Annotated in this window: 83 protein-coding genes and 5 tRNA genes; 22 read left to right on the forward strand and 66 right to left on the reverse strand. The window is 53.3% G+C overall.

Annotated features, from left to right (window positions below; all coding sequences use genetic code 11):
* Positions 1-100: 100 nt before the first annotated feature.
* Genes hemG through pepQ form a run of 4 tightly spaced genes read right to left on the reverse strand, consistent with a single transcriptional unit; the run spans position 101 to position 4093 of the window.
* A complete protein-coding gene (gene hemG, locus OGV80_RS03600) occupies positions 101-646 on the reverse strand; it encodes a menaquinone-dependent protoporphyrinogen IX dehydrogenase (protein ID WP_075145426.1) in 546 nt (181 codons plus the stop codon).
* A gap of 11 nt (positions 647-657) precedes the next feature.
* Entirely contained in the window at positions 658-2109 is a 1452-nt protein-coding gene (gene trkH / locus OGV80_RS03605) for a Trk system potassium transporter TrkH (RefSeq protein WP_047407543.1), read from the reverse strand.
* Between the two features lie 38 nt (positions 2110-2147).
* Positions 2148-2762 (reverse strand): IMPACT family protein, encoded by a 615-nt coding sequence (locus OGV80_RS03610; RefSeq protein WP_080625912.1) that lies wholly within the window; start codon positions 2760-2762, stop codon positions 2148-2150.
* Entirely contained in the window at positions 2762-4093 is a 1332-nt protein-coding gene (gene pepQ / locus OGV80_RS03615) for a Xaa-Pro dipeptidase (protein WP_043019008.1), read from the reverse strand. The genes OGV80_RS03610 and pepQ overlap by 1 nt, the downstream gene beginning before the upstream one ends.
* Before the next feature lie 188 nt (positions 4094-4281).
* Between pepQ and fadB the strand changes: the two genes are divergently transcribed.
* Positions 4282-6471, forward strand: a complete 2190-nt coding sequence (gene fadB, locus OGV80_RS03620; RefSeq protein WP_043019007.1) for a fatty acid oxidation complex subunit alpha FadB — start codon at positions 4282-4284, stop codon at positions 6469-6471.
* Between the two features lie 9 nt (positions 6472-6480).
* Positions 6481-7644: an acetyl-CoA C-acyltransferase FadA gene (gene fadA / locus OGV80_RS03625; RefSeq protein WP_087052387.1), complete on the forward strand. Its 1164-nt coding sequence runs from the start codon at positions 6481-6483 to the stop codon at positions 7642-7644.
* A 283-nt stretch (positions 7645-7927) separates the two neighbouring features.
* Here fadA and OGV80_RS03630 read toward each other — a convergent pair whose 3' ends face one another.
* The 4 genes from OGV80_RS03630 to ubiD all read right to left on the reverse strand — a co-directional run bounded on the left by OGV80_RS03630 (position 7928) and on the right by ubiD (position 12294).
* The gene (locus OGV80_RS03630; RefSeq protein ID WP_087052388.1) at positions 7928-8908 is read right to left on the reverse strand and encodes a LacI family DNA-binding transcriptional regulator; all 981 of its coding nucleotides are present in this window, start codon (positions 8906-8908) and stop codon (positions 7928-7930) included.
* 10 nt (positions 8909-8918) lie between these two features.
* A complete protein-coding gene (locus OGV80_RS03635; RefSeq protein ID WP_043019004.1) occupies positions 8919-9830 on the reverse strand; it encodes an ROK family protein in 912 nt (303 codons plus the stop codon).
* A 228-nt stretch (positions 9831-10058) separates the two neighbouring features.
* Positions 10059-10760, reverse strand: a complete 702-nt coding sequence (fre, locus tag OGV80_RS03640; protein ID WP_087052390.1) for an NAD(P)H-flavin reductase — start codon at positions 10758-10760, stop codon at positions 10059-10061.
* Positions 10761-10800: 40 nt separating this feature from the next.
* Positions 10801-12294: a 4-hydroxy-3-polyprenylbenzoate decarboxylase gene (gene ubiD, locus OGV80_RS03645; protein WP_003828905.1), complete on the reverse strand. Its 1494-nt coding sequence runs from the start codon at positions 12292-12294 to the stop codon at positions 10801-10803.
* A gap of 204 nt (positions 12295-12498) precedes the next feature.
* Here ubiD and rfaH point away from each other — a divergent pair, with 204 nt between their 5' ends.
* On the forward strand, positions 12499-12987 hold the full coding sequence (rfaH, locus tag OGV80_RS03650; RefSeq protein WP_043019003.1) for a transcription/translation regulatory transformer protein RfaH: 489 nt from the start codon (positions 12499-12501) through the stop codon (positions 12985-12987).
* Between the two features lie 5 nt (positions 12988-12992).
* Here rfaH and tatD read toward each other — a convergent pair whose 3' ends face one another.
* The 9 genes from tatD to udp all read right to left on the reverse strand — a co-directional run bounded on the left by tatD (position 12993) and on the right by udp (position 20935).
* Positions 12993-13775 carry a 3'-5' ssDNA/RNA exonuclease TatD gene (gene tatD / locus OGV80_RS03655; protein ID WP_043019002.1) on the reverse strand — a complete coding sequence of 261 codons (783 nt, stop codon included), beginning with the start codon at positions 13773-13775 and terminating at the stop codon, positions 12993-12995.
* Positions 13776-13816: 41 nt separating this feature from the next.
* Complete coding sequence (gene tatC / locus OGV80_RS03660) at positions 13817-14608, reverse strand: Sec-independent protein translocase subunit TatC (protein ID WP_016155142.1); 792 nt, start codon at positions 14606-14608, stop codon at positions 13817-13819.
* A 2-nt stretch (positions 14609-14610) separates the two neighbouring features.
* Positions 14611-15159: a Sec-independent protein translocase protein TatB gene (tatB, locus tag OGV80_RS03665; RefSeq protein ID WP_087052391.1), complete on the reverse strand. Its 549-nt coding sequence runs from the start codon at positions 15157-15159 to the stop codon at positions 14611-14613.
* A gap of 3 nt (positions 15160-15162) precedes the next feature.
* Positions 15163-15417 carry a Sec-independent protein translocase subunit TatA gene (tatA, locus tag OGV80_RS03670; protein WP_003017888.1) on the reverse strand — a complete coding sequence of 85 codons (255 nt, stop codon included), beginning with the start codon at positions 15415-15417 and terminating at the stop codon, positions 15163-15165.
* Between the two features lie 78 nt (positions 15418-15495).
* Positions 15496-17136 (reverse strand): ubiquinone biosynthesis regulatory protein kinase UbiB, encoded by a 1641-nt coding sequence (gene ubiB / locus OGV80_RS03675; RefSeq protein WP_043018999.1) that lies wholly within the window; start codon positions 17134-17136, stop codon positions 15496-15498.
* Positions 17133-17738 carry a ubiquinone biosynthesis protein UbiJ gene (ubiJ, locus tag OGV80_RS03680; protein ID WP_047407569.1) on the reverse strand — a complete coding sequence of 202 codons (606 nt, stop codon included), beginning with the start codon at positions 17736-17738 and terminating at the stop codon, positions 17133-17135. The genes ubiB and ubiJ overlap by 4 nt, the downstream gene beginning before the upstream one ends.
* Positions 17739-17751: 13 nt before the next feature.
* The gene (gene ubiE / locus OGV80_RS03685; RefSeq protein ID WP_003017897.1) at positions 17752-18507 is read right to left on the reverse strand and encodes a bifunctional demethylmenaquinone methyltransferase/2-methoxy-6-polyprenyl-1,4-benzoquinol methylase UbiE; all 756 of its coding nucleotides are present in this window, start codon (positions 18505-18507) and stop codon (positions 17752-17754) included.
* Between the two features lie 94 nt (positions 18508-18601).
* Positions 18602-20032 (reverse strand): DNA recombination protein RmuC, encoded by a 1431-nt coding sequence (gene rmuC, locus OGV80_RS03690; RefSeq protein ID WP_087052392.1) that lies wholly within the window; start codon positions 20030-20032, stop codon positions 18602-18604.
* A 141-nt stretch (positions 20033-20173) separates the two neighbouring features.
* Complete coding sequence (udp, locus tag OGV80_RS03695) at positions 20174-20935, reverse strand: uridine phosphorylase (protein WP_003828923.1); 762 nt, start codon at positions 20933-20935, stop codon at positions 20174-20176.
* Positions 20936-21200: 265 nt separating this feature from the next.
* On the opposite strand from udp, the gene OGV80_RS03700 reads away from it, so the two are divergent.
* A complete protein-coding gene (locus OGV80_RS03700; protein WP_040230086.1) occupies positions 21201-22007 on the forward strand; it encodes a dienelactone hydrolase family protein in 807 nt (268 codons plus the stop codon).
* A 96-nt stretch (positions 22008-22103) separates the two neighbouring features.
* Here OGV80_RS03700 and metE read toward each other — a convergent pair whose 3' ends face one another.
* Positions 22104-24365: a 5-methyltetrahydropteroyltriglutamate--homocysteine S-methyltransferase gene (gene metE / locus OGV80_RS03705; protein WP_087052393.1), complete on the reverse strand. Its 2262-nt coding sequence runs from the start codon at positions 24363-24365 to the stop codon at positions 22104-22106.
* 235 nt (positions 24366-24600) lie between these two features.
* On the opposite strand from metE, the gene metR reads away from it, so the two are divergent.
* A complete protein-coding gene (metR, locus tag OGV80_RS03710; RefSeq protein WP_043018995.1) occupies positions 24601-25554 on the forward strand; it encodes an HTH-type transcriptional regulator MetR in 954 nt (317 codons plus the stop codon).
* Here the strand turns inward: metR and OGV80_RS03715 are convergent.
* The 3 genes from OGV80_RS03715 to pldB all read right to left on the reverse strand — a co-directional run bounded on the left by OGV80_RS03715 (position 25442) and on the right by pldB (position 28254).
* Complete coding sequence (locus OGV80_RS03715) at positions 25442-26341, reverse strand: carboxylate/amino acid/amine transporter (RefSeq protein ID WP_016157852.1); 900 nt, start codon at positions 26339-26341, stop codon at positions 25442-25444. The two genes, metR and OGV80_RS03715, sit on opposite strands and share 113 nt — an antisense overlap.
* Before the next feature lie 80 nt (positions 26342-26421).
* Positions 26422-27222: a sugar/pyridoxal phosphate phosphatase YigL gene (gene yigL, locus OGV80_RS03720; protein WP_087052394.1), complete on the reverse strand. Its 801-nt coding sequence runs from the start codon at positions 27220-27222 to the stop codon at positions 26422-26424.
* Between the two features lie 15 nt (positions 27223-27237).
* A complete protein-coding gene (gene pldB, locus OGV80_RS03725; protein WP_043018994.1) occupies positions 27238-28254 on the reverse strand; it encodes a lysophospholipase L2 in 1017 nt (338 codons plus the stop codon).
* Between the two features lie 110 nt (positions 28255-28364).
* Here pldB and rhtB point away from each other — a divergent pair, with 110 nt between their 5' ends.
* Together rhtB and OGV80_RS03735 are read left to right on the forward strand one after the other, a co-directional pair.
* A complete protein-coding gene (gene rhtB, locus OGV80_RS03730; RefSeq protein ID WP_003828938.1) occupies positions 28365-28985 on the forward strand; it encodes a homoserine/homoserine lactone efflux protein in 621 nt (206 codons plus the stop codon).
* 162 nt (positions 28986-29147) lie between these two features.
* Entirely contained in the window at positions 29148-30032 is an 885-nt protein-coding gene (locus OGV80_RS03735) for an Rpn family recombination-promoting nuclease/putative transposase (RefSeq protein WP_286513741.1), read from the forward strand.
* A 38-nt stretch (positions 30033-30070) separates the two neighbouring features.
* Here the strand turns inward: OGV80_RS03735 and rhtC are convergent, their stop codons facing one another.
* From rhtC to pldA, 3 genes are all read right to left on the reverse strand, one after another.
* Positions 30071-30691, reverse strand: coding sequence for a threonine export protein RhtC (rhtC, locus tag OGV80_RS03740; protein WP_003828942.1), 621 nt, complete (start codon positions 30689-30691; stop codon positions 30071-30073).
* A gap of 63 nt (positions 30692-30754) precedes the next feature.
* Entirely contained in the window at positions 30755-32584 is a 1830-nt protein-coding gene (gene recQ / locus OGV80_RS03745) for an ATP-dependent DNA helicase RecQ (RefSeq protein WP_043018992.1), read from the reverse strand.
* Between the two features lie 88 nt (positions 32585-32672).
* Positions 32673-33542 carry a phospholipase A gene (gene pldA, locus OGV80_RS03750; protein ID WP_047407588.1) on the reverse strand — a complete coding sequence of 290 codons (870 nt, stop codon included), beginning with the start codon at positions 33540-33542 and terminating at the stop codon, positions 32673-32675.
* A 289-nt stretch (positions 33543-33831) separates the two neighbouring features.
* On the opposite strand from pldA, the gene yigI reads away from it, so the two are divergent.
* Together yigI and rarD are read left to right on the forward strand one after the other, a co-directional pair.
* Positions 33832-34299 carry an acyl-CoA thioesterase YigI gene (gene yigI, locus OGV80_RS03755; RefSeq protein ID WP_003017917.1) on the forward strand — a complete coding sequence of 156 codons (468 nt, stop codon included), beginning with the start codon at positions 33832-33834 and terminating at the stop codon, positions 34297-34299.
* Positions 34300-34350: 51 nt separating this feature from the next.
* The gene (gene rarD / locus OGV80_RS03760; protein ID WP_043018990.1) at positions 34351-35244 is read left to right on the forward strand and encodes an EamA family transporter RarD; all 894 of its coding nucleotides are present in this window, start codon (positions 34351-34353) and stop codon (positions 35242-35244) included.
* Between the two features lie 73 nt (positions 35245-35317).
* On the opposite strand, the gene corA is transcribed toward rarD, so the two are convergent.
* The 8 genes from corA to lptM all read right to left on the reverse strand — a co-directional run bounded on the left by corA (position 35318) and on the right by lptM (position 42329).
* Complete coding sequence (gene corA / locus OGV80_RS03765) at positions 35318-36268, reverse strand: magnesium/cobalt transporter CorA (protein ID WP_003017920.1); 951 nt, start codon at positions 36266-36268, stop codon at positions 35318-35320.
* Positions 36269-36423: 155 nt separating this feature from the next.
* Positions 36424-36480 carry a YsgD/CorL family protein gene (gene ysgD / locus OGV80_RS03770; RefSeq protein WP_212723238.1) on the reverse strand — a complete coding sequence of 19 codons (57 nt, stop codon included), beginning with the start codon at positions 36478-36480 and terminating at the stop codon, positions 36424-36426.
* A 202-nt stretch (positions 36481-36682) separates the two neighbouring features.
* Positions 36683-38845, reverse strand: coding sequence for a DNA helicase II (gene uvrD, locus OGV80_RS03775; RefSeq protein ID WP_003828957.1), 2163 nt, complete (start codon positions 38843-38845; stop codon positions 36683-36685).
* Positions 38846-38933: 88 nt separating this feature from the next.
* A complete protein-coding gene (gene yigB, locus OGV80_RS03780; RefSeq protein ID WP_087050441.1) occupies positions 38934-39650 on the reverse strand; it encodes a 5-amino-6-(5-phospho-D-ribitylamino)uracil phosphatase YigB in 717 nt (238 codons plus the stop codon).
* Positions 39650-40552, reverse strand: coding sequence for a tyrosine recombinase XerC (gene xerC / locus OGV80_RS03785; protein ID WP_032945700.1), 903 nt, complete (start codon positions 40550-40552; stop codon positions 39650-39652). The genes yigB and xerC overlap by 1 nt, the downstream gene beginning before the upstream one ends.
* Entirely contained in the window at positions 40549-41256 is a 708-nt protein-coding gene (locus tag OGV80_RS03790; protein WP_043018988.1) for a DUF484 domain-containing protein, read from the reverse strand. The genes xerC and OGV80_RS03790 overlap by 4 nt, the downstream gene beginning before the upstream one ends.
* Positions 41253-42077: a diaminopimelate epimerase gene (gene dapF / locus OGV80_RS03795; protein ID WP_003017933.1), complete on the reverse strand. Its 825-nt coding sequence runs from the start codon at positions 42075-42077 to the stop codon at positions 41253-41255. Before dapF ends, OGV80_RS03790 begins: the two co-directional genes overlap by 4 nt.
* 48 nt (positions 42078-42125) lie before the next feature.
* Complete coding sequence (lptM, locus tag OGV80_RS03800) at positions 42126-42329, reverse strand: LPS translocon maturation chaperone LptM (RefSeq protein ID WP_003017937.1); 204 nt, start codon at positions 42327-42329, stop codon at positions 42126-42128.
* A 138-nt stretch (positions 42330-42467) separates the two neighbouring features.
* Here lptM and cyaY point away from each other — a divergent pair, with 138 nt between their 5' ends.
* A complete protein-coding gene (gene cyaY, locus OGV80_RS03805; protein WP_003828967.1) occupies positions 42468-42788 on the forward strand; it encodes an iron donor protein CyaY in 321 nt (106 codons plus the stop codon).
* 75 nt (positions 42789-42863) lie between these two features.
* Here cyaY and cyaA read toward each other — a convergent pair whose 3' ends face one another.
* Positions 42864-45410, reverse strand: a complete 2547-nt coding sequence (cyaA, locus tag OGV80_RS03810) for a class I adenylate cyclase (RefSeq protein WP_043018987.1) — start codon at positions 45408-45410, stop codon at positions 42864-42866.
* Between the two features lie 395 nt (positions 45411-45805).
* Between cyaA and hemC the strand changes: the two genes are divergently transcribed.
* Genes hemC through hemY form a run of 4 tightly spaced genes read left to right on the forward strand, consistent with a single transcriptional unit; the run spans position 45806 to position 49886 of the window.
* Entirely contained in the window at positions 45806-46747 is a 942-nt protein-coding gene (gene hemC / locus OGV80_RS03815; RefSeq protein ID WP_043018986.1) for a hydroxymethylbilane synthase, read from the forward strand.
* Complete coding sequence (hemD, locus tag OGV80_RS03820; RefSeq protein ID WP_043018985.1) at positions 46744-47484, forward strand: uroporphyrinogen-III synthase; 741 nt, start codon at positions 46744-46746, stop codon at positions 47482-47484. The genes hemC and hemD overlap by 4 nt, the downstream gene beginning before the upstream one ends.
* A 21-nt stretch (positions 47485-47505) precedes the next feature.
* The gene (gene hemX, locus OGV80_RS03825; protein WP_087052396.1) at positions 47506-48684 is read left to right on the forward strand and encodes a uroporphyrinogen-III C-methyltransferase; all 1179 of its coding nucleotides are present in this window, start codon (positions 47506-47508) and stop codon (positions 48682-48684) included.
* A 2-nt stretch (positions 48685-48686) separates the two neighbouring features.
* Positions 48687-49886: a protoheme IX biogenesis protein HemY gene (gene hemY, locus OGV80_RS03830; protein ID WP_087052397.1), complete on the forward strand. Its 1200-nt coding sequence runs from the start codon at positions 48687-48689 to the stop codon at positions 49884-49886.
* A 545-nt stretch (positions 49887-50431) separates the two neighbouring features.
* Here the strand turns inward: hemY and OGV80_RS03835 are convergent.
* The 20 genes from OGV80_RS03835 to trxA form a co-directional block, all read right to left on the reverse strand.
* Positions 50432-50508, reverse strand: a tRNA-Pro gene (locus tag OGV80_RS03835).
* Between the two features lie 41 nt (positions 50509-50549).
* Positions 50550-50635, reverse strand: a tRNA-Leu gene (locus tag OGV80_RS03840).
* Positions 50636-50655: 20 nt separating this feature from the next.
* Positions 50656-50731 (reverse strand) — tRNA-His (locus OGV80_RS03845).
* A 56-nt stretch (positions 50732-50787) separates the two neighbouring features.
* A tRNA-Arg gene (locus OGV80_RS03850) sits at positions 50788-50864 on the reverse strand.
* A 102-nt stretch (positions 50865-50966) separates the two neighbouring features.
* The gene (thrP, locus tag OGV80_RS03855; RefSeq protein WP_043018982.1) at positions 50967-52352 is read right to left on the reverse strand and encodes a bifunctional threonine/serine APC transporter ThrP; all 1386 of its coding nucleotides are present in this window, start codon (positions 52350-52352) and stop codon (positions 50967-50969) included.
* Positions 52353-52630: 278 nt separating this feature from the next.
* Positions 52631-53371, reverse strand: a complete 741-nt coding sequence (gene wecG, locus OGV80_RS03860) for a lipopolysaccharide N-acetylmannosaminouronosyltransferase (protein WP_047407609.1) — start codon at positions 53369-53371, stop codon at positions 52631-52633.
* Positions 53371-54726, reverse strand: a complete 1356-nt coding sequence (gene wzyE, locus OGV80_RS03865) for an ECA oligosaccharide polymerase (RefSeq protein WP_043018980.1) — start codon at positions 54724-54726, stop codon at positions 53371-53373. Before wzyE ends, wecG begins: the two co-directional genes overlap by 1 nt.
* Positions 54723-55802, reverse strand: a complete 1080-nt coding sequence (locus tag OGV80_RS03870) for a TDP-N-acetylfucosamine:lipid II N-acetylfucosaminyltransferase (RefSeq protein WP_043018979.1) — start codon at positions 55800-55802, stop codon at positions 54723-54725. Before OGV80_RS03870 ends, wzyE begins: the two co-directional genes overlap by 4 nt.
* Positions 55799-57049, reverse strand: a complete 1251-nt coding sequence (gene wzxE, locus OGV80_RS03875) for a lipid III flippase WzxE (protein WP_087052398.1) — start codon at positions 57047-57049, stop codon at positions 55799-55801. The genes OGV80_RS03870 and wzxE overlap by 4 nt, the downstream gene beginning before the upstream one ends.
* 1 nt (position 57050) lies before the next feature.
* The gene (rffA, locus tag OGV80_RS03880; protein WP_047413319.1) at positions 57051-58181 is read right to left on the reverse strand and encodes a dTDP-4-amino-4,6-dideoxygalactose transaminase; all 1131 of its coding nucleotides are present in this window, start codon (positions 58179-58181) and stop codon (positions 57051-57053) included.
* A 4-nt stretch (positions 58182-58185) separates the two neighbouring features.
* Positions 58186-58863 carry a dTDP-4-amino-4,6-dideoxy-D-galactose acyltransferase gene (rffC, locus tag OGV80_RS03885; protein WP_087052399.1) on the reverse strand — a complete coding sequence of 226 codons (678 nt, stop codon included), beginning with the start codon at positions 58861-58863 and terminating at the stop codon, positions 58186-58188.
* A complete protein-coding gene (rfbA, locus tag OGV80_RS03890; RefSeq protein WP_043018976.1) occupies positions 58841-59722 on the reverse strand; it encodes a glucose-1-phosphate thymidylyltransferase RfbA in 882 nt (293 codons plus the stop codon). The genes rffC and rfbA overlap by 23 nt, the downstream gene beginning before the upstream one ends.
* 33 nt (positions 59723-59755) lie before the next feature.
* The gene (rffG, locus tag OGV80_RS03895) at positions 59756-60823 is read right to left on the reverse strand and encodes a dTDP-glucose 4,6-dehydratase (RefSeq protein ID WP_043018975.1); all 1068 of its coding nucleotides are present in this window, start codon (positions 60821-60823) and stop codon (positions 59756-59758) included.
* On the reverse strand, positions 60823-62085 hold the full coding sequence (gene wecC, locus OGV80_RS03900; RefSeq protein WP_043018974.1) for a UDP-N-acetyl-D-mannosamine dehydrogenase: 1263 nt from the start codon (positions 62083-62085) through the stop codon (positions 60823-60825). Before wecC ends, rffG begins: the two co-directional genes overlap by 1 nt.
* A complete protein-coding gene (gene wecB / locus OGV80_RS03905; protein WP_043018973.1) occupies positions 62082-63212 on the reverse strand; it encodes a non-hydrolyzing UDP-N-acetylglucosamine 2-epimerase in 1131 nt (376 codons plus the stop codon). Before wecB ends, wecC begins: the two co-directional genes overlap by 4 nt.
* Before the next feature lie 55 nt (positions 63213-63267).
* Positions 63268-64314: an ECA polysaccharide chain length modulation protein gene (wzzE, locus tag OGV80_RS03910; RefSeq protein WP_043018972.1), complete on the reverse strand. Its 1047-nt coding sequence runs from the start codon at positions 64312-64314 to the stop codon at positions 63268-63270.
* A gap of 12 nt (positions 64315-64326) precedes the next feature.
* Positions 64327-65430: a UDP-N-acetylglucosamine--undecaprenyl-phosphate N-acetylglucosaminephosphotransferase gene (gene wecA, locus OGV80_RS03915; protein ID WP_043018971.1), complete on the reverse strand. Its 1104-nt coding sequence runs from the start codon at positions 65428-65430 to the stop codon at positions 64327-64329.
* A gap of 239 nt (positions 65431-65669) precedes the next feature.
* A complete protein-coding gene (gene rho / locus OGV80_RS03920; protein WP_002437993.1) occupies positions 65670-66929 on the reverse strand; it encodes a transcription termination factor Rho in 1260 nt (419 codons plus the stop codon).
* A gap of 87 nt (positions 66930-67016) precedes the next feature.
* Positions 67017-67136 (reverse strand): rho operon leader peptide, encoded by a 120-nt coding sequence (locus tag OGV80_RS03925; protein ID WP_072033422.1) that lies wholly within the window; start codon positions 67134-67136, stop codon positions 67017-67019.
* Between the two features lie 130 nt (positions 67137-67266).
* On the reverse strand, positions 67267-67596 hold the full coding sequence (gene trxA / locus OGV80_RS03930; RefSeq protein WP_001280776.1) for a thioredoxin TrxA: 330 nt from the start codon (positions 67594-67596) through the stop codon (positions 67267-67269).
* Positions 67597-67739: 143 nt separating this feature from the next.
* On the opposite strand from trxA, the gene rhlB reads away from it, so the two are divergent.
* Complete coding sequence (rhlB, locus tag OGV80_RS03935; RefSeq protein WP_003829013.1) at positions 67740-69008, forward strand: ATP-dependent RNA helicase RhlB; 1269 nt, start codon at positions 67740-67742, stop codon at positions 69006-69008.
* 136 nt (positions 69009-69144) lie between these two features.
* A complete protein-coding gene (gppA, locus tag OGV80_RS03940) occupies positions 69145-70626 on the forward strand; it encodes a guanosine-5'-triphosphate,3'-diphosphate diphosphatase (RefSeq protein ID WP_047407638.1) in 1482 nt (493 codons plus the stop codon).
* A gap of 44 nt (positions 70627-70670) precedes the next feature.
* Here the strand turns inward: gppA and rep are convergent, their stop codons facing one another.
* From rep to OGV80_RS03960, 4 genes are all read right to left on the reverse strand, one after another.
* Positions 70671-72692, reverse strand: a complete 2022-nt coding sequence (gene rep, locus OGV80_RS03945) for a DNA helicase Rep (RefSeq protein WP_049270478.1) — start codon at positions 72690-72692, stop codon at positions 70671-70673.
* 103 nt (positions 72693-72795) lie between these two features.
* Entirely contained in the window at positions 72796-73524 is a 729-nt protein-coding gene (pnuC, locus tag OGV80_RS03950; RefSeq protein ID WP_043018970.1) for a nicotinamide riboside transporter PnuC, read from the reverse strand.
* The gene (locus OGV80_RS03955) at positions 73524-74273 is read right to left on the reverse strand and encodes a nucleoside phosphorylase (RefSeq protein WP_043018969.1); all 750 of its coding nucleotides are present in this window, start codon (positions 74271-74273) and stop codon (positions 73524-73526) included. Before OGV80_RS03955 ends, pnuC begins: the two co-directional genes overlap by 1 nt.
* A gap of 25 nt (positions 74274-74298) precedes the next feature.
* Complete coding sequence (locus OGV80_RS03960; RefSeq protein ID WP_047407647.1) at positions 74299-75003, reverse strand: Crp/Fnr family transcriptional regulator; 705 nt, start codon at positions 75001-75003, stop codon at positions 74299-74301.
* A 194-nt stretch (positions 75004-75197) separates the two neighbouring features.
* On the opposite strand from OGV80_RS03960, the gene ppiC (OGV80_RS03965) reads away from it, so the two are divergent.
* Both ppiC (OGV80_RS03965) and ppiC (OGV80_RS03970) read left to right on the forward strand, forming a co-directional pair.
* Positions 75198-75479, forward strand: a complete 282-nt coding sequence (ppiC, locus tag OGV80_RS03965) for a peptidylprolyl isomerase PpiC (protein WP_043018967.1) — start codon at positions 75198-75200, stop codon at positions 75477-75479.
* 49 nt (positions 75480-75528) lie between these two features.
* Positions 75529-75810, forward strand: a complete 282-nt coding sequence (gene ppiC, locus OGV80_RS03970) for a peptidylprolyl isomerase PpiC (RefSeq protein ID WP_003017999.1) — start codon at positions 75529-75531, stop codon at positions 75808-75810.
* 52 nt (positions 75811-75862) lie between these two features.
* On the opposite strand, the gene ilvC is transcribed toward ppiC (OGV80_RS03970), so the two are convergent.
* Complete coding sequence (gene ilvC, locus OGV80_RS03975; protein ID WP_087052400.1) at positions 75863-77338, reverse strand: ketol-acid reductoisomerase; 1476 nt, start codon at positions 77336-77338, stop codon at positions 75863-75865.
* A 275-nt stretch (positions 77339-77613) separates the two neighbouring features.
* Here ilvC and ilvY point away from each other — a divergent pair, with 275 nt between their 5' ends.
* Complete coding sequence (gene ilvY, locus OGV80_RS03980) at positions 77614-78516, forward strand: HTH-type transcriptional activator IlvY (protein WP_087052402.1); 903 nt, start codon at positions 77614-77616, stop codon at positions 78514-78516.
* Positions 78517-78691: 175 nt separating this feature from the next.
* Positions 78692-79885, forward strand: a complete 1194-nt coding sequence (gene fabV, locus OGV80_RS03985) for an enoyl-ACP reductase FabV (protein WP_087052403.1) — start codon at positions 78692-78694, stop codon at positions 79883-79885.
* Positions 79886-79948: 63 nt separating this feature from the next.
* Here the strand turns inward: fabV and ilvA are convergent, their stop codons facing one another.
* From ilvA to ilvL, 6 genes are all read right to left on the reverse strand, one after another.
* The gene (ilvA, locus tag OGV80_RS03990; protein ID WP_087052407.1) at positions 79949-81493 is read right to left on the reverse strand and encodes a threonine ammonia-lyase, biosynthetic; all 1545 of its coding nucleotides are present in this window, start codon (positions 81491-81493) and stop codon (positions 79949-79951) included.
* A gap of 5 nt (positions 81494-81498) precedes the next feature.
* Positions 81499-83349: a dihydroxy-acid dehydratase gene (gene ilvD / locus OGV80_RS03995; protein ID WP_047407659.1), complete on the reverse strand. Its 1851-nt coding sequence runs from the start codon at positions 83347-83349 to the stop codon at positions 81499-81501.
* A gap of 158 nt (positions 83350-83507) precedes the next feature.
* Positions 83508-84437, reverse strand: a complete 930-nt coding sequence (locus OGV80_RS04000; protein WP_003829030.1) for a branched-chain amino acid transaminase — start codon at positions 84435-84437, stop codon at positions 83508-83510.
* Positions 84438-84454: 17 nt separating this feature from the next.
* Positions 84455-84718, reverse strand: coding sequence for an acetolactate synthase 2 small subunit (ilvM, locus tag OGV80_RS04005; RefSeq protein ID WP_003018017.1), 264 nt, complete (start codon positions 84716-84718; stop codon positions 84455-84457).
* Entirely contained in the window at positions 84715-86361 is a 1647-nt protein-coding gene (ilvG, locus tag OGV80_RS04010; RefSeq protein WP_087052404.1) for an acetolactate synthase 2 catalytic subunit, read from the reverse strand. Before ilvG ends, ilvM begins: the two co-directional genes overlap by 4 nt.
* Before the next feature lie 139 nt (positions 86362-86500).
* Positions 86501-86599: an ilv operon leader peptide gene (ilvL, locus tag OGV80_RS04015; protein ID WP_001311244.1), complete on the reverse strand. Its 99-nt coding sequence runs from the start codon at positions 86597-86599 to the stop codon at positions 86501-86503.
* A 352-nt stretch (positions 86600-86951) separates the two neighbouring features.
* Between ilvL and OGV80_RS04020 the strand changes: the two genes are divergently transcribed.
* Complete coding sequence (locus OGV80_RS04020; RefSeq protein ID WP_087052405.1) at positions 86952-88472, forward strand: YifB family Mg chelatase-like AAA ATPase; 1521 nt, start codon at positions 86952-86954, stop codon at positions 88470-88472.
* Positions 88473-88495: 23 nt separating this feature from the next.
* On the opposite strand, the gene maoP is transcribed toward OGV80_RS04020, so the two are convergent.
* Complete coding sequence (gene maoP / locus OGV80_RS04025) at positions 88496-88834, reverse strand: macrodomain Ori organization protein MaoP (RefSeq protein WP_003018025.1); 339 nt, start codon at positions 88832-88834, stop codon at positions 88496-88498.
* Between the two features lie 106 nt (positions 88835-88940).
* On the opposite strand from maoP, the gene hdfR reads away from it, so the two are divergent.
* On the forward strand, positions 88941-89786 hold the full coding sequence (gene hdfR / locus OGV80_RS04030; protein ID WP_087050451.1) for an HTH-type transcriptional regulator HdfR: 846 nt from the start codon (positions 88941-88943) through the stop codon (positions 89784-89786).
* A gap of 99 nt (positions 89787-89885) precedes the next feature.
* On the opposite strand, the gene OGV80_RS04035 is transcribed toward hdfR, so the two are convergent.
* Positions 89886-89961: transfer RNA gene (locus tag OGV80_RS04035), tRNA-Trp, on the reverse strand.
* Positions 89962-90086: the final 125 nt, after the last annotated feature.

Below are 90086 nucleotides of genomic sequence, written 5' to 3' on the forward strand. Positions count from 1 at the left end.
TTGTTCCGTGTCAGTGGAGGCGCATTATAGGGAGTTATTTCAGGCTGACAAGGGGAAATTTAAAATAATCTTCCGAGTGCGTATTTTTTATTCTTTACGCTTATTTTGACAACGTTTTGTTGGTTAATTGGACGATTTCTCGCGCAAAACCTGCGACCTGTTCCCAATCGGTATACACCACTTCTTTATTCGTATCCGTTTCACCGCCAGACATCTTCATTATCAGTTGGATCATAACGCGGTCATACCAGCGATAGCGGGGATACAGCAAAGCGCCGGCAATAACCGCACTACGATCTGGCCGCCACGGCGAACTCATCAGGAACTTACGCGCATAGCTGTTGGTTTGCGGCGTACGTTTTTCCGGTTTACGGGCAACAAGGTTTACGGAGTAGAACGCACTCGGCATCGCGTTCAGCCGCGTGGCATGCTTTTTCACAAACTCCTGAAAAGCAGCATGGTAATGGCCATAGCGAATCGAAGCGCCAATCACCACGCTGTCATAATTTTGCCAGTCAGGCTCGGCGGTACGATGCAAATTTACGACATCCGCCCAAACACCCAGCTCTTTGAGTTCAGAAGCCAGATACTCGGCAATTTCACGGGTTTGTCCGTCCCGGGAAGAAAAAAGAATCAGTGTTTTCACGTGTTACTCCATTATTCACGCCAGAAGGTAGGGGTAAAGAGTACCAGCAGAGTAAAGACCTCCAGACGACCAAACAGCATATTGGCAATCAGGATCCACTTCGCCACGGGGTTCATACTGGCAAAGTTGTCAGCGACAACGCCCAGCCCTGGCCCCAGGTTATTCAGCGTCGCCACAACGGAGGCAAACGCGGAGAAGTCATCAACACCGGTCGCAATAATCGCCAGCATACTGATAATAAAGACCAGCGCATAGGCAGAGAAGAATCCCCACACGGCTTCAAGGATTCGCTCCGGCAACGCACGGTTCCCCAGTTTGATACTGTAAACCGCATTCGGGTGGACCAGTCGTTTCAATTCGCGGTTACCCTGCTTAAACAGCAGCAGGATACGAATCACCTTCAAGCCACCGCCCGTCGACCCGGCACAGCCGCCGATAAAAGCAGAACACAGTAACAACACCGGCAGGAACAGCGGCCAGCGGGCAATACTGTCCGTGGTAAATCCGGCGGTCGTCGCCATCGACACCACCTGGAAAAAGGCCTGGTTGATCGTCGTGAGCGCCGATCCATAGGTATTATGTATCCACAACACCAGCGTACAGATAACTACCAGCGTCAACTGTACACCAATGAACATGCGGAATTCCGGATCGCGCCAGTAGACCTTCAGACTACGCCCACTTAATAAAGAGAAGTGCAGGCCATAGTTACAACCGGAGATCAGCAAGAAGATAGCAATAATGGTGTTAATCGTGGGACTGTCGAAATACCCCACGCTGGCATCGTGTGTGGAAAAGCCGCCGATGGCAATTGTGGCAAAGCTATGACCAATGGCGTCAAACGCGGGCATCCCGGCAAACCATAGCGCCAGCGCGCACGCCACTGTCAGTAATACATAGATAAGCCACAGCGTTTTCGCCGTTTCGGCAATACGCGGGCGCATCTTATTATCTTTCAGCGGCCCGGGCATTTCTGCCCGATAGAGCTGCATACCACCCACGCCAAGAATAGGCAGGATAGCCACCGCCAGCACGATGATCCCCATCCCGCCGAACCATTGCAGCATCTGGCGATAAAAGAGAATCGCGTGTGGCAATGAATCAAGCCCCACCAGCGTCGTCGCACCCGTGGTGGTTAAACCGGAAAAGGATTCAAAAAAAGCGTCGGTTATCGTGAGGTTAGGACTTTCCGCAAAAATGAACGGTAGCGCACCCACGCTGCCCAGCACGGTCCAGAACAAGACGACAATCAGAAACCCTTCGCGCGACTTCAGCTCGCCCTTCTCTTTACGGTTTGGCCACCACAGCATAGAGCCGATAGCCAGAGCAACAAAGAAAGTTTGGGTAAATGCACGCCCTGCCCCATCACGGTAGATGAGCGCTACCAGTCCGGGGATGATCATTGTCCCCGAGAATAAGATGACCAGTAGTCCAACGATTCGGGTGATGGCGCGAAAATGCATCTCTGCCGCTTCCTTAGTTCTTTAAAATGAGGTGGGGATTATTCTTCAATCGCTAACAATTGCAATGAACCACGACTAAAATCCGCCAGTTTTGCCGAAAATTCATCCACTTTGGCATAAGGAAGCGCCACTCTGAGCCGAACAAAAGCTTGGTAATCACTGGCAACGACTTTACCGTCAAACTGCCCCAGCAAAGCTTCAATGCCTGCCAGCTGACCGTACTCACACTGCAAAGTATATTCGGTTAATGGCGTCTTGCGCTGTGTCGTTAACTGGCGCAGCGCCTGATTCACACCGCCACCGTAGGCTTTTACCAGACCACCCGTACCGAGAAGGATACCGCCGTAGTAACGCACCACCACCGCGGTAACCTCGCCGACGCCGCTCCCCATCAGCTGCGCGAGCATCGGTTTGCCTGCCGTACCCGCCGGTTCGCCATCGTCTGAAAACCCCAACTGCTGCGAGTCGTTGGGCGCACCCGCCACCCACGCCACACAATGGTGGCGGGCGTCAGGGTGTTCCGCTTTGACTGACTCAACAAACGCTTTTGCCGCTTCTACGCCGTCCGTATGGGCGAGCAACGTAATGAAGCGGCTTTTTTTGATCTCTTCAACGACGCTAACCGGCGCCGCAGGGATTAACCAACTGTCCATTACGCCAGTTTTAAATCCCGCGTCATGTTTTCGATATTGTTCTCGTGGACCACCACGTTGTCTTCAATACGAATACCGCCGAACGGTTTCAGGGCTTCAATTTTCTGCCAGTTGAAGTGTTTGCTGAATTGCCCTTCACGCCACGGTGCCAGCAGCGATTCAATAAAGTAGATACCCGGTTCGATGGTCAGAACCATGCCCGGTTGCAGAACACGGGTGCAGCGCAGGTAAGGATACTTCGACGGCGCGGCCAGATGAGTACCGCTGTCGTCCTGCATAAAACCAGCGACATCATGTACCTGCAGGCCCAGCGGGTGCCCGATACCATGCGGCATAAACGGCCCGGTAAGATCGTTTTCCACCATCGCCTCTTCACTCATATCGGTGATGATTTGATGCTTACGCAGCAGCTTCGCGATGCGCTGATGAAACTGAATGTGATAATCCACGTAGCTGGTGCCTGCTTTCATGGTAGCAATCAGCGCCAGCTCTTCGTCGTTAACGTCTTTCACCAGATGCGCATAGTCGTTGTCGCTTTTCGCCGACCAGGTACGCGTCAGGTCTGCCGCATAGCCATTGTATTCCGCACCGGCATCCAGCAGGAAGCTGCGGATTTCAGACGGAGCCTGATGATCCAGCCTGGTGTAATGAAGTACCGAGGCATGCTCGTTAAGCGCCACGATGTTGCTGTACGGTACGTCGGTATCGCGGTGACCAGTCGCAGTCAGGTAAGCGAGGTTGATGTCAAACTCGCTCATCCCGGAACGAAACGCTTCTTCCGCGGCCCGGTGTCCATTCACCGCCATTTTCTGCGCTTCGCGCATACAGGCCAGCTCGTAATCCGTTTTATAGGCGCGGTAATAATGCAGGTAGTCGATCACCCCTTTCGGGTTGATGTTGCTGGCCGCGATGTCCAGTTGCAGCGCACGTTCCGGAACCGGGCCGATGTAACCGATATTGCCGCGAGCAGCAGGCAGTTGGCTACCGATACCATCCGCTTTTGGCAGCGCGATGATCTCAATTTCTTCCGTCCAGAAGGAGGTCGGCAGCGGCTCAACGTTGTGCCAGTAATCGACCGGTAGGTAGAACCACAGTTTCGGCTTGTTCACGCCATCCACCAGCAACCAGCAGTTAGGAACCTGCGTTACAGGCACCCAGGCTTTGAATTGCGGATTGACCTTAAACGGGTACGGATGATCGTCGAGAAAGACGTTAACAAGTTCGCCTGAGTGAATAAGTAACGCATCCAGCTTAAAGCGTTCCAGCGCGTCGCGCGTCCGTTCTTGTAAGGTAACGATATGATTTTTATAGAGTGCGGCCAGTGATTCCATTTTCTATCCTTCTGTTTTTTGACCTCAAGTCTCCGCATCTTAGCACATCGCTTTGTGAGTGCGTGATTTCTGCCGAGCGTGATCGAATCGTCATTTCTTTAATCATTCATTTGCATTTTATTAACATAAAACACACACTTCGATTCATCTGGTATGACCAGATCACCTTGCGGATTCAGGAGACTGACATGCTTTACAAAGGCGACACCCTGTACCTCGACTGGCTGGAAGATGGCATCGCCGAACTGGTGTTCGATGCCCCTGGCTCGGTCAATAAACTCGACACGGCCACCGTTGCCAGCCTGGGCCATGCGCTTGATGTGCTGGAAAAACAACCGAATTTAAAAGGGCTGCTGCTGCGTTCTAATAAAGCAGCCTTTATTGTTGGTGCCGATATCACCGAATTCCTTTCACTGTTCCTCGTGCCTGAAGAGCAACTGAGCCAGTGGCTGCATTTTGCCAACAGCGTCTTTAACCGCCTGGAAGATCTCCCTGTTCCGACCCTCTCAGCAGTTAACGGTTATGCGCTGGGCGGCGGCTGCGAGTGTGTTCTGGCAACCGATTATCGTCTGGCAACGCCGGACCTGCGCATCGGCCTACCGGAAACTAAGCTGGGTATTATGCCGGGCTTTGGCGGTTCCGTGCGTATGCCACGCATGTTGGGTGCAGACAGTGCGCTGGAAATTATTGCTGCGGGTAAAGATGTTGGTGCTGAGCAGGCGCTAAAAATCGGTCTGGTCGATGGCGTAGTGAAACAAGACAAACTGCTTGATGGCGCGATCGCGGTATTACGTCAAGCGATTAACGGTGACCTCGACTGGAAAGCCAAACGTCAGCCGAAGCTGGAGCCGTTGAAACTCAGCAAAATTGAAGCGGCTATGAGCTTTACCATCGCTAAAGGCATGGTGGCGCAGACGGCAGGTAAGCATTATCCCGCACCGATTACCGCGGTAAAAACCATTGAAGCAGCGGCCCGTTTTGGTCGTGAAGAAGCACTGAATCTGGAAAATAAAAGCTTTGTTCCACTGGCGCACACCAGTGAAGCCCGCGCCCTGGTTGGGATTTTCCTTAACGATCAGTTCGTGAAAGCCAAAGCCAAAAAGCTCACCAAAAATATTGAGGCACCAAAGCAAGCGGCGGTGCTGGGCGCAGGCATTATGGGCGGCGGCATCGCGTACCAGTCGGCCTGGAAAGGCGTGCCGGTTGTCATGAAAGACATCAACGACAAATCATTAACGCTGGGCATGACCGAAGCGGCCAAGTTGCTGAACAAACAGCTCGAGCGCGGCAAAATTGACGGTCTGAAAATGGCGGGCGTGATTTCCACTATCCATCCAACCCTCGACTACAGCGGTTTTGAGCGTGTGGACGTGGTGGTTGAAGCGGTTGTGGAAAACCCGAAAGTGAAAAAAGCGGTACTGGCGGAAACCGAAGATCAGGTTCGCCCGGACACCGTACTGGCGTCGAATACCTCCACCATCCCCATCAACGAGCTGGCCAGCGCGCTTAAGCGCCCGGAAAACTTCTGTGGGATGCACTTCTTTAACCCGGTGCACCGTATGCCGCTGGTTGAGATTATTCGCGGCGAGAAAAGCTCGGATGAAACCATCGCTAAGGTAGTCGCCTGGGCAAGCCAGATGGGCAAAACGCCGATTGTGGTTAATGACTGCCCCGGTTTCTTCGTCAACCGCGTGCTGTTCCCTTATTTTGCCGGTTTCAGCCAGTTGCTGCGCGACGGAGCGGATTTCCGCAAAGTCGACAAAGTAATGGAAAAACAGTTTGGCTGGCCGATGGGTCCGGCTTATCTGCTGGACGTGGTGGGTATTGATACCGCGCATCACGCACAGGCTGTGATGTCCGCAGGCTTCCCTCAGCGTATGCAGAAAGATTATCGCGATGCGATAGATGCACTGTTTGATGCTAACCGTTTCGGGCAGAAAAACGGCCTCGGATTCTGGCGTTATAAAGAAGACAACAAGGGCAAGCCGAAGAAAGAAGAAGATACCACCGTTGACGGTCTTCTGGCTGAGGTCAGCCAGCCGAAACACGACTTCAGCGATGAAGAGATTATCGCCCGCATGATGATCCCAATGGTCAACGAAGTGGTGCGTTGTCTGGAAGAAGGCATTATCGCCAGCCCGGCAGAAGCCGATATGGCGCTGGTGTATGGCCTGGGCTTCCCTCCGTTCCACGGCGGCGCGTTCCGCTGGCTGGATACGCTTGGCAGCGCGAAGTATCTCGATATGGCTCAGCAGTATCAGCACCTTGGCCCGCTGTATGAAGTTCCGGCCGGTCTGCGTGACAAAGCGCGCCATAACGAACCGTATTATCCCCAGGTTGAGCCTGCCCGCCCGGTTGGCAGCCTGAAAACGGCTTAAGGAGTCACAATGGAACAGGTTGTAATTGTTGATGCGATCCGTACCCCGATGGGCCGTTCGAAAGGGGGGGCGTTTCGTCACGTGCGGGCAGAAGATCTCTCCGCACATTTAATGCGTAGCCTGCTGGCGCGTAATCAGGCGCTGGAGCCAGCCGCGCTTGATGATATTTACTGGGGCTGTGTGCAGCAAACGCTGGAGCAGGGTTTCAACATCGCCCGTAACGCCGCGCTGCTGGCGGAAGTTCCACATTCCGTTCCGGCCGTCACGGTCAATCGTCTGTGCGGTTCGTCCATGCAGGCGCTACACGATGCGGCACGCATGATCATGACCGGCGATGCTCAGGCTTGCCTGATTGGCGGCGTGGAGCATATGGGCCATGTGCCGATGAGTCACGGCGTTGATTTCCACCCGGGCATGAGCCGCAACGTGGCAAAAGCCGCGGGAATGATGGGTCTGACCGCGGAAATGCTCTCTCGTATGCACGGCATCAGCCGTGAAATGCAGGACGCCTTCGCCGCGCGTTCACACGCCCGTGCCTGGGCAGCAACGCAGTCTGGCGCGTTTAAAAACGAAATAATCCCGACCGGCGGTCATGATGCCGACGGCGTGCTGAAACAGTTTAACTACGATGAGGTTATCCGCCCGGAGACAACCGTTGAAGCGCTCTCCACCCTGCGCCCAGCGTTCGATCCAGTTAGCGGAACGGTCACTGCCGGTACCTCCTCCGCGCTTTCCGATGGTGCTGCCGCGATGCTGGTCATGAGCGAAAGCCGCGCCCGTGAGCTGGGTCTGACGCCGCGTGCCCGTATTCGTTCGATGGCTGTTGTGGGTTGCGACCCGTCAATCATGGGTTACGGTCCGGTTCCGGCCTCAAAACTGGCGCTGAAAAAAGCGGGACTCTCCACCAGCGACATCGGTTTGTTTGAGATGAACGAAGCCTTTGCCGCTCAGATCCTGCCGTGCATTAAAGATCTGGGGCTGATGGAGCAGATCGACGAGAAGATCAACCTCAACGGCGGGGCGATCGCTTTGGGTCATCCACTGGGCTGTTCCGGGGCGCGTATCAGCACCACCCTGCTCAACCTGATGGAACGCAAAGACGTACAGTTTGGCCTGGCGACGATGTGTATCGGGTTAGGCCAGGGCATCGCGACGGTATTTGAGCGAGTTTAATCAAAGCATGCCGGGGGCGCTTCGCTTGCCCGGCCTACGAAATGTTATCTCAAAGCCATTGGTGCCAGAACAAGGCGGCAAGTGAATGACAAATTCGTCAGGAACGAATTTGAACAGCCGAAGGCTGCTTTCAGTGAGGGACACGGATGTCCCTCATTCATCCCGATGAGCTTACGTGTAGTAAGTGATTCGGGTGAATGAGCGCAGCCAACACAGTTATGGTGCCAATGGCGAAGAGAGAAAGTTTAGTTGCCGTTTTTCCCGCCTGTCAGGGGCGGGTTTTTTATTTCTCTGAACTACCGCGCACCACTAACTGCACCGGCAATAGCAGATTCTCTTCCTGCTTCTCTTCCAGCAGTAAACGCAGCGCTTCACGCCCCAACTGCTTTTTATCAACCGCAATGGTGGTCAGTGGCGGGTGCGACCAGGCCGCAGCATCGATATCATCAAACCCCACCAGCGCGAGATCTTCCGGAATACGTATACCCCGCTGTGCACACACCCGCTGAACAACCAGCGCTGCCGCATCGTTATAGGCAAAAATGGCATCAGGCGGCTCCGGCAGACTGAGCAACTCCTTCACCGCCTCCACCAGAGATTGCTCGGTATCCAGCAACGGCGGTGCAACAGCGTCGTACTCTGGCGGCATCAGCAACCGGGCTTCATACAATGCCTGACGGTAGCCCTTCTCGCGCTGACGGATGCTGTAGTGCGCGAGCGTGCTGGCGAGAAAAGCAATGCGGCTGCGCCCTTGCGCAATCAAATGTTGCGTGGCCAGATAACCGCCCTGAGTGTTGTCCGGATTCACGCAAGGTAAGCCCGGCACCCAGAGATCCACCAGTACCAACGGCAATTTCATCTGTTGCAGCAGCCCTAGCAATTCAGGCTCAAAAAATCCCGCGCAGATCAGCGCATCAGGCTGATGCAGCATCACCTGCTCACTCACTGCATCACCAGGGCCGATTGAGAGAAAACTCAGCGCAATCCCGTGTTCGCGACAACGATCTTCTATGCCCAGCAGCAGCTGAGAGTAAAACGGCAAAGCCCGGCTGATATTGTGCTGGCGATGCAGTAAAAACAGGACACGTTTGATTTTGTCAGCGCGCAGGCGAGAAAAATCATAACCCTGCTGCTGCGCCACTGAAATAATGCGCAGCCGGGTGTCTTCACGCAGCCCCGGCTGCCCTTTCAGGGCGCGGGAAACAGCGCCAACCGAGACACCACACGCTTCGGCAATGTCTCTGATGCGTACAGGTTTCGTCATTTCACTCTCATTAATTTATGCTGGCTTGTTGTGCTCCCAGCCAGGCCGCGCCGCGTACGCCGCTGCTGTCGCCGTGGCGGGCGCGAACGATCGGTGTGCGGCACTGCTTACCAAATACGTACTGCGCCACTCGTGCCTGCAAGCCTGAATACAGTGTATCGATATTAGATACCCCACCTCCCAGCACGATAACATCGGGATCGAGCGTATTCACAATGCTTGCCAACGCGCGCGCCAGTTGATCGCAATAGCGTTCCCATAACAAACAGGCATCTGCATCGCCCGATTCTACCCGTTGCATAATTTGTGGCACACCCGCATGTTGCGCGGTGTAATTCAAATACTGGCGTTCCAGCCCGCTGCCTGAAATAAAGCTCTCAATACAGTTCAACTGTCCGCAATAGCAAGTCACTCCAGCCCCGTCCTGAGATTCGTGGTAGCGCGGTAATGCATTATGCCCCCACTCACCCGCACAGGCGTTAGGGCCGGAGATCAATCGGTTATCGATGCATACTCCACCGCCGCATCCGGTACCAAGGATCACGCCAAATACCACGCTATGCCCACGCCCACTGCCGTCCATCGCTTCTGACAGGGTAAAGCAGTTGGCATCATTGGTAACCGGCACTGGCATTCCTGATGCTCGCTCAAGGTCTTGCGCAAAGGCCTGCTGATTCAGCACCAGGATGTTCGAATTCTTAATCAAACCTTCGCTATCCACCGCGCCAGGCACCCCAACGCCAACCGATAAAGGCTGATTAACGGCCAGCCTTGCCTTAGCAATCATCTCCGTCACGGCCTGGAAAAAATCGCCGTAACTCTGCTTCGGTGTCGCGCATCGCTCGCGGTAAACAATTTCACCCGCGTTATCAATCACTACCGCTTCAATTTTAGTCCCGCCGATATCCAGTCCGAGCCTCATGGATTTTCCTCGTTTGCGTCTCGCAATGTGATGCTGTCTAGTTTGCCAATTTTGTTTACTAAACAAAAAGAGGCCTGTCACAAAACCTCAGTTTTATGATTAATAGATAGAAAAAACATGTTTACTAAAAATATGCTGAAAAAGAGAAACAACGAAACCGGGCTTGCACCCTGCCAGAGGAAGTAAGGTGGGTAATGGATGCGCCGGAAGGGCTCCGGCGCACAGCGCTTAAATGAACGCGAAAGCGTCGCCAAACAGGCGATCTTCACGCGCACTGCGTTCATTACAGAACAGATCGCGCGCGATTTTGGCCATTTCGAAGCGACCGGCGATGTAGATATCATGCTCCGCCAGGGTACCGTAATCCTGCAGTACTGCCGTTAACACGGTTCCCGTACGACCACGCCAACCGTCTTCAGGCTGTTCCACCACTGGCTCAACGCGCAGATTCGGGTGGTTCACTGACAGCGCTTCCAGCTCTGAGAGATCGTAGAGATGCTTCTCTTCGCGCCCGCCCCAGTAAATGGTGATATCGCGGTTTGGATTGCGCGTCAGTGCAGTAAGCAGAATAGAACGCACGTAAGAGAACCCTGTACCACCGGCAATCAGGATCAGCGGGCGCTCGTCTTCATCGCGCAGCCAGGCCTCGCCATGCGGAATGTCGACCTTGATTTCCCGGTCTTTCAGAATGCGATCCATCACGGCCATGGCATAAAGATTTAGCTCAGAGGCGCCAACGTGCAGCTCAATGAATCCTTGCTCGTCCGGCGTTGATGCCATGGAGAACGGACGCTTATCCCTTTCGTCCATCACGACCATTAGATACTGGCCGGCACGAAAGGAAAACGCCGCGTCTGGCACTAAACGAACGCGATATACGGTGTCAGTGATAGCTTCTACCGAGGTCACTTTACAGCTTAAGGTTGTCATGCGCTCTCTCTGTCGGATCAATAGGCAAAACGATCGCGCCTCAGGCGCTTTTGCCGTCATTAAAGATGGCCAGTTCATCCCAAATTGCGTCAATACGCGCAGTTACTTCAGGATCTTTTTTAATCGGACGTCCCCATTCGCGTTGGGTTTCGCCCGGCCATTTATTAGTGGCATCCAGCCCCATTTTTGAACCAAGACCGGAAACCGGCGAGGCAAAGTCCAGGTAATCAATTGGGGTATTCTCTACCAGTACCGTATCCCGGGCAGGGTCCATACGGGTAGTAATTGCCCAAATCACATCATTCCAGTCGCGTGCGTTGACGTCATCATCGCAAACAATAACAAATTTGGTGTACATAAACTGGCGCAAAAACGACCAGACACCCATCATGACGCGTTTGGCATGACCAGCGTACTGTTTTTTCATCGTCACTACGGCCAGACGATATGAACAGCCTTCCGGAGGCAGGTAAAAATCGACAATCTCCGGGAACTGCTTTTGCAGAATAGGAACGAAAACTTCGTTCAGCGCCACGCCGAGTACCGCGGGCTCATCTGGCGGACGTCCGGTATAGGTAGAGTGATAAATCGCATCTTCGCGCTGGGTAATGTGCGTGACGGTAAAGACCGGGAAGCTATCTACTTCGTTGTAGTAGCCGGTATGATCGCCATACGGCCCTTCCGGGGCCAACTCACCCGGCTCGATATACCCTTCCAGCACGATTTCAGCGCTGGCAGGCACTTCCAGATCGTTGGAAATACATTTGACCACTTCGGTCTTGGTGCCGCGCAACAGTCCGGCAAATGCGTATTCAGATAACGTATCCGGGACAGGTGTAACAGCGCCCAGAATTGTTGCCGGGTCTGCTCCCAAGGCCACAGAAACCGGGAAGCGTTCACCCGGATGCGCCGCGCACCACTCCTGATAATCAAGCGCGCCGCCGCGATGGGACAACCAGCGCATAATAAGCTTGTTTTTACCAATCAGCTGCTGGCGATAGATGCCCAGATTCTGCCGCTCTTTATGCGGGCCACGCGTTACGGTTAGCCCCCAGGTAATCAGTGGCGCGGCATCTTCCGGCCAACAGGTCATAATCGGAATTCGGTTTAAATCGACGTCATCGCCTGAGTAGATTTTTTGCTGACAAGGCGCACCGCGTAACCGCTTAGTCGGCATGTTCAACACCTGCTTAAACTGCGGCAGCTTATCAAACAGATCGCGGAATCCTTTCGGCGGCTCTGGCTCTTTCAAAAACGCCAACAGTTTACCGACTTCCCGTAGCGCCGAGACATCTTCTTGCCCCATCCCCATCGCAACACGCTTTGGTGTGCCAAACAGGTTACACAGCACCGGCATTGAATAACCTTTAGGATTCTCAAACAATAACGCAGGCCCACCGGCACGCAGAGTGCGATCGGCAATTTCAGTAATTTCCAGGTGGGGATCCACCTCAAGCGAAATGCGTTTGAGCTCGCCCTGCTGTTCAAGCAGCGTCAGGAAGTCGCGTAAATCGTGATATTTCATGGCGTCCATTATGGCCTCTTCGTAAGCGCTTCATTATACGGCGTTCATCATTGCGATGCTGTATTTTTGTTAAATTAGCGTGAACTCTGGCAATACATATAAGCCCCGGGAGTATATACCCATTGGGTTTCAGCCTGCTTTGAGGCGGGTATAATTAACTTAACTCATGGCTTTTGCTATGCTGGCGCTCAGAACAAGCGGATAAGAGTTATTATGCAATCCTGGTATTTACTGTACTGCAAACGTGGGCAACTTCAGCGAGCCCAGGAACACCTGGAAAGGCAGGCGGTGAACTGCCTGACGCCTATGATCACCCTGGAAAAAATAGTGCGCGGTAAACGTACCACAGTCAGTGAACCACTATTCCCTAATTACATGTTTGTCGAGTTCGACCCGGAAGTGATCCACACCACCACCATCAACGCCACGCGTGGTGTCAGCCATTTCGTCCGTTTTGGCGCGACGCCTGCAACTGTCCCTTCTCCCGTTATTCACCAGCTTTCTATCTACAAGCCTGAAGGTATTGTGGATCCGCAAACGCCGCAGCCTGGGGACAGTGTGATTATCACTGAAGGGGCGTTTGAAGGGCTAAAAGCGATCTTCACCGAACCGGATGGCGAAGCGCGTTCCATGCTACTGCTTAACCTGTTGAATAAAGAGATTAAGCAGAGCGTGAAAAACACCGGTTTTCGAAAAATATAAGGCGGTTAGAAGGTCACTTCGAACAGCGTTCTGACGTTGGCATCAATGGTGGCTGACAGCCATTGAGGATCTTCCCCGCGCCAGTGGGCAATACGCTCAAGAATATGCGGCAGGTGCGCCGGTTCATTGCGTCGTGACGTCGGCTTAGGCGTTAAGTCGCGAGGGAGTAGATAAGGCGCATCGGTTTCTACCAGCAGTCGTTCTACCGGAATAAACGGCAGCAGCTCACGCAGTTCCATTCCCCGGCGCTCATCACAGACCCACCCGGTGATACCAATATAAAGCCCTCGGTCCACGCAGTCCTGCATCTCCTGGCGCGAGCCGGTGAAACAGTGCAGCACCGCGCCAGGCAGGCTGTCCAGCCACGGTTCCAGCAACGTCAGAAAACGCTCATGGGCGTCCCGACAATGCATGAAAATCGGCATCTGCAGTTCAGCAGCAATGCGCAGCTGCGCCTCAAAAGCACGTTCTTGCTCCTGCGGCGTGGAGAAATTTCGATTGAAATCCAGGCCGCACTCACCAATTGCAACCACCTTCGACTGGTTTGCCAGCGCGATAATCTCGTCTTCCGTTGAGGATTGCCATTGGCTGCTGTCATGCGGGTGCACGCCAGCCGTAGACCAGCAATGTGGATAATGCTGCGCCAGCTTTAAAGCCTGCTGACTTTCGTGCAGGTTTGTTCCGGTCAGAAGCATACCGTTTACGCCCGCAGCAAAGGCCCGCGCCACGACCTCATCCCGGTCTTTTGCAAATTGTGAACTGGTTAAATTAACGCCAATATCAAACATGCTTCCTCCCATATGACAACCGCCCTGACGGGCGGTTGAGTTTATTCTTCAGTTTTCTCGGTGGCTTCGGCTTCTTTTGCTTCTTCAGCCTCGTTGTCCTCATCTCGCGTACGTCGCTTACCGACATAGAAACGAGAGAAGAAAACCCCCACCTCGAACAGGCAGTACATCGGTATCGCCAACAGCGTTTGCGAGAAGACATCTGGCGGGGTCAGTAGCATCCCGACGACAAATGCGCCCACCACAACGTAAGGGCGTTTCTTGCGTAAATCATCAGGCGTCGTAATGCCCATCCAGCATAGCAGCACGATGGCGACCGGAACCTCAAAAGAGACACCGAAAGCCATAAACAGCGCCATTACGAAACTGAGATAGCTGGCAATGTCCGTCGATACCTGCACGCCTTGCGGAGCCGTGTTGGCCAGAAAACCAAACGCCAACGGAAAGACGACAAAATAGGCGAATGCCATGCCGATGTAGAACAACAACGAACTGGAAACCAGCAGCGGCACAACCAGTCGACGTTCATGTTTATACAAAGCAGGCGCAATAAATGCCCACACCTGGTAGAGGATCACTGGCGCTGACAGGATCAGCGACACCATGAAGGTCAACTTTATCGGGGTAAAGAACGGCGAGGCCACATCGGTGGCGATCATCGTTGCACCCTGCGGCATCTGTTTAATCAGCGGCGCCGCAACCATATGGTAAATATCGTTGGCAAAGTAAACCAACGCCAGAAAGATCACGATTACCGCAATGATGCAGTTCAGGAGTCGCTTACGCAGTTCAATAAGATGCGTAATGAGCGGTTGGGTATCTTCTACAGCCATGTTTACGGTTTATCACTCGACGAGGGGGAGGATTCGACAACAGGTGCGGCAGATTTCTTATCTGCATCCATTAACGTTGCGGAAGTGTTTTCCGTTGGCTCTGGCGTTTTAGCACCCGTGGATTCCGGTTTTTGCTCCGGCGAACTGGCCTGGTTTTCTGCGGCGGCAGGGGTAACCCCTTCTCGCTGCGCTTCCGCTTCTTTCACTACCGGGTTATGGATAGTGTGCGCTTCATCGCTCGCTTTCTCAGGATCGTGCACGCTGTAAGAACGCTTCATCGACTCTGCCGCTTCACGCAGCTCATCCATTGAGGCTTTCAGCTCCGGGGTCAGATTTGTCAGGCTCGCTTTCTCTACTTTCTTCAGGCTGTCCTGAAACTCCTGAAGCTTAAGCTCCTGGGTCAGTTCATTCTGAACAGTAGTCGCCAGGGAACGCAAAGCACGAACCCAGCCAGCAACCGTTTTTACCGCTACGGGTAATCGTTGCGGCCCCAGGACGATGAGGCCGATAACGAACACCAATAACAGCTCGCTAAAACCGATATCAAACACGGATTATACCTGCTCTTTATCTTGGCTTTTGGCGTCTTCCTTTTTCACTTCGCCCTGCTTATCGGTGATGGATTTAGCAGTAAAATCAGCGTCCTGGCTGGTTTTATCTTGCTTAGGCTCATCATCACCCATCGCTTTTTTAAAGCCTTTAATCGACGCGCCAAGATCGGAACCGATGGAGCCGAGTTTCTTGGTGCCAAATAGCAGTACAACGATGACGGCAATGATCAACAACTGCCAAATACTGATACCACCCATACATGTTCCTCTGTCATAGATGATGAATTAATAAGGCCGTAGTATACGTTACACGACCTGCCTTGGGCGATGAAAAATTCAGCGCATTTTGCGCCAGCCGATCAACCAGGCTAAGACGCCGCCTGCCATTAACCAACCCGGCATAAGCCCCCACTCAGGACGGCTTACCAGCAGGAATGTTCCACTTAGCAACAATGTTGCGCCAATGCCCAATAAATAACGGGATTGTCCCTGGCGTACATGATTCGCGTGAAGCTCGCGGGCAATCTTATCAACACTGTGCTGTAAATATTTGCCCTGGCGCAAACTGTCATACACCAGTTCAGGTATTTCTGGCATTTTTTCGACCCAGAACGGTGCTTTTTCTTTAAATGCTCTGACAAGCGCCGGAATACCGACCTGATCTTTGATCCAGGACTCGAGGAAAGGCTTGGCCGTTTTCCATAAATCTAACTGCGGGTAGAGCTGTCGTCCGACGCCTTCAACGTACAGCAACGTCTTCTGTAGTAAGACCAGTTGAGGCTGAACTTCCATATTGAATCGGCGTGCAGTGTTGAACAGATTCAACAGCACATGACCAAAGGAAATCTCCGCCAGCGGTTTTTCAAAAATCGGTTCGCACACGGTACGAATGGCGAATTCAAACTCTTCTACGTTGGTATCCGGCGGAACCCAGCCAGAATCAACGTGCAGTTCAGCAACTTTGCGGTAGTCGCGGTTAAAGAACGCGATGAAGTTTTCAGCCAGATAACGCTTATCTTCTTTGTTTAAAGACCCCACAATCCCACAATCAATACCAATGTATTTCGGGTTTTCAGGGTGCTCATAACTCACGAAAATGTTCCCAGGGTGCATGTCCGCATGGAAAAAGCTATCGCGGAATACCTGAGTAAAGAAGACCTGAACACCCCGTTCAGCCAGCAGCTTCATATTGGTGCCATTCTTCTCAAGCGTGGTGACATCTGAAACGGGAATACCATAAATGCGCTCCATCACCATCATATTCTGACTGCAATAGTCGGAGTACACTTCCGGGATGTACAGCATTGGGCTGTCTTCAAAATTACGTCGCAGTTGAATTGCGTTCGCCGACTCACGCAGCAGATTCAGCTCATCAATCAACGTTTTTTCATATTCACGGACCACTTCGGTTGGTCGCAGGCGGCGGCCATCTGGGAGCAGACGAGGAACCCAACGAGCAAGGCGGTAGATCAGTTTCAAATCTGCTTTGATTACCGGCAGTATGTCCGGGCGAATAACTTTGATCACCACCTCTTTGCCATTCGATTTCAGTCGCGCGGTGTGAACCTGAGCAATAGACGCAGATGCCAGCGGCGTGATCTCAAAATCATCAAACCATTCCTCGACGGGTAGCCCACCCATCGCCTCTTCGATTTGTTCTTTGGCTCTTTGCCCATCGAATGGGGCAACCCGATCCTGTAATAGCGCTAGCTGATCGGCGATGTGCGGAGGGAAAAGGTCACGACGGGTAGAGAGCATTTGCCCAAATTTGATCCACACCGGGCCGAGTTCCTGCAAAGCGAGCCTCAGCCTTTCTCCCAGCGGTTTGTCTTTATGTCGGTTGGGCATCCAGAACAGCGAGTAGCGCCACAACCGGATCGGCAGCGTGATACGCATTTTGGGGATGAGTTCATCAAGGCCGTAGCTTAAAAAAGTGCGTATGATGAAATAAAGGCGCCGTACTTCACCTGGCGTCATTTGGCCTCCAGTTTTTCCAGCCGTTTAGCCAGGGATTCAACCGCACGCTCAACGGCTGCCGTTTCCTCTGCAAACCATGCAACCTCAAGCGGACCCGGAGCCATACGCCACTCTTCGGTGATCGCTTCGGCAACATAGCGCTGCTGGCGCTGAATGTTATGGCGCAGGAACTTCGCTCCACCACGCAATACTTTGCTAACCCCTTCCGCGACAATATCGCCGGTATAGGGCGCTAACAGTTCTGCGGGATCAAACTCCGCCAGATCGGCCAGTGCGACAAAATTCTGCACGATCTGGATATCGCCCTGAACTTCCAGCTCACCGCTGCGGATAAGCGTGGTTAGTTGCTGCCGGTCGCGTAATTTCGGTAACACGCTGGCATGTGTGATTACGGTGCAATCGGCTTCGCCTTCCCATGCCCCCAGCACATCGACCTGGCGCTCACTAAACACCAGCACTAACGGTGTTGAAAATCCTTTGAGCTCAACACGCAGAACTTTGCCCTGTAAGCGCGTTCTGGCTGACTTAAGCGCAGGAGAACGGTACAGAAAGCTGTTGAGCAAATTTTCAACGCCGGCGGTCACTAAGGGTTTTAAAGGCATCCCCAATCTCCTGTCAGAACTTGTAACCACGATGCAGCGCAACGACACCTGCCGTCAGGTTGTAATAATCAACGCTTTCGAACCCGGCATCTTGCATCATAGCTTTTAAGGTGTCCTGATCGGGATGCATGCGGATAGACTCCGCCAAATAGCGATAACTATCTGCGTCGCTTGCCACCATGGAACCAATGCGTGGCAGAACATGGAAAGAGTAGGCGTCGTACGCTTTGCTCAGCGGTTCGATAATCGGTTTGGAGAACTCCAGCACCAGTAAGCGTCCGCCCGGTTTCAACACGCGATACATGGAGCGTAATGCTTTGTCTTTATCCGTTACGTTACGCAGACCGAAAGAGATGGTGATGCAGTCAAACGTGTTGTCAGGGAAAGGCAGTGCTTCCGCGTTCGCCTGAACGTACTCAACGTTACCCACTACGCCGATATTACGCAGCTTTTCGCGTCCCATTTTGAGCATTGAGTCATTGATATCCGCCAGCACAACTTTGCCGGTTTCGCCTACCATGCGAGAGAATTTTGCCGTCAGATCGCCGGTACCGCCCGCCAAATCGAGAACGGTTTGCCCGCGACGCACGCCACTGCAGTCAATGGTGAAGCGCTTCCACAAACGATGAATGCCAAATGACATTAAGTCATTCATAACGTCATATTTAGACGCCACAGAATGAAAAACGTGGGCCACCATGTCAGCTTTCTGCTCTTTAGCGACGGTCTGAAAGCCAAAGTGCGTCGTTTCTTGTGAATTATCCACCATCTCAGTGCCTGCTCATCCAAAAAATGTTCGAGAAGTGTAACAGATTGGGCCAATTTGCCCTACCCTTCTGCCCGGTTCAACTACCCCAAACGAACTAGTTTGATTGCTGATTTACCGCTTCATCATCAGGGTAAGGTTCATCCTGTTGCGTCTCAGGGACCGAGCGCAAGCGGTATTCTTCATCCTGCGTAGTGGCTTGTTCAGCCAGCTCAGGATTAATCTCGCGCTTAATTTCTACACCTAAACTGCGAAACGCTTCTGCCTGCGACAGGACGTTTCCACGGCCTGAAGAAAGTTTTTTCATCGCCTGTCGGTAGTTATCCTGGGCTTTATCCAGGCTTTGGCCAATTGCCGACATATCATCCACAAACAATCGCATCTTGTCATAAAGTTTGCTGGCCCGATCGGCAATTTGTTGCGCATTACGACTCTGATGCTCGTAGCGCCACAGGTTGGCGATCGTGCGCAACGCCACCAACAGCGTGGTAGGGCTCACCAGCATAATGTTATTTCTAAGCGCTTCGGTAATCAGTTCGGGCTGTCTGTCGAGGGCCAGTAAAAAAGCAGGCTCAACGGGGATAAACATCAGCACATAGTCAAGCGTGCGCAGCCCCGGGAGCTGCTGATAGTCTTTGCGCCCCAGCAAACGAATATGGTTTCGCACCGAGGCAATGTGCTCCTGCAACGCGCTCTCGCGGGTGTATTCATCTTCAGCGTTAAAATAGCGTTCATAGGCGACCAGCGTCATTTTCGCATCGATCACCACATCTTTACCCTGCGGCAGCCGGACGATGACATCAGGCTGCATCCGCGAACGGGCGTCGTTCTCGATACTGACCTGGGTTTCGTATTCATAGCCTTCGCGCAGACCAGAAGCCTCAAGCACCCGCGTGAGTACGACCTCACCCCAGTTGCCCTGCGTTTTGTTATCGCCTTTTAATGCCCGCGTCAGGTTTACCGCTTCCTGCGCCATCTGCGCGTTCAGTTGCTGTAGATTACGAATTTCGTGCGCCAGGGTATGGCGCTCCTGCGCCTCTTTACCAAAGCTATCCTGAACCTGACGTCGAAAACCGTCCAGTTGTTCGCGAAGCGGTGCCAGCAGGCTGTTCAGACTTTGCCGGTTTTGCTCATCTACGCGACGGTTACTGTGCTCAAAAATACGGTTCGCCAGATTTTCAAACTGTTCGCTCAGCCGCTGTTCGCTGTTGATCATCTGGCGGATTTTATCTTCCGCATGCTGCTGCGTCGCTTCCAGCCGGGTGGTGACTTCACGGAGATCGGCTTCGAGAGAGGTGTTGATGCTGTGCAGGCTGCGCAATTCGTTATTGAGGAGTTCGCACTCATCACGCCAGTGAGCTTCCTGAGAAAGCTGCTGGCGGGCGGCGCTTAGCGCAATATCTATTTCACGTCGCTCTTCGATGAGGTCGGCACGGATCCTGTCGGCGTGCGCTTTTGTTGCGAGCCATCCCACCAACAACCCTGCGGCTAACGCCAGCACGGCACTCATCATAATTGAAATATCCACAACGCTCCCCTTACAGCAACGACTTACCCGCACAAAATAGAATTGTGCTGTATAAACGTCCAGTTTAAAAGGAATTTCCTGCGAGGCACTACGCAAAATAAAAAGGCCGAACGCGTCGGCCTTTTTGAATAGACGGGAGAATTACAGTAAACGACGCGCGGCTTCCACCACGATTTTCACCGCGTGGCTTTCCGTTTGTTTCATCGTTTCCGCATTAGGGATCTCTTGCTGAGTACGGTTCACGATAACACCCGCAACCATACCGGCACGCAGACCCTGGCTTGCGCACATGGTCAGCAACGTCGCAGATTCCATTTCGTAGTTCATGACGCCCATAGACTGCCACTCTTCCATTGAGCCTTTGAAACGGCTCACGACGCGACCAGAGAAGGTGTCATAACGCTCCTGTCCCGGATAGAAGGTGTCAGAAGACGCGGTAACGCCCACGTGAGTGGTAGCGCCGATAGATTTCGCTGCTTCCACCAGCGCGGTGGTGCACTCGAAGTCCGCAACGGCCGGGAATTCCATTGGCGCGAAATGCAGGCTTGCACCGTCCAGACGAACAGATGCAGTGGTAACCAGTACATCACCCACGTTGATATGCGGCTGGATAGCGCCAGTCGTACCGATACGCAGGAAGGTACGAATGCCCAGTTGTGCCAGTTCTTCTACGGCAATAGAGGTGGACGGGCCGCCGATACCGGTAGAGCACACGATCACGGCTTTACCATCCAGCTCAGCACGCCAGGTAGTGAACTCGCGATGAGATGCCAGCTTAACCGGCTTATCCATCAGCGCGGCGATCTTTTCCACACGCTCCGGGTCGCCAGGGACGATAGCAAGCGTAGCCCCTTGTAAATCGTTCTTAGTGAGGCCGAGATGAAAAACATCAGACTTAGACATAAAAACTCCTCTGTGAATCGGTTTTGTCAGAAGAAGCAAAAACACACTTTACCGAAGGCATAAACATATTTTCGTGACAGTCATCACTATGATGTAAATCAATTGCATTCAATTACCATAAAATAGTGATGAATATCACATAAACGATGCGATGTAAGGAAGCCTTGCACAAAAGATAGACCGTTTAAGGCAATGTGGTTCGTTGCATGTGTCTATAGTTAACAATGCGCTTTTTGGCTGAATATTTAAGGGTACGGAGAATACCATGACAACACGACAATCTGGCTTTGCACCTGCTGTATCTCCACCGACGTCTACCACGGTCCACACTCCGGATAACGCAATTATCGCCGGGGTAACGTCCATACCGTCACAAGGCGATGATATGCCAGCGTATCACGCACGACCAAAACAGACCGATGGCCCCCTGCCCGTGGTTATTGTCGTGCAGGAAATTTTTGGCATTCATGAACACATTCGTGACGTTTGCCGCCGTCTGGCTCTGGAAGGGTATCTGGCTATCGCTCCAGAACTCTATTTTCGCGAAGGCGATCCCAATGACTTTGCCGATATCCCTACGCTACTCAGTGGCCTTGTCGCCAAAGTGCCTGACTCTCAGGTACTGGCCGATCTGGACCACGTCGCCAGCTGGGCCTCCCGCAACGGAGGAGATGCGCACCAGTTGATGATCACCGGATTCTGCTGGGGTGGACGCATCACCTGGCTGTATGCCGCACATAATCCGCAGTTAAAAGCGGCGGTGGCGTGGTACGGCAAGCTGGTAGGTGATAAAACCCTCAACTCGCCGAAACATCCCGTTGATATCGCGACCGATCTTAACGCCCCCGTTCTGGGACTGTATGGCGGCCAGGACACCAGTATTCCGCAAGATACCGTTGAAACAATGCGTCAGGCGCTGCGCGCCGCCAATGCAAAAGCGGAAATCGTAGTGTATCCCGATGCCGGACATGCTTTTAACGCCGATTATCGCCCGAGCTATCACGAAGAGTCCGCGAAAGACGGCTGGCAGAGGATGCTGGAGTGGTTCGCGCAATACGGCGGGAAGAAATAAACGTTAATTGCCCGGTGGCGGCAACACCTTACCGGGCCTACAACTGTTGCGATTTCCAATAACCCGGGCAAGCGCCAGCGCTTCCCGGGCACCGAATTACGCCTGACGCAGATTTTGCGCTGCTTTGACCATGTTCGCCAGCGCCGCCCGCGTTTCCGGCCAGCCGCGCGTTTTCAGGCCGCAATCCGGGTTCACCCACAGACGCTCAGCCGGAATACGCTGCTCGGCTTTCTTCAGCAGGGCTTCAATCCACTCCACGCTCGGGACGTTCGGCGAGTGAATATCGTATACGCCCGGCCCGATTTCGTTCGGATAGTCGAACTCTTCAAACGATTCCAGCAGTTCCATATCAGAGCGTGACGTCTCAATGGTGATCACGTCCGCGTCCAGCGCCGCAATGGAGTCCATGATGTCATTGAACTCGCAATAACACATGTGGGTGTGGATCTGGGTTTCATCCTTCGCCACCGCCGCGTTAATGCGGAAGGCTTCCACGCCCCACTCCAGATACGCTGCCCAGTCGCTGCGGCGCAGCGGCAGACCTTCGCGCAGCGCCGGTTCATCAATCTGGATGATGCCAATACCCGCCGCTTCCAAATCCGCTACCTCGTCACGCAGCGCCAGCGCAATCTGCTTAGCGATGGTTTCACGCGTCACGTCTTCACGCGGGAATGACCAGCAGAGAATGGTCACCGGACCCGTCAGCATGCCTTTTACCGGTTTGTCGGTCAGCGACTGGGCATACTTCGCCCACTCAACGGTGATCGCTTCCGGGCGGCTGACATCGCCAATCACCACCGGCGGCTTCACGCAGCGAGAGCCGTAGCTCTGCACCCAACCGTTTTGGGTAAAGACGAAACCGTCCAGGTGTTCGCCAAAGTACTCGACCATGTCGTTACGCTCGGCTTCACCGTGCACCAGCACATCGAGCCCCAAACGTTCCTGTTCAACGATCGCTTGTTTGATATGTTCTGCGATACCGGTGCGGTAGTTACCGGCATCCAGGTTGCCCTTTTTGAAGTCCAGACGCAGACCACGAATTTCGGTGGTTTGCGGGAATGAGCCGATAGTCGTGGTCGGCCATGCCGGCAGATTAAAACGGGCACGCTGTGCCTCGGCACGAACTGGATAAGCGTTGGCGCGCTGGCTGTCCTGGGCGGCGATCGCCGCCAGACGTTTTTCCACTGCGGCGTTGTGTACGCGGGTAGAGTGACGACGCGCCTGGATCGGTGCGCTCCATTCCACAATTGCCGCCGTATCGCCGCTGTTCAACGCATCGCGCAGCAGCGCCAGCTCGCCACATTTTTGCAGCGCGAAGGCAAACCAGCTCTTCACTTCTGCATCAAGGCGAGTTTCCACGCTGAGATCGATTGGGCTGTGCAGCAGAGAGCAGGAGGAAGCCACCCACAGGTCACGTTTCCCGACGATATCTTTAATTTGCGCATATTTTTCGCTGAGATCGGCACGCCAGACGTTGCGACCGTTCACCAGACCCGCTGACAGCAGCCAGTCGGCAGGCAGACGTTTATGCAGCTCGGCGACATCATCTTTGCCGTGCACGAAGTCAACGTGCAGCCCCTGCACCGGCAGCGCGGTAATGGTATCCAGGTTTGGCGTTACGCCTTCGAAGTAGGTGGTCAGTAGCAGCTTCACCTGGCCTTGCAGGGCGTCATAAGCCGGTTTAAAAGCATCCAGCCACGCTTGCGGCAGCTCCAGTACCAGAGCAGGTTCATCAATCTGCACCCACTCAATACCGCGTTTCGCCAACTCAGCCAGCACCTGCTGGTAAACCGGCAGAATATCGTTCAACAGGCTCAGGCGGTCAAACTGTTCGCCCTTCACTTTCCCCAGCCACAGATAAGTTACCGGTCCCAACAGCACAGGCTTCACCTTGTGACCGAGCGCCAGCGCTTCGTCCACTTCATCCAGCAGTTGGGTCCAGGTCAGTTTGAACTGCTGACCTTTGGTGAACTCGGGCACCATGTAGTGATAGTTGGTGTTAAACCATTTGGTCATTTCTGCCGCCGCCGCGGGTTCACCCGTTGGTGCGCGGCCACGACCAATGCGGAATAAGGTGTCGATATCGACAGAGCCATCTTTATTTTGATGACGAGCCGGAACGTTGCCGAGCAACAGACTGGTGGTCAGGACGTGATCGTACCAGGCAAAATCGCCCACCGGCAGCAGGTCAACCCCCGCCTGCTTTTGCTGCTCCCAGTGGCGGGCACGCAGCTCGCGGCCAACTGTCAGCAAATCTTCACGGGAGGAATTTCCCGCCCAGTAGCTTTCTTGCGCTTTCTTCAACTCGCGACGCAGGCCAACGCGAGGGAAACCGAGGGTGTGATTCAATATTGTCATTTTTCTTCCTCTAATTATATGTAAATCCTATGGATTTTGAATTTAGGGAAGGCGGCAAGTTTACTCATCCCCAGGAGCTTACTGAAGTAAGTGACTGAGGTGGGGAAACGAAGCCAACGCACCATAAATTTAAAAGACGAAGGATTTTAGCCGTCCAGATGTTTACACATCCATAATTGGCGGTTACTGTATATTCCTCAAGCGCAATTTGTTCATGCCGAAGTGAAGGACTTTCATGATCGAGATTAAACACCTGAAAACGCTACAGGCGTTGCGGAATAGTGGTTCTCTGGCAGCCGCAGCGGCAACGTTGCATCAGACCCAATCCGCCCTTTCTCACCAGTTCAGCGATCTGGAGCAGCGCCTTGGCTTTCGACTTTTTATCCGTAAAAGCCAGCCTCTGCGCTTTACGCCGCAGGGGGAAATCCTGCTGCAGTTAGCTAATCAGGTGTTGCCGCAAATTGGTCGTGCGCTGCAGGCTTGCAACGAACCACAGCAAACCCGGCTGCGAATCGCGATTGAATGCCACAGCTGTATCCAGTGGCTGACGCCCGCGCTGGAGAATTTTCGTGCCAACTGGCCGCAGGTGGAGATGGACTTTAAATCCGGCGTGACGTTCGATCCGCAACCGGCGCTACAGCAGGACGAGCTGGATCTGGTGTTAACCTCCGACATCCTGCCGCGCAGCGGATTGCACTACTCGCCGATGTTCGATTTTGAAGTCCGTCTGATATTGGCGCCGGACCATCCGCTGGCCAACAAAACGCAAATTACGCCGGAGGATTTAGCCAGCGAGACGCTGCTTATTTACCCGGTGCAACGGAGTCGACTGGATGTCTGGCGACACTTCCTGCAGCCTGCGGGCGTGAGTCCTTCGCTAAAGAGCGTGGATAACACCCTGCTGCTGATTCAGATGGTTGCAGCCAGAATGGGTATTGCGGCTTTACCACACTGGGTGGTGGAGAGTTTTGAACGCCAGGGTCTGGTGGTGACTAAAACTCTGGGCGATGGATTGTGGAGCCGACTGTACGCCGCCGTACGTGATGGCGAGCAGCGACAGCCGGTCACAGAAGCGTTTATTCGCTCAGCGCGGAATCACGCCTGCGATCACCTGCCGTTTGTACGGAGTGCGGAACGACCCACTTTCGATGTACCCACAGTGAGGCCACTATCACAGCCGCCCCAATGATGAAGCTTGGCCAGTGAGGCTGTTGATGCCAGATAGCCAGATTAACCAACAGCCCGGCCGGCACATGCATATTGTTCATGATACCCAGCGTACCCGCATCCACCTGGGTCGCGCCATAGTTCCACATAAAGTAACCAATGCCGGACGCCGCCACGCCAAGAAATACCAGAATTCCCCACTGTAGCGTAGTTGCAGGCATTTTCTGCGCATTACCCAGCATGAACCAGGCAACTACTGCCACCATAAAGGCGCCCATATAAAACCAGGCAAAGGCGTTGTGCTGCGGCATTGGCCGCGTTTCCATCAGACGTTTATAGCCCACCATACCAATGGCAAAGCTGATATTGGACAACTGCACCAGCAGCAGGCCGGTCCAGAAGTGACTGGTCACCTGATCGTAACGAATGATCCCTGCGCCAATCACCGCCAGCAACGCACTGAAGGCATAGCTCCAGCGCAGACGACGTCCACTCATCAGATCGTAAATCAGCGTAATGTAGAGCGGCGTCAGCACGGTAAAGAGCAGCAGTTCTGAAACCGTCAGGTACAGATAGGCGTGAAAACTCAGCATATACATGATACCAAGCTGCATGGCCCCCACCAGCATATACAACGCGATCGTTTTTACGCTGTGACCACGGGTACGTAGAAACGGCAGGAACACCAGCGCCGCCAGCCCAACACGCACCAGCACCGCAAAATAGCTATCGACATGACCGGCAAGGTACTCGCCAAACAGGCTAAAGGAAAAGGCCCACAGAATTGTGGTAATGATGAGTAACGCCACAATGGATGTCTCTTAACAGAAGGTACACCCATTGTAGCGAAGTTTTTAGTTGACGACTGGTCAACTAACGAACAACAAAGTTATTGCAAAAACAGCTCACGCAGATAGTGCGGGACGGCATCGTCGGCATTAAGACCAATGACTTCCAGTTCCGGGTGCAGATCCTTCAGGCGCTGGTGGGCGTTGCCCATGACGCAGCCTTTACCTGCCATGGAGAGCATTTCCGCGTCGTTCATCCCATCGCCAAAAGCGATGCAGTCTTTCAGGCTGTAGCCCATCGCTTTCGCTACCGCTTCCAGCGCATGACCTTTCGATACGCCGCCAGCCATGACTTCCAGACAGGTAAGCGTAGAAAAGCTGACGTTGACACGATCGCCCCAGCGGGCGTTAATCGCCTGCTCCAGCGGCAGCAGCCTTTCGTGAGAATCGGTGGTGAAGAACACTTTGCTGACGCCTTCAGGCTCCAGTAACGCAGGTTCAAACAGGGAATAGTTAAATACCGCTTCTTTAAAAAAGCGCATTTCGTCCGGCCGGTGGCGGTTCATAAACCACTCATCATCGCGATAAACGTTGGTCACGATGTCCGGATTTGCATTCACTACGCCAAACAGGTCGCTGGCAATGTCGCGATCCAGATTATGCGAAAACACCAGATTCCCGTCAGAATCATGCACGCGCGCGCCGTTAGACGTGATCATGTAGGTTTTAATGCCGAGGTTATCGCGAATTTGCCCCACATCAACATGATGACGGCCTGTCGCAAACACGAAGTTAACGCCGCGAGCGGTCAATAACTTCAGCGTCTCTTTGGCATAAGGGGACAAAGTATGGTCGGGAGAAAGCAGCGTACCGTCTAAATCAGACGCAACAACCTGATACATAAGAAAATTCAACCTCTAGGCAAAGCGGGTTCCGCTGGATGAGTTATGCTTGTCGAAGAATTCGACAATAGCGTTAAGCGCGACTGAGCGCATTGCGTCCTTTTCAAAAAGGATCTCATGGTACGCGCCTTTGATGACAAGCGGCTGACCCCCTTCTACAGGATGGCCTGCTGCGGCGCGGAGTTCACAAAAACGATCGTGCATGCGGTTATCTACCACCCGCTCTTCTTCAGCCTGAATCAGCAGCGTCGGCGTCGCGTCGTCTCCTGCTCCGGCCAGAACCTGTTCGCCTGCCAGAATACCTTCACGAACCCAGTGGTAGGTGGGGCCGCCAACGCGCAGTCGCGGCTCATCCGCATAGAAGCGCAGATTGCGCCGATAGCGCTGTCGACTATGCGTTAACGCATTCATACCGAATGGCAGCGCCCGCCAGCGCCCGGTTCCCATCGCATAGCCTTCGCGGATCCGCGGATGCCCTTCAGCCCAGTCCAGAATATGGCGCACCATCCAGTCGGGAAAGCGCATCACAATACCAAACATCGGCGCACAAAGCGCGATAGCATCACACTGATTCGGGTGGCGCTGCAGGAACAATGTGGCAATCGCACCGCCCATAGAATGCGCCAGTATATAGCGTTTTCTCCACGGACCGGGTAGCACTTCCTGCTGCCAGAAGGCGGTTAAATCATCGACATAGTCATTAAAGTTATCGACATGACCACGATGCGGATCCGAAAGCATACGCCCGGAACGGCCCTGCCCACGGTGATCGATAATGAGGACGTCAAAACCAGAGTGAAACAGGTCATACGCCAGTTCAGCGTATTTCACGTAGCTTTCAATGCGTCCAGGACAGACGACGATGACGCGATCGTTTTTTTCTGCATGAAAACGAACAAAATGTACGGGGATATTATCCACGCCCGTAAATTCCGCTTCTTCCCGCTGACGCCAGAAATCTGTCAGTGGCCCCATGGAAAAAGCAGCAAACGCGTTTTCTCTTGTTTCCCAGTCTTTTTGCTGCTGAAACATCGGGTATCCAGCCTCGCTGACCAAGTAAAATCGTTTTTTTCGCCGTCGCTGGCACAACCTAACGGCAGTAGAGTATTGTGGCATAAAAATAGACAATCCGGGAGTTTCTCATGACCTTTGAATGGTGGTTCGCCTACCTGCTGACCTCTATTATTTTGAGCTTGTCTCCAGGCTCTGGCGCAATCAACACCATGACCACCGCCATCAGTCACGGCTATCGCGGTGCAAGCGCGTCGATTGCGGGTTTACAGACCGGGTTGGGCATTCATATCGTTCTGGTTGGCGTAGGACTGGGAACGCTATTCTCACGTTCGGTGATCGCATTTGAGGTGCTGAAGTGGGCGGGAGCGGCCTATCTGATTTGGCTGGGTATCCAGCAGTGGCGCGCGGCGGGCGCTATCGATCTGAATACCATGGCGAATACGCAATCGCGCAGCCGCCTGTTCAAACGTGCGGTCTTTGTTAATTTGACCAACCCCAAAAGCATTGTTTTTCTTGCCGCTCTGTTCCCGCAGTTTATCCTGCCGCAGGAACCGCAGCTGATGCAATACGTGGTGCTTGGCGTTACGACCATCGTGGTCGATATCATTGTGATGATCGGTTACGCGACGCTGGCCACGCGCATTGCAGGCTGGATTAAAGGACCAAAGCAAATGAAGGCGCTCAACAAAGTGTTTGGCTCGCTATTTATGCTGATAGGCGCTCTGCTGGCATCGGCAAGGCATGCCTAGCAAATGGAACGGCGCTCGCAATGAAATGCTAACTGTAAGAGCGTCTGAACATGACTGTTCGTACTTCGCCGCAAAGGGAGAAAAGTCTTTCATTCTGCACTGTTAGACGTTGATTGCTAATGCCAGAATGCTGCCACATTCACCACTCACGGATGATGGACGATGGCGGAAGCAACGACACCACATGATTCAGTATTTAAGACCTTCCTCTCCCGCGTGGAAACCGCGCGGGACTTTATTGAACTTCATCTTCCACCCTCGTTAATCAAAATCTGCAAGCTGGAAACGCTCCGCCAGGAATCAGGCAGCTTTGTGGAGGACGATCTGCGCCCCTATTTCAGCGATATTCTCTACTCACTGGAAACCACCAGCGGGCATGGCTATGTACATGTGCTCATTGAGCATCAAAGCTCACCGGACAAACATATGTCATTTCGCCTGATGCGCTACGCTATCGCCGCGATGCAACGTCATCTTGAGGCGGGAAACGACACATTACCGCTGGTTATTCCTGTGCTCTTTTACCATGGCAAGCAAAGCCCCTGGCAAGGTTCGATGAACTGGCTGGATCACTTTGAGGATTCGGGTACTGCCCTTCAACTTTACAGCGCACCGTTCCCGTTGGTGGATGTGACGGTTATTCCAGATGATGAGATCATGCAGCATCGCAGTATGGCAGCGCTGACATTAGTACAAAAACACATTCGCCAGCGCGACATGGCGCAGCTGCTGGATAAACTTACCCGTCTGTTTATGCTGGAGAAGATGAGCGGACAACAAATAACCGTGCTGGTAAACTACATGGTGCAAGCAGGGAATACACAAGATGTTCAGACATTATTGTATAAGCTGGCACAGCGTGTGCCGCAGCATGAAGACAAACTGATGACAATGGCGGATCAACTAAAACAGATAGGCCGTGAAGAAGGGAGGCGCCTTGCCCTTACTGATGTAGCAAAAGCAATGCTCAAACGGGGTCTCGATACCGATGCGATTATGGAAATGACCGGCCTTTCGAAGGATGAACTACAGAAACTTGCGCAATAAACTGCATTCCGCCTGGGACACCCAGGCGGGTAACAAATCTAGCGCGAAATAATCAGATGGATACCGAAGCCTGCAAACAGCGCGCCGGCAAAACCATCAATCCACTTCGCCAGACGCTGATAGCCACGACGCATTTTCGGCAGTGCAAACAGGCTGGCGACCACGGTAAACCACGCCAGTGTTTCCACGATGATCAGGGCAAAGATCCCCCAGCGCGCGCCCGTGCCCACGTTGTCGCCAACGAACAATGAGAATACGGAGCCAAAATAGATAATGGCTTTCGGGTTCGCCAGATTGGTCAGCAGACCTTTCAAAAAGCTGCGTCCGCTCTGCGCCAGCTCCACCTGCGGAGTGGGAGCCGCAACATCCTGTTTTTTAAACGCGCCGCGCAGCATCTGGTAACCCATCCAGCACAGATACAGACCGCCGCCCACCATGATAATGGTATGCAACCAGGCCATTTTTTCGATAATCAGATGCAGGCCAAGCAGCGCCACGCCAGCCCAGACCATGACGCCACAGGTAATACCCAGCACGCCCATCATGGCTTCTTTGCGCGAACGGCTAACGGCCGTTTGAGAAACAAAGAAAAAATCGGGACCGGGACTCATCAGCGCAACGATATGCACCAACGCAACGGTGAAAAATAGCGTTAACATAACAATGACTCGCGGGGGAATAGTTCAGTGAGTCACCATCCTGGCACTTTTTTGCCTCGCTGACTACTCTTCGTCGTCACCATCAACGTGCGCGCGAATAAGTGCCATAAACTCTTTGCCAAAACGCTCAAGTTTACGCATTCCCACGCCGTTGACGCTCAGCATTTCGCTCGGCGAAACCGGCATCTGCTCGGCCATTTCAATCAACGTGGCGTCGTTAAAGACGACATACGGCGGGATATTCTCTTCATCGGCAATGGCTTTACGCAGCTTACGCAATTTGGCGAACAGTTTGCGGTCATAGTTGCCACCGAAGGATTTCTGCATCGCACGCGGTTTCAGCGCCACAATACGCGGTACCGCAAGCTGTAGCGCAACGTCACCACGCAGCACCGGACGCGCGGCTTCAGTTAGCTGTAACGCAGAGTGATGGGCAATATTCTGCGTCACCAGACCAAGATGAATAAGCTGGCGAATAACGCTAACCCAATGTTCATGGCTTTGCTCACGGCCAATGCCATAGACCGGCAGCTTGTCATGGGCCAGTTCGCGAATACGCTGGTTATTCGCTCCGCGCAGAACCTCCACGACGTAACCCATACCAAAGCGTTGATTCACACGGTAGATAGTCGACAGCGCTTTGCGCGCATCCATAAGTCCGTCGTACTGTTTTGGCGGATCGAGGCAGATGTCGCAGTTACCACAGGGCTCCTGCCGCCCTTCGCCAAAATAGTTCAGCAGCACCAGACGACGACAGGTTTGCGCCTCGGCAAATGCCCCCATCGCATTGAGCTTGTGCCGTTCAATATCCAGTAGCTGTCCTGCGGGTTTCTCTTCAAGGCAACGGCGCAACCATGCCATATCCGCCGGATCGTAAAACAGCATCGCTTCCGCTGGCAGGCCGTCACGTCCGGCACGGCCTGTTTCCTGGTAATAGGATTCGATATTGCGTGGAATATCGAAATGCACCACGAAGCGTACGTTAGGTTTGTTGATTCCCATACCGAACGCCACGGTCGCTACCACGATTTGCAGGTCATCGCGCTGGAATTTCTCCTGCACTTCAGCGCGTACGGCGTTTTCCAGCCCGGCATGATAAGCCCCGGCGCTGATACCCCGGCTTTGCAAACGCGCGGCGGTATCTTCAACTTTGGCGCGGCTGTTGCAGTAGATAATTCCAGACTTACCGCGCTGCTCTTGCACGTAGCGCATCAGCTGATCGAGCGGCTTAAACTTCTCCATCAGCATGTAGCGAATATTCGGGCGGTCAAAGCTGCTGATCTGAATTAACGGATCGTTGAGCCCCAGCAGACGCACAATATCCAGCCGGGTGGTTTCATCCGCCGTTGCGGTCAGCGCCACAAACGGCAGGCTCGGGAAACGCTGGCGCAACTGTCCCAGCGCGGCGTATTCCGGGCGGAAATCATGCCCCCACTGCGAGATACAGTGCGCTTCATCAACGGCCAGCAATACCGGATTCCAGTGCGCCAGATTTTCAAGGAAGTTATCCAGCATCAGACGTTCTGGCGCAATGTACAACAAGCGAATCTGCCCGCTGCGACAACCTGCCATGACCTCAAGCTGCTGCTCACGACTTTGGGTGGAGTTCAGACACGCAGCCGCCACGCCGTTGGCCAGCAGTTGATCGACCTGATCTTTCATCAGGGAAATCAGCGGAGAAACAACAACGGTGAGCCCGTTAAGCAATAATGCGGGAATTTGATAGCACAGGGATTTACCGCCACCGGTCGGCATAACGACCAGGCAGTCGCGACCAGAGATCACGGTATCAATGATTTCTTCCTGACCGGGGCGAAACTGTTGGTAGCCAAAGGTTTCCTGCAAAACCTGTTTAGCGCCCATTTCCAGATTCAACACTTCCGCCTGCGCCACATTAACCCCATTAGCCTGAAATAAAAACAGGCGCTATTTTCAGCGCCTGAGAGAGAAACTGCAATGATTAAAATACTCTCAATATCTGTCAGAAGATATCGTTGAGCATCACACCCACGCCAACACGAGTCTGATTGAAGTTGTAGTCAATCAGCGATTCGCCGTAACCGCTGTACACCTGGGTGTAAAGACGCACATGTTTCGTAATTGGATAGCTGGCCCCAAGCTCTGCGCCGCCATAGCCGGTATTCCAGTTGTACTGACCTTTCACACTGATGACCGCGTCACCCAGGTGATAGCCCATTTTCAACTGATAGTAGCCCATATATTTGGTGATATCAGGGTTATCGTCGGTGCTTCCAATAACGTACCACGGCTTAACTTCCACCAGCCAGTTACCATTTTCAGCCATCAGTCGGGTGTAAAGACGGTTCCAGCTACGCGAAGTAGGATCGGAACGGCCGTTGGAGTCATGGTTATAACCCATTTCGATATCACGGAGCGTCCAACCGGCAAAGCGATAGTCGGTGGCAAAACCAAGGAACAATTGCGGTTCATAGTTGGTCTCGCGAAACGGTGAGGACTCTTCACTGTTCGAAAGCTGCCACCATGACTTTTGGGTATAAGAGCCGCCGAGTACCGAATTCGGCCCTAATATCCCACGCCAGAGCGGAAACGCCAGGCTTAGCTGAAACTTAACCTCATCTTTGCGCGCATTTTCGGACCAGCTATAGCTGCTGATCGCCTCTTTGTTCATGTCGCTGGTATTGGTGTAGATGAGATAGTTGGTGTCATAAGGGTAAAGCGTGAAAGGGTTGTCATGTTCCTGCAGCATGTTAGCGATAATACTGCCGCGAACCGCCGGTGCATCATGAATCTCTTTCACTGTCGCTTCCTGCGCATAAGCGGTCAACGGCAGCATGACTGCTGGTAGTAACCATCCCAGAATCGCCCGCATCGGTAATGTTCTCCTGAACCAAAATATTGATGAATTGTATAATTATCTGGCAAGCATTCTATACCCTAAATAATTCAAATTGCAGGAAGGCGGCAAGTCTGTAAACCCCAGGAGCTTACTAAAGTAAGTGACTGGGGTGAGCAGACGCTGCCAACGCACATGCAACTTGAAGTATGACGGGTATACATACTTAGCGATTTCCTCGTTAGTCATCCGGTCTTAAAGTAGAAAACAACAAATAATAAGCATAATATCAACATTTCATTAACCATTGAGGTGTAGGGATCGTATGTCTGCCGTACTTACTGCTGAGGAAGCGCTGAAGTTAGTGGGTGAAATGTTTGTCTATCATATGCCGTTTAATCGGGCGCTGGGACTGGAGCTTGAACGCTATGAGAAAGAATTTGCTCAATTAGCCTTTAATAACCAACCGATGATGGTCGGCAACTGGGCGCAAAGCATTCTGCATGGCGGCGTGATCGCCTCGGCGCTGGACGTCGCTGCTGGGCTGGTGTGCGTTGGGAGTACGCTGACCCGCCATGAAACGATCAGCGAGGATGAGCTGCGTCAGCGGATGTCACGTATGGGGACAATCGATTTACGCGTTGATTACCTGCGTCCGGGAAGAGGGAATCGCTTTACCGCCACCAGTAGCCTGCTGCGGGCGGGTAATAAAGTCGCCGTTGCGCGCGTGGAATTGCATAACGAAGAACAACTTTATATTGCCAGCGCAACCGCCACTTATATGGTGGGGTAAGTGTCCAAAAAAAGGTAAACTGCTGTTACATTTCTGCAATGAGTTTTCCCGATGGATGCTAAACAAACGCGGCAGGGCGTGTTACTCGCTCTTGCTGCTTATTTTATTTGGGGTATCGCTCCTGCCTACTTCAAGCTGATTTACTATGTCCCGGCAGATGAGATCCTGACGCACCGCGTCATCTGGTCGTTTTTCTTTATGGTGGTACTGATGAGCATCAGTCGCCAGTGGTCGGGCGTCAAAACGCTACTACAAACGCCAAAGAAGATTTTCCTGCTGGCGCTCTCTGCCGTGCTCATCGGCGGAAACTGGCTGCTGTTCATTTGGGCGGTCAATAATCACCATATGCTGGAAGCCAGCCTGGGTTATTTTATCAACCCGCTGGTGAATATTGTGCTGGGAATGTTATTCCTCGGCGAGCGCTTTCGTCGCATGCAGTGGCTGGCGGTACTGTTAGCCGCCTGCGGTGTACTGGTGCAGCTGTGGACCTTTGGATCGCTGCCAATAATCGCGCTGGGACTCGCGTTCAGCTTTGCCTTCTATGGCCTGGTGCGCAAGAAGATTGCCGTCGAAGCACAAACTGGCATGCTGATCGAAACCCTGTGGCTTTTACCCGTTGCGGCCATCTATCTGTTTGGCATTGCGGACAGCTCAACCAGCCATATGGGGCAAAATCCCATGTCGCTTAACCTGCTGCTGATTGCTGCGGGCGTCGTGACCACCATTCCGCTGCTGTGCTTTACCGGCGCGGCAACCCGTCTGCGTCTTTCAACGCTGGGTTTCTTCCAGTATATCGGACCTACGTTGATGTTCCTGCTGGCAGTCACCTTTTACGGTGAAGTTCCGGGAGCGGATAAAATGGTCACGTTTGCGTTTATCTGGGTAGCGCTGGCGATTTTCGTGATGGATGCGATTTATACGCAACGACGGGTTCGTCGAAGCTAGAAGATTGCCGGATGGCGCTTCGCTTATCCGGCCTACAAAAGCACATCTCCGTAGGTCGGATAAGTCACAGCCATTACAGCCAGTTCTTGCGCTTAAAGTATAGATACGGCGCCAGACCCGCGAGCATCATAAAGACAATCGCTCCTGGATAACCGAAGCTCCAGTGCAGTTCAGGCATGAATTCAAAGTTCATCCCGTAGCTGGAAGCCACCAGCGTCGGCGGCAGGAACACCACAGAGACCACCGAGAAGATCTTGATGATGCGGTTCTGCTCGATATTGATAAAGCCCATCGCCGCTTGCATCAGGAAGTTAACCTTCTGGAACAGCGATTCATTGTGCGGCAGCAGGGATTCGATATCGCGCAGGATCTCACGCGCCTGCTCCAGCTGACTGCCCGGCAAACGCGCTTTACGCACCAGGAAGTTTAGCGCGCGCTGGGTATCCATCAGACACAGACGAACCTTCCAGCCGATATCTTCCAGTTCCGCCAGCGTCGACAGCGCTTCGTCATATTCATCGCCCTGACGCCCTTCCATGATCACACGGCTGAGTTTTTCCAGGTCGCTGTAGATGTTTTCGATCTCATCCGCCAACTGTTCAATTTTGGTTTCGAACAGGTCAAGCAGCAGCTCGTAGGCGTTGCCATCCACCATCGCCTGATTACGCGCACGCATGCGGTACAGGCGGAAAGCCGGCAGTTCGCGCTCGCGCAGGGTAAACAGGCGGCCTTCGCGAATGGTAAATGCGACGGTTGAGTTACCCGCGTGATCGTCGGCATCTTCATAAAAGAAGAAGGAGTGAATGTGCAGACCGTCTTCGTCTTCAAAAAAACGTGCGGACGCTTCGATGTCTTCCAGTTCAGGGCGCGTAGCCAGATTCTGGCCCAAGTCCTTTTGCACACGGTTTCGTTCTTCGTCATCCGGCTCGACTAAATCGACCCAAACCGAACTGGCCAGGTGCTCGATCTCGTCTGCCTCAAGGCGAGTTAAACGATTGTTTTCCAGTTGAAATGCGCTCAGCATGACCGGGACTCCCAATGCAAAAAATTATCGGACAGTTCGGAGGGCACACAGAAACAAATTGGGTTTCAGACCATTAAACAGCCTGACTCAGCGCGACGGGAAAAAAACAGAAGGTCGCTGACAACCGCGAAGGCTATCAGCAAAAAGGGATAGCCTTAGGAGTTGATCCTGGATGACAGGATAATGAGCCAGTATCTACTGGGTGTGTCCAAGGCGAATGTCCTCTTAGCGTAATCGTGCGCGCATGTTACGCCAGCAAAATTTTGACGTCAACACGCAACGGATGGCGAAAAAGTAATAATTTCCCCTTATACAGAAAGGTTAGCAGAGGGGAATTATTTATCTATGATTTCAGAATATTAACCGACAGGTTGCCGGATGTCGGCTCGGCCTTATCCGGCAAAGCCGAACCGATTAAACCGTTTCCAGTCTGGCGTAGGCCGCTACCAGCCATTTGATCCCCTGCCCCTGGAACGCGACCTGCAAACGACTATGCTCGCCGCTTCCTTCCAGGTTGACGATGGTGCCCTCGCCAAATTTAGCATGGCGCACGCGCTGACCGAGCTTGTAGCCGGTATCGTTTTCCGCCATTGGCGTGCCCATCCGCTGATGGCTCACCGGACGGCTGACCGTGGCGCGCAGGCGAACCTCTTCAACGCACGCTTCCGGCAGTTCGCCGATAAAGCGCGACGGACGATGGTAAACCTCTTTGCCGTACAGACGACGTGTTTCGGCGTAGGTCAGCGTCAGCTTTTGCATCGCGCGGGTCACGCCGACGTAAGCCAGGCGGCGCTCTTCTTCGAGGCGACCACCTTCGTCCAGCGACATCTGGCTGGGGAACATGCCTTCTTCCATCCCCACGATAAACACCTGCGGGAATTCCAGACCTTTCGCCGAGTGCAGCGTCATCAGCTGTACCGCGTCCTGCCAGGTATCCGCTTGCCCTTCACCTGCTTCCAGCGCGGCGTGAGACAGGAACGCCTGCAGCGGCATTAAGTCTTCGTCTTCTTCGTTGTAGCTGAACTGGCGCGTTGCCGTCACCAATTCGTCTAAGTTTTCGATACGCGTCTGGCCCTTCTCGCCTTTTTCCTGCTCGTACATCATGCGCAGGCCGGAGTCTTTAATCACCCGGTCAGTCTGCACGTGCAGCGGCATATCCGCGGTCTCCTGGGCCAGTGCGTCAATCAGCTCCATAAAGCGCTGTAAGGCGCTGGCAGCACGACCCGCGAGAGCTTTTTCCTGCAACAGCTCACGACAGGCCTGCCACAGCGTTAGCTGACGGTCACGGGAGGTCTGACGCACCACATCTAAAGTACGATCGCCAATCCCGCGGGTTGGCGTATTCACCACGCGTTCAAACGCGGCGTCGTCATTGCGATTAGCGATCAGGCGCAGGTAAGAGAGCGCATCTTTGATTTCCTGGCGTTCGAAGAAGCGCATCCCGCCATAGATCCGATACGGCATGCTGGCTTGTAACAGCGCCTCTTCCAGTACGCGCGACTGGGCGTTGCTGCGATACAGAATGGCGCATTGTTCCAGCGCACCGCCGTTGTCCTGCCAGGTTTTGATACGGTTGACCACAAAGCGCGCTTCATCGAGTTCGTTGAACGCGCAGTAAAGCGAGATCGGTTCTCCATCAACGCCATCGGTCCACAGCTTTTTACCCAGACGCCCATTATTGTTTTCAATCAGGGCGTTAGCCGCGCTGAGGATATTGTTGGTCGAACGGTAGTTCTGCTCCAGACGAATGGTTTCTGCGCCCGGGAAATCCGTGAGGAAGCGCTGGATGTTTTCCACCTGCGCTCCGCGCCAGCCGTAGATCGACTGATCGTCATCACCCACGATCATCACTTTGCCGGTATCGCCCGCCAGCAGGCGGATCCACGCGTACTGAATGTTGTTGGTATCCTGGAATTCGTCCACCAGGATATTGGTAAAGCGTTCGCGGTAGTGCTGCAGGATATGCGGCTTGTTAAGCCACAGTTCATGAGCGCGCAGCAGCAGCTCGGCGAAATCCACCAGCCCCGCGCGGTCACACGCTTCCTGGTAAGCCTGATACACTTTCTGCCAGGTTTGCTCAACCGGGTTACCGTAGCTTTGCAGATGATGCGGACGCAGACCTTCGTCTTTCTGGCTATTGATGAACCACATCGCCTGACGCGGTGGCCACTGCTTCTCATCAAGGTTCATCGCCTTGATCAGACGCTTAAGCAAACGCAGTTGGTCTTCGCTGTCGAGGATCTGGAAATCCTGCGGCAAGTTTGCATCCATATGGTGCGCGCGCAGCAGACGGTGCGCCAGACCGTGGAATGTACCCACCCACATACCGCCCTGGCTGGTTCCCATGATCTGACCAATACGGTGGCGCATTTCCGCCGCCGCTTTGTTGGTAAAAGTCACCGCCATAATGGAGTACGGCGAGTTGTTCTCAACCGTCAGTAACCAGGCGATACGGTGCACCAGCACGCGCGTTTTACCACTCCCCGCGCCTGCCAAAACCAGCATGTTGCTGCGTGGCGCGGCCACCGCTTCACGCTGTTTATCATTAAGGCTGTCGAGCAGGTAAGAAACGTCCATTGGCACCGCCGCGTAAAAGTAGGTAAGGCGGAAAAGCGTAGCGCCATCCGCCAAAAAGCTGGGTATATATACAGAGTTCTGCTGGTGATTATATCAGCGAGGTCAGAGATGCCAACTGTGAAATTTCGATATGCGGCAGCAAACGGCTGTCTGCGGTTTGCATCAGGTCGGCATTTTCCGGTTTGATCCAGCAGGCCTGCATACCGCAACGGATGGCCCCCGCCACGTCAGTCGTCAGGTCGTCGCCCACGTGCAGGATTTCCTCTACGGGCATTTTCAGTTTTTCCGCCGCCAGCGCGTACATGTCGCTGAACGGTTTTGAGCGCCCGTCGGGACCGGCGCGCAGCACAAACTCAAAATAATCGCCCAGGCCAAACAGTTCCGGCTGCGCATTACCGTTGGTGATCGCCACCAGCGGCCATTTGCGGGCCAGCGCCTTCAACGTGTCATGCGTTGACTGCGGGACATCAATACGGCTACGCCATTTGGCAAAATTCATCATCGCCGCATTCGCCCCCATTTTGGCTTCTGCCTCTGACAACCCCGCCTCCAGCATAGCGCGCTCTACGGCACGATGACGCCATTGGGTAACATCGTGGTAGATTTCCGGCTCGGCGTCGCGAACAGCCTGACGTAGGCGCTGTAGGTCGCTATTTTGCAGCGAATTCAACGCCGGATGGTAATTCTGTACAAACGCGAGCGCTTCCTGCTCGGTGCGAGTGATAACGGGACGGTTATCGTAAAGGGTGTCATCAAGGTCAAAGGTGAGCGCAGATATGCGCCCCAAAGGCCGGTAAAAACGCATTATTTCCCCCGTTTGGCGCGCGGATGCGCCGCATCGTACACTGAAGCCAGGTGTTGAAAATCAAGATGGGTATAGATTTGAGTCGTGGAGAGATTGGCATGACCCAATAACTCCTGCACTCCGCGCAGATCGCCGCTCGACTCCAGCATATGCGTCGCAAAGGAGTGGCGTAATTTGTGGGGATGTACGTGGCTGTTCAGCCCCTGCTTGATACCCCATTCCGCAAAGCGTTTCTGCACGTTGCGCGCCGAGATACGTTTGCCCAGTTTTGACAAAAATAGCGCATCGTCATCGCTGCCAAATAGCCCGCGCAGATCCAGCCAATGCTCAATCCACGCCACCGCATTGCGGCCAATTGGCAGACGCCGCTCTTTACTGCCTTTGCCCATCACCCACACTTCGCCGGTGTCGAGATCGAGATGTTTAATATCCAGCCCAACCAGTTCAGATAAACGCAGCCCCGCGCCGTACATTACTTCCAGCATTGCCCGATCACGCACGGCAAGAGGGTCGTTGAGATCGATATCCAGCAGACGATTAACGTCGTCGACATCGATATTTTTAGGCAGATGACGCGGCGCTTTCGGCGCGGAAACGCTTTTTGCCGGATTGGCTTTCAGTTCGCCCTGATTAACCAGCCAGTCGAAGAAACTGCGCAACGCGGAGAGGCGCAGCGCCAGACTCGCTGGCCCCAGCCCTTTACGACGGCTGCGCACGGCAAAACTGCGTACCATCGCAGCGTCACATTGTTGCCAGCTTTGCAGACCGGTTTCTCCGGCTAACGCAATGATGGCATCAAGCTGACGCTGATAATTAAGCAATGTGATCGGGCTAAGCTGGCGCTCAACGCCCAGATAGCGCAAAAAGCGCGCCACATCCTGAGAAAGGGGTGAATCGGTCATACGCGTTCAATCCAGCGCTCCAGCAGTTCCGGCAACATCAGCGAGATTTCCTGCAGTAATTGCGTACCTTGCCCCTGCTGGTAATGATTAACGTCACGGCTACTGAACAGCATCACGCCCAGGGATCCATCTTGCCCGAGCATCGACATCGCCACCGAGCCTATCGCTTTCGCCTCCGGCATCATGACCAACAGTTCCGGACCATTGAGCGGCCCAAGATAATGCCGAGACTGGCCCAAACGCTGGATACGCAACGGTTCAAAGGCCTGACGGCTTAATGCCAGATGGGTGAATTTTGATGGTGCGCCAAGTCGCCAGCGATCCGGGAACAGACGAACCGTCGCCCCGGCCAGGCCTAACTCACGCGCCCAGCGATGAAATCGCATCAGCATGTCGTCAAGACTGCTGGCCGACACTAGCCGTCCTTGCAGATTTAGCAGACGATAGAACAGGCTTTCATTGGCGTTGGCTTGTTCCATCAACAGCGCCATGTTCTCTTCCAGCACGTTAATATGATTACGCGCCCGCGCCATATGCCATTCCACTAAAGAAATCGTGCCCCGCACCGGGTGCGGAACACGCATCGCTTCAACGGCCTGGGCATTACGGATAAAAAACTCAGGATTACGTTGCAGGTAATCGACGACCGCCCGGTCGTCCAGCTCCATGAGCGTTTCCTGTAGTTCTTCCCCTGGTTGCTTCATAAGTGAATAAATCCGTCGTAGACATGTGCCGCCGGGCCAGTCATATACAGCGGATGACCCGGACCTTTCCAGGCGATATCAAGTCGACCGCCCGGCAATTCCACCCTTACTTCTTCTGCCAGCAGCCCCTGCTGGATACCGACCGCAACGGCGGCGCACGCACCGCTGCCGCAGGCCTGCGTTTCACCCGCGCCGCGCTCATAGACGCGCAGCCGGATATGCTCGCGTTTTACCACCTGCATAAACCCGATGTTAGCGCGTTCAGGGAAGCGTTCGTGGCTTTCCAGAACCGGTCCCAGGGTTTCTACCGTGGCCGTATCTACATCATCAACCTGAATCACGCAGTGCGGGTTCCCCATTGAAACCACGCCGCACAATACTGTCTGTTCAGCCGCGCGCATAATATAGGTCTTCTCTGCTTTGTTGGCGCGAAACGGAACTTGCGAGGGTTCAAAGTTGGGTTCACCCATATTCACCCGCACCAGCTCGTCGTCGGTTACGGTTAATACCATACGACCATTCGCGGTACTGACGCGGATATCACGCTTATTGGTCAGCCCTTTCAGGCGAACAAAGCGGGCAAAACAACGGGCACCATTGCCACACTGTGACACTTCACTGCCGTCAGCATTAAAAATACGGTAGTGGAAATCCAGCTCCGGATCGTACGGAGGTTCAACCACCAGCAGTTGATCAAATCCAACGCCGAGATGCCTGTCGGCCAGGCGGCGAATCAGCTCTGGTGAGAAAAAAACATTCTGCGTTACCGCGTCGACGACCATAAAATCGTTGCCAAGGCCATGCATTTTAGAGAATTGCATCATTCACTCCGTTCACGCGGGTACAGAAATGTAACTCTATTCCTGCCGTCAGTAATTCACCTGAGAAGGTCCGTCGCTAATCCCACGATCGTTTTTCTCAGGCGTGGTGGATTGCGATTGCGGCTGAACGCTCTTGGTCGGAGGCGGCGCGGTTTTATCTGCTGGCGGAAAATAGAGCGGGCCTTTTAGCCCACAGCCCGTCAGGCTGAACAGAGTAAAAATGACAGCGAGTGGCTTTAACACGTTTTTCATTATCGGTTGCCTGTAAAGTTCATGCTTTCTGTTTTCTATCATCGCAGGAGAAGGCGTAAAAGCAAGAGTTAGCCTGTAATCTGCAACGCGTTTTGTTTCAGGTTATACTGCCGTCATCACGAAAAACAGGATAAGAAAATGAACGACAGTGAATTTCATCGCCTTGCTGACACCCTGTGGATGACCATTGAAGAGCGTCTGGACGACTGGGATGGCGACAGCGATATCGATTGTGAAATCAACGGCGGCGTGCTGACCATCAGCTTCGAAAACGGCAGCAAAATTATTATTAACCGTCAGGAGCCGCTGCACCAGGTGTGGCTGGCGACCAAACAGGGCGGCTACCACTTTGACCTGAAAGGCGACGAGTGGATCTGCGACCGTAGCGGCGAAACGTTCTGGGATCTGCTGGAACAGGCGGCAACGCAGCAGGCGGGTGAAGAGGTAAGTTTCCGTTAAGTTTTAGTGCCGGATGCGCTTCGCTTATCCGGCCTACTTTGGCCCGGTAAGCGTCGCGCATCCGGGCAAGTTAACTCACGAGAAATACTGCTGTAACAGCGGCGTTTCGCTGTCCTGACTGACTGGCGGAACGGCGCTAATTGGCTGGGTACGGAACGGGATTACCTGCGCGCGCCCGTCTGTTTTCACAATCTGATAGAACTGCGGCAGGTTAAAGTTGATGAAGCTGGAGCCGTAGGTAAAGCGATCGTGCGATGATGAGTAGAAACGGCTGACATCGCGTACCAGTTCCTCTTTGCTACCTTCGCAGTGGTGATACACCTCGGCCCGATTACTCTCGTCCAGAATGTAGATATTAAAGCCCTGCTCATCACCCGTTTCTTCGAAAAAGAACTGAATAATCCCTTCGCTGGCAAAACCGTCTACCACCGACGGCAGTTTCACATGGTTAGTCTCAACCTGAACGGAAAGCCCGTGCAGTTTGTTATGTGAAATCGCGCCATAGAATTCAATCGCGTTTTCCAGCTTCTGTACCGAAACGTTCAGGCGCTCGAAGAACAGTCCCCACGTCTGCCCGGAAACGCGCAGCGCTTTGAAGCGTCCGGTTTCCTGACGAGTGCTGGAGAGGCGTAATTCGATACACTCAGACACCAGTTGCTGCACACGGGTGCGAATTAAACCGCGCAGATGCTGGCTATAGCAGAAGACCTCAACGCTATCCGGCGGCGCGGCATCCTGGTGCATTTTGCCCAGAATCGTTTTTAACGCTTCAATCATCGCCTGCTCGCCGTTGAAGTGCAGGGTACGCACTTCATTCCACGAGTTGCGGTACAGCAGGTCGACGCTACCCACCAGGCAATTTTGTTCTTCACCAAAGCTGAAGACGTCCAGCTTACGGAAATCAAAATGCACCACCTGATTGCGAAACGCCGCCGTCGGGTCATATTCAAGGTTAACGATAATCGCCAGATGGCGAATTTCGCATGGACTATAGAGCGCTTTCGGCGTTGGCGCGGGCAGTCGCAACGGGAAGTGGTGTGACACGTCGGCGACCATTTCCTGCAACTTCGGCAAATCAACAATGCCGTTACCCTTAATAAACAAATGCGTACGCGAGGTCAGCAGGCCGTTGAACCAGGCCCACGCCACCAGCTTATTGAGATAGCGGTTATATTCCAGCGGCTGATGGCTGATGATCGAGTCCATGTTAGGCGCGCGGTTATAGAGATACCAACCCGAACGGTTGGCACGACCCGGCGGCACATGGATAAAGGTCAGATTCGGTTCCGAGAGATCCGGAGATATCTGTGGGTTCACCAGCGTAACTTTACCCGGCAACGCTTCAAAGGCGGCATACAGCTTACGGGTCAGCACGCCGATATCCTGCGGACTGGCGCTGACGCTGAGGTTATTGCGCCGCGCAAAGCGGATCAGATTACGATAGCTCTGCATCATCGCATCGAGCAGTTCGTTATGCGCTTCGCGTACCTGGTCAATCTTCCAGTTAGCGCGGTTATCCAGCATAGTCAGACGCGCGTCATCCCAGCCCCACTCATTCACTAACTGACTTAATACTTCACGACGCCAACCCACGCAGGCGCGCTCGCGGCTCAGTTTCTCACACACTTTTAAGTAGAAACATCGACGCACTAAATCCAGTCGCGTCGGGTCTTCGATTGCCGTGAGGTACTCGGTCACGCGCTCCAGCATCATGCAGTAAGGGTCGAGACCAAAAGAGACGATCTCGCCATCGTGCAGGCGCTGTTTTATATCTTTCGCCAACAGGCGCGGATTGGGGTATTCCCAGGAATAGGCTTCCAGCAGCAGCGTTTTCAGCACCGCCTTGTAAGGGGAGTCGATACTCTTGTACAGCTGCCACAGGCTGGCGCCAAAGTATTCTTCGGCGGAGAGCGAACTGAGTCCGCCGAGATCCAGCCATTCATTTGGCGTTAACACCCCCTGAGCGTAGAGCGTCATGACGTAATCGTCGTAATGCTCTTCTTCATCTCCCGGCACCATATTCCACAGAATACGTTTACCCGCGAGGCGCACAGCGGTGCGATAGAATTCATCAAGCAACAGGATATGTTGCGTCGAGCCACAGTCTTCGCCACCGAGACTGCCGCTTTCATTGTGACGGAAACGGTTTTCATCAATCAGGAAGAAGCTGACTTCCACGCCCAGCGAGGCGGCCCAGCTTTCGAGCAGGCTACATTTACGCTGCAGCAGCTGGCGCTCTTCGCTATCCAGCCAGGATTGATGGCAGACCCAGATATCAAGGTCAGAGGAACAGCTTTGCCCTACCGAAGAGGTGCTGCCCATTGAGTAAACGCCGGTGATCGGCAGCTCGCCCTTGGGAGGATCCTGCGGCGACATACCGCGGTACAGTTCCAGTTCGTTCAGGTAGTGGCGTTGGGTTTCATCAGGCGTGTAAAGACATATGCCTTTGGGAACGTTACCATCGAGGTAACCCGGCATCAGCGGATGGTGGTAGTGCAATAATGTCGGCAGCAGACTGTATACCTGCTGGAAGGCAGGTCCCATGGCAGCAAGCGCGCGATCCACACGCAGTTGATTTATGGCATCCAGTCTCTGTTTCAGAGTCTCAATATAGAGGTACAAGACGTATCGCCTGATGTTGCTACCCGTCATGTTGGCGATTGCTGCGGCGCAAGCGCGCACAATAATCGTCATCAATTCGGATAAACCGTATGTCAAAAATAACCGTTACCTGTTTTTCGGCCATATTTTTTTATGCTGTACAGCCGAAAAAATGGTCTAAAACGTGATCAATTTAACACCTTGCTCATTGACCGTAAAGAAAGATGCGCTACATACAAGTGTAGCACCGTTCGTTACGTGTAAATTCCTTCATACGGTCGGGAGGTTTCTCGTCATTATTCACTGCCAGTGATGATGCAGCGCCTTTTTCCTCTCACTTACGTTTGAGCGTAACGCTGACATCCCTTTGATAAGGATGTTAGGATGGTCAATGATTGATAATGACGGTAACAAGCATGTTAGACAATGTTTTGAGAATTGCCACACGCCAAAGCCCCCTTGCGCTCTGGCAGGCACATTATGTCAAAGACGCCTTAATGGCAAACCACCCCGGTCTGATCGTGGAACTGGTTCCTATGGTAACCCGTGGCGATGTGATCCTTGATACCCCGCTGGCGAAGGTTGGAGGGAAAGGGTTGTTTGTTAAAGAGCTGGAAGTCGCACTGCTGGAAAAACGCGCCGATATCGCCGTGCATTCCATGAAGGATGTGCCGGTTGAATTCCCTGACGGCCTTGGACTGGTGACCATTTGCGAGCGAGAGGATCCGCGTGATGCTTTCGTCTCAAATAAGTACAACACGCTGGATGAACTCCCCGCGGGCAGCATCGTCGGGACATCCAGTTTGCGTCGCCAGTGCCAGTTGGCAAAGCGACGCCCGGATCTCGTCATCCGTTCGCTGCGCGGCAACGTAGGCACCCGTCTCGGCAAACTGGATAACGGCGATTATGACGCTATTATTCTGGCGGTCGCCGGACTAAAACGTTTAGGTCTTGAGTCGCGAGTCCGTACCGCTCTGCCGCCGGAAGTCTCCCTGCCCGCTGTCGGGCAAGGCGCAGTAGGCATAGAATGCCGACTGGATGATATGCGCACTCAGGCGCTGTTAGCGCCGCTCAATCATGAAGAGACCGCCCTACGCGTTAAAGCCGAACGCGCGATGAACACCCGCCTGGAAGGGGGCTGTCAGGTCCCGATCGGCAGTTATGCGGAACTCATCGACGGTGAGATTTGGCTGCGGGCGCTGGTCGGCGCGCCTGACGGTTCGCAGATGGTATGCGGAGAGCGTCGCGGTGCGGCGCAGACTGCTGAACAAATGGGCATCTCTCTGGCTGAAGAGCTACTGGAGAACGGTGCACGCGCCATTCTGGCTGAAGTTTACAACGGAGAAGCCCCCGCATGAGTATTCTGGTCACCCGCCCGTCTCCCGCAGGGGAAGAGTTAGTGAGCCGTCTGCGCGCACTGGGGCAGGTGGCCTGGAGTTTTCCGCTCATCGAGTTTTCACCGGGTCGGGAACTGGCAACGCTTGCTTCCCGACTGTCAGCGCTGACGGAGAACGATCTGGTCTTCGCCCTTTCGCAGCATGCCGTTACCTTTGCAGATGCTGAGCTTCAGCAGCAGAGGAAAAGCTGGCCCTCACTTCCGGGTTATTTTGCCATTGGCCGCACAACGGCGCTGGCGCTGCACACCGTTAGCGGTTTCAATATTCACTACCCTCTGGATCGGGAAATTAGCGAAGTCTTGCTACAATTACCTGAATTACAAAATATTGCGGGAAAACGCGCGCTTATATTACGCGGCAACGGTGGCCGTGAGCTGATAGGTGAAACCCTGACAGCACGCGGAGCTGATGTCGATTTTTGTGAATGTTATCAACGCAGTGCAAAATATTACGATGGTGCAGAAGAAGCGATGCGCTGGCAATCTCGTGGCGTGACCACGGTGGTTGTTACCAGTGGAGAGATGCTACAACAGCTCTGGTCGCTCATTCCGCAGTGGTATCGTGAGCACTGGTTACTACGCTGTCGGCTGCTGGTCGTCAGTGAGCGTCTGGCGCACCTCGCCCGGGAACTGGGCTGGCAAGATATTAAGGTCGCTGATAACGCCGACAACGATGCGCTACTACGCGCATTACAATAACTCTCATAATGGGATGCCATAATGACGGAACAAGAAAAATCCTCCGCCGTGGTTGAAGAGACCAGGGAGGCCGTGGAAACCACGTCACAGCCAGTCAATACTGAAAAAAAGAGTAAGAGCAGCACGGCGCTGATTCTGAGCGCTGTGGCGATTGCTATTGCTCTGGCAGCAGGCGTTGGGCTGTATGGCTGGGGGAAACAGCAGGCAACAACGCAGACGGCAACCAGCGATGCGCTGGCGAACCAGCTGACGGCGCTGCAAAAAGCGCAAGAGAGTCAAAAAGCTGAGCTGGAAGGCATCATTAAACAGCAGGCAACGCAGCTGGATGAAGCCACACGCCAGCAGGCCGCGCTGGTCAAACAGCTTGACGAAGTCCAGCAAAAGGTCGCCACTATCTCCGGCAGCGATGCCGGGACATGGCTACTGGCGCAGGCTGATTTTCTGGTGAAACTGGCCGGTCGCAAATTATGGAGCGATCAGGACGTTACTACCGCCGCAGCGCTGCTGAAAAGCGCTGACGCCAGCCTTGCGGATATGAACGATCCGAGCCTGATCGCCGCCCGTCGCGCGATTACCGACGATATCGCGAGCCTCTCCGCGGTGACTCAGGTCGACTATGACGGCATTATCCTGAAAGTGAATCAGCTATCTAACCAGATCGATAACCTGCGTCTGGCCGACAACGACACCGACGATTCGCCGATGGATTCCGACAGCAGCGAGCTTTCCAGCTCGATCAGCGAATGGCGCGTCAATCTGCAAAAAAGCTGGCAGAACTTTATGGACAGCTTTATCACCGTTCGCCGTCGTGATGAAACCGCCGTCCCGCTGCTGGCACCAAACCAGGACGTGTACTTACGGGAAAACATCCGTTCCCGCTTGTTAGTAGCCGCCCAGGCCGTGCCACGTCATCAGGAAGAAACATATCGCCAGGCGCTGGAAAACGTCTCCACCTGGGTGCGCGCCTACTACGACACTGACGATGCAGCAACGAAAGCTTTCCTGGAAGAAGTAGACCAGCTGAGCCAACAAAGCATCAGCATGGACGTACCGGATACGCTGCAAAGCCAGGCTCTTCTCGACAAGTTAATGCAGACCCGCGTACGTAATTTACTGGCACAACCCGCCACAGCACCTGCACCTGCACCTGCACCTGCACCTGCAGCAGACGCTCCGGCAACTGCGCCGCAAGGAGAATAATGATGCTAAAAGTATTATTGCTCTTTGTGCTGTTGATCGCCGGGATCGTTGTCGGTCCGATGATTGCCGGTCATCAGGGCTACGTGCTGATCCAGACGGATAATTACAATATTGAAACCAGCGTGACGGGCCTGGTGATCATCCTGATCGTCGCCATGGTCGTCCTGTTCGCGATTGAATGGCTACTGCGCCGAATTTTCCGCACAGGCGCGCATACCCGCGGATGGTTTGTCGGTCGGAAGCGTCGTCGCGCCCGTAAGCAAACCGAGCAGGCGCTGCTCAAGCTGGCAGAAGGCGATTATCAGCAGGTTGAAAAGCTGATGTCGAAAAACGCCGATCACGCAGAACAGCCGATAGTGAATTACCTGCTGGCGGCAGAAGCGGCTCAGCAGCGCGGTGACGAAGCTCGCGCCAACCAACACCTTGAGCGTGCTGCTGAACTGGCTGGAAATGATACGATCCCGGTAGAAATCGCTCGCGTTCGCCTACAGCTGGCGCGTAATGAAAATCACGCCGCGCGCCACAGTGTAGATAAACTGCTGGAAGTGACGCCACGTCATCCGGAAGTGCTGCGTCTGGCTGAACAGGCCTACATTCGTACCGGCGCATGGAGTTCGCTACTGGATATCATTCCATCCATGGCGAAAGCGCGCGTGGGTGATGACGAGCACCGCGCTATGCTGGAACAACAGGCATGGGTTGGTCTGATGGATCAGGTTCGCGCCGATCAGGGCAGCGAAGGGCTACGCGCATGGTGGAAAAACCAGAACCGTAAAACCCGTCACCAGGTTGCCCTGCAGGTGGCGATGGCTGAACATCTGATTGAGTGTGACGATCACGATACGGCGCAGCAGGTCATCATTGATGGTCTGAAACGCCAGTATGACGATCGCCTGGTGCTGCCGATCCCGCGCCTGAAAACCAATAATCCGGAACAGATAGAAAAAGTGCTGCGCCAGCAGATTAAAGCCGTCGGCGATCGCCCGTTGCTGTGGAGCACGCTGGGTCAGTCGCTAATGAAGCACGGCGAATGGCAGGAAGCCACGCTCGCCTTCCGTGCAGCCCTCAAGCAGCGCCCGGATGCCTATGACTACGCCTGGCTTGCTGACGCGCTGGACAGACTGCATCAGCCGGAAGAAGCCGCCACCATGCGTCGTGATGGCCTGATGTTGACGCTGCAGAACAACAACTCCCCGCAGTAACTCCTGAATGCCCGGTGGCGCTTTCGCTTACCGGGCAATCGTATACACAAAATCATTCAAGATGCATAAAAAAACGCCCGCTCTTTTGGAGCAGGCGTTAAACAGGTCTGTATGACAACATAAATGGGTGCTTCACTCAACGTTATGTCCATGGTGTTTGATGAGGCTATATGCTTCATCCTTCACGCTGTCTCTTCGTTGGCTGCACACGCTCACCCCTGTCACTTACCTTTGTAAGCTCCGGGGGATTCCCGTGCTGGCCGTCTCGACACATCATGAATGATTTAGCATATAAGATGCGACATCTGTCTGTGGACGATAAGCACCGTAAACGGCTCTGCATCATTCCTGAGTTTATGAGGCCAGATGGCGAACATAAGAGATGGAATGAGCATCTACCTGCATATTATTGCACAAGGCATGCCACGATTGCACTGCAAAAACCATGGATCCGGACTTTTTAAGACATCAGGTAATTCGCGGGAATAAAGGCTGAGAAGGGGAAATCAGAAAACAAAAAACCCCGCCGAAGCGGGGTTCAAAATTGGTCGGCGAGAGAGGATTCGAACCTCCGACCCACTGGTCCCAAACCAGTTGCGCTACCAAGCTGCGCTACTCGCCGTTTTACTGCTTTTTGAATTTTTAGTTCAATTCTTTAAGTCGTGGTGCGAGGGGGGGGACTCGAACCCCCACATCCTAAGGACACTAACACCTGAAGCTAGCGCGTCTACCAATTCCGCCACCTTCGCATTTCACAACTTTAAATTAATGGGGTGGCTAATGGGATTCGAACCCACGACAACTGGAATCACAATCCAGGGCTCTACCAACTGAGCTATAGCCACCACTGCAAATCTTTTACGCGGTATTAAAACCACCGCAGCTCCGGCACCTAACTTAATGGTGCGCCCGACAGGATTCGAACCTGAGACCTCTGCCTCCGGAGGGCAGCGCTCTATCCAGCTGAGCTACGGGCGCTTAGCGCCGTTGCGGGGCTGGATATTACGGAGGTCTCGGTCTTCTGTCTAGTGCTTTTTTAAAATAAATTATCGTTTGGTCATGGTTTGTGCGTTTTGTCGCTTATTCCCGCAATTTATGGGCTGCACCATGACGATTCAGACCAAAAACCTTATAAATGAGCGTCACGGCCAGTAAGAAGATAATGCCAACAAACAGCGACATTCGGGTATCTTCATTAAAATACATGCCGATTAATACGCAAATCAGGAACGCCATCGTCAAATAATTCGCCCACGGGAACAAAATCGAGCGGAAAGGATGACTGGCGATCGCCGCTTTATGCGCCTGACGGAAACGCAGCTGGCTTATCAGGATCACAAACCACGGCACCATCCCCGGCAGCACGCTGGCGCTATAAACATACACAAACACACGCTGCGGGTTGGGAATGATGTAGTTCAGGCACGAACCAATCAGCAGGATCGCGATAGAAATAGCCACACCAGCAACCGGTACGCCATGACGAGATACTTTTCCAACAACGGCAGGAAGCTGGCGATTCTTTGCCAACGCGTAGAGCATCCGCCCACAGCTGTACATGCCGCTGTTACAGCCAGATAGCGCCGCCGTCAGCACCACAAAGTTAATAATCCCCGCTGCGGCGGTGATACCAATCTTGGCAAAGGTCAGAACAAACGGGCTACCGTTGCTGCCAATCTCATTCCACGGGAAAATAGTGACGATAACAAAAATCGCGCCAACGTAGAAAATCAGGATACGCCACAGTACTTTACCCACCGCGCTTCGCAGAGTGACCTGCGGATTCTTCGCTTCACCCGCAGTAATACCGATCAGCTCTACGCCCTGGTAAGACGCCACAACAATACACAATGCCGTCAGGAAACCCTTCCAGCCGCCGGCAAAGAAGCCACCGTGCTCGGTCAGGTTGCCAAAGCCGATTGCCTGACCACCGTTGCCAAAGCCGAAAAAAATCACCCCTAATCCAATGACGATCATCACAATGATAGTGGTCACTTTGATCATGGCAAACCAGAACTCAATTTCACCATACAGACGAACTGCGGCGAGGTTTGCCAACGCAACCAGTCCGACAGCAATCAGTGCGGGTATCCATTGCGCCATCTCTGGGAACCAGAACTGAACGTACACCCCGATGGCGGTAATCTCTGATATCCCCACCGCCATCCACATAAACCAGTATGACCAGGCGGTGAGATAGCCAAAGAAGGGGCTCATATAACGATGGGCGTAAACAGCGAATGAACCGGCAACCGGCTCGAGGAACAACATCTCTCCCATAGAACGCATAATGAAAAAGACGAACAGCCCGGCGACGATATACGCCAGCAAGACCGAAGGTCCCGCCCATTTCAGGGTACTGGCGGCCCCCATAAACAGCCCAACGCCAATAGTGCCCCCAAGGGCAATTAATTCGATGTGACGAGCCTCCAGCCCACGCTGAAGCTCAGGTTTGTTCTCGGCCATAAATCCTCTTGTTGTGTTTGCATATTGTCCGGTACTACCGGTTCTCGTTATGGGTACATCTTGTTATTCCATCACAGGCCATACGGCACCGACCGCATAACGGTTGGCGCTAAAAACACCGCGGCACTGCAATGATTGTTGCGAATGGTTTCCTAAAATCGCTTAAATGGCAATTAAAGCATTCAAAAAATAAATAGATTGTGCGAGAAAGCAGCGATAATGTTGTGAATAAGTAGCGTAATTAGCAGATAACGCTACTTATCAGAGGAGAGAGGGTGTCAGAGGTTGCCGGTATAGTGCCAGCGGAGATAGCGTAATAAGCGAAGTTGACGAGAGATACGGCTTGGCTGTGACAGTAAACGATACAGCCACTCCAGCCCCAGATTTTGCCAGATTTTAGGCGCACGCTTCACATGACCGGTAAAGACGTCGTAGGTCCCCCCGACGCCCATATACAGTGCGTCGGGATGAATCTTCCGGCAATCACGCATAAAGATCTCTTGTTTCGGCGAGCCCATCGCCACCGTCACAAATTGCGCGCCGCTGGCGTGGATACGCTCAAATAACGCCTGACGCTGCTCCGGCGTAAAATAACCGTCCTGGCTACCCACAATGTTCACGCGCCACTGAGCACGTAGTTTGGCTTCAGTTTGCGCCAGAACTTCAGGCTTGCCGCCAATCAGGAAAACAGGCGTTCCTTCCTGCCCGGCTCGCGCCATCAGCGCTTCCCAAAGATCGGCCCCCGCCACGCGTGATACCTGCGCCTGCGGGTATTTTTTACCCAAGGAGCGCACAACGCTAATTCCATCTGCATATTTAAATTCAGCAGCATCAATCAGTGTGCGGATCTCTGGGTTATCCTCCGCTGTCAGCATTTTCTCAGCATTAATAGCCACCAGCGTTCCCCGTCTGAGATGCCCCTCTGCAAACAGGTAATTCAGCGCATGCTGCATATCACGCCAGCCAATCAGTTGTAATCCACGCAGTGAATACAGCGGCGCAGTATTATTATCCGTCATTACGATCCTTCAACCTGTGTCCGGGGCACCGACTTTATTCGCTTATGAATGAGTCCCGCACTATCAAACAGCCAGAATAACAATTTTGCCACCAGCAGACAGACACCGAAAATCACGAGGAAAAAGACCACTCGTGAGACAAACGAATCTAACCCTTCACGTGCCAAAACGATCATATTAAAAATGGCACCGAAACAGAAACTGTGCAAAATCGCCGACTTATAGCGATTAGTTTCTCGGTTACCTAATTCATACAGCCAATCAAACCATTTGATGATTAACCCGACGACAATCGCGCCTAACGGTATAAAAAACGCCCCGCCCATCACCACCAGCGAGCCAATTAACGTCGGCGAGATCGCCAGACCCGAGTGGTTGTTCAACACTTCCCAGGTAAAGTAATTCGCTGAATTGAGTACAATACTCGGCCGCCCTGGCCACAGCCAGGAGGGGATAAAGACGTAGAAGTCACGGACAATCGGCGCCAGCCCCTGGAACTCAATATTGTTGTAGTTCTGCAGCAACAGCGCCAGATTCTCCCACGGCGAGAAGGTGTCACGCGTGAGATACAGGAAAGTATAGAACGCCTCGTCACCGCTCACGTTCATCCCGTAGCGCTTCAGCGCCAGCCAGAACATCCCGATGATACCCAGTACGCCCGCGGCGGCCAGCATCCACAGTGAAATCCAGCCGCGAATGATGCCGATAAACAGGAAAATGGCAAACGCGATAATGATATTGGCGCGTGTTCCGCCCACAATCATATAGGTCAGTAAACCAAACGCGACGGTGCTCACCAGGAAGAACAACCACGCTTTGCTGTCCTGACGCAGGAAATAGACCACCAGCATTGCCGGAATGAAGAAGTAGAAGAAACGCTTCAAAGCGACCCCAGAGACTTCACTGGAAAAAATCTGGCTATAGGATTGCAGTCTGAACAACAGGAACCCGTTGTGCATAAAGAAGATGCCCACGCTCACCAGCGCAATCGCCATCAGGATAATCCAGGTCAAATGGGCTTCAACACGATTGATGGTAAACAGCGGCCTGCGCGGCTTATTCTCTACTCGCTTGCGCAGACGCGTTTTATACGTCACGTAGTAGACGGCATAGAAACAGGCAGCTGATAGCAGAGCCTGCAGCAGGATCTCCGGCGGAGCGACTGCCACATCAAAGCGGAACACCAGGATGCTGGTCAGCGGGAACCCAAAGAAAAACGTCAGCAAAAACAGCAACGAGAAGAAAACATTGAAGTTAAAGCGCACGCGACGGAATTCAAACCAGGTCAGCGTGGCGATAAACAAGGTGGAGAGCAGCCAGACCACCAGCAGACCGCTGAATTGCATCAGGCTCATACGATTTCTCCTGAAGCAACGCGCAGCGCGTTATGCCATGGCTGCAGATAATTCGGGCTAAAAAAGGTGATTGTATTTTTATCTACCGATGCTAACTGGCGCTGCGCTTCGCGTACAACGCCTTCATTGAGTTCATCAGTGGTAAATAATACCGGGAGATTCTGTTCCACCATATCCTGCCAGAAGGGATTTTCTCGGTTGAGCACGCACGGAATGCCTGCCTGGATCAGCAAACACAGGGTTCCGATCCCTTGCTGGCGGGCAAAAATAAAGTAACCCAAATCACACTGACGCAATAATGCCAGATAGGCATCAAATTCCAACTTTTCGCTTAAAATTTGCAGATTATCAGCGCTAAACAATGCCAGGCCCGCCTGGCGAACCTCGTCGATGTAGGCGGTATTATTGGCAGGATAACCCATCGGCACGATCACATTCACCGTGTCGCCGAACTGCTGATGCACGGCGCGTAGCGCGGCAACATGCTCATTACTACGATCGCCAGAGTTACCAACCAGCACCGTCATTTTGCCGCTGCGTGGGCACTCACTGCTCATATTATTGAGCGACGGATCCATCCGCGTTGGGAAATAGAGCAACTCACCACGCACACGCGGGTGTTGTTCGGCGAAATAGTGTAGATCACCCCGCGTGGCAAACACGCATCCCACGCGATTCTGCGCCATACGTCGAATCGGGTAAAACAGGCGGAATTTCAGTCCACTGGAGACTTCATATAAATCCGCCCCCCAGATATGCCAGTAAAACTGCTCTGATTTAATCCCCCCACTCAGCAACGCTAACCACAAGCTGATGTTGAACTGACCGTGGAAGAAAAATCGCTGTTGGCGATCCGCTTTCGCCTTCGCAATAACCGCTTCAGCCAACGCCTTTTTCCCGTCGTAGAAACTCAGCGATAATGCCGGGCAGCTCTCACTGAACCCCGTATCCTGGCCTGCAACCATAAACGTGCGTGCGTGCTCGCTCGTTGCGGCCAGCGAGTCGTTGAAAAACCGCAGCACGGTTTGGTTATGGTGAGGGATATCCGATCCCAGAACGTGAATCAGTACAGTCATGCCCGCCTACGCCAGAGTAAAAACACGCCACAACAAAGAGAAAAATAGACAATGTACGTTGCCATGTAAGCCTGCGCCGCGCCCAACGCGCCGTGTACAGGGATCAGCCAATGGGCAAACGCCGTCAACAATACGAACTGGCTAATTTCAGCCAAAATATAAAACCGCAGTGACGCTCTCGCGATTACCAGATAACCAAAAACGTAGGCGCCGACTTTCAGCACATCGCCGACCAGTTGCCAGGCGAACAGGTCGCGCATGGCGGTAAATTTAGCGGAGAAAAGCAGCCAGATCGCAAAATCGCGCAGGAGCCAGACGGTAAGGCTCGCGGCGGCAACCGCCGGTAACACAAACTTTAACGACTTGATCACCTCGCGTGTAATGTCGCGCTTTTCGGTCAAACGCGACAACGTTGGCAGCAAGTAAACGCTGAATGAGGCGGTGATAAATTGCAGATAAGCATCTGAAATACTGCTCACCCCCTGCCAGATCCCCACATCATCCCAGCTATACTGCGCCGCCAGCAGATTTCGCATCATCACGTATGCCACAGGCAGCGTTACGGAAGTTATCAACGCCATCAGCGTAAACTTGCTCAACTGTCCTGCCAGACCATTGTCCCACGAGGGCTTCAGATAATGCAGGGGGATCGCCCCGCGCTTAACCAGCATAATAGCGGCAGGGATAACAACCAGCGCAGGTACCAGTGCCAGACCCAGCAAGGCGCCTTCATATCCTCCCAGGCGATAACAGCCATAATAAGCCGCCACGCCCACCAGGCTCCCCACAATCAACGACAGCGCGTTACCCGCCGCATCGCGGAAGCCCTTCATCAGTGCCAGCAGCAGGTTCGCCCAGGCAATACCCATCTGCACCAGCGCAACCAGCCTAACCAGCCCCTGGTAATGTGTATGACCAAATAACCCCTGACTGATAGGCGCGGCCGCCAGCAGGAAAATCACCGCCATCAGCGTAGAGAATCCCAGCACCATCGCGGAAGATGTACCGACCACCTTACGGAGCCGGGTCGGATCGTCATGATGCTGCGCAACGTATTTCGTGACGCCATTGAAAATGCCGGCTCCCGCCAACACGCCAAGCACGGTGACCATCTGGCGGAAGTTACCCGCCTGCCCCACGCCTGCCGGGCCAAACGACACCGCCAGCAGCTTCACGACCAGCAAACCTGCACCGATTTTTACCAGCGTACTGGCCGCCGTCCATAAGGACGCTTTTGCAAGCGACATATTAGGCGAAATAGTTGAGTAAGGTCGTAATGACGGTACGTTGGTTCACCGGCGACAGATTGTAGAACAGCGGTAAACGCAGCAGGCGCTCGCTCTCTTTGGTGGTGTAACGATCAACACCGGAGAACACGCCAAATTTATCGCCAGCCGGGCAATCATGCAGCGGGATATAGTGGAATACCGCCATAATTTCAGCTTCTTTCAGGAAGTTAATCAACGCAGTGCGATCGTCGATATCACGCAGCTTGATGTAAAACATATGGGCATTCTGCACGCAGTTTTCCGGGACAGAAGGCAGATCAATGCGCCCGGCGCGCGCCAGCGGCTCGAGGGCATCGTAATACTTTTGCCACAGTGCCAGACGCTGCTGGTTAATACGGTCCGCTGCTTCCAGCTGCGCCCACAGATAAGCGGCCTGCAGATCGGACATCAGATAGCTGGATCCGATATCACGCCAGGTATACTTATCGACCTGCCCGCGAAAAAACTGACTGCGATTCGTCCCTTTTTCACGGATGATCTCTGCACGTTCGACTAATTTTTTATCATTAATCAGCGTCGCGCCACCTTCACCGCCTGCGGTATAGTTTTTGGTCTCATGGAAGCTAAAGCAGCCGATGTGGCCAATCGTCCCCAGCGCACGACCTTTGTAAGTCGACATGACGCCCTGAGCCGCATCTTCCACCACATACAGGTTATGTTTATCGGCCAGCGCCATAATGGTATCCATTTCACAGGCCACGCCCGCGTAATGTACCGGCACAATAACGCGGGTTTTGTCGGTGATCGCCGCTTCAATCAACGTTTCGTCAATATTCATGGTATCCGGGCGGAGATCAACAAAGACAATTTTCGCGCCGCGCAGAACGAAGGCATTAGCCGTGGAAACAAACGTGTAGCTCGGCATAATAACTTCATCGCCAGGCTGGATATCCAGCAGCAATGCCGCCATCTCAAGCGATGCGGTGCAGGACGGCGTCAGCAGCACTTTCTCGCTGCCAAAATGCTGCTCCAGCCACTGCTGACAGCGGCGGGTAAAGCCACCGTCACCACACAGTTTGCCGCTGTTCATTGCGGACTGCATGTAATCGAGTTCAGTTCCCACCACCGGCGGTGCGTTAAATGGAATCATCATGTCACCTGTATAACCAATACGCGGTGCTTTCCACATTCGCACCACTGTGTATGTAACGTTTAAGCGCGGCGGTGTTGCCCATTTGGGTCGCCACACGCAATGTTGTTTTTCCGCGAGCCTGTGCCCAGCAAAGCGCCGCCTGCATCAGTTCTGCACCCGCGCCACGCCCGGCCAGCAGGCCAATTCTCGCCTCGGTCGCATTCAGTTCACGCAGCGAGACATAGCCACGAATCTCCCCTGTCGGCGTACGAAAAACGAGACACTGATGGTCAAACGTGCCCAGTACTGCATTTTCAATCCACTGCGCGTAAAAACGCGCGCTGGCATCAGCGGCATACCACGGCGCGCGAAAACGACTTAGCACAAACGCCTGTCCTGCCAGATAGCGTAATGCAGGGATATCCGAAGATTGCGCGACCTGCGCGCCGGGGTCGCCACTGGCACGCGTTACCGGCAGTACAAAATCCACTTCACCTTCGACCAGTGAAAAGCCCAACTGCTGCAGGGCGTCTAATTCCTGGGTATTACCGGCAGGTATTTTTGCCTGTACCCGCGACCAGGGCAGCAATGCATCCGTGGTCAGAACAGGCGCGCGTTGGTCAAAACGGACAATGGCGCTATTGACGCCAAAGAACGTATTTTCCCAGCTAAGCGGTTCAATACTGGCGCGGACGAGCACGGAGCAGCTCCAGCAGATATTGACCATAACCCGTTTTGGCCAGCGAACTGGCGGCACGCTTCACGCCTTCGTCATCCAGCCAGCCGTTACGCCAGGCGATTTCTTCCAGACAGGCTATTTTAAAGCCCTGACGTTTCTCCACCGTCTGCACAAACGTGCTCGCTTCGATCAAACTGTCATGCGTACCGGTATCCAGCCAGGCAAAGCCACGCCCAAGCAATTCGACCGTCAGATGTCCGTCATCAAGATACATTTGGTTGATAGACGTAATCTCCAGTTCCCCACGCTCAGAAGGTTTCACGCGTTTTGCGTATTCCACCACTTTGCTGTCATAGAAATAGAGCCCGGTCACCGCCCAGTTGGACTTTGGTACTTTCGGCTTCTCTTCCAGAGAGACTGCGCGAAAATTGTCATCAAACTCAACCACACCAAATCGCTCAGGGTCCATTACCTGATAACCAAACACCGTCGCGCCTTGCGTTCTGGCAGCGACATGACGCAGTTTTGGACTGAATCCCTGACCAAAGAAGATGTTGTCCCCTAGCACCAGGCACGATGGTTCACCGTTGAGAAACGTTTCACCGATAATAAAAGCCTGCGCTAATCCATCCGGGCTCGGCTGCTCAGCATAGTGCAGTTCAATGCCGAACTCAGACCCATCACCCAGCAGACGCTGGAAATAGCCTTTATCTTCCGGTGTAGTGATAATCAGAATTTCGCGAATTCCCGCCAGCATTAGTACTGATAGCGGGTAGTAAATCATCGGCTTATCGTAAATGGGCAATAGCTGCTTCGATACGCCACGCGTAATGGGATACAGGCGAGTACCTGAGCCACCCGCCAGAATGATACCTTTCATGCGTTGTCTCCTCCGGGAGCCAAAACCAGGCTGTTAGCCCTTCAGACCTAAACGTTCACCCTGGTAACTGCCGTCCTGCACGGGTTTCCACCATGCCTGATTATCCAGATACCACTGCACGGTTTTGCGCATTCCGCTTTCAAACGTTTCCTGCGGCATCCAACCTAGTTCACGCGCAATTTTTGAAGCGTCAATGGCGTAACGCAAATCATGGCCAGGGCGATCGTCCACAAAAGCGATCAAATCGCGGTACTGTGCAATGCCCTGCGGTTTATGCGGCGCCAGCTCTTCCAGCAGGCTGCAAACTGTTTCGACGACATCCAGGTTTTTACGCTCGTTATGACCACCAATATTATAGGTTTCTCCAACCACGCCCGCCGTCGCCACGCAATAGAGCGCCCTGGCGTGATCTTCTACATACAACCAGTCACGGATCTGTTGACCATTGCCGTACACCGGCAACGGTTTCCCCGCCAGTGCGTTGAGGATCATTAGCGGAATCAGTTTTTCCGGGAAATGGTACGGACCATAGTTGTTAGAACAATTGGTAATCAGCGTTGGCAGACCGTAGGTACGCAGCCAGGCGCGGACAAGATGATCGCTGCTGGCTTTCGATGCGGAATAAGGGCTGCTTGGCGCATACGGCGTGGTTTCGGTGAAGAAATCATCTATGGAATGGAGATCGCCATATACCTCGTCAGTCGAAATATGGTGGAAACGAAACGCCAATTTTTTCTCGCTGGCCAATGCGTTCCAGTAAGCGCGCGCCGCTTCCAACAGCGTGTAGGTTCCCACAATGTTGGTTTCGATAAAGGCAGCCGGACCGTCGATTGAGCGATCGACATGGCTTTCAGCAGCCAGATGCATCACGCAGTCCGGCTGATAGTGTTGAAACACCCTGTCGAGCGATGCCCGATCGCAAATATCCACTTTCTCAAAGGCAAAACGGTCATTCTGCGCAACTGGCTCCAGCGACATCAGGTTTCCGGCGTAGGTCAGCTTATCGACCACAACCACCGCATCCTCGGTATCATGAATGATATGCCGCACAACCGCCGAGCCGATAAATCCCGCTCCGCCAGTAACAAGAATTCGTTTCATTATCGCCAAACCCCTTTGGTATCAACGATGTACTGCTGTTGAACCTCATCGCCTTTGATGGCTTTAAATTCATTATGGTCAACCAACATGACCAACACATCGGCACTTGCCAACGCATCGTCCAGCGCCGCCAGTTGGCAAAGACCATCCAGTTTTTTCGGCAGTTGATGGATGTTCGGTTCCACCACCAGCGTTTCGCCTTTGTGCCATTGCGCGATGTTTTGCGCAATTCCCATCGCCGGGCTTTCACGCAAATCATCAATATTGGGTTTGAATGCCAGACCGAAACAGGCAATTTTCACTTCGCTGGCCCGTTTATTGGTCTCCGCCAGACAGTCAGCTACGGCAGCCTTCACCCGATCGACCACCCAATGAGGCTTACCATCGTTTACCTCACGCGCGGTACGGATCAATTTCGCCTGCTGCGGATTCTGCGCCACGATAAACCACGGATCGACCGCGATACAGTGTCCACCCACGCCGGGGCCGGGTTGCAAAATATTCACGCGCGGATGGCGGTTTGCCAGGCGAATAAGCTCCCAGACGTTGATCCCCTGGTCGGCGCAAATCAGCGACAGTTCATTGGCGAAAGCAATATTAACGTCGCGGAAGCTATTTTCCGTCAGCTTACACATTTCGGCGGTGCGGGCGTTGGTTACCACACATTCACCTTCGAGAAAGATGTTGTACAGCTCACTGGCCCGCGCGGAACAGACGGAGGTCATTCCACCAATTACGCGGTCATTTTTAATCAGTTCGACCATTACCTGGCCCGGCAGCACGCGCTCTGGGCAATAAGCAATGTTAATATCTGCTTGTTCACCGACCTGCTGCGGAAAAGTCAGGTCAGGACGCATTTCAGCCAGCCATGCGGCCATCTGTTCAGTTGCCCCGACAGGTGAAGTGGATTCCAGAATCACCAACGCACCTTTTTTCAGTACTGGCGCAATAGATTTAGCCGCGGCTTCTACATAGACCATATCGGGTTCATGATCTCCCTTGAACGGGGTAGGTACCGCAATCAGATACGCATCAGCGTCTACGGGTGTCGTGGTTGCACGCAGAAATCCATCTTCGACCGCCGTTTTCACCACCGCACCCAGATCGGGCTCAACGATGTGAATTTCACCGCGATTAATGGTATCCACCGCATGCTGGTTTACATCTACGCCAATCACATGTTTTTGACGGGAAGCAAAGGCAGCCGCCGTTGGCAGTCCGATATAACCCAGCCCAATGACAGAAATGGTCGTAAAACTCATAGCGATATCCGATTATTTTTTAACGCGTGTAAAATGCGGTCACATGCCTGCCCGTCACCATACGGATTATGGGCACGGCTCATGGTCTGATATTCATCGTCGTCTTGCAGCAAACGCGTGACTTCTTCGACAATACGCTGCGGGTCAGTCCCCACCAGACGCACTGTTCCTGCGGTTATCGCTTCCGGGCGCTCCGTTGTCTCACGCATTACCAGCACGGGTTTTCCCAGAGACGGCGCTTCTTCCTGAATCCCGCCGGAATCGGTAAGGATCAGCCAGGCGTGATTCATAAGCCAGACGAATGGCAGGTAGTCCTGCGGTTCGATTAAAACCACGTTTTCAACGTGACCCAGGATGCGATTGACCGGCTCGCTGACGTTAGGGTTCAGGTGTACCGGATAGACAATCTGCACATTCTGGTTAGATGCGGCTATCTCCGCCAGGGCATGGCAGATTTGCTCAAAACCGCGACCAAAGCTTTCCCGACGGTGACCGGTAACGAGGATCATCTTTTTATCAGCATCCAGGAAAGGATAACGCTCAGCCAGCTCCGCACGCAGCGTCTCATTGCCCAGTACACGATCCCGAACCCAGATCAACGCATCAATAACCGTATTACCCGTGACGAAAATACGATCGTCAGGAATAGCTTCCCGCAACAGATTTTGGCGCGAATTTTCTGTCGGGGCAAAATGATACATCGCCAGACGCCCGGTCAGCGTGCGGTTCGCCTCTTCCGGCCATGGTGAAAAGAGGTCACCTGTACGTAAACCAGCCTCTACATGCCCCACCGGTATGCGCTGATAGAACGCGGCCAGACTGGCGGCAATGGTGGTTGTGGTATCACCATGAACCAACACTACATCAGGTTTAAAATCAGCCAGAATTGGCTTTAACCCTTCCAGAATGCGGCAGGTTATTTCGGTTAATCCCTGACCTGGCTGCATAATATTGAGATCGTAGTCAGGTACAATGGAAAAGAGATTCAACACCTGATCGAGCATCTCCCGATGCTGCGCCGTGACGCAAACTTTCGCCTCAAAATCAGGATCTTTTTCCAGCGCATGAACCAGAGGAGCCATCTTAATGGCCTCCGGTCGCGTGCCAAATACAGTCAGTACTTTCACATCGATTCTCTTCGGATTGGCAGCGAGGGCCCAGCCCCTCACTGCAACGGCATTGCTAAATCGGACGGCGACGTGTTAACGCGACACCAGCACCGATCAGAGCCCCGACAATACCCCACATAATCATCAGGAAGGCGCGACGAGGGCTGTCACGTTTTACCGGTTCTTCCGGCGTCCTCAAATAACGATAGGTCTGAAAACGGGGATCTAAAGTTGGCCCGACATTCAGGGTGTTCAGCATGGCTCTGTTCTGAAAATAGTCCAGATCGAAATCCGGACCAATTGACTGCAAATTCTCGAGTCGAGCCTGCAACATAGGACGTCCGAGTAAGAACAATTCTGAATCTGGCAACTCATCAGCTGGAACATCTGTGGAAGTACGCGAAATATTATGCTGCTCGGCAATTTTAAGCGCTTGTTCAATGCTGTGGACGCGGCGAGAGAAAATGGATTTTGCTACTTCTTCCTGGCGTTTAACCTGCGCTTTCATTTGCACCGTGCGTGCGGCCCATGCGCCTTTTAACTCATCGTTAAGATGACGTGCCGCGCGCTGGCTGGCAAACGCCACGTACTGGCGCAGCAGATTGTTGGCATCCGGCGCCGTCTCGGCAATCAGCTTCACGCTGTCATTGGTGTTACGCAGCGCATCGCCAGGCAAAAACTGAATGTTATTGATCAGTTCATCCAGCATCGCCGCATCGGCTTTGCTGTTACCGACCATACGTTGCTTGTAATAATCAGTCTGCTGCCAGAATTCTCGGCGTGTATCCCAGGAAGCAAGCTGCATGATGAATTCTTTATAGGCTTCATCCATTACCGACGGTTGGTCGGCAGATGCGAGACTGGCCTTTATATCCAGGTTACGTAAAAACTGTTGTTGAGAGTAAAACCCCCCCAACATATTGACCGTTGGCCTGTCAGTAATCGCTGTTGCACTCCACTCCTGACGAGCAAAAAATGTATAGGCGAGAGCCACTATCGCGAAGGCGAGAGCCATACCGACGATCCACACCTTCCCTGCCCACAAGGTACGAAACAACCCACGGATATCCAGTTCATTTTCAGCGCTCACGGCGTCTTCCCCCGGTAATGGTTGTCTCATTGCATCCTCAATTTACTTGGTTAAGTTTGGTTTGCCTTCACGAACTCTTCGCAATCTGCGCTTCACTCGCTTGATAAATCTCGCTACCTTCCAGGCGCGCTTGATACAGTAACCGTAGAGGCCAAAGGCCAGTAAAAAAAGCAACAACATGGCCCATTCAGGGACTAAGCGAAAATATTCAGCCAACACGCCGATAGACGCCAGAACCGCCGCAGCCAGCGTAATCAGAACAAATGCCTGTCGGGAAGTAAACCCTGCCCGCATCACCAAATGATGTATGTGCTGGCGGTCCGCTGAGAAAGGACTCATGCCTTTTCGCAAGCGTCGGTACATGATTGCCACCATATCCATTAACGGAATGGCAATAATCCACAGTGCTGTGACCGGACTAATAGGATGCGTTTTACCTTGAGTAGTTTCGAGCAGGATCCAGATCACTGTGAAGCCGATCAGCGTACTGCCCGCATCACCCATAAAAACTTTATAGCGACGTCCAAGAATGCCCAGATTTAGCAGAATATAAGGCAGAATGGCGGCGATCATGGCAAAACACCAGATAGCCAGGCTCGTCTGCCCATCGAACCACAAAATGAACCCCATCGCCGCAAATGAAACGCTGGACAACCCGCCCAGCAGACCATCAATCCCATCCACCATATTAAAGGCGTTTATCGCCGCCCAGACGGCAAACAGAGTAAGTAGATAACCGAACGGACCGAGCACCATCTCCCAGGGGCCAAAAATATACCCAAGGCTAAGCAGATAGAGTTTACCAACTGACATCATGATAATGCCGATTGCGGCCTGGATAACTGCACGAATTTTTACACTAATATCAAAGCGATCGTCTAACGCGCCGACCAAAACCAATACTCCAGCACAAGCCAGATAGAGAGAAGCATGCGGGATGTAATAGTCAGCAATGGCAAACGTAAAACATACACCCGCGTAAGCCGAAATCCCCCCAACCAACGGAATCAGTCCCTGATGCCGTTTACGGAAGTTGGGTTTATCCACTAAACCAATCTTTTTTGCGACCTTGCGGGCAAAGAAAAGAAACAGTGTTGTGAATAAAAAAATACTGATGAGATCAGTGCTTACTGTCAGTAAATTCACAATGCATGCTCTCAGAGAATATTAATAGCAGAAGTATAACCACGAAGACCTTTATTCAGAAGGGAAACCCGACTTCATATCCAATGGTTTTGTATAATTATCAACCACAAGATACAGATTACGAATCTTTTTCTACTTGTTGGTAAGTCATACCGTATTATCGTTATTGTGTCGTTAAGATTACAGCCATAAAAGCAAAACGCCACGTAAAAACGTGGCGTTTTCAGATGATGCCTGAATCAGGAACGCTTCATCATGTCGAAGAAGTCGTCGTTAGTCTTGGTCATCGCCAGCTTGTTAATGAGGAATTCCATTGCATCGATCTCACCCATCGGATGGATGATTTTACGCAGGATCCACATTTTCTGCAGCTCTTCCTGAGTGGTGAGCAGCTCTTCTTTACGGGTACCGGAACGGTTGTAGTCGATAGCCGGGAAGACGCGTTTTTCCGCAATCTTACGAGAGAGATGCAGTTCCATGTTGCCGGTACCTTTAAACTCTTCGTAGATAACTTCATCCATTTTAGAGCCGGTATCGATCAGCGCAGTGGCGATGATGGTCAGGCTGCCGCCCTCTTCCACGTTACGCGCCGCACCGAAGAAACGCTTCGGACGATGCAGGGCGTTGGCATCCACACCACCGGTCAGAACTTTACCGGAAGCAGGTACCACGGTGTTATAAGCACGCGCCAGACGGGTGATGGAGTCGAGCAGAATGATAACGTCTTTCTTGTGTTCAACCAGACGTTTCGCCTTCTCGATAACCATTTCCGCAACCTGGACGTGACGGGAGGCGGGTTCGTCAAAGGTAGACGCAACCACTTCACCTTTCACCAGACGCTGCATCTCGGTCACTTCTTCCGGACGTTCGTCAATCAGCAGCACCATCAGCACGCAGTCTGGATGGTTGTAAGCAATGCTCTGCGCAATGTTCTGCAGCAGCATGGTTTTACCTGCTTTCGGCGGAGCAACAATCAGACCACGTTGGCCGCGACCGATCGGTGATGCCAGATCCAGTACACGCGCCGTTAAGTCTTCAGTAGAACCGTTACCACGTTCCATACGCAGACGAGAGTTTGCGTGCAGCGGGGTTAAGTTCTCAAAGAGGATTTTGTTACGGGCGTTTTCTGGTTTGTCGTAGTTAACTTCGTTAACTTTCAACAGCGCAAAGTAGCGTTCACCTTCTTTCGGCGGGCGAATCTTACCAGAAATGGTATCACCAGTGCGGAGGTTGAAACGGCGGATTTGGCTGGGAGAAACGTAGATGTCATCAGGACCGGCGAGGTAGGAGCTGTCTGCAGAGCGGAGGAAACCAAATCCATCCTGCAATATCTCCAGCACACCGTCACCAAAGATATCTTCGCCACTCTTTGCGTGCTGCTTCAGGATGGCAAAAATAATGTCCTGCTTGCGCATACGAGCCAGGTTTTCAAGGCCCATATTTTCGCCGAGAGTGATCAGCTCAGAAACCGGCGTATTCTTTAATTCGGTAAGATTCATAATGGTGTGAGTTCTTAAACTTGGGGTAAATCTCGAACTTAATGTTGTGAATGGTATGGCAGGGTCATCCATGCCTGTTTACGGCCATCAACTCATGTCTGTTCGCTGTCTGGTCACAGGAAAGTACACAGAACTGAAACGACAAGACGGATTGAGTGACAAGCCAGGAATCTGTCCACTTCTCGCGCGAGAAACTACGGGAAGTATTGGATATAACTAGATTCAAACTTAATAAGGTATGTTTAATACGAAGTCAACACTAACTTAGCACGACTCAAGTCGGGCGTCCAGTCATCCGAATCATTTCGAAGTATGGTCGCCCGATCATGAGACTTCCTTACGCTAAATTAGCGTCGAGGAATTCTTTCAACTGACCTTTGGACAGTGCGCCGACTTTCGTCGCCGCAACTTCGCCGTTTTTAAACAGCAGCAGGGTCGGGATGCCACGGATACCATACTTCGGCGCGGTGCCTGGGTTTTGGTCAATGTTCAGTTTAGCAACCGTCAGTTTGCCCTGATATTCGTCAGCGATTTCATCCAGAATTGGAGCGATCATTTTGCACGGACCGCACCACTCTGCCCAGAAATCAACAAGGATAGCTCCGTCCGCTTTGAGTACATCCGTGTCAAAACTGTCGTCAGTCAGGTGAATAATTTTATCGCTCATATTAACTCCACAGGAATAAGCCTGGTGCGTTGGTGTACTCTTAATCAACGACGTGTTGATGTAGCATTAACCAACTAAAGGTTGACTTTATTTCACCGGATACGCTTTCGTAAAGCAATAGTAAGCTGATATTCTACCACACTATGAGCAAAACACATTTAACAGAACAGAAGTTTTCCGACTTCGCCCTGCACCCAAAGGTGATAGAAGCCCTTGAAAATAAAGGCTTTCATAACTGCACGCCCATTCAGGCCCTCGCGCTGCCGCTAACGCTGGCAGGTCGTGATGTTGCAGGGCAGGCGCAAACCGGTACCGGAAAAACGATGGCGTTCCTGACGTCAACGTTTCATTATCTTCTCTCTCATCCCGCGATTGCCGATCGCAAGGTGAACCAACCGCGTGCGTTAATTATGGCGCCAACGCGTGAGTTAGCCGTGCAGATCCACGCCGACGCAGAACCACTGGCGCAGACCACCGGTCTGAAATTAGGCCTGGCTTATGGCGGCGACGGTTACGACAAACAGCTGAAAGTGCTGGAAAGCGGCGTCGATATTCTTATCGGCACGACCGGTCGTCTCATCGACTATGCAAAACAGAACCATATTAACCTGGGCGCGATTCAGGTCGTGGTGCTGGATGAAGCCGATCGTATGTACGATCTGGGCTTTATCAAAGATATCCGTTGGCTATTCCGTCGTATGCCGCCAACCACCCAACGTCTGAACATGCTGTTTTCTGCAACTCTCTCTTACCGCGTTCGCGAACTGGCGTTCGAACAGATGAATAACGCCGAGTACGTTGAAGTCGAACCAGAACAGAAGACAGGTCACCGTATTAAAGAAGAGCTCTTCTATCCTTCCAACGAAGAGAAAATGCGTTTACTGCAAACGCTGATTGAAGAAGAGTGGCCAGATCGCGCCATCGTCTTTGCTAACACCAAGCATCGCTGTGAAGATATCTGGGGCAGTCTTGCCGCTGACGGTCATCGCGTCGGTCTGCTGACCGGTGACGTGGCGCAGAAAAAACGTCTGCGTATTCTGGATGAATTCACCCGTGGCGATCTCGACATTCTCGTTGCGACGGATGTCGCCGCGCGTGGTCTGCATATCCCAGCCGTAACGCATGTATTTAACTATGACCTGCCGGATGACTGTGAAGATTACGTTCACCGTATCGGTCGTACCGGACGCGCAGGAGCAAGCGGTCACTCTATCAGCCTGGCCTGTGAAGAATACGCGCTGAATTTACCCGCAATCGAGACCTATATCGGCCACTCGATCCCGGTCAGCAAGTACAACCCGGATGCGCTGATGACCGATCTGCCGAAGCCATTACGCTTAACGCGTCCACGCACAGGCAATGGCCCACGCCGTACCGGTGGTGCTCCGCGTAATCGTCGTCGTTCAGGTTAAGAAAAGTTATGCCATACACAAAATCATTCAGCCTGTATCAAGGCGGCAAGAAAACGAATCCCGATGAGCTTACTTTAGTAAGTGATTCGGGTGAGAGAACGCAGCCAACACAGATACAGGTTGAAGGATGAAGTGTATGAATTCTACTTCGCTGTACGCCGCAATCGATTTAGGATCGAATAGTTTTCATATGCTGGTTGTACGCGAGGTGGCGGGAAGCATTCAGACGCTTACGCGTATTAAACGCAAGGTGCGTCTGGCCGCTGGGCTCAACAGCGACAACGTTCTTTCCGTTGAAGCCATGGAGCGCGGCTGGCAATGCCTGCGCCTGTTTGCTGAACGTCTGCAGGATATCCCTCAGCCGCAAATACGCGTGGTTGCAACAGCAACATTACGCATCGCGGTAAACGCCGATGAGTTTATCGCCAAAGCGCAGGAGATCCTCGGCTGTCCTGTACAAGTTATCAGCGGTGAAGAAGAAGCGCGCCTGATTTATCAAGGTGTTGCCCACACCACTGGCGGTGCCGATCAGCGTCTGGTCGTCGACATTGGTGGGGCCAGCACTGAGCTGGTTACCGGTTCTGGCGCGCAAACCACTTCCCTGTTCAGCCTGTCAATGGGCTGCGTCACCTGGCTCGAACGCTATTTCACCGATCGTAATCTGGCACAGGAAAACTTTGACGAGGCCGAGAAAGCCGCTCGCGAAGTTCTGCGCCCGGTCGCCGACAAACTGCGTTTTCATGGCTGGAAAGTTTGCGTTGGTGCCTCTGGCACCGTCCAGGCGTTACAGGAAATCATGATGGCGCAGGGTATGGATGAGCGCATTACGTTGGCCAAACTTCAGCAGCTCAAACAGCGCGCCATCCATTGTGGTCGTCTGGAAGAGCTGGAAATCGAAGGTTTAACGCTGGAACGCGCGCTGGTTTTTCCCAGCGGGTTGGCCATTCTGATCGCCATTTTCACCGAACTGAATATTCAGTGCATGACTCTGGCCGGCGGCGCACTTCGTGAAGGTTTGGTCTACGGTATGCTGCACTTGCCGGTTGATCAGGACATTCGCAGCCGTACGCTGCGTAATATTCAGCGTCGATTTATGGTCGACACCGATCAGGCGAATCGCGTCACGCAGTTGGCTGTTCATTTGCTCGAACAGGTGAAAGATGAGTGGCATCTTGAAGCCATTAGTTGCGAACTGCTGCAAAGTGCCTGCCAACTGCATGAGATAGGGCTTAGCGTGGAGTATAAGCAGGCACCGCTGCACGCCGCCTGGCTGGTACGTAATCTCGATCTCCCGGGCTTCACTCCCGCGCAGAAAAAACTGTTAGCCACGCTGTTGCTCAACCAGACCAACCCGGTCGACCTCTCTTCGCTCCACCAGCAAAACGCGGTGCCACCGCGCATCGCGGAGCACCTTTGCCGTTTACTACGCCTGGCGATCATCTTCGCCGCTCGTCGTCGCGACGATTTAGTGCCACATATCACCCTGCAAGCTCAGGATGAGGATCTGACGCTAACGCTGCCGGAAGGCTGGCTGGAACATCATCCATTAGGTACAGAGCTGATCGATCAGGAAATACAGTGGCAAAGCTATGTCCACTGGCCGCTGGAAGTGCGTTAGTACTGGCTGCCGGATGGCGCTTACGCTTATCCGGCCTCCAAATATTACTTCTCTTTGGCTTTCGCCATCATTGCCCGAATATTAGCGATGCTGGCCTGCCCTTTTTGCATCCGCTCCTCGGCGCTGACCACTTTACGCTCCTGTTCCCAGATAACGTCATCCTGCGGCAGTTCCAACAGGAAACGGCTCGGTTCCGGTCGCACCAGCTCACCGTACTGGCGACGTTCTTTACACAGCGTGAAGATAAGTTCTTTCTGCGCACGCGTAATTCCGACGTAAGCCAGACGACGCTCTTCATCGATGTTGTCTTCATCGATGCTGCTCTGGTGCGGCAAAAATCCTTCTTCCATTCCCACCATAAATACGTACGGGAACTCCAGTCCTTTTGAAGCGTGCAGCGTCATTAACTGCACCTGATCCAGCTCTTCCTCGCTCTCTCCGCGCTCCATCATGTCGCGCAGGGTAAAGCGGGTAACGACCTGAGTCAGTGTCATTGGCTCTTCCAGTTCACTGCCTTCCAGCATCTCCGTCATCCAACTGAACAGCGTGTTGACGTTTTTCATACGCATTTCAGCCGCTTTCGGGCTCGGCGAGGTTTCATACAGCCAGGATTCGTAATCAATGCCATGGATCAGATCGCGCACGGCGGCAACCGGCTCGCGCTCCGCCAGGCGTTGAATTTCACCCAGCCAGTGCGTAAAGCGGGTCAGAGAATCATACCCGCGCCCGGTCAGCGTTTGGCTAAGCCCCATATCAAAGCTGGCGGTAAACAGGCTTTTATTACGCGTCATCGCCCATTCCCCCAGCTTTTGCAGCGTGGCCGGGCCGATTTCACGTTTTGGTGTGTTTACGATGCGCAAAAATGCGCTGTCGTCATCCGGGTTGCTCAGCACACGCAGGTAAGCCAGCAGATCTTTAATCTCCGGGCGCGAGAAGAACGACGTCCCGCCGGAAATTTTGTACGGGATGCGGTTCTGCATCAGAAACTTTTCGAACACGCGCGACTGATGGTTGCCGCGATACAGGATGGCGTAGTCTTTATATTGCGTCTTGTTCACAAAGTGATGGGCAATTAATTCCCCGGTCACTCGTTCAGCTTCATGCTCTTCATTATTTGCGCTCAGCACCTTCAGCTCAGCACCGTAGCCCAGCTCAGAAAAGAGCCGCTTTTCAAAGACGTGTGGGTTGTTCGCAATGAGGATGTTCGCCGCCTTCAGGATACGCCCTGATGAGCGGTAGTTTTGCTCCAGTTTAACCACCTGCAAGGCCGGGAAGTCTTTGCTCAACAGCACCAGGTTCTGCGGACGCGCGCCGCGCCAGGAGTAGATCGACTGATCGTCATCGCCCACGACGGTGAAGCGCGCCCGTTTCCCCACCAGCAACTTCACCAGCTCGTACTGGCTGGTGTTGGTATCCTGATATTCATCCACCAGCAGGTAACGAATTTTGTTCTGCCAGCGCTCACGCACTTCTTCATTGCGCTGAAGCAGCAGCGTGGGGAGCAGGATCAGATCGTCAAAATCGAGAACGTTACACGCCTTCATATGGGCGTCATACAAACCGTAGCAGTGAGCAAAAATACGATCCCGCTCGCCCTTTGCGCTGGCTGCCGCCTGCGCCGGGGTCATCAGATCGTTTTTCCAGTTGGAGATCGTCGAGATCAGCTGTTGGAGAATAAGCTTATCGTCTTCAATTAGCCCTTCAGTCAGTTCCTTAAGCAGGGCCACCTGGTCGGTATCATCAAACAACGAGAAGTTCGACTTCATCCCCAGCGCCGCATATTCACGCTTAATGACATCCAATCCCAGAGTGTGGAAAGTGGAGATCATCAATCCGCGTGCCTCTTTACGACCCAGCGTTTGCGCCACACGCTCTTTCATCTCGCGCGCAGCCTTATTGGTAAAAGTTACGGCCGCAATATGTCGTGCCTGATAGCCACATTCACGAATCAGATGGGCGATTTTGTTAGTGATAACACGCGTCTTGCCGGAACCCGCACCCGCCAGCACCAGGCAAGGTCCGGTGACGAATTCGACGGCTTGTTGTTGTCCGGGGTTCAAACGCATAAAGGATTGCTCAATCTGTAAACACGGGGAGATGGATTGTAGCAGAAAGAGGGAGAGAAAGAGTAACGGGCTACCCGTGCGGGTAGCCAGAAAATCGGGTCAATCAGGAAACAGTCGCGGCAAGCGGTGTAGAGCCGTTTCGCTGCGCACTCTTGATCCAGCTATACGATCCCATCACCGCAATCACCGTCAGCAGGACATACTCAAGCGACATGGCGTAAACGCCCTGCACCGCGTAAATAACCACGCTAATCAAATCGATAAGTACCCACAGCAGCCAGTTTTCGACGAACTTGCGCGTCATCAGGACCATGGCCGCAATCGACAATACCAGCATGGTGGAATCCCAGAACGGGAAGGCATCGGGCTGGAGGTCAGGCATAGCGACCTGCATACCAAATGTTTGCAGCAGGGCAATCATGATGCGGGTGAGCGCCGCAAACACCGGGTCGATAAACAGCGTCATCAGAACAATCGCCACCGCACAAACGCCGCCTAATGCCAGGGTTTGCTGACGGGAAAGCCAACGTACTTTGAGCGCTGCTTCCTGCGCCTCGTTTTGTCGGCTCCATGCATACCAACCGTAAATGTTAGCGGCGAAGAAAAACACCTGTAGCAACAAGCTGGCATAGAGCTGAATCTGGAAAAAGATTGCCGCAAACAGTGTGACGTTAATCAGGCCAAACAGGTAATTGATGATTTTTTCCCGGCTGGCACACCAGATACATAGCAGACCAAATACGGTACCAATGGCTTCAATCCACGATAGCGCATAGCCGCCTTGGCCGAGAGGAATGTTAACCATGACATTGTTAATGCTGAAAAAATCCATCACTTACCTCCTGGCTGACTAGCGGAATAAATGGCGCGTAGCGCCAGGGTAATTTGCCGTTCTTCACCCTGCTGACACAGCGCGTCCTGCTGGACATAATCATTGATACTGCTATCCAGACAACCGTTGTGGGCAACCACCACATTGAGTAATGACGCCGTACGTAACCCGCGCAGCGCGCCGATGGTCATCAAAGCGGCGCTCTCCATATCCGCGCCCAGAACGCCGAGTGCCGACCACTGCGCATCCAGTTCCGTTTCCCGGTCGGTATAAAAACTATCGTGGCTTCGAACCAGGCCGCACGCGGCGGGGATATTCATCTGGCGCGCCTGCGCCATCAGTTCCCAGGTTAACTGCGGGTCGGCGCAGGCCGGATAGCCCGCAGGCGCATAGGTACGGCTGGTCCCGTCATCCGTTACCGCGGCATGGGCGATAATCACGTCGCCGAGCGCAAGATTATCCTGCAATGCCCCACAACTGCCGATACGAATCAGGGTCGTTACGCCGATCTGACGCAGTTCTTCAATAGCAATCGCAGTAGACGGCCCACCGATTCCGGTAGAGAGCACCAAAATCTCAACACCCTGATACCAACCTCGCGCGGCGCGAAATTCGCGGTTTTGACCAAGCGGTTCTGGGTTATCAAGAAAATTGGCGATGCGATCGACCCGCAACGGATCACCCGGAAGTAGCGCATAGCGTGCGCCGGTCATCTCCTTGCTTAACTGGATATGGGGTTGCAGCGACATTCTCCCGCCTCCTTCACTCTTGCGGTTATCCGATATCAGCCTCCCGCTTTAATTTTTCAGGGGCTGACAACACAATACTTTCACCATCGGTATCAATAATCTGTAACGCTTTCAGGTCATGTAAAATACGGTTAATACTGCGTGTCGTCGCCGCCAGTTCCTGGCTGAGGTTAAGCTTATCCAGCAAGATTTCATTCGTTCCATCTTGTTGATAACGCAGCCATAACGCCTGACACACTCGCTGATGCAGCGAGTAAAGATTGTCACTGCTGGCCTTTTTTGACAGCTGATAATATTGCTGACTAAAGAAGCGCAGCATCCGCTGGTTAAAATGGTTATCTAAGGCCAGCCAGCGGCAAAAATATTCCTGCGACAAACTCAGGAGCTGCACATGCCCTACCGCCACCACCGAACAGATGTAATGACGCGACTCAAAGATCTCGAGCTCGCCCAGCATGTCGCCTTTCTGGTAGCGGGCCTGACGATAACGACGTCCATCTTCAGCCTCATAGAACACATCCACTTCACCGGAAATAATCAGCGAAAAGCGCTGACACATTTCCCCCTGTCGGCAAATAAAGGCTCCGCGCTGGCGCTCTTCAAAACGCCATCGCTGCATGATTTCCAGAGGGCAATATTTCAGTAATTCGTAGAGCTGTGGATCGCCAACAATATCACTAAGCCCGGAAAGCCAGCCGACTGAAAATTCAGGTTTTTTCATTGTATCCATGTTATCTCGCTCCACGGCTTCAGGGACAGGACGGCTGTCCCCGGCAGGAAGGAATAGGGCAGATAAAAGTGTCGCTTATCTCCCGCTTCCATACATCAGGCGAGACATCTGTCCCGCGATGGCGAAGAGTATATGTTCACGGCGAAGGCGGGTGATAAAGTAACAGGACATCTTTGAGACATGAGAACAAAATAATGGCTAAGCACGCGGCAGCCCTGCATATCCTGGTAAAAGAAGAAAAACTTGCTCTGGAGATCCTAAGCAAGTTGGATCGCGGTATTAGCTTCGATCACCTGGCAAAACGCTACTCTCGTTGTCCATCCGGGCGTAACGGTGGCGATCTGGGTGAATTCAAACAGGGGATGATGGTGGGACCATTTGATGCCGCCGTATTTAGTTGCCCACTGCTTAAACCTTACGGGCCGGTCAAAACCAAATTTGGCTATCACATCATCAAGGTGCTGTATCGCCGATAAGCCATGCTAAAATCGCCAGCCTTACTGACTCCCTTTTGAAGGCACGATCATGGCAAAAACAGCAGCAGCAGTGCATATCCTTGTTAAAGAAGAGAAACTGGCACTGGATCTTCTGGAACAGATTAAAAACGGCGCCGACTTCGGCAAGCTGGCGAAGAAACATTCCATCTGCCCATCAGGCAAACGCGGCGGTGATTTAGGCGAATTCCGCCAGGGCCAGATGGTTCCGGCGTTCGACAAAGTGGTCTTTTCCTGCCCGGTGCTGGAGCCAACCGGCCCGCTGCACACTCAGTTCGGTTACCACATCATTAAAGTGCTGTACCGTAACTAATAGAAAGCCCGGTGTTTAAACACCGGGCTTTTTTTGCCGGATGGCGCTTCGCTTATCCAGCGACTGCAATACGTTTCATATCAGTCATGTAGCCACGCAGTTTCTGGCCCACTTTCTCGATAGCATGGCCGCGAATTGCGTCATTCACGTCGCGCAGTTGCGCGTTATCTACCGCGCCTTCGGCAATCGCTTTACCCAGATCGCCGGTCTGCAGGGTGGTCATGAACTCTTTCAGCAGCGGTACGCAAGCGTAAGAGAACAGGTAGTTACCGTATTCGGCGGTATCGGAGATAACCACGTTCATTTCGTACAGACGCTTACGGGCGATGGTGTTGGCGATCAGCGGCAGCTCGTGCAGTGATTCGTAGTAAGCGGATTCTTCGATGATGCCGGAATCCACCATAGTTTCGAACGCCAGCTCAACGCCCGCTTTCACCATCGCGATCATCAGCACGCCTTTATCAAAGTACTCCTGCTCGCCGATTTTGCCTTCATACTGCGGAGCGGTTTCGAACGCGGTTTTGCCGGTTTCTTCACGCCAGGTCAGCAGTTTCTTATCATCGTTGGCCCAGTCAGCCATCATGCCGGAAGAGAATTCGCCGGAGATGATGTCATCCATGTGTTTCTGGAACAGCGGCGCCATGATCTCTTTCAGCTGTTCGGACAGCGCGTAAGCACGCAGTTTCGCCGGGTTAGACAGACGGTCCATCATCAGGGTGATGCCGCCCTGCTTCAGCGCTTCGGTAATGGTTTCCCAGCCGAACTGAATCAGTTTTTCCGCATAAGCCGGGTCGGTGCCTTCTGCCACCAGCTTGTCGAAGCACAGCAGAGAACCGGCCTGCAGCATACCGCACAGGATAGTCTGCTCGCCCATCAGGTCAGATTTCACTTCCGCAACGAAAGAAGATTCCAGTACGCCCGCACGGTGACCGCCGGTGGCCGCAGCCCAGGCTTTAGCAATCGACATACCTTCGCCTTTCGGATCGTTTTCCGGGTGAACGGCGATCAGCGTCGGCACACCGAAACCACGTTTGTACTCTTCACGCACTTCGGTACCCGGGCATTTCGGCGCTACCATCACCACGGTGATGTCTTTACGGATCTGCTCGCCCACTTCAACGATGTTGAAGCCGTGGGAGTAGCCCAGCGCCGCGCCATCTTTCATCAGCGGCTGTACAGAACGTACAACGTCGGAGTGCTGTTTGTCTGGCGTCAGGTTAACCACCAGATCAGCCTGCGGGATCAGCTCTTCGTAGGTGCCTACTTTGAAGCCGTTTTCGGTCGCTTTACGCCAGGAAGCGCGCTTCTCAGCAATCGCTTCTTTACGCAGGGCGTAGGAGATATCCAGACCGGAGTCACGCATGTTCAGGCCCTGGTTCAGACCCTGAGCGCCACAGCCGACGATGACCACTTTTTTACCCTGAAGGAAGCTCGCGCCGTCGGCGAATTCGTCGCGGCCCATAAAGCGACATTTACCCAGCTGTGCCAGCTGCTGGCGCAGGTTCAGTGTATTAAAGTAGTTAGCCATGATGGTGTACTCCGTGATGTTGTGTGTCGTTACTCTATGGATTTCGAGTTGCAGGAAGGCGGCAAGACAGCGATTCCCCAGGAGCTTACTCAAGTAAGTAACTGGGGTGAGCTGACGCAGCCAACGCGCCTGCAACTTGAAAGACGACGAGTATATTGTTCGGTTCGCTTTTGCGAGAATGAACCCACTATATGACAGGAAATTTATTGCGGAAATTGATATATTCACAACGTCACATTGCAATATCTGCAACGTCAAAATAAAGAGGTTCGCCGGTGGATTTACGCGATCTGAAAATGTTCCTGCATCTGGCGGAAAGCCGCCACTTTGGCCGCAGCGCGCGGGCGATGCACGTCAGCCCCTCCACGCTCTCCAGGCAGATTCAGCGGCTGGAAGAAGATCTCGGGCAGCCGCTGTTTGTGCGCGATAACCGCACGGTCACGCTGACTGAAGCCGGTGAAGAGCTGCGGGTGTTTGCCCAGCAGACGCTGTTGCAATACCAGCAGTTACGCCACACCCTTGACCAGCAGGGGCCGTCGCTGTCCGGCGAACTGCATATTTTCTGCTCGGTAACTGCCGCATACAGCCATCTGCCACCCATTCTCGATCGTTTCCGCGCCGAGCATCCATCGGTGGAAATTAAGCTCACCACCGGCGACGCCGCCGATGCGATGGACAAAGTGGTCACCGGTGAGGCCGATCTGGCGATTGCCGGTAAGCCCGAAACGCTGCCCGGCGCGGTGGCGTTCTCGATGCTGGAGAATCTGACGGTGGTGCTGATCGCCCCGGCGCTGCCCTGCCCGGTGCGTAGTCAGGTTTCGGTCGAAAAGCCAGACTGGTCGACGGTGCCGTTTATCATGGCCGATCAGGGTCCGGTACGCCGCCGCATCGAGCTGTGGTTCCGCCGTCACAAAATCAGCAACCCATCGATTTACGCCACGGTGGGTGGCCACGAAGCGATGGTTTCAATGGTGGCGCTGGGCTGCGGCGTAGCGCTGCTGCCGGAAGTGGTGCTGGAAAACAGCCCGGAGCCAGTACGTAATCGCGTGATGATTTTAGAACGCAGTGACGAAAAAACACCGTTCGAGCTGGGGGTCTGCGCGCCGAAAAAGCGGCTGCATGAACCACTGATCGATGCGTTCTGGAAAATTGTTCTGGAGCGTAAATCCGCCGAGTAGCGCCAGCGTCAGGCCTAAAATCAGTGGTAGATTCAGTATTGGCGCTCCTTTTCTGTATAATGTCCCGTGCCATAATAGATGTGGGGGGCTTGTTAACCATCACGTTTAGCAAGCCAGAACAGACGGTGTCATTGCGCACTTGACAGCGAAAATACAAACTTAATTAGCCATCATTATGATAATCAAACCAAAAATTCGTGGATTCATCTGTACAACGACCCATCCGACTGGCTGCAAAGTCAATGTGGAAAAACAGATCGATTATGTGAAGAAAAACGGGAAAATCGCTAACGGCCCTTCCCGCGTGCTGGTCATCGGTGCTTCCACCGGTTACGGCCTTGCTTCCAGAATTTCCGCCGCGTTCGGCAGCGGTGCCGCCACTATCGGCGTATTTTTCGAAAAACCGGGCACGGACACCAAACCAGGTTCCGCGGGCTGGTATAACTCGGCGGCTTTTGATGAAGCAGCCAAGCGTGAAGGTCTGTATTCCAAAAGCATCAACGGCGACGCGTTTTCCGATGAGTGCCGCGACGAAGTGATCAAACTGATCAAAGAAGACCTGGGTCAGATTGACCTGGTGGTTTACTCACTGGCTTCCCCGGTGCGTAAAATGCCGAAAACCGGTGAAGTCGTCCGTTCTGCGCTGAAGCCAATCGGTGAGGTTTACACCTCTAAAGCGATCGATACCAACAAAGATCAGATCATCACCGCCAGCATTGAGCCGGCAACCGAAGAAGAAGTTCAGAACACCGTTACCGTGATGGGCGGCGAAGACTGGGAACTGTGGATGGGCGCGCTGAGTGAAGCAGGCGTGCTGGCTGACGGCGTGAAAACTGTAGCCTACTCCTACATCGGTACCGACCTGACCTGGCCAATCTACTGGCACGGCGCGCTGGGCAAAGCGAAAGAAGACCTCGATCGCGCGGCGGGTGAACTGCGTAACCAGCTGGCGCCGCTGAACGGTTCCGCTAACGTTGCCGTACTGAAATCCGTCATCACCCAGGCATCTTCTGCGATTCCGGTAATGCCGCTGTACATCTCCATGGTGTTCAAGTTGATGAAAGCGCAGGGGATTCACGAAGGTTGTATCGAGCAGATCAACCGTCTGATGACCACCAGCCTGTATGGCGACAAAGTGGCGCTTGATAATAACCAGCGTATCCGTATGGATGACTGGGAATTGCGTGACGACATTCAGCAGGCATGCCGCGATCTGTGGCCGCTGATCACCACCGAAAACCTGGCGCAAGAAACTGACTATGCAGGCTACAAGCAGGAATTCCTGAACCTGTTCGGTTTTGCCCTCGACGGTGTGGATTACGATGCTGACGTGAATACCGAAGTCGAATTCGACGTCATCACGCTGTAATCTGCTGATAAAGTAGCAAAAAGGGTTCATGTAAAAACATGAACCCTTTTTTAATGGCTGCCGCTAACCTGCCAGGAAGAACCTGAACGCCGGGTTATGCGTTTCATCGTGGCAGTCATAGCCCAGTTCATTCAGCCGCGTTTCGAAATCAGGCTCGTGTTCGCCCAGCTCAAACGCCGCCAGTACGCGACCATAATCGGTGCCGTGACTGCGATAGTGGAACAATGAAATATTCCAGTGCGTCCCCAGGGTATGCAGGAATTTGAGCAGCGCTCCCGGAGATTCCGGGAATTCAAAGCTGTAGAGCCGCTCCTGTAAGGGTTTCGACGGACGCCCGCCAACCATATAGCGCACGTGCAGCTTCGCCATTTCATCGTCGGACAGATCCACCACGCTATAGCCTCCCTCGCTGAGCAACTGGAGGATTTCCTTACGCTCTTCCAGCCCACGGCTCAGGCGTACGCCGACAAAAATGCAGGCGTCTTTCGCATCAGCAAAACGGTAGTTAAACTCGGTCACCGAACGGCCACCCAACAGTTGGCAAAACTTCAGGAAGCTGCCCTTTTCTTCCGGAATGGTTACTGCCAGTAAGGCTTCACGCTGTTCCCCCAGCTCGCAGCGTTCGGAAACGTAGCGCAGGCCGTGGAAGTTAACGTTAGCGCCGGAAAGAACATGCGCCAGACGCTCGCCGCGAATATTATGCTGGGCGATGTATTTTTTCATCCCCGCAAGCGCCAGCGCCCCGGAAGGCTCCGCCACCGCGCGCACGTCTTCGAACAGGTCTTTCATTGCCGCGCAGATAGCATCGCTATCGACGGTGATGATGTCGTCGAGATATTCCTGACACAGGCGGAAGGTCTCATCGCCAATACGTTTCACCGCCACGCCTTCGGCAAAGAGACCCACACGCGGCAGATCCACCGGATGGCCCGCATCCAACGCCGCTTTCAGGCAGGCGGAATCTTCGGCTTCCACGGCAATCACTTTGATTTGCGGCATCAGCTGTTTTATCAGCACCGCCACGCCCGCCGCCAAACCACCGCCGCCAACTGGCACAAAAACGCGGTCAAGGTGAGCATCCTGCTGAAGTAACTCCAGCGCCAGCGTGCCCTGCCCTGCAATCACCATCGGATGATCGAACGGCGGAACCCAGGTAAAACCCTGCTGCTGCGACAATTCAATCGCTTTGGCTTTGGCCTCATCAAAATTCGCGCCGTGCAGCAATACTTCACCGCCGAAGCCGCGAACGGCATCGACTTTGATATCGGCGGTAGCCGTTGGCATGACAATCAGTGCCTTCACACCTAATCGCGCAGAAGAGAACGCGACGCCCTGGGCATGATTACCAGCCGACGCGGTGATGACACCATGCGCTTTTTGCTCTTCGCTCAGGCCCGCCATCATGGCATAGGCTCCGCGCAGCTTAAAGCTGTGAACGGGTTGACGGTCTTCGCGCTTCACCAGAATCACGTTATCGAGGCGCGAAGAGAGTTTTTCCATTTTTTGTAGCGGCGTTACTTGCGCCGCTTCATAAACAGGTGCTCGCAGTACCGCTCTGAGATACTCGGCGCCTTCTGGCGCGCCGGAAAGGGGTTGAGAATCCGCCATGGTCATTATCCCCCGAGTTTCGACTTATCGCGCACCGCGCCTTTGTCGGCGCTGGTAGCCAGGCTGGCGTAGGCGCGCAGTGCAAAGGAGACCTGACGCTGACGATCTTTTGGCGTCCAGGCTTTGTCACCGCGTGCTTCCTGCGCTTCACGGCGCGCAGCGATTTCCGCATCACTCAGTTGCAGTTGAATGCCACGATTCGGGATATCGATGGCAATCATGTCGCCGTCTTCGATAATCGCAATATTACCGCCGCTTGCCGCTTCCGGAGAAACGTGACCAATGGAAAGCCCCGAAGTACCGCCGGAGAATCGACCATCGGTTATCAGCGCACAGGCCTTGCCGAGGCCCATCGATTTCAGGAAGGTGGTTGGGTAGAGCATTTCCTGCATGCCCGGCCCGCCTTTCGGCCCTTCGTAGCGAATGACAACCACGTCGCCAGCTACCACTTTACCGCCGAGGATTGCTTCAACCGCATCGTCCTGGCTTTCATACACTTTTGCCGGGCCGGTGAACTTCAGGATGCTGTCATCCACGCCTGCGGTTTTTACGATACAGCCGTTTTCCGCGAAATTACCGTACAGAACTGCCAGTCCGCCGTCTTTGCTATAAGCGTGCTCCAGCGAGCGAATGCACCCTTCAGCGCGGTCATCATCCAGGGAGTCCCAACGGCAGTCCTGTGAGAACGCCTGGGTGGTACGGATGCCGGCCGGGCCTGCGCGGAACATTGTTTTCACCGCGTCGTCTTTGGTCAGCATAACGTCATATTGATCAAGCGTTTGCGGCAAAGTCAGTCCCAGCACGTTTTTCACGTCGCGGTTCAGCAGCCCGGCTCTGTCCAGCTCGCCTAAAATGCCCAATACGCCGCCTGCACGGTGCACGTCTTCCATATGGTATTTCTGCGTACTCGGCGCAACTTTACACAGCTGCGGGACTTTGCGGGACAGCTTATCAATATCACTCATGGTGAAGTCGATTTCCGCTTCCTGCGCGGCCGCCAGCAGGTGCAGAACGGTGTTGGTGGATCCGCCCATGGCGATATCCAGCGTCATAGCGTTCTCAAACGCCGCCTTGCTGGCAATGTTGCGCGGCAGGGCAGAAGCGTCATCCTGCTCGTAGTAGCGTTTGGTCAGCTCGACGATACGTTTACCCGCGTTGAGGAACAGTTCTTTGCGGTCGGCGTGAGTCGCCAACAGCGAACCATTACCCGGCTGCGACAGACCCAGCGCTTCGGTCAGGCAGTTCATCGAGTTGGCGGTGAACATCCCGGAACACGAGCCGCAGGTCGGACAGGCGGAACGCTCAACCTGCTCACTTTGCGAGTCGGAGACTTTCGGGTCAGCGCCCTGAATCATGGCATCAACCAGGTCGAGCTTGATGATTTGATCAGAAAGCTTGGTTTTCCCGGCTTCCATCGGGCCGCCGGAAACAAAGATCACCGGAATATTCAGGCGCAAAGAGGCCATTAACATACCGGGGGTGATTTTGTCGCAGTTGGAAATGCAGACCATCGCATCGGCGCAGTGGGCGTTAACCATATACTCCACTGAATCGGCGATCAGCTCGCGCGACGGCAGTGAATACAGCATGCCGCCATGACCCATGGCGATACCATCATCCACAGCAATGGTGTTGAACTCTTTCGCCACGCCGCCTGAGGCTTCGATTTGTTCGGCAACCAGCTTACCGAGATCGCGCAGGTGGACATGACCCGGCACAAACTGGGTAAAGGAGTTCACCACAGCGATAATCGGTTTACCGAAGTCATCATCGGTCATCCCGGTGGCGCGCCACAGCGCGCGGGCACCCGCCATATTGCGGCCGTGAGTGGTGGTGGCAGAACGATACTTAGGCATGCTTGATTAACTCCCGTCTGTCTTTCCCCTGCATACTTCACGCCGCAGGTGCGTTGGCTACCTCGCTCACCCCAGTCACTTACTAAAGTAAGCTCCAGGGGACTCGCTGCGTTGCCGTCTTCCTGCAACGTGAATTATTTGGGGAAATATTAATTTTGTTATTGGTTTACTGAATCCAACCAGCCGTATTTATCTTCCGTTTCACCGGTAAAGAGGCCGAAGAAGGCCTGCTGGATGCGTTTGGTGACCGGACCGCAGCGGCCTTCGCCCACCTGGATACCATCGACGCTGCGTACTGGGGTGATTTCGGCTGCGGTACCGGACATGAACACTTCGTCGGCCAGATACAGAGATTCTCGAGACAGCACCTGCTCACGCACTTCGATATCGAGATCTTTCGCCAGCTTAATAATCGCGTCACGGGTGATACCCGGTAGCGCGGAAGAGGTAAACGGCGGGGTAAACAGAATGCCGTCTTTTACTTCAAACAGGTTTTCGCCCGCGCCTTCGGAGATGTAGCCATTCACGTCCAGCGCAATGCCTTCCTGATAGCCATGACGACGCGCTTCGCTGCCCACCAGCAGCGAAGACAGGTAGTTACCACCAGCTTTAGCAGCGGTAGGGATAGTGTTCGGCGCAACGCGGTTCCAGGAAGAAACCATCGCGTCGATCCCCTGCTCCAGCGCTTCAGCACCGAGGTAAGCCCCCCACGGGAACGCAGCGATAATCACATCGGTGGTGTATCCCGCTGGCGGGTTAACGCCCATCCCCACGTCGCCAACAAACACCAGCGGACGGATATAGGCGCTGGTCAGATTGTTTTTACGAATCACCTCACGGCAAGCTTCCATCAGCTCATCAACGCTCTGAGAAACCGGAAAACGATAGATCTTGGCTGAATCACGCAGACGCTGCATGTGTTCGCGATGACGGAACACCACCGGCCCTTTGTGAGAATCGTAGCAACGGATGCCTTCAAATACAGAAGTACCGTAATGCAGCGCGTGGGACATCACGTGAACCTTCGCGTCTTCCCAACGAATCATCTCGCCATTAGACCAAATGTAATCAGCTTTTTTCGTCGTCATTTTTCTTCCTTTTGCGCTCAGGCGCGGATTTGTTGTGATGTGGTTGTGCTCTGGCAGATAGCGACATGTGCAACGTCTACCAGTTTACTTAACTGACTAAACAGTAAGTCGACCGACCGGGGGCTGGCAACGGTCAATTCGATATTTATATTCTGCGCATCGCTGGCGGCTTCCATATTCATGGAGCACACCTGAAAACCACGATGGCGTACCACGCGTAAAACGCGTTCTAACGTTTCCGGATTGAAGCGAGCCTCAACGGCGACCTGATGTTGCATCATGATAATTTCTCCAGCATTTCTGAGTTGCTGGCGCCAGGTGGCACCAGAGGCCAGACATTCTCAAGTTCGTCGATTGAGACATGAAGCAGGTATGGCCCCTCGCTGTTCAGCATGGTGTCGAGTGCCGCTTCAACCTGGTCTTTACGGGTGATGTGTTGACCAGGTATGCCGAAGGCGCTGGCCAACATGAGGAAATCGGGGTTATCGGTAAGAGTGGTTTCGCTATAACGTTCCTGGAAAAACAGCTGCTGCCATTGTCGCACCATGCCTAACCGCTGGTTGTCGAGTAAAACTATCTTCAGCGGCAACTGCTTACGTTTTACGGTGCCCAGCTCCTGCACATTCATCATGAAGGAGCCGTCACCGGAGATACAGATTACCGTATCGTTAGGGCGAGCAACCTGCGCACCAACCGCAGCAGGCAGGCCAAAGCCCATCGTACCCAGACCGCTCGACGTGATGAAATTTTCCGGGCGGGTGTAGGTCATATGCTGGGCCGACCACATCTGATGCTGGCCAACATCCGTGGTCACTACGCTGTCCGCTGGTTTGCGATCGGACAACTGCTTTAACAACAATGGCGCATAGATAGCTTCACCTGGATGATCATAGCGCCAGGTATGTTCTGAGCGCAGTTCTGCACTGTGCTGACGCCATGCATCAATCTTCAGCGATTGCTGCAATGCCGGCAGTAGAGAATTTAAATCACCCTGCAGGGCGACGTGCGCCTGGCGCAGTTTGTTCATTTCCGCCGGGTCGATATCCATGTGGATAACGCTGGCGTTCGGTGCGAAGGTATTCAGCTTCCCGGTCACCCGGTCATCAAAACGCGCGCCCACTGCAATCAGTAAATCACACTCTTGCACGGCGAAATTTGCCGCTTTAGTGCCATGCATTCCCAACATGCCCAAATAGTACTGGTAGTCAGCATTTACTGCGCCCAGACCTTTCAGCGTACAGGCGACTGGCATTTGGGTTACGGCGATAAACTCACGCAGGGCCGGGACCGCCTGCGCCATACCAACGCCGCCACCGACGTACAGGATCGGTTTCTGCGCCTGCGCGAGCATTTTACGCGCCTGTTCAACGTCAGCTTGCGGGAAAGCCTCAACGTTTTCGACGGTCGTAAAATACGGCTCCAGCGTACCGCTGGCTAATTGGATGTCTTTCGGGATATCAACCAGAACCGGCCCCGGACGACCGGAATTCGCCACGGCGAAAGCCTCAGCCATGATGCGCGGCAGCTCTTCCAGCGACTGCACCAGGAAACTGTGTTTGGTGCAGGACAGCGACATCCCCAGAACGTCCACTTCCTGGAACGCATCCGTTCCGATAAAAGGTGATGCCACCTGACCGGTGATCGCTACAACAGGAACAGAATCTAACAGCGCATCAGCAAGGCCCGTGATCAGGTTGGTAGCACCAGGACCGGAAGTTGCGATACAAACGCCGGTTTTACCGGTCGCACGGGCATAGCCAATCGCCGCCATCGCTGCGCCCTGCTCGTGTCGGCACAACAGGTGCTCTACGCCGCCGTCATACAATGCATCGTAAACCGGCATAATTGCGCCACCGGGATAACCAAAGACGGTTTGAACCCCTTGTGCACGCAACGCATGTACCACCCACTGTGCCCCATTCATAGTTACATCCCCGCCGTAAATCTTGAGAAACAGAATTTTATGCTACCGTTCACTTTCTGCTCCTCGTGTATGTTTTTAAGGTCAAAAAAAACCCCCGGACCTTTCGGTGCGGGGGTCTTAGTTCGTTAAGGCTTGTTTTCTAAGCCTTTCCTCGTCCAAGTGCAGCCCCGCACGGTGGGATAATAATCACCACCACGCTAATCACGACCAGGCTAATCACTCGTAGAAGGGCTGTCATTTTTGTATTTTCTTGCATCTTGTTCGAAGGAATACCTAAAGAGTTACCATAGAATTTGCAAATGACACAAGATATTTTTTTATTCGTTTTTCTGACGCCGTTAACGGTTTAGATAAATACCATTGTTTTTTATACAAAAAATCAAAAATGAAAATATTTCACGTTTCAGGCGATTGTCGACATCCCAATCCCCAATAAAAACGCCATTCCAAAGCATTTGCGGCCCTCATTCCAGGCTAAATGCAAGCAACTATCTGTTGCACAAAAATACGGGAATCAGCATTTAAAAACCGCAATTACATTAAATCTTGCCGCGATGTATTGCGACATAATGATTCCATCAGGAGGGATTATGTCACTATCGATTGTTCACACACGCGCCGCGCTGGGCGTGAATGCGCCAGCCATTACTATCGAGGTGCATATCAGCAACGGATTGCCTGGCTTAACCATGGTGGGGCTACCCGAAACGACGGTGAAAGAGGCACGCGACCGGGTACGTAGTGCGATTATAAATAGCGGTTATGAATTTCCGGCGAAGAAAATAACCATAAACCTCGCTCCGGCCGATCTTCCGAAAGAAGGGGGGAGATATGATTTACCTATCGCTGTTGCGCTTCTGGCCGCTTCTGAGCAGCTTACAGCCCACAATCTCGATACCTACGAGCTGGTAGGGGAATTAGCGCTTACAGGCGCATTACGCGGCGTTCCCGGCGCGATATCAAGCGCAACCGAAGCCATTCGTGCAGGCAGGCGAATTATTGTCGCCAAAGAGAACGCCGCTGAAGTTGGACTCATACATGGCGAAGGATGCCTGATCGCCGAACACCTGCAGACCGTATGCGCATTTCTTGAAGGTAAGCACGATTTAGATAAGCCCTCATCCGCAGATTTTACGCCCAACGCATTAGTCGATGATCTGAGCGATGTTATTGGCCAGGAACAGGGTAAACGGGGGCTGGAGCTTACCGCAGCTGGCGGTCACAACCTCTTGCTTATCGGCCCGCCGGGCACAGGCAAGACCATGCTCGCCAGCCGCCTCAGAGGGCTGCTCCCGCCACTTAGCAATGATGAAGCACTGGAAAGCGCCGCGATACTCAGTCTGGTTAATTCAGACACAATACAAAAACAGTGGAAGCAACGCCCTTTTCGTTCGCCGCATCACAGTGCTTCATTGACCGCTATGGTCGGTGGAGGCTCAATTCCTGCGCCAGGCGAAATCTCTCTGGCGCATAACGGCATACTGTTTCTGGATGAACTACCCGAGTTTGAGCGACGCACGCTGGATGCGCTGCGCGAACCCATCGAGTCCGGGCAGATCCATCTCTCCCGCACCAGAGCAAAAATAACCTACCCCGCGCGCTTTCAACTCATAGCTGCGATGAATCCAAGCCCGACAGGCCATTATCAGGGAAACCATAACCGCTGTACCCCGGAACAGACGCTGCGTTACCTCAATCGATTGTCAGGTCCATTTCTTGACCGCTTCGATCTCTCCCTCGAAATTCCCTTACCACCGCCTGGCATACTCAGCCAGAGCGCAGTAAAAGGGGAAGATAGCGCCACGGTGAAGCAACGCGTTATGGCAGCACGAGAGCGTCAGTATCAGCGGCAAAATAAGTTAAACGCGCATCTGGGTAGTCAGGATATCCATAAATACTGCGTACTGCGCAGCGACGATGCGCAGTGGCTTGAAGAAACGCTCGCACATCTCGGATTGTCTATCCGCGCCTGGCTGCGCCTGATAAAGGTCGCACGAACAATTGCGGATATCGAACAATGTGATCACATCTCTCGCCAACACTTACAGGAAGCCGTTGGGTACCGGGCGATAGACAGATTACTCATTCATTTGCAGAAACTACTGACATAAAAAAAGGGCTTTCGCCCTTTTTATTAATCATCAGATTCGGTGTAGTCTTCTGCACCTTCCACCTGAGGTTTCCCACCAGACAGCGTGTGGAAACGTTTTGGACGCTTAATACGCGTCATGTACTTAGACCACACACGTTCAGCTTCGGTAACCGGCTCACGTTCGCCACGACATACCGCAACAAACAGTTTTTCTTCTTCAGTTACCGGCTCACGCTTGCCCAGATCCAGCTCGTTGAAAGCATAACCGTGACGCTCAAGCAGTTGTGCTTCTTTAATGGTGAAATCACCATGACGGGAGAATCCGCGGGGATAATATTTATTATCGAAATATCGATTAGTCGTCGTAAAGCTTTCCGCCATCCTGCACGCTCCTAATTCTTTGGCCGAGCTATTTATGGCGCGGAGTATTAGTTACGCTTGACAGAGCGTCAAACAAAAGATTTAAATCATAACGACAAATAATTTTATGGAGCGAGTTGTGGATACGGAATTGTTAAAAACTTTCCTGGAAGTTAGCCGGACACGCCATTTTGGCAGGGCTGCTGAAGCGCTCTATCTGACCCAATCAGCGGTTAGTTTCCGGATAAGACAACTGGAAAATCAATTGGGTGTAAACCTGTTCACCCGGCACAGAAACAATATCCGTTTAACCGCTGCAGGTGAAAAATTATTGCCTTACGCTGAAACGTTGATGAATACGTGGCAAGCCGCACGTAAGGAAGTCGCGAATACCTCGCGGCATAACGAGTTTTCTATCGGTGCCAGCGCCTCTCTTTGGGAGTGCATGCTTAATGACTGGTTGAGGCGTTTGTATCAATCTCAGGAGCCACAGTCCAGCCTGCAGTTTGAAGCGAGGATCGCTCAGCGCCAGTCGTTAGTAAAACAGCTTCATGAACGACAGCTTGATCTACTGATTACGACCGAAACACCCAAAATGGACGAATTTAGCAGCCAACTGTTGGGGTATTTCACGCTGGCGCTCTATTGCAGCTCTCCTTCACAAACCAAAGATGAATTGAATTATCTACGCCTGGAATGGGGACCCGATTTTCAACAACACGAAGCGGGATTGATTGCGGGAGATGAAGTGCCGGTACTCACCACCAGTTCGGCAGAATTGGCCAGGCAGCAACTTTCAGTGATTAAGGGCTTTAGCTGGCTTCCCGTGCACTGGGCCAAAACCAAAAGCGATCTCCATACGGTTACCGACAGTACAACGCTTTCACGCCCTTTATATGCAGTTTGGCTACAAAACAGCGATAAACATGGACTGATTTGCGATCTGCTGAGAACGAATATTCTGGAAGATTAAATAAATACGGGCAAGGATGCCGGGAATAAAACAGCAGGAAGGCACAGATCAAATTGCAGGTAAAAAAAAATCCTTAGCAAAAATGCTAAGGATTGTTTCTGGCAGGGGCGGAGAGACTCGAACTCGCGACACCCGGTTTTGGAGACCGGTGCTCTACCAACTGAGCTACGCCCCTAAATTTTCTTATCATTAAGCCTGCTTGATAGCAGGCTTAATTTTCTAATAAGTGGCGGAACGGACGGGACTCGAACCCGCGACCCCCTGCGTGACAGGCAGGTATTCTAACCAACTGAACTACCG

It is taken from the genome of Citrobacter sp. Ce119 (genome assembly GCF_030334525.1).
GTDB lineage: Bacteria > Pseudomonadota > Gammaproteobacteria > Enterobacterales > Enterobacteriaceae > Citrobacter > Citrobacter europaeus.

Coding starts and splice junctions, on each gene's coding strand:
- trkH (WP_047407543.1), bottom strand. CDS start 2,109: ATGCATTTTCGCGCCATCACCCGAATCGTTGGACTACTGGTCATCTTA.
- OGV80_RS03610 (WP_080625912.1), bottom strand. CDS start 2,762: ATGGACAGTTGGTTAATCCCTGCGGCGCCGGTTAGCGTCGTTGAAGAG.
- pepQ (WP_043019008.1), bottom strand. CDS start 4,093: ATGGAATCACTGGCCGCACTCTATAAAAATCATATCGTTACCTTACAA.
- fadB (WP_043019007.1), top strand. CDS start 4,282: ATGCTTTACAAAGGCGACACCCTGTACCTCGACTGGCTGGAAGATGGC.
- fadA (WP_087052387.1), top strand. CDS start 6,481: ATGGAACAGGTTGTAATTGTTGATGCGATCCGTACCCCGATGGGCCGT.
- OGV80_RS03630 (WP_087052388.1), bottom strand. CDS start 8,908: ATGACGAAACCTGTACGCATCAGAGACATTGCCGAAGCGTGTGGTGTC.
- OGV80_RS03635 (WP_043019004.1), bottom strand. CDS start 9,830: ATGAGGCTCGGACTGGATATCGGCGGGACTAAAATTGAAGCGGTAGTG.
- fre (WP_087052390.1), bottom strand. CDS start 10,760: ATGACAACCTTAAGCTGTAAAGTGACCTCGGTAGAAGCTATCACTGAC.
- ubiD (WP_003828905.1), bottom strand. CDS start 12,294: ATGGACGCCATGAAATATCACGATTTACGCGACTTCCTGACGCTGCTT.
- rfaH (WP_043019003.1), top strand. CDS start 12,499: ATGCAATCCTGGTATTTACTGTACTGCAAACGTGGGCAACTTCAGCGA.
- tatD (WP_043019002.1), bottom strand. CDS start 13,775: ATGTTTGATATTGGCGTTAATTTAACCAGTTCACAATTTGCAAAAGAC.
- tatC (WP_016155142.1), bottom strand. CDS start 14,608: ATGGCTGTAGAAGATACCCAACCGCTCATTACGCATCTTATTGAACTG.
- tatA (WP_003017888.1), bottom strand. CDS start 15,417: ATGGGTGGTATCAGTATTTGGCAGTTGTTGATCATTGCCGTCATCGTT.
- ubiB (WP_043018999.1), bottom strand. CDS start 17,136: ATGACGCCAGGTGAAGTACGGCGCCTTTATTTCATCATACGCACTTTT.
- ubiJ (WP_047407569.1), bottom strand. CDS start 17,738: ATGCCTTTAAAACCCTTAGTGACCGCCGGCGTTGAAAATTTGCTCAAC.
- ubiE (WP_003017897.1), bottom strand. CDS start 18,507: ATGGTGGATAATTCACAAGAAACGACGCACTTTGGCTTTCAGACCGTC.
- udp (WP_003828923.1), bottom strand. CDS start 20,935: ATGTCTAAGTCTGATGTTTTTCATCTCGGCCTCACTAAGAACGATTTA.
- OGV80_RS03700 (WP_040230086.1), top strand. CDS start 21,201: ATGACAACACGACAATCTGGCTTTGCACCTGCTGTATCTCCACCGACG.
- metE (WP_087052393.1), bottom strand. CDS start 24,365: ATGACAATATTGAATCACACCCTCGGTTTCCCTCGCGTTGGCCTGCGT.
- metR (WP_043018995.1), top strand. CDS start 24,601: ATGATCGAGATTAAACACCTGAAAACGCTACAGGCGTTGCGGAATAGT.
- yigL (WP_087052394.1), bottom strand. CDS start 27,222: ATGTATCAGGTTGTTGCGTCTGATTTAGACGGTACGCTGCTTTCTCCC.
- pldB (WP_043018994.1), bottom strand. CDS start 28,254: ATGTTTCAGCAGCAAAAAGACTGGGAAACAAGAGAAAACGCGTTTGCT.
- rhtB (WP_003828938.1), top strand. CDS start 28,365: ATGACCTTTGAATGGTGGTTCGCCTACCTGCTGACCTCTATTATTTTG.
- OGV80_RS03735 (WP_286513741.1), top strand. CDS start 29,148: ATGGCGGAAGCAACGACACCACATGATTCAGTATTTAAGACCTTCCTC.
- rhtC (WP_003828942.1), bottom strand. CDS start 30,691: ATGTTAACGCTATTTTTCACCGTTGCGTTGGTGCATATCGTTGCGCTG.
- pldA (WP_047407588.1), bottom strand. CDS start 33,542: ATGCGGGCGATTCTGGGATGGTTACTACCAGCAGTCATGCTGCCGTTG.
- yigI (WP_003017917.1), top strand. CDS start 33,832: ATGTCTGCCGTACTTACTGCTGAGGAAGCGCTGAAGTTAGTGGGTGAA.
- rarD (WP_043018990.1), top strand. CDS start 34,351: ATGGATGCTAAACAAACGCGGCAGGGCGTGTTACTCGCTCTTGCTGCT.
- corA (WP_003017920.1), bottom strand. CDS start 36,268: ATGCTGAGCGCATTTCAACTGGAAAACAATCGTTTAACTCGCCTTGAG.
- uvrD (WP_003828957.1), bottom strand. CDS start 38,845: ATGGACGTTTCTTACCTGCTCGACAGCCTTAATGATAAACAGCGTGAA.
- yigB (WP_087050441.1), bottom strand. CDS start 39,650: ATGCGTTTTTACCGGCCTTTGGGGCGCATATCTGCGCTCACCTTTGAC.
- xerC (WP_032945700.1), bottom strand. CDS start 40,552: ATGACCGATTCACCCCTTTCTCAGGATGTGGCGCGCTTTTTGCGCTAT.
- OGV80_RS03790 (WP_043018988.1), bottom strand. CDS start 41,256: ATGAAGCAACCAGGGGAAGAACTACAGGAAACGCTCATGGAGCTGGAC.
- dapF (WP_003017933.1), bottom strand. CDS start 42,077: ATGCAATTCTCTAAAATGCATGGCCTTGGCAACGATTTTATGGTCGTC.
- lptM (WP_003017937.1), bottom strand. CDS start 42,329: ATGAAAAACGTGTTAAAGCCACTCGCTGTCATTTTTACTCTGTTCAGC.
- cyaY (WP_003828967.1), top strand. CDS start 42,468: ATGAACGACAGTGAATTTCATCGCCTTGCTGACACCCTGTGGATGACC.
- hemC (WP_043018986.1), top strand. CDS start 45,806: ATGTTAGACAATGTTTTGAGAATTGCCACACGCCAAAGCCCCCTTGCG.
- hemD (WP_043018985.1), top strand. CDS start 46,744: ATGAGTATTCTGGTCACCCGCCCGTCTCCCGCAGGGGAAGAGTTAGTG.
- hemX (WP_087052396.1), top strand. CDS start 47,506: ATGACGGAACAAGAAAAATCCTCCGCCGTGGTTGAAGAGACCAGGGAG.
- hemY (WP_087052397.1), top strand. CDS start 48,687: ATGCTAAAAGTATTATTGCTCTTTGTGCTGTTGATCGCCGGGATCGTT.
- thrP (WP_043018982.1), bottom strand. CDS start 52,352: ATGGCCGAGAACAAACCTGAGCTTCAGCGTGGGCTGGAGGCTCGTCAC.
- wecG (WP_047407609.1), bottom strand. CDS start 53,371: ATGACGGATAATAATACTGCGCCGCTGTATTCACTGCGTGGATTACAA.
- wzyE (WP_043018980.1), bottom strand. CDS start 54,726: ATGAGCCTGATGCAATTCAGCGGTCTGCTGGTGGTCTGGCTGCTCTCC.
- OGV80_RS03870 (WP_043018979.1), bottom strand. CDS start 55,802: ATGACTGTACTGATTCACGTTCTGGGATCGGATATCCCTCACCATAAC.
- wzxE (WP_087052398.1), bottom strand. CDS start 57,049: ATGTCGCTTGCAAAAGCGTCCTTATGGACGGCGGCCAGTACGCTGGTA.
- rffA (WP_047413319.1), bottom strand. CDS start 58,181: ATGATTCCATTTAACGCACCGCCGGTGGTGGGAACTGAACTCGATTAC.
- rfbA (WP_043018976.1), bottom strand. CDS start 59,722: ATGAAAGGTATCATTCTGGCGGGTGGCTCAGGTACTCGCCTGTATCCC.
- rffG (WP_043018975.1), bottom strand. CDS start 60,823: ATGAAACGAATTCTTGTTACTGGCGGAGCGGGATTTATCGGCTCGGCG.
- wecC (WP_043018974.1), bottom strand. CDS start 62,085: ATGAGTTTTACGACCATTTCTGTCATTGGGCTGGGTTATATCGGACTG.
- wzzE (WP_043018972.1), bottom strand. CDS start 64,314: ATGAGACAACCATTACCGGGGGAAGACGCCGTGAGCGCTGAAAATGAA.
- rho (WP_002437993.1), bottom strand. CDS start 66,929: ATGAATCTTACCGAATTAAAGAATACGCCGGTTTCTGAGCTGATCACT.
- trxA (WP_001280776.1), bottom strand. CDS start 67,596: ATGAGCGATAAAATTATTCACCTGACTGACGACAGTTTTGACACGGAT.
- rhlB (WP_003829013.1), top strand. CDS start 67,740: ATGAGCAAAACACATTTAACAGAACAGAAGTTTTCCGACTTCGCCCTG.
- gppA (WP_047407638.1), top strand. CDS start 69,145: ATGAATTCTACTTCGCTGTACGCCGCAATCGATTTAGGATCGAATAGT.
- rep (WP_049270478.1), bottom strand. CDS start 72,692: ATGCGTTTGAACCCCGGACAACAACAAGCCGTCGAATTCGTCACCGGA.
- pnuC (WP_043018970.1), bottom strand. CDS start 73,524: ATGGATTTTTTCAGCATTAACAATGTCATGGTTAACATTCCTCTCGGC.
- OGV80_RS03955 (WP_043018969.1), bottom strand. CDS start 74,273: ATGTCGCTGCAACCCCATATCCAGTTAAGCAAGGAGATGACCGGCGCA.
- OGV80_RS03960 (WP_047407647.1), bottom strand. CDS start 75,003: ATGGATACAATGAAAAAACCTGAATTTTCAGTCGGCTGGCTTTCCGGG.
- ppiC (WP_043018967.1), top strand. CDS start 75,198: ATGGCTAAGCACGCGGCAGCCCTGCATATCCTGGTAAAAGAAGAAAAA.
- ppiC (WP_003017999.1), top strand. CDS start 75,529: ATGGCAAAAACAGCAGCAGCAGTGCATATCCTTGTTAAAGAAGAGAAA.
- ilvC (WP_087052400.1), bottom strand. CDS start 77,338: ATGGCTAACTACTTTAATACACTGAACCTGCGCCAGCAGCTGGCACAG.
- fabV (WP_087052403.1), top strand. CDS start 78,692: ATGATAATCAAACCAAAAATTCGTGGATTCATCTGTACAACGACCCAT.
- ilvA (WP_087052407.1), bottom strand. CDS start 81,493: ATGGCGGATTCTCAACCCCTTTCCGGCGCGCCAGAAGGCGCCGAGTAT.
- ilvD (WP_047407659.1), bottom strand. CDS start 83,349: ATGCCTAAGTATCGTTCTGCCACCACCACTCACGGCCGCAATATGGCG.
- OGV80_RS04000 (WP_003829030.1), bottom strand. CDS start 84,437: ATGACGACGAAAAAAGCTGATTACATTTGGTCTAATGGCGAGATGATT.
- ilvM (WP_003018017.1), bottom strand. CDS start 84,718: ATGATGCAACATCAGGTCGCCGTTGAGGCTCGCTTCAATCCGGAAACG.
- ilvG (WP_087052404.1), bottom strand. CDS start 86,361: ATGAATGGGGCACAGTGGGTGGTACATGCGTTGCGTGCACAAGGGGTT.
- ilvL (WP_001311244.1), bottom strand. CDS start 86,599: ATGACAGCCCTTCTACGAGTGATTAGCCTGGTCGTGATTAGCGTGGTG.
- OGV80_RS04020 (WP_087052405.1), top strand. CDS start 86,952: ATGTCACTATCGATTGTTCACACACGCGCCGCGCTGGGCGTGAATGCG.
- maoP (WP_003018025.1), bottom strand. CDS start 88,834: ATGGCGGAAAGCTTTACGACGACTAATCGATATTTCGATAATAAATAT.
- hdfR (WP_087050451.1), top strand. CDS start 88,941: ATGGAGCGAGTTGTGGATACGGAATTGTTAAAAACTTTCCTGGAAGTT.